122 protein-coding genes and 1 tRNA gene (2 of these 123 running past the window's edge) are annotated in these 111,843 nt (G+C 54.5%); 39 read left to right on the forward strand and 84 right to left on the reverse strand.

Features of this window, described 5'->3' with window-relative positions; translation table 11 throughout:
• The 5 genes from ugpB to ugpQ form a co-directional block, all read left to right on the forward strand.
• Positions 1-1,072: the 3' portion of a sn-glycerol-3-phosphate ABC transporter substrate-binding protein UgpB gene (gene ugpB, locus B9Z46_RS09260; RefSeq protein ID WP_055359856.1), read on the forward strand. Its footprint begins 233 nt before the window's first position; 1,072 of the gene's 1,305 nt are visible here — the last part of the coding sequence; its start codon lies beyond the left edge, outside the window; its stop codon occupies positions 1,070-1,072.
• Between the two features lie 121 nt (positions 1,073-1,193).
• Positions 1,194-2,075, forward strand: coding sequence for a sn-glycerol-3-phosphate ABC transporter permease UgpA (ugpA, locus tag B9Z46_RS09265; protein WP_108255948.1), 882 nt, complete (start codon positions 1,194-1,196; stop codon positions 2,073-2,075).
• Position 2,076: 1 nt separating this feature from the next.
• Positions 2,077-2,931, forward strand: coding sequence for a sn-glycerol-3-phosphate ABC transporter permease UgpE (gene ugpE, locus B9Z46_RS09270; RefSeq protein ID WP_108255950.1), 855 nt, complete (start codon positions 2,077-2,079; stop codon positions 2,929-2,931).
• Entirely contained in the window at positions 2,931-3,935 is a 1,005-nt protein-coding gene (ugpC, locus tag B9Z46_RS09275) for a sn-glycerol-3-phosphate ABC transporter ATP-binding protein UgpC (RefSeq protein ID WP_108255952.1), read from the forward strand. Before ugpE ends, ugpC begins: the two co-directional genes overlap by 1 nt.
• Complete coding sequence (gene ugpQ, locus B9Z46_RS09280; RefSeq protein WP_055359852.1) at positions 3,932-4,684, forward strand: glycerophosphodiester phosphodiesterase; 753 nt, start codon at positions 3,932-3,934, stop codon at positions 4,682-4,684. The genes ugpC and ugpQ overlap by 4 nt, the downstream gene beginning before the upstream one ends.
• Here the strand turns inward: ugpQ and B9Z46_RS09285 are convergent.
• Positions 4,668-4,949 (reverse strand): hypothetical protein, encoded by a 282-nt coding sequence (locus tag B9Z46_RS09285; protein ID WP_055359851.1) that lies wholly within the window; start codon positions 4,947-4,949, stop codon positions 4,668-4,670. The genes ugpQ and B9Z46_RS09285 overlap by 17 nt on opposite strands.
• 39 nt (positions 4,950-4,988) lie before the next feature.
• Here B9Z46_RS09285 and hemA point away from each other — a divergent pair, with 39 nt between their 5' ends.
• The 4 genes from hemA to grxD all read left to right on the forward strand — a co-directional run bounded on the left by hemA (position 4,989) and on the right by grxD (position 8,649).
• The gene (gene hemA, locus B9Z46_RS09290) at positions 4,989-6,260 is read left to right on the forward strand and encodes a glutamyl-tRNA reductase (RefSeq protein WP_055359850.1); all 1,272 of its coding nucleotides are present in this window, start codon (positions 4,989-4,991) and stop codon (positions 6,258-6,260) included.
• A 69-nt stretch (positions 6,261-6,329) separates the two neighbouring features.
• Complete coding sequence (prfA, locus tag B9Z46_RS09295) at positions 6,330-7,430, forward strand: peptide chain release factor 1 (protein WP_108255954.1); 1,101 nt, start codon at positions 6,330-6,332, stop codon at positions 7,428-7,430.
• Positions 7,427-8,242, forward strand: coding sequence for a peptide chain release factor N(5)-glutamine methyltransferase (gene prmC / locus B9Z46_RS09300; RefSeq protein WP_108255956.1), 816 nt, complete (start codon positions 7,427-7,429; stop codon positions 8,240-8,242). Before prfA ends, prmC begins: the two co-directional genes overlap by 4 nt.
• Before the next feature lie 77 nt (positions 8,243-8,319).
• Positions 8,320-8,649, forward strand: a complete 330-nt coding sequence (grxD, locus tag B9Z46_RS09305) for a Grx4 family monothiol glutaredoxin (protein ID WP_055359847.1) — start codon at positions 8,320-8,322, stop codon at positions 8,647-8,649.
• A 49-nt stretch (positions 8,650-8,698) separates the two neighbouring features.
• Here the strand turns inward: grxD and B9Z46_RS09310 are convergent, their stop codons facing one another.
• On the reverse strand, positions 8,699-9,352 hold the full coding sequence (locus B9Z46_RS09310; RefSeq protein ID WP_108255958.1) for a lytic transglycosylase domain-containing protein: 654 nt from the start codon (positions 9,350-9,352) through the stop codon (positions 8,699-8,701).
• 25 nt (positions 9,353-9,377) lie between these two features.
• Positions 9,378-11,123, reverse strand: coding sequence for a proline--tRNA ligase (locus B9Z46_RS09315; protein WP_108255960.1), 1,746 nt, complete (start codon positions 11,121-11,123; stop codon positions 9,378-9,380).
• 92 nt (positions 11,124-11,215) lie between these two features.
• On the opposite strand from B9Z46_RS09315, the gene B9Z46_RS09320 reads away from it, so the two are divergent.
• On the forward strand, positions 11,216-11,899 hold the full coding sequence (locus B9Z46_RS09320) for an RNA pyrophosphohydrolase (protein WP_108255962.1): 684 nt from the start codon (positions 11,216-11,218) through the stop codon (positions 11,897-11,899).
• Between the two features lie 43 nt (positions 11,900-11,942).
• On the opposite strand, the gene proB is transcribed toward B9Z46_RS09320, so the two are convergent.
• The 4 genes from proB to rplU all read right to left on the reverse strand — a co-directional run bounded on the left by proB (position 11,943) and on the right by rplU (position 14,877).
• Positions 11,943-13,079, reverse strand: a complete 1,137-nt coding sequence (proB, locus tag B9Z46_RS09325) for a glutamate 5-kinase (RefSeq protein WP_108255964.1) — start codon at positions 13,077-13,079, stop codon at positions 11,943-11,945.
• Between the two features lie 42 nt (positions 13,080-13,121).
• Positions 13,122-14,195, reverse strand: coding sequence for an Obg family GTPase CgtA (gene cgtA, locus B9Z46_RS09330; RefSeq protein WP_055359842.1), 1,074 nt, complete (start codon positions 14,193-14,195; stop codon positions 13,122-13,124).
• 100 nt (positions 14,196-14,295) lie between these two features.
• Positions 14,296-14,553 (reverse strand): 50S ribosomal protein L27, encoded by a 258-nt coding sequence (gene rpmA, locus B9Z46_RS09335; RefSeq protein WP_055359841.1) that lies wholly within the window; start codon positions 14,551-14,553, stop codon positions 14,296-14,298.
• 12 nt (positions 14,554-14,565) lie between these two features.
• The gene (gene rplU, locus B9Z46_RS09340; protein WP_055359840.1) at positions 14,566-14,877 is read right to left on the reverse strand and encodes a 50S ribosomal protein L21; all 312 of its coding nucleotides are present in this window, start codon (positions 14,875-14,877) and stop codon (positions 14,566-14,568) included.
• A gap of 307 nt (positions 14,878-15,184) precedes the next feature.
• Between rplU and B9Z46_RS09345 the strand changes: the two genes are divergently transcribed.
• Entirely contained in the window at positions 15,185-16,114 is a 930-nt protein-coding gene (locus tag B9Z46_RS09345; protein WP_055361830.1) for a polyprenyl synthetase family protein, read from the forward strand.
• A gap of 16 nt (positions 16,115-16,130) precedes the next feature.
• Here B9Z46_RS09345 and B9Z46_RS09350 read toward each other — a convergent pair whose 3' ends face one another.
• From B9Z46_RS09350 to B9Z46_RS09375, 6 genes are all read right to left on the reverse strand, one after another.
• Positions 16,131-17,111, reverse strand: a complete 981-nt coding sequence (locus B9Z46_RS09350; protein ID WP_108256443.1) for a formylglycine-generating enzyme family protein — start codon at positions 17,109-17,111, stop codon at positions 16,131-16,133.
• A 53-nt stretch (positions 17,112-17,164) separates the two neighbouring features.
• Complete coding sequence (locus B9Z46_RS09355) at positions 17,165-18,136, reverse strand: threo-3-hydroxy-L-aspartate ammonia-lyase (protein WP_108255966.1); 972 nt, start codon at positions 18,134-18,136, stop codon at positions 17,165-17,167.
• 85 nt (positions 18,137-18,221) lie between these two features.
• Positions 18,222-18,563, reverse strand: coding sequence for a hypothetical protein (locus B9Z46_RS09360; RefSeq protein WP_055359837.1), 342 nt, complete (start codon positions 18,561-18,563; stop codon positions 18,222-18,224).
• 43 nt (positions 18,564-18,606) lie between these two features.
• Complete coding sequence (locus B9Z46_RS09365) at positions 18,607-19,140, reverse strand: hypothetical protein (protein WP_146179242.1); 534 nt, start codon at positions 19,138-19,140, stop codon at positions 18,607-18,609.
• A gap of 17 nt (positions 19,141-19,157) precedes the next feature.
• On the reverse strand, positions 19,158-19,640 hold the full coding sequence (locus B9Z46_RS09370) for a hypothetical protein (RefSeq protein WP_146179243.1): 483 nt from the start codon (positions 19,638-19,640) through the stop codon (positions 19,158-19,160).
• Between the two features lie 126 nt (positions 19,641-19,766).
• Positions 19,767-20,036 (reverse strand): hypothetical protein, encoded by a 270-nt coding sequence (locus B9Z46_RS09375; protein WP_146179244.1) that lies wholly within the window; start codon positions 20,034-20,036, stop codon positions 19,767-19,769.
• Positions 20,037-20,145: 109 nt separating this feature from the next.
• Here B9Z46_RS09375 and B9Z46_RS09380 point away from each other — a divergent pair, with 109 nt between their 5' ends.
• Both B9Z46_RS09380 and B9Z46_RS09385 read left to right on the forward strand, forming a co-directional pair.
• Complete coding sequence (locus tag B9Z46_RS09380; protein WP_108255974.1) at positions 20,146-20,331, forward strand: hypothetical protein; 186 nt, start codon at positions 20,146-20,148, stop codon at positions 20,329-20,331.
• 92 nt (positions 20,332-20,423) lie between these two features.
• Entirely contained in the window at positions 20,424-21,137 is a 714-nt protein-coding gene (locus B9Z46_RS09385) for a YebC/PmpR family DNA-binding transcriptional regulator (protein WP_055359832.1), read from the forward strand.
• A 38-nt stretch (positions 21,138-21,175) separates the two neighbouring features.
• Here the strand turns inward: B9Z46_RS09385 and B9Z46_RS09390 are convergent, their stop codons facing one another.
• Positions 21,176-21,448 (reverse strand): hypothetical protein, encoded by a 273-nt coding sequence (locus B9Z46_RS09390; protein WP_146179245.1) that lies wholly within the window; start codon positions 21,446-21,448, stop codon positions 21,176-21,178.
• 183 nt (positions 21,449-21,631) lie between these two features.
• Between B9Z46_RS09390 and B9Z46_RS09395 the strand changes: the two genes are divergently transcribed.
• Genes B9Z46_RS09395 through B9Z46_RS09430 form a run of 8 tightly spaced genes read left to right on the forward strand, consistent with a single transcriptional unit; the run spans position 21,632 to position 27,651 of the window.
• On the forward strand, positions 21,632-22,102 hold the full coding sequence (locus tag B9Z46_RS09395) for a hypothetical protein (RefSeq protein ID WP_108255978.1): 471 nt from the start codon (positions 21,632-21,634) through the stop codon (positions 22,100-22,102).
• Between the two features lie 9 nt (positions 22,103-22,111).
• The gene (locus B9Z46_RS09400) at positions 22,112-22,711 is read left to right on the forward strand and encodes a bifunctional 2-polyprenyl-6-hydroxyphenol methylase/3-demethylubiquinol 3-O-methyltransferase UbiG (RefSeq protein ID WP_108255980.1); all 600 of its coding nucleotides are present in this window, start codon (positions 22,112-22,114) and stop codon (positions 22,709-22,711) included.
• A 60-nt stretch (positions 22,712-22,771) separates the two neighbouring features.
• Positions 22,772-23,986 (forward strand): GspE/PulE family protein, encoded by a 1,215-nt coding sequence (locus B9Z46_RS09405; protein WP_055359828.1) that lies wholly within the window; start codon positions 22,772-22,774, stop codon positions 23,984-23,986.
• Entirely contained in the window at positions 23,983-25,101 is a 1,119-nt protein-coding gene (locus B9Z46_RS09410; protein ID WP_108255982.1) for a type II secretion system F family protein, read from the forward strand. Before B9Z46_RS09405 ends, B9Z46_RS09410 begins: the two co-directional genes overlap by 4 nt.
• On the forward strand, positions 25,101-26,009 hold the full coding sequence (locus B9Z46_RS09415) for an A24 family peptidase (protein WP_233245972.1): 909 nt from the start codon (positions 25,101-25,103) through the stop codon (positions 26,007-26,009). The genes B9Z46_RS09410 and B9Z46_RS09415 overlap by 1 nt, the downstream gene beginning before the upstream one ends.
• A gap of 7 nt (positions 26,010-26,016) precedes the next feature.
• The gene (coaE, locus tag B9Z46_RS09420; RefSeq protein ID WP_108255984.1) at positions 26,017-26,628 is read left to right on the forward strand and encodes a dephospho-CoA kinase; all 612 of its coding nucleotides are present in this window, start codon (positions 26,017-26,019) and stop codon (positions 26,626-26,628) included.
• Between the two features lie 22 nt (positions 26,629-26,650).
• Positions 26,651-27,406, forward strand: a complete 756-nt coding sequence (gene zapD, locus B9Z46_RS09425) for a cell division protein ZapD (protein ID WP_108255986.1) — start codon at positions 26,651-26,653, stop codon at positions 27,404-27,406.
• 38 nt (positions 27,407-27,444) lie between these two features.
• Positions 27,445-27,651, forward strand: coding sequence for a DNA gyrase inhibitor YacG (locus B9Z46_RS09430; RefSeq protein ID WP_108255988.1), 207 nt, complete (start codon positions 27,445-27,447; stop codon positions 27,649-27,651).
• Position 27,652: 1 nt separating this feature from the next.
• On the opposite strand, the gene B9Z46_RS09435 is transcribed toward B9Z46_RS09430, so the two are convergent.
• Genes B9Z46_RS09435 through secA form a run of 4 tightly spaced genes read right to left on the reverse strand, consistent with a single transcriptional unit; the run spans position 27,653 to position 33,035 of the window.
• Entirely contained in the window at positions 27,653-28,147 is a 495-nt protein-coding gene (locus B9Z46_RS09435) for an NUDIX domain-containing protein (RefSeq protein WP_369907427.1), read from the reverse strand.
• A complete protein-coding gene (locus B9Z46_RS09440; RefSeq protein WP_055359823.1) occupies positions 28,144-29,046 on the reverse strand; it encodes an ATP-binding protein in 903 nt (300 codons plus the stop codon). Before B9Z46_RS09440 ends, B9Z46_RS09435 begins: the two co-directional genes overlap by 4 nt.
• Positions 29,043-30,287: a bifunctional glutamate N-acetyltransferase/amino-acid acetyltransferase ArgJ gene (gene argJ / locus B9Z46_RS09445; RefSeq protein ID WP_108255990.1), complete on the reverse strand. Its 1,245-nt coding sequence runs from the start codon at positions 30,285-30,287 to the stop codon at positions 29,043-29,045. The genes B9Z46_RS09440 and argJ overlap by 4 nt, the downstream gene beginning before the upstream one ends.
• Before the next feature lie 9 nt (positions 30,288-30,296).
• Positions 30,297-33,035 (reverse strand): preprotein translocase subunit SecA, encoded by a 2,739-nt coding sequence (gene secA, locus B9Z46_RS09450; RefSeq protein WP_108256447.1) that lies wholly within the window; start codon positions 33,033-33,035, stop codon positions 30,297-30,299.
• Positions 33,036-33,211: 176 nt separating this feature from the next.
• Here secA and B9Z46_RS09455 point away from each other — a divergent pair, with 176 nt between their 5' ends.
• A complete protein-coding gene (locus tag B9Z46_RS09455) occupies positions 33,212-33,520 on the forward strand; it encodes a DciA family protein (RefSeq protein ID WP_055359821.1) in 309 nt (102 codons plus the stop codon).
• Positions 33,521-33,645: 125 nt separating this feature from the next.
• Here B9Z46_RS09455 and B9Z46_RS09460 read toward each other — a convergent pair.
• The 8 genes from B9Z46_RS09460 to B9Z46_RS09495 all read right to left on the reverse strand — a co-directional run bounded on the left by B9Z46_RS09460 (position 33,646) and on the right by B9Z46_RS09495 (position 39,714).
• Positions 33,646-33,721, reverse strand: a tRNA-Thr gene (locus B9Z46_RS09460).
• Between the two features lie 62 nt (positions 33,722-33,783).
• Complete coding sequence (locus B9Z46_RS09465) at positions 33,784-34,260, reverse strand: ClpXP protease specificity-enhancing factor (protein ID WP_199220587.1); 477 nt, start codon at positions 34,258-34,260, stop codon at positions 33,784-33,786.
• Positions 34,261-34,305: 45 nt separating this feature from the next.
• Positions 34,306-34,917, reverse strand: a complete 612-nt coding sequence (locus B9Z46_RS09470; RefSeq protein ID WP_055359820.1) for a glutathione S-transferase N-terminal domain-containing protein — start codon at positions 34,915-34,917, stop codon at positions 34,306-34,308.
• 95 nt (positions 34,918-35,012) lie between these two features.
• Complete coding sequence (locus B9Z46_RS09475) at positions 35,013-35,780, reverse strand: cytochrome c1 (RefSeq protein WP_108255995.1); 768 nt, start codon at positions 35,778-35,780, stop codon at positions 35,013-35,015.
• A gap of 18 nt (positions 35,781-35,798) precedes the next feature.
• A complete protein-coding gene (locus tag B9Z46_RS09480) occupies positions 35,799-37,211 on the reverse strand; it encodes a cytochrome bc complex cytochrome b subunit (protein WP_197274930.1) in 1,413 nt (470 codons plus the stop codon).
• 8 nt (positions 37,212-37,219) lie between these two features.
• Positions 37,220-37,816, reverse strand: coding sequence for a ubiquinol-cytochrome c reductase iron-sulfur subunit (gene petA / locus B9Z46_RS09485; protein WP_055359818.1), 597 nt, complete (start codon positions 37,814-37,816; stop codon positions 37,220-37,222).
• Between the two features lie 75 nt (positions 37,817-37,891).
• Positions 37,892-38,950 (reverse strand): 4-hydroxythreonine-4-phosphate dehydrogenase PdxA, encoded by a 1,059-nt coding sequence (gene pdxA, locus B9Z46_RS09490; RefSeq protein WP_108255997.1) that lies wholly within the window; start codon positions 38,948-38,950, stop codon positions 37,892-37,894.
• Positions 38,951-38,955: 5 nt separating this feature from the next.
• Positions 38,956-39,714, reverse strand: a complete 759-nt coding sequence (locus tag B9Z46_RS09495) for a Nif3-like dinuclear metal center hexameric protein (protein WP_108255999.1) — start codon at positions 39,712-39,714, stop codon at positions 38,956-38,958.
• An 84-nt stretch (positions 39,715-39,798) separates the two neighbouring features.
• Between B9Z46_RS09495 and B9Z46_RS09500 the strand changes: the two genes are divergently transcribed.
• A complete protein-coding gene (locus tag B9Z46_RS09500) occupies positions 39,799-40,950 on the forward strand; it encodes a trypsin-like peptidase domain-containing protein (RefSeq protein WP_108256449.1) in 1,152 nt (383 codons plus the stop codon).
• Between the two features lie 7 nt (positions 40,951-40,957).
• Here B9Z46_RS09500 and tatC read toward each other — a convergent pair whose 3' ends face one another.
• The 37 genes from tatC to B9Z46_RS09685 all read right to left on the reverse strand — a co-directional run bounded on the left by tatC (position 40,958) and on the right by B9Z46_RS09685 (position 73,839).
• On the reverse strand, positions 40,958-41,752 hold the full coding sequence (gene tatC / locus B9Z46_RS09505) for a twin-arginine translocase subunit TatC (RefSeq protein WP_108256001.1): 795 nt from the start codon (positions 41,750-41,752) through the stop codon (positions 40,958-40,960).
• A 6-nt stretch (positions 41,753-41,758) separates the two neighbouring features.
• Positions 41,759-42,226, reverse strand: a complete 468-nt coding sequence (gene tatB, locus B9Z46_RS09510; protein WP_108256003.1) for a Sec-independent protein translocase protein TatB — start codon at positions 42,224-42,226, stop codon at positions 41,759-41,761.
• 1 nt (position 42,227) lies between these two features.
• Positions 42,228-42,467, reverse strand: coding sequence for a Sec-independent protein translocase subunit TatA (tatA, locus tag B9Z46_RS09515; protein ID WP_108256005.1), 240 nt, complete (start codon positions 42,465-42,467; stop codon positions 42,228-42,230).
• Positions 42,468-42,503: 36 nt separating this feature from the next.
• Positions 42,504-42,863 carry a histidine triad nucleotide-binding protein gene (locus B9Z46_RS09520; protein WP_108256007.1) on the reverse strand — a complete coding sequence of 120 codons (360 nt, stop codon included), beginning with the start codon at positions 42,861-42,863 and terminating at the stop codon, positions 42,504-42,506.
• On the reverse strand, positions 42,860-43,228 hold the full coding sequence (locus B9Z46_RS09525) for a phosphoribosyl-ATP diphosphatase (RefSeq protein ID WP_108256009.1): 369 nt from the start codon (positions 43,226-43,228) through the stop codon (positions 42,860-42,862). Before B9Z46_RS09525 ends, B9Z46_RS09520 begins: the two co-directional genes overlap by 4 nt.
• An 18-nt stretch (positions 43,229-43,246) precedes the next feature.
• Positions 43,247-43,645, reverse strand: a complete 399-nt coding sequence (gene hisI / locus B9Z46_RS09530; RefSeq protein WP_197274929.1) for a phosphoribosyl-AMP cyclohydrolase — start codon at positions 43,643-43,645, stop codon at positions 43,247-43,249.
• Between the two features lie 22 nt (positions 43,646-43,667).
• Positions 43,668-44,447: an imidazole glycerol phosphate synthase subunit HisF gene (hisF, locus tag B9Z46_RS09535; RefSeq protein WP_108256011.1), complete on the reverse strand. Its 780-nt coding sequence runs from the start codon at positions 44,445-44,447 to the stop codon at positions 43,668-43,670.
• Between the two features lie 6 nt (positions 44,448-44,453).
• Positions 44,454-45,323 carry a D-hexose-6-phosphate mutarotase gene (locus B9Z46_RS09540; RefSeq protein ID WP_108256013.1) on the reverse strand — a complete coding sequence of 290 codons (870 nt, stop codon included), beginning with the start codon at positions 45,321-45,323 and terminating at the stop codon, positions 44,454-44,456.
• Positions 45,307-46,047 (reverse strand): 1-(5-phosphoribosyl)-5-[(5-phosphoribosylamino)methylideneamino]imidazole-4-carboxamide isomerase, encoded by a 741-nt coding sequence (gene hisA, locus B9Z46_RS09545; RefSeq protein WP_108256015.1) that lies wholly within the window; start codon positions 46,045-46,047, stop codon positions 45,307-45,309. The genes B9Z46_RS09540 and hisA overlap by 17 nt, the downstream gene beginning before the upstream one ends.
• A gap of 45 nt (positions 46,048-46,092) precedes the next feature.
• Positions 46,093-46,755: an imidazole glycerol phosphate synthase subunit HisH gene (gene hisH / locus B9Z46_RS09550; protein WP_055359806.1), complete on the reverse strand. Its 663-nt coding sequence runs from the start codon at positions 46,753-46,755 to the stop codon at positions 46,093-46,095.
• Positions 46,756-46,757: 2 nt separating this feature from the next.
• The gene (gene hisB / locus B9Z46_RS09555; RefSeq protein WP_108256017.1) at positions 46,758-47,354 is read right to left on the reverse strand and encodes an imidazoleglycerol-phosphate dehydratase HisB; all 597 of its coding nucleotides are present in this window, start codon (positions 47,352-47,354) and stop codon (positions 46,758-46,760) included.
• Complete coding sequence (gene hisC / locus B9Z46_RS09560; protein WP_108256019.1) at positions 47,351-48,442, reverse strand: histidinol-phosphate transaminase; 1,092 nt, start codon at positions 48,440-48,442, stop codon at positions 47,351-47,353. The genes hisB and hisC overlap by 4 nt, the downstream gene beginning before the upstream one ends.
• Positions 48,439-49,785: a histidinol dehydrogenase gene (gene hisD, locus B9Z46_RS09565; protein WP_108256021.1), complete on the reverse strand. Its 1,347-nt coding sequence runs from the start codon at positions 49,783-49,785 to the stop codon at positions 48,439-48,441. The genes hisC and hisD overlap by 4 nt, the downstream gene beginning before the upstream one ends.
• A gap of 26 nt (positions 49,786-49,811) precedes the next feature.
• Positions 49,812-50,471 (reverse strand): ATP phosphoribosyltransferase, encoded by a 660-nt coding sequence (gene hisG / locus B9Z46_RS09570; RefSeq protein WP_055359802.1) that lies wholly within the window; start codon positions 50,469-50,471, stop codon positions 49,812-49,814.
• Between the two features lie 24 nt (positions 50,472-50,495).
• Positions 50,496-51,761 carry a UDP-N-acetylglucosamine 1-carboxyvinyltransferase gene (gene murA, locus B9Z46_RS09575; protein WP_108256023.1) on the reverse strand — a complete coding sequence of 422 codons (1,266 nt, stop codon included), beginning with the start codon at positions 51,759-51,761 and terminating at the stop codon, positions 50,496-50,498.
• Positions 51,762-51,795: 34 nt separating this feature from the next.
• Positions 51,796-52,038: a BolA family protein gene (locus B9Z46_RS09580; protein WP_108256025.1), complete on the reverse strand. Its 243-nt coding sequence runs from the start codon at positions 52,036-52,038 to the stop codon at positions 51,796-51,798.
• Positions 52,039-52,063: 25 nt separating this feature from the next.
• The gene (locus B9Z46_RS09585; RefSeq protein ID WP_108256027.1) at positions 52,064-52,819 is read right to left on the reverse strand and encodes an ABC transporter permease; all 756 of its coding nucleotides are present in this window, start codon (positions 52,817-52,819) and stop codon (positions 52,064-52,066) included.
• Positions 52,816-53,733 carry an ABC transporter ATP-binding protein gene (locus B9Z46_RS09590; protein WP_108256029.1) on the reverse strand — a complete coding sequence of 306 codons (918 nt, stop codon included), beginning with the start codon at positions 53,731-53,733 and terminating at the stop codon, positions 52,816-52,818. The genes B9Z46_RS09585 and B9Z46_RS09590 overlap by 4 nt, the downstream gene beginning before the upstream one ends.
• 18 nt (positions 53,734-53,751) lie before the next feature.
• A complete protein-coding gene (locus tag B9Z46_RS09595) occupies positions 53,752-54,036 on the reverse strand; it encodes a lipid asymmetry maintenance protein MlaB (RefSeq protein WP_108256031.1) in 285 nt (94 codons plus the stop codon).
• 18 nt (positions 54,037-54,054) lie between these two features.
• Positions 54,055-54,654 carry a phospholipid-binding protein MlaC gene (locus B9Z46_RS09600; RefSeq protein ID WP_231717676.1) on the reverse strand — a complete coding sequence of 200 codons (600 nt, stop codon included), beginning with the start codon at positions 54,652-54,654 and terminating at the stop codon, positions 54,055-54,057.
• Between the two features lie 126 nt (positions 54,655-54,780).
• Complete coding sequence (locus B9Z46_RS09605) at positions 54,781-55,578, reverse strand: VacJ family lipoprotein (protein ID WP_233245973.1); 798 nt, start codon at positions 55,576-55,578, stop codon at positions 54,781-54,783.
• On the reverse strand, positions 55,578-56,060 hold the full coding sequence (gene mlaD / locus B9Z46_RS09610) for an outer membrane lipid asymmetry maintenance protein MlaD (RefSeq protein WP_055359794.1): 483 nt from the start codon (positions 56,058-56,060) through the stop codon (positions 55,578-55,580). The genes B9Z46_RS09605 and mlaD overlap by 1 nt, the downstream gene beginning before the upstream one ends.
• 10 nt (positions 56,061-56,070) lie before the next feature.
• Positions 56,071-56,853, reverse strand: a complete 783-nt coding sequence (gene mlaE / locus B9Z46_RS09615; protein ID WP_108256035.1) for a lipid asymmetry maintenance ABC transporter permease subunit MlaE — start codon at positions 56,851-56,853, stop codon at positions 56,071-56,073.
• Positions 56,850-57,665, reverse strand: coding sequence for an ABC transporter ATP-binding protein (locus B9Z46_RS09620; protein WP_108256037.1), 816 nt, complete (start codon positions 57,663-57,665; stop codon positions 56,850-56,852). The genes mlaE and B9Z46_RS09620 overlap by 4 nt, the downstream gene beginning before the upstream one ends.
• Positions 57,666-57,771: 106 nt before the next feature.
• Positions 57,772-59,238 (reverse strand): glutamate synthase subunit beta, encoded by a 1,467-nt coding sequence (locus tag B9Z46_RS09625; RefSeq protein ID WP_108256039.1) that lies wholly within the window; start codon positions 59,236-59,238, stop codon positions 57,772-57,774.
• A 30-nt stretch (positions 59,239-59,268) separates the two neighbouring features.
• Positions 59,269-63,969 (reverse strand): glutamate synthase-related protein, encoded by a 4,701-nt coding sequence (locus tag B9Z46_RS09630; RefSeq protein ID WP_108256041.1) that lies wholly within the window; start codon positions 63,967-63,969, stop codon positions 59,269-59,271.
• Between the two features lie 186 nt (positions 63,970-64,155).
• Positions 64,156-64,848 (reverse strand): transposase, encoded by a 693-nt coding sequence (locus B9Z46_RS09635; protein WP_055359789.1) that lies wholly within the window; start codon positions 64,846-64,848, stop codon positions 64,156-64,158.
• 45 nt (positions 64,849-64,893) lie between these two features.
• A complete protein-coding gene (locus B9Z46_RS09640) occupies positions 64,894-65,805 on the reverse strand; it encodes an SAM-dependent methyltransferase (RefSeq protein ID WP_108256043.1) in 912 nt (303 codons plus the stop codon).
• On the reverse strand, positions 65,792-66,376 hold the full coding sequence (locus B9Z46_RS09645; RefSeq protein ID WP_108256045.1) for a DUF1415 domain-containing protein: 585 nt from the start codon (positions 66,374-66,376) through the stop codon (positions 65,792-65,794). Before B9Z46_RS09645 ends, B9Z46_RS09640 begins: the two co-directional genes overlap by 14 nt.
• The gene (locus tag B9Z46_RS09650; RefSeq protein WP_108256047.1) at positions 66,373-67,626 is read right to left on the reverse strand and encodes a CynX/NimT family MFS transporter; all 1,254 of its coding nucleotides are present in this window, start codon (positions 67,624-67,626) and stop codon (positions 66,373-66,375) included. Before B9Z46_RS09650 ends, B9Z46_RS09645 begins: the two co-directional genes overlap by 4 nt.
• On the reverse strand, positions 67,623-68,783 hold the full coding sequence (locus B9Z46_RS09655) for a deoxyguanosinetriphosphate triphosphohydrolase (RefSeq protein ID WP_233245974.1): 1,161 nt from the start codon (positions 68,781-68,783) through the stop codon (positions 67,623-67,625). The genes B9Z46_RS09650 and B9Z46_RS09655 overlap by 4 nt, the downstream gene beginning before the upstream one ends.
• The gene (aroB, locus tag B9Z46_RS09660; protein ID WP_108256051.1) at positions 68,755-69,867 is read right to left on the reverse strand and encodes a 3-dehydroquinate synthase; all 1,113 of its coding nucleotides are present in this window, start codon (positions 69,865-69,867) and stop codon (positions 68,755-68,757) included. The genes B9Z46_RS09655 and aroB overlap by 29 nt, the downstream gene beginning before the upstream one ends.
• 8 nt (positions 69,868-69,875) lie before the next feature.
• The gene (locus tag B9Z46_RS09665; protein WP_055359784.1) at positions 69,876-70,412 is read right to left on the reverse strand and encodes a shikimate kinase; all 537 of its coding nucleotides are present in this window, start codon (positions 70,410-70,412) and stop codon (positions 69,876-69,878) included.
• 10 nt (positions 70,413-70,422) lie between these two features.
• The gene (locus tag B9Z46_RS09670) at positions 70,423-71,859 is read right to left on the reverse strand and encodes a type IV pilus secretin PilQ (RefSeq protein ID WP_108256053.1); all 1,437 of its coding nucleotides are present in this window, start codon (positions 71,857-71,859) and stop codon (positions 70,423-70,425) included.
• Positions 71,775-72,773, reverse strand: a complete 999-nt coding sequence (locus B9Z46_RS09675; protein WP_108256055.1) for a hypothetical protein — start codon at positions 72,771-72,773, stop codon at positions 71,775-71,777. Before B9Z46_RS09675 ends, B9Z46_RS09670 begins: the two co-directional genes overlap by 85 nt.
• A complete protein-coding gene (locus B9Z46_RS09680) occupies positions 72,770-73,372 on the reverse strand; it encodes a hypothetical protein (RefSeq protein WP_108256057.1) in 603 nt (200 codons plus the stop codon). Before B9Z46_RS09680 ends, B9Z46_RS09675 begins: the two co-directional genes overlap by 4 nt.
• Positions 73,366-73,839 (reverse strand): hypothetical protein, encoded by a 474-nt coding sequence (locus tag B9Z46_RS09685; RefSeq protein ID WP_108256059.1) that lies wholly within the window; start codon positions 73,837-73,839, stop codon positions 73,366-73,368. Before B9Z46_RS09685 ends, B9Z46_RS09680 begins: the two co-directional genes overlap by 7 nt.
• Before the next feature lie 45 nt (positions 73,840-73,884).
• Here B9Z46_RS09685 and B9Z46_RS09690 point away from each other — a divergent pair, with 45 nt between their 5' ends.
• Positions 73,885-74,133 carry a hypothetical protein gene (locus B9Z46_RS09690; protein WP_108256061.1) on the forward strand — a complete coding sequence of 83 codons (249 nt, stop codon included), beginning with the start codon at positions 73,885-73,887 and terminating at the stop codon, positions 74,131-74,133.
• Between the two features lie 29 nt (positions 74,134-74,162).
• Positions 74,163-76,529, forward strand: a complete 2,367-nt coding sequence (locus B9Z46_RS09695) for a penicillin-binding protein 1A (protein ID WP_108256451.1) — start codon at positions 74,163-74,165, stop codon at positions 76,527-76,529.
• Between the two features lie 22 nt (positions 76,530-76,551).
• Here B9Z46_RS09695 and cyaY read toward each other — a convergent pair whose 3' ends face one another.
• The gene (gene cyaY, locus B9Z46_RS09700; RefSeq protein WP_055359778.1) at positions 76,552-76,875 is read right to left on the reverse strand and encodes an iron donor protein CyaY; all 324 of its coding nucleotides are present in this window, start codon (positions 76,873-76,875) and stop codon (positions 76,552-76,554) included.
• Between the two features lie 13 nt (positions 76,876-76,888).
• On the opposite strand from cyaY, the gene B9Z46_RS09705 reads away from it, so the two are divergent.
• Entirely contained in the window at positions 76,889-77,065 is a 177-nt protein-coding gene (locus B9Z46_RS09705; RefSeq protein WP_108256063.1) for a lipoprotein, read from the forward strand.
• Positions 77,062-78,339, forward strand: coding sequence for a diaminopimelate decarboxylase (gene lysA / locus B9Z46_RS09710; RefSeq protein WP_108256065.1), 1,278 nt, complete (start codon positions 77,062-77,064; stop codon positions 78,337-78,339). Before B9Z46_RS09705 ends, lysA begins: the two co-directional genes overlap by 4 nt.
• Here lysA and B9Z46_RS09715 read toward each other — a convergent pair.
• The 3 genes from B9Z46_RS09715 to B9Z46_RS09725 form a co-directional block, all read right to left on the reverse strand.
• A complete protein-coding gene (locus B9Z46_RS09715; RefSeq protein ID WP_108256067.1) occupies positions 78,303-78,920 on the reverse strand; it encodes a sulfite oxidase heme-binding subunit YedZ in 618 nt (205 codons plus the stop codon). The two genes, lysA and B9Z46_RS09715, sit on opposite strands and share 37 nt — an antisense overlap.
• Positions 78,920-79,918 carry a protein-methionine-sulfoxide reductase catalytic subunit MsrP gene (msrP, locus tag B9Z46_RS09720; RefSeq protein WP_108256069.1) on the reverse strand — a complete coding sequence of 333 codons (999 nt, stop codon included), beginning with the start codon at positions 79,916-79,918 and terminating at the stop codon, positions 78,920-78,922. Before msrP ends, B9Z46_RS09715 begins: the two co-directional genes overlap by 1 nt.
• A gap of 161 nt (positions 79,919-80,079) precedes the next feature.
• Complete coding sequence (locus B9Z46_RS09725; RefSeq protein WP_369907437.1) at positions 80,080-80,664, reverse strand: cytochrome c; 585 nt, start codon at positions 80,662-80,664, stop codon at positions 80,080-80,082.
• Between the two features lie 253 nt (positions 80,665-80,917).
• On the opposite strand from B9Z46_RS09725, the gene yihA reads away from it, so the two are divergent.
• Both yihA and B9Z46_RS09735 read left to right on the forward strand, forming a co-directional pair.
• On the forward strand, positions 80,918-81,526 hold the full coding sequence (gene yihA / locus B9Z46_RS09730) for a ribosome biogenesis GTP-binding protein YihA/YsxC (protein WP_055361821.1): 609 nt from the start codon (positions 80,918-80,920) through the stop codon (positions 81,524-81,526).
• Positions 81,519-82,409 (forward strand): alpha/beta fold hydrolase, encoded by an 891-nt coding sequence (locus B9Z46_RS09735; protein WP_108256071.1) that lies wholly within the window; start codon positions 81,519-81,521, stop codon positions 82,407-82,409. Before yihA ends, B9Z46_RS09735 begins: the two co-directional genes overlap by 8 nt.
• On the opposite strand, the gene B9Z46_RS09740 is transcribed toward B9Z46_RS09735, so the two are convergent.
• Positions 82,382-83,275: a lysophospholipid acyltransferase family protein gene (locus tag B9Z46_RS09740; RefSeq protein WP_108256073.1), complete on the reverse strand. Its 894-nt coding sequence runs from the start codon at positions 83,273-83,275 to the stop codon at positions 82,382-82,384. The genes B9Z46_RS09735 and B9Z46_RS09740 overlap by 28 nt on opposite strands.
• Positions 83,272-84,114, reverse strand: a complete 843-nt coding sequence (locus B9Z46_RS09745; protein WP_108256075.1) for a lysophospholipid acyltransferase family protein — start codon at positions 84,112-84,114, stop codon at positions 83,272-83,274. Before B9Z46_RS09745 ends, B9Z46_RS09740 begins: the two co-directional genes overlap by 4 nt.
• Before the next feature lie 195 nt (positions 84,115-84,309).
• Here B9Z46_RS09745 and metK point away from each other — a divergent pair, with 195 nt between their 5' ends.
• On the forward strand, positions 84,310-85,494 hold the full coding sequence (gene metK / locus B9Z46_RS09750) for a methionine adenosyltransferase (protein ID WP_108256077.1): 1,185 nt from the start codon (positions 84,310-84,312) through the stop codon (positions 85,492-85,494).
• Positions 85,495-85,586: 92 nt separating this feature from the next.
• On the opposite strand, the gene B9Z46_RS09755 is transcribed toward metK, so the two are convergent.
• Positions 85,587-86,459, reverse strand: coding sequence for a fumarylacetoacetate hydrolase family protein (locus B9Z46_RS09755; RefSeq protein WP_055361820.1), 873 nt, complete (start codon positions 86,457-86,459; stop codon positions 85,587-85,589).
• A gap of 270 nt (positions 86,460-86,729) precedes the next feature.
• On the opposite strand from B9Z46_RS09755, the gene B9Z46_RS09760 reads away from it, so the two are divergent.
• From B9Z46_RS09760 to B9Z46_RS09770, 3 genes are read left to right on the forward strand one after another with little or no spacing between them, the layout of a single operon-like run.
• Complete coding sequence (locus tag B9Z46_RS09760; RefSeq protein ID WP_108256455.1) at positions 86,730-87,686, forward strand: tripartite tricarboxylate transporter substrate binding protein; 957 nt, start codon at positions 86,730-86,732, stop codon at positions 87,684-87,686.
• Between the two features lie 45 nt (positions 87,687-87,731).
• The gene (locus B9Z46_RS09765) at positions 87,732-88,781 is read left to right on the forward strand and encodes a tripartite tricarboxylate transporter substrate binding protein (RefSeq protein ID WP_335337956.1); all 1,050 of its coding nucleotides are present in this window, start codon (positions 87,732-87,734) and stop codon (positions 88,779-88,781) included.
• 5 nt (positions 88,782-88,786) lie between these two features.
• Entirely contained in the window at positions 88,787-89,494 is a 708-nt protein-coding gene (locus B9Z46_RS09770) for a substrate-binding domain-containing protein (RefSeq protein ID WP_233245975.1), read from the forward strand.
• Between the two features lie 6 nt (positions 89,495-89,500).
• On the opposite strand, the gene B9Z46_RS09775 is transcribed toward B9Z46_RS09770, so the two are convergent.
• A complete protein-coding gene (locus B9Z46_RS09775) occupies positions 89,501-91,675 on the reverse strand; it encodes a molybdopterin cofactor-binding domain-containing protein (RefSeq protein ID WP_108256081.1) in 2,175 nt (724 codons plus the stop codon).
• Complete coding sequence (locus tag B9Z46_RS09780) at positions 91,672-92,190, reverse strand: (2Fe-2S)-binding protein (RefSeq protein WP_108256083.1); 519 nt, start codon at positions 92,188-92,190, stop codon at positions 91,672-91,674. The genes B9Z46_RS09775 and B9Z46_RS09780 overlap by 4 nt, the downstream gene beginning before the upstream one ends.
• A 196-nt stretch (positions 92,191-92,386) precedes the next feature.
• Between B9Z46_RS09780 and groES the strand changes: the two genes are divergently transcribed.
• The 3 genes from groES to B9Z46_RS09795 all read left to right on the forward strand — a co-directional run bounded on the left by groES (position 92,387) and on the right by B9Z46_RS09795 (position 95,532).
• Positions 92,387-92,674, forward strand: coding sequence for a co-chaperone GroES (groES, locus tag B9Z46_RS09785; protein WP_108256085.1), 288 nt, complete (start codon positions 92,387-92,389; stop codon positions 92,672-92,674).
• An 83-nt stretch (positions 92,675-92,757) separates the two neighbouring features.
• Complete coding sequence (gene groL / locus B9Z46_RS09790) at positions 92,758-94,404, forward strand: chaperonin GroEL (RefSeq protein ID WP_055359767.1); 1,647 nt, start codon at positions 92,758-92,760, stop codon at positions 94,402-94,404.
• Between the two features lie 156 nt (positions 94,405-94,560).
• Positions 94,561-95,532, forward strand: coding sequence for a plastocyanin/azurin family copper-binding protein (locus B9Z46_RS09795; RefSeq protein ID WP_055359766.1), 972 nt, complete (start codon positions 94,561-94,563; stop codon positions 95,530-95,532).
• Between the two features lie 37 nt (positions 95,533-95,569).
• Here B9Z46_RS09795 and pgi read toward each other — a convergent pair whose 3' ends face one another.
• Positions 95,570-97,123, reverse strand: coding sequence for a glucose-6-phosphate isomerase (pgi, locus tag B9Z46_RS09800; protein WP_108256087.1), 1,554 nt, complete (start codon positions 97,121-97,123; stop codon positions 95,570-95,572).
• Positions 97,124-97,132: 9 nt separating this feature from the next.
• A complete protein-coding gene (tal, locus tag B9Z46_RS09805; RefSeq protein WP_108256089.1) occupies positions 97,133-98,089 on the reverse strand; it encodes a transaldolase in 957 nt (318 codons plus the stop codon).
• Between the two features lie 80 nt (positions 98,090-98,169).
• On the opposite strand from tal, the gene zwf reads away from it, so the two are divergent.
• Positions 98,170-99,639 (forward strand): glucose-6-phosphate dehydrogenase, encoded by a 1,470-nt coding sequence (gene zwf / locus B9Z46_RS09810; RefSeq protein WP_108256091.1) that lies wholly within the window; start codon positions 98,170-98,172, stop codon positions 99,637-99,639.
• A 3-nt stretch (positions 99,640-99,642) separates the two neighbouring features.
• Positions 99,643-100,488, forward strand: coding sequence for a MurR/RpiR family transcriptional regulator (locus B9Z46_RS09815; RefSeq protein WP_055359762.1), 846 nt, complete (start codon positions 99,643-99,645; stop codon positions 100,486-100,488).
• Between the two features lie 4 nt (positions 100,489-100,492).
• Here B9Z46_RS09815 and B9Z46_RS09820 read toward each other — a convergent pair whose 3' ends face one another.
• Positions 100,493-101,731 (reverse strand): amidohydrolase family protein, encoded by a 1,239-nt coding sequence (locus tag B9Z46_RS09820; protein WP_108256093.1) that lies wholly within the window; start codon positions 101,729-101,731, stop codon positions 100,493-100,495.
• 146 nt (positions 101,732-101,877) lie between these two features.
• Here B9Z46_RS09820 and B9Z46_RS09825 point away from each other — a divergent pair, with 146 nt between their 5' ends.
• Positions 101,878-103,470, forward strand: a complete 1,593-nt coding sequence (locus B9Z46_RS09825) for an ABC transporter substrate-binding protein (RefSeq protein WP_108256095.1) — start codon at positions 101,878-101,880, stop codon at positions 103,468-103,470.
• Between the two features lie 86 nt (positions 103,471-103,556).
• On the opposite strand, the gene B9Z46_RS09830 is transcribed toward B9Z46_RS09825, so the two are convergent.
• From B9Z46_RS09830 to B9Z46_RS09870, 9 genes are all read right to left on the reverse strand, one after another.
• Entirely contained in the window at positions 103,557-104,576 is a 1,020-nt protein-coding gene (locus B9Z46_RS09830; RefSeq protein ID WP_108256097.1) for an ABC transporter ATP-binding protein, read from the reverse strand.
• Positions 104,573-105,571, reverse strand: coding sequence for an ABC transporter ATP-binding protein (locus tag B9Z46_RS09835; RefSeq protein WP_055359758.1), 999 nt, complete (start codon positions 105,569-105,571; stop codon positions 104,573-104,575). The genes B9Z46_RS09830 and B9Z46_RS09835 overlap by 4 nt, the downstream gene beginning before the upstream one ends.
• A gap of 25 nt (positions 105,572-105,596) precedes the next feature.
• A complete protein-coding gene (locus B9Z46_RS09840; RefSeq protein ID WP_055359757.1) occupies positions 105,597-106,508 on the reverse strand; it encodes an ABC transporter permease in 912 nt (303 codons plus the stop codon).
• A 42-nt stretch (positions 106,509-106,550) separates the two neighbouring features.
• Positions 106,551-107,837: a M20 aminoacylase family protein gene (locus B9Z46_RS09845; RefSeq protein ID WP_108256099.1), complete on the reverse strand. Its 1,287-nt coding sequence runs from the start codon at positions 107,835-107,837 to the stop codon at positions 106,551-106,553.
• A 2-nt stretch (positions 107,838-107,839) separates the two neighbouring features.
• Complete coding sequence (locus tag B9Z46_RS09850; RefSeq protein ID WP_055359755.1) at positions 107,840-108,820, reverse strand: ABC transporter permease; 981 nt, start codon at positions 108,818-108,820, stop codon at positions 107,840-107,842.
• 151 nt (positions 108,821-108,971) lie between these two features.
• Positions 108,972-110,075, reverse strand: coding sequence for a porin (locus B9Z46_RS09855; protein ID WP_108256101.1), 1,104 nt, complete (start codon positions 110,073-110,075; stop codon positions 108,972-108,974).
• A gap of 105 nt (positions 110,076-110,180) precedes the next feature.
• Positions 110,181-110,948 (reverse strand): DUF3047 domain-containing protein, encoded by a 768-nt coding sequence (locus tag B9Z46_RS09860; protein WP_108256103.1) that lies wholly within the window; start codon positions 110,946-110,948, stop codon positions 110,181-110,183.
• A gap of 12 nt (positions 110,949-110,960) precedes the next feature.
• Positions 110,961-111,773, reverse strand: a complete 813-nt coding sequence (locus B9Z46_RS09865; protein ID WP_108256105.1) for a DUF4886 domain-containing protein — start codon at positions 111,771-111,773, stop codon at positions 110,961-110,963.
• Between the two features lie 5 nt (positions 111,774-111,778).
• Positions 111,779-111,843, reverse strand: the 3' portion of a protein-coding gene (locus tag B9Z46_RS09870) for a lyase family protein (protein WP_108256107.1). The gene runs 1,441 nt beyond the window's last position; 65 of the gene's 1,506 nt are visible here — the last part of the coding sequence; its start codon lies beyond the right edge, outside the window; it ends in the stop codon at positions 111,779-111,781.

The raw sequence follows: 111,843 nt of genomic DNA on the forward strand, positions 1-111,843 counted from the left end.
TGCGCCCCACATCCTTCAAGTGTTTGAAGTGGGCACCGCCACCATGATGGCCAGCAAGGGCGCCATCGTGCCAGTCGGCAAAGTGATGCAGGACGCGGGCCTCAAATTTGACCAAGACGCCTACGTGCCTGCCGTCTCTGGCTACTACACAGCCCCCAACGGCCAAATGCTGAGCTTCCCCTTCAACAGCTCCACGCCCGTCTTCCACTACAACAAAGATGCGTTCAAAGCTGCGGGCATGGACCCTGAGAAGCCCCCCACAACTTGGCCTGAAGTGGCTTTGGCTGCCGCCAAATTGAAAGCCAGCGGCCACAAGTGCCCCTTCACCACCAGCTGGATCAGCTGGACGCAGTTAGAGAGCTTCTCTGCTTGGCACAACACGGAATTCGCGACCAAAGGCAATGGCATGCGCGGCATCGATGCTCGCCTGAGCTTCAACACACCCTTGCATGTGCGTCACATTGAAAACTTGGCCAACATGGCCAAGAGCGGTTTGTTTGTTTACAAAGGTCGCGGCAATGCAGCAGATGCCACTTTCGTTTCAGGGGAATGTGCCATGGCCACAGGCTCTTCCGCCCTTTACGGCAACGTGGTTCGCAATGGTAAGTTTGCCTACGGCATTGGCACGCTTCCCTACTACCCCGATGTGGCCGGCGCACCTCAAAACACCGTCATCGGTGGTGCCAGCTTGTGGGTGATGAGCGGCAAGAAAGCCAACGAATACAAAGGCGTGGGTCAGTTCTTTGCCTTCTTGTCCAAACCTGATGTAGCGGCTGCCAGCCACCAACGCACAGGCTACTTGCCAGTCACGAAGGCCTCTTTTGAGTTGACTGAAAAATCAGGCTTCTACAAAAAGAATCCTGGCACAGACGTGTCTGTGACGCAGATGATTCGCAAAACAACCGACAAATCTCGTGGCGTGCGTTTGGGCAACTTCGTTCAGATTCGAACCATCATCGATGAGGAACTCGAAGGCGTTTGGAGTGGCAAGAAGCAACCGAAAGAAGCTTTGGACCTCGCCATCAAACGCGGCAATGAACAACTTGAGCGTTTCGAAAAAGCCAACAAGTAAACTCCAAGCAGTTCCCACTGGCGACATGCTTCTGAAAAGAAACATGTTCGCCCCATCAAAAGCAGAGGAGCCATCCTCTGCTTTTGTCCTTTACATTGACTGAAGTTTCACAAAGAGTTTCATGGAAAAGCGCGTACGCTTCAAATCAGCTTGGTTGCCTTGGCTGCTCATTGCACCGCAAATGGCGGTGGTTTTGGTCTTTTTCTTTTGGCCAGCAGGACAAGCGCTTTTCCAAAGTGTGCTGACGGAAGACGCATTTGGCGGGTCGGTTCAGTTTGTCGGAATGGAAAACTTTGACCGGCTTTTCAGCGACAGCAGTTATTTGACTTCGTTCAAAACGACCGCTTTCTTTTCCATCTTGGTTGCAAGCACGGGGTTGACTGTGTCATTGTTGCTGGCCGTGATGGCCAATCGAGTGGTTCGTGGTGCAGGGCTCTACAAAACCCTGCTGATTTGGCCCTACGCCGTTGCGCCTGTGGTGGCAGGCGTGTTGTGGATTTTCATGTTTGCGTCGCCCATGGGCGTGGTCGCTTATTTTCTGCGAAGTATCGGCTTTGAATGGAACCATTTGCTCAACGGCAACCATGCCATGGCACTGATCGTCATGGCCTCGGTGTGGAAACAAATTTCATATAACTTTTTGTTTTTCTTGGCAGGGCTTCAATCCATTCCTAAGTCATTGATTGAGGCGGCTGCCATCGACGGTGCATCGCCTTGGCATCGGTTCTGGACCATCGTGTTTCCGCTGTTGTCACCCACCACATTCTTCTTGTTGGTGATCAATGTGGTGTACGCGTTCTTTGACACCTTCGCCATCATTGATGCCACCACGCACGGCGGCCCCGGCAAGGAAACCGCCATTTTGGTTTACAAGGTTTACTACGACGGCTTCAAAGCGCTCGACATGGGCGGCTCGGCTGCACAGTCGGTCATCTTGATGGTGATTGTGGTGGCCCTCACGGTGGTGCAATTCCGCTTTGTCGAAAAGAAAGTGCAGTACTGACATGATCGAACGACGTCCTGCCCTCGACATCCTGTCGCACGTCATCTTGTTACTTGGCGTGTCGATGGTGGCTTTTCCGCTGTACCTCACCTTTGTGGCCTCCACCCAAACAGCCGAGCAGATTTCCAGAAGCATTCCCATGTCGATGATGCCTGGCACCAACTTTTGGGAGTCATATCGACTTGCTTTGTTGGGTGGAGAAACCTCCTTGGGCGGCAAGGTGCCAGCGGTCTGGCCCATGATGCAAACCAGTTTGATCAGCGCCTTGGTGATTTCGATTGGCAAAATTGCCATTTCTTTGCTGTCTGCATTTGCGCTGGTTTACTTTCGCTTTCCCATGCGCAATTTTTTCTTCTGGATGATCTTCATCACTTTGATGCTGCCTGTTGAGGTGCGCATCAGTCCCACCTACGAAGTGGTGTCTAACCTTGGAATGCTGAACACTTATGCAGGTCTGACCGTGCCTCTGATTGCGTCAGCCACCGCCACATTTTTGCTGCGTCAGTTTTTCTTAACAGTTCCCGATGAATTGGTAGAAGCCGCACGCATGGATGGCGCAGGCCCCATGCGCTTCTTCAAAGACATCTTGCTACCTCTGTCAGCCACCAACATCGCTGCTTTGTTCGTCATTCAATTCATTTACGGTTGGAACCAATACCTGTGGCCCCTATTGGTCACCACCAACGAAGACATGTACCCCATCGTGATGGGGATCAAACGCATGCTGGCCGGTGAGGCCTATACCGAATGGAACATCGTCATGGCCACCGCTATTTTGGCCATGCTCCCGCCCGCCCTCGTGGTGATCTTGATGCAAAAATGGTTCGTCAAGGGCCTGGTTGATACTGAAAAATAATGGCTTCCATCACTCTTCAAAACATCGTCAAAGAATACGGCTCTGGCGCCAAAGCGGTGCCCGTCATTCACAACCTCAACGCCCAAATTCACGACGGCGAGTTCGTGGTCATTGTGGGTCCTTCTGGCTGCGGTAAATCCACCTTGCTGCGCATGGTGGCCGGCCTTGAAGAAATTACGGGTGGCACGATCGCCATTGGTGATCGCGTGGTCAACGACCTCGAACCTGCTGAACGCGACATTGCCATGGTCTTTCAAAACTACGCGCTGTATCCACACATGAGCGTGTTCGACAACATGGCCTATGGTTTGAAGATTGCCAAGGTGCCTTTGGAAGACATCAAACAACGTGTCGATAAAGCGGCGGGTATTTTGGAGTTGGGCCACTTGCTGCAACGCAAACCCCGTGAACTGTCTGGCGGCCAACGCCAGCGTGTGGCCATGGGCCGCGCCATCGTGCGCCAGCCGCAAGTGTTTTTATTTGACGAGCCTTTGTCCAACCTTGACGCCAAACTGCGTGCTCAAACGCGGCTGGAAATTCAAAAGCTGCACCGCGAGTTGGGCATCACGTCTTTGTTTGTGACGCATGATCAAGTGGAAGCCATGACCCTGGCACAGCGCATGATTGTGATGAACGGCGGCGTGATGGAACAGTTTGGTACACCCGAAGAGGTTTACAACCGACCTGCCAGTACCTTTGTGGCCAGCTTCATCGGCTCACCGCCAATGAACTTGCTCAAGCAAGCTCCCGGACTTGCGGCTGGACAAATTTTAGGCATTCGACCTGAGCATCTAGAGCTCAGTAGCGCGGGCTGGGAATTGAAAGTGGACACGGTGGAATTGCTGGGCGCCGAACGCTTGGTGCATGCGCACCTAGGCACCGAAACACTCACGCTGCGCTTAGACGCCAGCTTAGCTGCACCCGCTGCAGGCCAAATCTTTTATGCAAGGCCCAAAGAAGGCTGTTTGCACCACTTCAACGCCGAAACAGGAAAACGTTTGTGACCCCACACAGCGCTCGCCCTTGGCCTTATCCGCGCTGGGTTGCCCACCGCGGGGCAGGCACACTCGCCCCTGAGAACACCTTGGCAGCCTTTCGCAAAGGCGCTGAACATGGCTACCGCATGTTCGAATGCGATGCCAAACTGAGCGCAGACGATGTGGTGTTTTTAATGCACGACGCCACGCTGCATCGCACCACCAATGGCCATGGCATTGGCGGCGAACTGAACTGGCAACAACTCTCGCAGTTGGACGCAGGCAGTTGGCACTCCAGAAATTTCAGTGGCGAGCCACTGCCTACATTGGCCAATGTCGCGCAGTTTTGCATTCGCAATCGCTACTTCTTGAACATCGAAATCAAACCCACGCCGGGCATTGAATACAAAACAGGTGAAGTGGTGGCTCGTGAGGCAGCCCAGATTTGGCAGCACGAAGCCGTACCGCCCTTGCTCACGTCTTTTCAAGTGGAATCGCTGAAGGGCGCTTTTAAAACTGCACCTCATTTACCGCGTGGCTTGTTGCTCAATAGCCTTTCTGAGGGCTGGCTAGACACAGCCAAAGCTTTAGAGTGTTGCGCCGTGGTGTGCTTGTACGCCTTGTGGACACCTGAAACAGTCAAAGCCGTTCATGACGCAGGCATGAAGTGCCTGAGTTACACCGTGAACGACGAATGGGTGGCCGAACATCTGCTGCAACTGGGGACTGACGGCATCATCACAGACCGGGTTGATGTCTTCAGCCCTGCCGCTTAAAGCGCATTTGCATCAGCCACTCCAGCGTGGCGCAAACCAACACCAGGGCCCCATAAGTGGCCATTTTGCCGTCGTTGCCCGTGATCACCAGGCCCGCCACCAACACGCACGTGCCGGCCAGTACATTGAGCAAGCAACGCCAAATCCAGCGAATTTGGGCTTGGCGCCTGAATTGAAATGAGCCCCAGGCTGTGATGCCCAGCGACAACACCCACGCGGGAAGCGCAAAATTCATCACATGCCAGAAGACATCGTCCCAATTCATTGAAATCTTTCTTACAACTCAAAGTTTTATAATCCAAGTATGGCAGTTTGGGCATTGGGGTTAAACCACACAACAGCCCCGCTCGATTTGCGCGGGCGGTTTGCGTTTGCCATGGACCAATTGCCCCCCACTTTGCACCAATTGCGCGGCAACTTGGCTGCCCAAACCCAACAGCAACCCGAAGCCGCCATTCTCTCAACTTGCAATCGCACAGAAATTTATTGTGCCGCAGATCAACTGGCCATTGAGGACACTTTAAAGTGGCTGGCCCAAACAGGCGGCGTGTCGGTTCATGAACTTCGTCATCACACCTACTTGCTCGAAGAAGGTCATGTCGCTCGGCATGCTTTTCGGGTGGCCAGTGGTCTTGACTCGATGGTCTTGGGTGAAGCCCAAATTTTGGGTCAATTGAAAGATGCAGTTCGCGCAGCCGATGAGGCTGGCGCTTTGGGCAGCACCTTGAATCAACTGTTTCAGCGCAGTTTTGCGGTGGCCAAAGAAGTTCGCACCACCACCGAGATTGGCGCGCACTCCATCAGCATGTCTGCTGCCGCAGTGCGATTGGCAGGTCAATTGTTTGAGGACCTGTCCAAAATCAAGGTGTTGTTTGTCGGTGCGGGTGAAATGATCGAACTGGTGGTCACTCACTTTGCGGCCAAAAATCCACGCAGCATGGCGATCGCCAACCGCAGCATGGACCGCGGTGAAAAATTGGCCGCGCAATTTGGCGCCGAAGTGATGCGCCTCTCTGAGTTGCCAGACCGCTTGCATGAGTTTGATGCCGTCATCAGTTGCACGGCCAGCACCCTGCCCTTGATTGGCTTAGGCGCCGTTGAACGTGCCCTTAAAAAACGCCGCAACCGCCCTATGTTCATGGTCGACTTGGCCGTACCACGCGACATCGAGCCTGAAGTGAAATCATTGGAAGACGTCTACCTCTACACCGTCGACGACTTGGCCAGTGTTATCCAAACTGGCCAAGCGCACCGTCAAGCTGCGGTTGCCGAAGCCGAAGTCATCATTGATGCGGGCGTGCAAAGTTTCATGCACTGGATGGTGCAACGCGGCAGCGTGCCGCTCATCCAACAGCTGAACGCTCAAGCCGATCAATGGCGCGAAGCAGAAATGGCTCGCGCTCGCAAGCTCTTGGCCAAAGGCGAAGATCCCGAGAAAGTGCTGGAAGCCTTCTCACGCGGTCTGACCCAAAAAATGTTGCACGGCGCCATGGCGGAATTGCGCGAAGCCGATCCAGAACACATGCCCCACGCTGTGCATGCTGTGCAGCGCATGTTCTTGCGCAAAGAGCGCTAGCGAAGCTCAAGCTTGCCTTCGCCGCATTGAGACTTTCTCAATGCCTTGTCTCTCTTTCTTCCAAGTGTCATGAAACCCTTTTTACGTCATCAACTTGAGCGATATGCCCAGCGCCTTGAGGAGCTGGATTTTTTGCTGTCGCGCGAAGACATCATGGCGGACATGAACCAGTTTTTGAAGTTGTCCCGTGAACATGCCGATGTGAGCGCTGTCGCAAAACGCTATGCACGCTACCAAGAGAGAAGTCAGGATTTAGAAGCGGGTCACGCCTTGGCGGCCAGCAGCGCGGACGACGCAGACATGAAAGCCATGGCCGACGAAGAAATTCAAAGTGCCGCGCAAGAAATGGCGGAATTGGAAATTGAATTGCAGCGCATGCTGCTGCCCAAAGACCCTGACGACGCTCGTCCTGCCTACTTAGAAATTCGCGCCGGCACTGGTGGGGATGAATCCGCTTTGTTTGCAGGCGATCTACTGCGCATGTACACCAAATTTTGTGAGCGCAAAGGCTGGCGGACCGAGATCATGTCCGACTCGCCCAGTGAATTGGGCGGCTACAAAGAAGTCGTCATTCGCATTGAAGGCGACAACGTGTTTGGCAGCTTGCGTTTTGAATCGGGCGGCCATCGTGTGCAACGCGTGCCCGCCACCGAAACTCAAGGTCGCATTCACACCAGTGCTTGCACCGTGGCTGTCTTGGCTGAACCCGACGAAGCCCAGGCTGTGACCATCAACCCGGCCGACTTGCGCATTGACACTTACCGCGCCAGCGGTGCAGGCGGTCAGCACATCAACAAGACCGACTCCGCCGTGCGCATCACCCACATTCCCACGGGCATCGTGGCCGAGTGCCAAGACGATCGGAGCCAACACCGCAACAAGGCCAAGGCCATGCAGGTACTGTCGGCACGCATTCAAGAAAAAGAACGCAGCGAACGCGCCGCAAAAGATGCAGCGCTGCGCAAGGGCTTGATTGGCAGTGGCGACCGGTCCGATCGCATTCGCACCTACAACTTCCCCCAAGGTCGTCTGACAGATCACCGCATCAACCTTACCTTGTACAAGCTGAGTTTCATCATGGAAGGTGATTTGGAAGAAGTCACCCAAGCTTTGCAAAATGCACGGCAAGCAGAGCAATTGGCAGAGCTGGAATCGAGTTTGCCCTCATGAACGTTTTGCAATGTTTGCAACATGCGCAAGTCTTGGGCTTGCCCCGATTGGAAGCGCAGCTTTTATTGCTTCATGCTTTGGGTCGTCCACTGCATGACCGTGCTTGGCTGTTAGCCCATGACACGGACGAAGTGCAAGCGGATCAAGTGGATGCTTTGAAGTCCTATGCGCAACGCCGACTGCAGCATGAACCCGTGGCCTACATCGTGGGGCAAAAAGAATTCTTTGGCTTGACACTTCACATCGACAAGCGTGTTCTGGACCCCAGGGACGATACCGAAGTGTTGGTGGAATGGGCTTTGGCTTGCGGACAATCTTTCAACGCAACGCGCTACTTAGATTTAGGCACAGGCAGTGGCGCCATTGCACTGGCCCTTCAATCGCAGCACAGTGATGCGCAAGTGACTGCGGTGGACGCCAGCACCGATGCATTGAATGTGGCGAAGCACAACGCACAAAATTTAGCCTTGGACGTGAGTTTCCTGCAAAGTGATTGGTTCAGCCAAGTCACTGGTGTGTTTGACGTGATCGCGTCCAATCCCCCCTACATTGAAGCGCAAGACCCGCACCTGGCCCACCTGCATCACGAGCCTTTAGAGGCCCTGGTGAGCGGCGACGATGGCCTGGCAGACATTCGGAACATTGTGCAAAATGCCCAGTCGCACCTGGTATCAGGGGGTTGGTTGCTGTTAGAACACGGGTGGCAGCAAGCACCTCAAGTTCGCGCCTTGCTAGAGGCTGCAGGTTACAAGCAAGTTCAGTCCAAAAAGGACTTGGCTGGGATCGAGCGGTGTTCTGGCGGGCAAAAATAGACCCTAAACAGCGCAAGCCCTTTCAACATGAAATAATCACCCCCATTGAAGACACCGGAAAGACAACGAGGATTCCTATGAGCGATACACAAGCCCGCATTGATGATTTGGTCAAACACAACGACGTTGTGCTGTTCATGAAAGGCAGCGCCAGTTTCCCCATGTGCGGATTCTCCGGCCGCGCTATTCAAATTTTGAAAGCCTGCGGTGTGGACACCAAGACTGTCAAAACAGTCAACGTGCTAGACGATGCGGAAATTCGCCAAGGCATCAAGGAATACAGCAACTGGCCCACCATTCCTCAGCTTTACGTCAAAGGCGAGTTCATTGGCGGCTCCGACATCATGATGGAGATGTACGAATCTGGTGAGATGGTTCAAGTTTTGGGCACTACACCCAAAGAATAAACGCACCTTTATTTTTCAAGCTTCTTGTTGAAGCTTGATCAGCTTGGCTTCAATCTACCGGTTGAAGCCATTTTTTTTGTGCAGCCAAAACCGCTTGAGGATAAGCAGCTTGTCCCCGGCTGCCGTTGTAACGACCTAAAGCGAAAAACAAATTACCGTTTTCTCGTTCCAACATGTGGCGCAAGATCACACAGCCAAAGCGAAGTTGGGTTTGCGTGTGAAACAAGGCACTTTCGTTGCCATCGCCGATGCTGCGCACCCAAAAGGACATCACCTGCATGAACCCCCTGGCACCTGCGCTGGAAATGGCGTATTTTCTGAACGCGCTTTCCACCTCAATCAGTCCCAACACCAAAGACAAAGACAAGCCAGCCCGGCGCGCTTCATACCAAAGGGTGTTGAGAAATTCTTGCCGATCGTCTGGATGGTCCATCCATTTGCTCAGAATTCGCGACGTAGCACTGCGCCATGCATTGAACTGCTGCATCGCCTGTGCAGTCGGCAGAACGGGATCGGGCGGTCCACTTTGCTGAACAGCTTGACTGAGGGCAGTCCGAACAGAATCTGAAAGCACCTCTTCCGCTTGATTACCCGCTTTGGCCAAAGGCATCAGCAGGGTCATCCAACCCACCCATTGAAGGGTTTGTGCGGCAATACTTGCCTGTAAAACTTGGCGCAAGGATTTGCGTCTGTGCAAATTCATGCGCCAGCTCCTCAGGGTGTCAATGTCACTTGCCGAGTTTGGCCAAGACAAACGCGGCAATGTCGGCAGGCGCCACAGCGGTGGCGGCTTCATCGCGGCGATGTTGGTATTCCACTTTGCCTTCTTTCAAGCCACGGTCGCCCAGGGTGACGCGGTGCGGTACACCGATCAGTTCCCAGTCGGCAAACATGGCGCCAGGACGCTCGCCGCGATCGTCCAACAGCACATCCACACCCGCAGCCATCAGGTCGGCATAGAGCTTCTCTGAAGCTGCTTTGACATCGGGGCTGCGGTCGGCGCCAATGGGGCAAATGACCACGGTGAAAGGTGCAATGGCGTCGGGCCAAATGATGCCTTTGGCATCGTGGTTTTGTTCAATGGCTGCCGCAGGCAAACGCGTCACACCAATGCCGTAGCAACCCATTTCCAAGAATTGAGGTTTGCCGTTTTCGTCCAAGAACGTAGCGTTCATGGCTTGGCTGTACTTGGTGCCTAAATAAAACACATGACCCACTTCAATGCCTCGCTCGATGGCCAAAGGACCTTTGCCATCTGGCGATGCGTCGCCGGCCACCACGTTGCGCAAGTCGGCCACCATCATGGGTTCTGGCAAGTCACGACCCCAGTTCACACCGGTGATGTGGTGATCGACTTGGTTGGCGCCACAAATCCAATCGGCCATGACGGCCACTTCACGGTCTGCCACCACATTCAAGGGCTTCTTCAAATTCAAGGGGCCAAGGTAGCCGGGCTTGCAGCCAAAGTGATCTTCAATTTCGGCCAAGGTGGCAAAGCGGAAGCCAGCATTCAGGCCAGGTAGCTTGCCCACTTTGACTTCGTTCATGTCGTGGTCACCGCGCAGCAACAACAACCAAACTTTGGAGGCCTTGATGTTGCCCTGATCATCTGTTTCGTCAGTGGCCAAAACCAGCGACTTGACGGTGGTGGACAAAGGCACATTCAACAATGCCGCCACATCTTCGCAAGTGCTCTTGCCCGGTGTGGGTGTGAGGGTTTGAGGTTTGGAAGCCGCAGGCCGTGCGTGCGCAGGCGCCAAGGCCTCAGCCTTTTCCATGTTGGCTGCGTAGTCGCTGTTGGGGCAATACACGATGGCGTCTTCGCCCGTGGCCGCAATCACTTGGAACTCTTCGCTCAAATCGCCACCAATGGCGCCGCTGTCAGCGGCCACAGCGCGGTAGCTCAAACCAAAGCGGTCAAAGATTTTGCGATAGGCGTCCTCCATGATCTTGTAGCTTTGCTTGGCAGACACTGGGTCGCGGTCAAAGCTGTAGGCGTCTTTCATGATGAACTCACGGCCACGCATCAAACCAAAACGGGGGCGACGCTCGTCACGAAACTTGGTTTGAATTTGGTAGAAGTTCTTGGGCAATTGTTTGTAACTGCGCAACTCTTGGCGCGCCACATCGGTGATCACCTCCTCGCTGGTGGGCTGCACCACAAAGTCCCGTCCATGACGGTCCTTGATGCGAAGCAGCTCAGGGCCCATCTTTTCAAAGCGACCGGTCTCTTGCCACAGCTCGGCAGGTTGCACCACAGGCATGGTCATTTCAATGGCGCCAGCGCGGTTCATTTCCTCGCGCACGATGGCTTCCACTTTGCGAATCACGCGCAGACCCATGGGCATGTAGTTGTAGATACCAGCGCCCAAGCGTTTGATCATGCCGGCGCGCATCATCAGTTGATGACTGACCACCTCGGCATCAGCAGGCGCCTCTTTCAGGGTGGAAATTAAAAATTGACTGGCTTTCATGGGCTAATTCCAAGCGTTCTCAGGGTGAGTCCCAATGCTGCACGGATCTGTCCGTGCATAATGGACACAGTTTAAAAATTTGGGGTTTGATTATGCTTGACCGCGAAGGCTTTCGGCCTAACGTCGGCATCATTCTGCTCAACCAGAAAAATCAGGTGTTCTGGGGCAAGCGCATCCGGACTCACAGCTGGCAGTTTCCGCAAGGCGGCATTGACCGAGGCGAAAGCCCCGAGCAGGCCATGTTCCGAGAACTGCATGAAGAAGTGGGGCTCCTGCCGGAGCATGTGCGCATCGTGGCCCGAACCCGAGATTGGTTGCGCTATGAAGTGCCGGATCGTTTCATCCGGCGCGATGCCAGGGGCCATTACAAGGGCCAAAAGCAAATTTGGTATTTACTCCAGCTGGTTGAACCCGACTGGAACATCAACTTGCGCGCCACCAGCCACCCCGAGTTTGACGCTTGGCGTTGGAATGACTTCTGGGTACCGCTCGATGTGGTGGTGGAGTTCAAACGGGGCGTCTATGAAATGGCCCTCACAGAGCTTTCCAGGTTCTTGCCACGCTACGACAACCGTGGGCGGTCTTACCGCGGCCCAGCCAGGCCCCGACAAGACAACTCAGAGAGCTCAACATCCAATTCGCCCAAGCACGAAGCGTCCTTGACGGTTCAATTTGGCTTCATGCAAACCCAAATTCGCATGGAGCTGCCACCGGGCGGCAGTTTTGACCCTGATCCCCAAAACAGCTTAAACAAACCGCCCTCAGACGGGCAATGAAAAAGGGGCTTCAAAGCCCCTTTTTTGTGAATGCTTGAATCGCTTAGCGCGTCAAGATCAAGTTGTCACGGTGAACAAACTCAGGTTCTGCAATGTAGCCCAGCAAGCCTTCAAATTCGGTAGAGGGTTTGCGGCAAATTAAGCGGGCTTCTGCACTGGCGTAGTTGGCCAAACCACGGGCAATTTCCAAACCGCTCACATCGCGAATGGCAATGACGTCGCCGCGAGAAAAATCACCTTCCACCTGGGTCATGCCAATGGCCAATAAGCTTTTGCCTTCTGCCTGCAATTTAGAGGCAGCGCCTGGATCGACAGTGACCGCACCGCGCAATTGCAAGTGGTCGGCCATCCATTGTTTACGCGCTTGCTGCTTTTGCGTTTGCGCCACCAGCAAAGTGCCAATGGCTTCGCCTTTGCACAAGCGAATCAGCGCATCGGGTTCACGACCCCATGCAATGACGGTCGATGCACCAGAACCCGCAGCACGCTTGGCCGCCAAAATTTTGGTGATCATGCCGCCACTGCCAATGCTGGAGCCCACACCACCGGCCATGGCCTCTAGCATTGGGTCACCCGCACGCGCTTCATGCACAAACTCAGCAGCAGGATTTTTGCGCGGGTCGGCGGTGTACAAACCTTTTTGATCGGTCAGGATGACCAAGGCATCGGCTTCGACCAAGTTGGCCACCAGCGCACCCAAAGTGTCGTTGTCGCCAAACTTGATTTCATCGTTGACCACAGTGTCGTTCTCGTTGATCACGGGCAGCACTTTGTGCTGCAGCAACGTGAGCAAGGTAGAACGGGCGTTCAAATAACGTTCGCGATCGGCCAGGTCGGCATGCGTGAGTAAAACCTGCGCACTGCCTAAACCGTTTTGACGCAATTTGGTTTCGTACATTTGGGCCAAGCCCATTTGGCCCACAGCGGCGGCGGCTTGCAAGGCATGAATTTCTTGGGGGCGTGTGGCCCAGCCCAATCGCTTCATGCCCTCGGCAATGGCGCCACTTGAAACCATGATGACCTCTCGGCCCTCTTGCGCCAGCAAAGCCATTTGTCTGCACCACTCGCCAATGGCGGCCTCGTCGAGACCGCGGCCTTCATTGGTGACCAAGCTGGAGCCAACCTTCACCACGATGCGACGCGCATCGCGCAGAACGGTGGACGTGAAGGGTTGACTCATGATTTTTAAATGTGCAATAAGTTCCGTGGCAGCACGGAAATCTCAATCCTTGGGAGGCTCTTCCACAAAGCGCGGGTCCACATAAACCGGCTCTTGCTCTTGCACCTGTTGGGCTTTGATGTGCTGGAAAATGGTCTTGATCAAAGGCTCACAACCTTCACGGGTGAGCGCAGAAATTTCAAACACAGGTCCCTTGTATTTAAAGCGCTTGATGAAGTCTTTAACGCGTGCTTCGCGCTCATCTTCAGGCACCATGTCCAGTTTGTTGAGGACCAACCAACGGGGCTTGTCGTACAAGGCTTTGTCGTATTTTTTGAGTTCGCCCACAATCGCTTTGGCTTGTGCAACAGGGTCGACGGCTTCGTCAAACGGCGCGAAGTCAATGATGTGCAAGAGCAAACGTGTGCGCTGCAAATGACGCAAGAACAAATGACCCAAACCTGCGCCATCGGAGGCACCTTCAATGAGACCTGGGACATCGGCCACCACAAAGCTTTGCTCGGGGCCCACACGGACCACACCTAAATTAGGATGCAAAGTGGTGAAGGGGTAGTCGGCAATTTTGGGGCGCGCATTGGAGATAGCGGCAATCAGCGTGGACTTGCCCGCATTGGGCATCCCCAACAAACCGACATCGGCCAGCACCTTCAATTCGAGCTTGAGTTCTTTTTTCTCACCGGGCCAGCCAGGTGTTTTTTGACGAGGCGCGCGGTTGATGGCGCTCTTGAAGCGCATATTGCCAAAGCCACCATCGCCGCCCTTGGCGATCATGATGACTTCGCCCGGCTTGAGCAACTCATACAACACCTCGCCGGTTTCGGCGTCAGTGATGATGGTGCCCACAGGCATTTTGAGGGTGACATCGTCGCCCATGGCACCGAACATGTCGGAGCCCATGCCGTGTTGGCCACGCTTGGCCTCATGACGGCGGGAGTAACGGTAGTCCACCAGGGTGTTGAGATTGGGGTCTGCCACAGCGAAGACGTGACCACCGCGGCCACCGTCGCCGCCATTGGGGCCGCCAAACTCTTTGTACTTCTCGTGCCGGAACGAGACGCAGCCGTTCCCGCCATCGCCCGCGGCGATGTCAATGTAGGCTTCGTCAACAAATTTCATGATCGATCCGGTGTGTATTCCAGTTTATCTTTTTAACGAGGAGCTCTGGAACAAAAAAGCCCCGACTCGGCGGGGCTCTTTGCGCAATGGCTGACGCTGTTTAGGCAGCAGTCACATTCACCATTTGCTTGTTCAGAGCACCCTTTGTGCCGAACGACACGTGGCCGTCAACCAAAGCGAACAATGTGTGGTCTTTACCCACGCCAACATTGGTGCCAGCATGGAACTTGGTGCCACGTTGACGAACAATGATAGAGCCTGCGCTGATGAGTTCACCACCGAAAGCTTTCACGCCGAGCATTTTGGGCTTTGAATCGCGCCCGTTTCGCGTAGAGCCGCCGCCTTTTTTCTGTGCCATGACCTAAGCTCCTTAGCCTGCAATCGCACCGATTTGCAGTTCTGTGTACTGCTGACGGTGACCTTGACGTTTTTGATAGTGCTTGCGACGGCGCATCTTGAAGATGTGCACTTTGTCGTGCTTGCCGTGTGCCAACACAGTGGCTTTAACAGTGGCGCCGGACACCAGGGGCGTGCCAACCTTCAGATCTGCGCCGTTGCCGACTGCCAGAACCTGGTCGATCACGATTTCCTGGCCCACGTCCGCAGCAATCTGTTCTACTTTAATTTTTTCGCCAGCAGCAACACGATACTGTTTGCCGCCGGTTTTTATGACCGCGTACATAATGACCTCTTAATTGGAAGTTTCCTAGGACGAACCCTAAGGAACCGCGGATTTTAGCACGGACTTTTGGGACTTGCCAAGCCCCCTAGATCAGAAGCCGGCCTGTTCAGTCAAGTCAGGCTTTTTCGCTCTCTATAATCAGCTTGGAACCGGAAATTGGGGCTCAAACTCGGGAAAACCCGTGATTTACTTCATTCTGGCCCCAACACCCCGTCCTGACACCCTGTTGAGTGAAGCCATTTTGTCTACCACTGCGTCCTCTGAATCAGCCTCCCCAGCCTCCGCTTTGGCCCTGGTGGCCCAAGACATGGCCAAGGTCGATGAGGTCATTGCCGACCGCCTGAGCTCCGGTGTGCCATTGGTAGGTCAAGTGGCTCAGTACATTATTTCGGCTGGCGGCAAGCGATTGCGCCCAGTCATTTTGCTGCTCACGAGCGGCGCCTTGAATTACCAAGAACACCATAAGTACAGCCTGGCAGCCGTGGTGGAGTTCATCCATACCGCCACCTTGCTCCATGACGATGTGGTGGACGAGTCCACCCTGCGCCGCGGCAGGCCCACGGCCAATGAGCGCTTTGGCAACCCCGCCAGCGTGCTGGTGGGCGACTTTTTGTATTCGCGCGCCTTTCAAATGATGGTCGATGTCGGCAGCATGCGCATCATGCAAGTCTTGGCCGATGCCACCAATGTGATTGCGGAGGGCGAAGTGCTGCAATTGATGAACATGCACGACGCCTCCTTGGACGAAGAAGCCTATTTGCGCGTGATTCGCTCTAAAACCGCCAAATTGTTTGAAGCCAGCTCGCGCTTGGCCGCCATCTTGGCCCAAACATCGCCTCAACTCGAAGAGGCCTGTGCTGAATATGGCCAAGCCCTTGGCACCGCATTCCAAGTCATCGACGATGTGCTGGACTACGAGGGCAACGCGGCTGAAATGGGCAAGAACTTGGGCGATGACCTGCGGGAAGGCAAAGCCACTCTGCCCTTGATTTTGGCCATGCAACGCGGCACACCTGCTCAAAAAGAGTTGGTTCAAAAAGCCATTGAAACCGGCTCTGTGGACCAGTTGAGCCAAGTGATTGCCATTGTTCGCGAGACAGGCGCCTTGGATGGCAGCCGCCAAGCCGCCATGTCAGAAGCGCAGCGCGCCATCAACGCCGCACAACAATTGCCTGACGGCCCGTACAAAGAAGCCTTGATCGGGCTAGCGTCCCAACTGCTGGTGCGCCGAACCTGAGCTTTCGAGGTTTGCTTTAAGGCGCCACTTCACGCAAGAGTCGCATGCCCAGCAATGTGTAGCGGCTGTCTGGCGCATTGATGTTGCGATAACTGCAACGCGCATAAATGGGCCATGTGTGCCAAGACCCACCTCTTCGAACTTTGAGATGACCCGCGTCGGGGCCTTGCGGGTCGATGGCAGGTGAGGTCTTGTAGTAATTTTCTGCGTAATGGTCGCTCACCCATTCCCAGGCATTGCCGACCATGTCGTACAAACCAAAGGCATTGGGAGGGTAACTGGCCACGGGTGAGGTGAAGGCATGGCCGTCGTTGCCTGGCAAAGCTTTGTCTTGCCAGCGCTGCCAATGCGGGGTAGCCGCTGCGTCAAACAGATTGGCCCACTTCGTCAAGGTTTGCGGATCATTGCCATGTGGAAAACGCGTCTGCGTTCCAGCTTTACAGGCGTACTCCCATTCGGCCTCGGTAGGCAGTCGATACGTCACGCCTTCTTTTTGCGAAAGCCACTTGGCCATGGCCATGGCATCGTGCCAAGTGATGTTGACCACGGGGTGGTCGTTGGCTTGTTCAAAGCCTGGCGTTTTCCAACTGTAGGCCGGGTCTCTGCCTGCAAACGCATCGGCTTTTTCGGGTCGGTTGCGATCGTGCTGGACGCTGTAACCATAGCCACCGGTTTTGTCGCGAACAGATTCGGGCACGTACCCAGACAGGTTCAAAAACTGTTCAAACTGAGCCCGTGTGACTTCTGTTTGGCCGAGGTCAAATGCACGAGAAATTTTGACGCGGTGCAAAGGCATCTCATCCGACAGCTCGTCGAGTCGTTTGACTTCCAACTGAGGAAAGTCAGCTTGCAAGGACGCCACGGTCTCGTTGCTGCCCATCATGAATTCGCCAGCAGGAATGCGCACGAATTTCATGCCCACTGAATTGACACTGACAAGGGGTGACGCAGTTGGGGTGGACTGCGCCTGCGCCAGCAGTGACATGCCCCATGTCATTCCCAAAGTCACACTGAAGGCGAACAGTGAAGATTGCAAATAGGGTTGGCGTGTCATGGGGGTGTTGCCAGTAACTGTGCAAATCGGGCCAGGTCCACATTGCCGCCACTGATGATGACGCCCACGCGCTGACCTTTCAAGGAGGGTGCCGCCTGAATGGCGGCAGCCAAAGACAAACAGCCAGTGGGCTCGATTACCATCTTCATGCGCTCTGCATAAAAGCGCATGGCCGCAATCAACTGCGCATCGGTCACTGTGTGAATGTCATCGACCAAGGCTTTGATGATTTCAAAGGTGATGGCGCCCACCATCGGGGTTTGAGCGCCATCCGCAATGGTGATCGGCGTTGGAATTTTGACGCGCTCACCTTTGCGAAAAGATTGTTGGGTGTCATTGCCTGCCTCGGGTTCGACACCGTAAATTTTGCACAAGGGTGAGCGCGCTCTGGTCGCCAAGGCGCTGCCACTGAGCAAGCCACCGCCCCCTAGGCACACAAACAAAGCATCGAGCTGGCCCACTTCGTCAAACAACTCCAACGCAGCCGTGCCCTGCCCTGCCAACACATCGGCGTGGTCAAAGGGTGGAATGAAGGTGAGGCCTTTTTCTTGTGCCAATTGCATTGCTTTGGCGCTGGCATCTTCTGAATAGCGATCGTAGCCAATGACCGTAGCGCCATAGCCTTGGGTGGCCGCCAGCTTGGCAGGCGACGCATCATGCGGCATGAAGATGGTGGCTGGGATGTTCAGGATACGGGCAGACAAGGCCACCGCTTGGGCATGATTGCCTGAGGAATAAGCCACCACGCCGGCTTTGCGCTGCACCTCGTTGAGTTTGGCCAAAGCATTGAAGCCCCCTCGAAACTTGAAGGCCCCCATGCGCTGAAAGTTTTCACATTTGATGAAAACCTTGGCTTGTAGCTGTTCATTCAGGGTACTGGACTGCAAAACAGGTGTCTTGTGCGCAATGCCTTCTAGCCGCGCAGCGGCAGCGATTACATCGTCAAAGGTAGGCAAAGCTTGCGGCATGAGATTTACTCGATTGAACCCAAAATTGATAACACCGCCCTTCACGTACGAACATGTGTTGCAGGCCTTGTAATGTGCAGGGCTCTTAAGTGCGCATGGCGGAGGTCATGAGCTTACCAAGCTTGTCAAAATAGTCGATGCTCATTTGGGTGGGCACCAAAAATTTGATTTTTTGATTCTGCTCGGTTTGCTGCACTTGGATGAGTCCTGCCTTCAGCAAAATGCCAATACGGCGATGGATGGTGGCGGGGCTGGCAATGTCACTCAACTCCATGGTTTGGGTGACCACCAAGGGTTGACCTTGTGCGCTTCGGATGGCAATGGCTTCCAACAATTTTTTGCCCACATCGTCGATGCCAGAAAGATCAATGTTGGATTTACGCAATGCTTCCGCCAACACCAAGTAGCGCAGGTAAATTTGATTCATGATGGGTTGATCTGGTTGTAGGGGAAGATGACGAAAAAACTGCTTAGGAATCCGAACCTGATGGTGGCTTTGCCGTGCTTTGTAACAGCAGCTTGAAAATCATCAAGACAAGCCAAGTGCCAGCCAAGTTGCTCATGGCCATCACCCCAAAACTCAGCGGAAAATGTTCAGTCAATCCTTGGGAGAAAAACCAAATTTGATGCAAAAGCGCGCTAAGGGTAGCGAAAAGCATGGATATTTTCAACAGGGTTAGCGGGGAAACAACTTTAAATTCCGGATCCAGATCCAAAAATTTGATGCTCAGCATGCGGGCAATGACAGGTGACAGGCCAGCAATCACACCAGTGATCAATGCGAATTCAATCCCCAAGTCGGGATGATCTTGAAAGTTCCAAAGCATGCCGCCCATGGCAATGCCAACCGCGCCCGATTCAAGCGCCAACAAAACCAAAATGAAACGGATGCCACTTGGAAAAAAGACCCAATGCACATCGAAAGAAAACTCCGTCTGCCCCCAGATCAGCTCATTGAACCAAAGCGACGCGTAATACAAAACTGCCGAGACGGCAATGACCAAGATTTTTTTGGGCAAGCTCATGTGGGTGAATGGGCGATGCGCTCGTACAACAAGTTGCCATACTGCTCGACCAGTGCAACGGGCTCAACAGGCGGGTTGGTGTCCATATTGGCAGGAGGATAAAACCATTCCAGCATGGCATTGTTGTCGAGTCTTGCCCTAGAAATCAATTGCGTGGTGACCAAAAAGCGTCTGGCCACCACCACCCAAGGCACTGGTACGCCCAGTTTCACTTCTAGATTTTGAGTGGCTGCATCCATGATGACGTTGCCTGCACGGCAAACGACATGGCCATTCCATTCGCTGCTTGGCTCTTGCTGATTCAAAAAACCCACGACATAGTTTTGCGTTTGGTTGGTGTACCAAAGTTGGCAAGGCATCAACTCGTTGCCAATGCCAAATTTATCCAAGACATGTTTGGATATGCGCGACGTTAATGAGCAAAAAGTTCTGAGATCTGCAGGCACGACGTCATAGTAAGCCAAACGAAGTTTGTCCACGATGCGATTTTCGGCTTCAGTCAAAATGTGCACGAGCAATATGCTTATTGAATGTATAAGCATATTATTATAATCGTGCCAACAATCCTCTGGTAAATCTTTACAGAAACTTTAGCTATCAGGGCCCTATTTCACTTGCGCCAAGCATTGTTGCTTCATGTCATGCGACTTGATGCTGTGACAATAACTTTGCTGGGCCATGACATTGGCCAGGCACATGTTCTTGGTGTCGTGGTCCTTGACCGAATAGCAGTAAGAATTTTGTTTTTTGGACATGGCCAAACACACATTTTTTCTGTCTGGGTCGTGAATGGAAAAACATGCCGCATCATTGGCCCATGCCGTTTGAATCACAAATTGACCCAGTCCCAAGAACAAATAAATCAAGATTTTCATGGTGAACTCCAATTGATTGGCATCAGCAAGATGATTCCACAAGCCAATTGGGTTGACAATGAGGTCTTGCTAGCGGCCACCCCTTTCAAGTTGAGTTACAGGAGCATTCATGTCTGAGATTCGTCCCACGCAAAGTCGTCCTGAGCCACAACGCATTCAACAAGAACGACCTGCCAAAGCTGAGAATCACCCGCATCATGAACAGATGCAGCGGGTTGAAGCCAAACGCGAGGTGGTCAAACATGAAGCGACCAACCCCAAACTCAAAGGTGGGAATGTGGACATTACGGTCTGATTGATTCACCAGGCCCAACAGATTGCGGTCATCGCCGCCATGCGCATGATTTAAACTCGCTGCTTCAACATCCAGCAAGAAAGTAGACCCCTATGGGCGCGCAGTGGAAAGCAAAAGGCAAGGCACAAGCCGCAGATGCCAGAGGCAAATTGTTTGGTCGCTTGGCCAAAGACATCATGATGGCCGCCAAAAGTGGCGCCGATCCAGCCGCCAATTCCCGCTTGCGCTTGGTTGTTGAGCAAGCACGTAAGGTCTCCATGCCCAAAGACACCTTAGAACGGGCCATCAAAAAAGGCGCTGGTTTGTTGGGTGACCCCGTCAATTTTGAGCGTGTCATTTACGAAGGTTTTGCACCGCATCAAGTGCCTGTCATGGTGGAGGCCCTCACAGACAACTTGAACCGCACAGCCTCCGAAGTTCGTGTGCTGTTTCGCAAAGGTCAATTGGGCACCTCCGGTTCCGTGTCATGGGATTTTGACCATGTGGGCATGATTGAAGCTGAGCCTGCCAAGTCAGATGCCGACGCAGAACTCGCCGCCATCGAGGCAGGCGCCCAAGATTTTGAAGCAGCTGATGAGGATGGCGTGACCGTGTTCATCACGGATCCCAGCGATTTGGACTTGGTCAGCAAAGCACTGCCGGACCATGGCTTTACCGTGCTGTCGAATAAATTGGGCTACAAGCCCAAGAACCCGGTCAATCCAGCCAACCTGTCGGCTGAGCAACTTGAAGAAGTTGAAAACTTCTTAGCGGCCATTGACGGCAACGACGATGTGCAAAACGTTTTTGTGGGCTTGTCTAACTGAGCTTCACAAGCACCGCTGACACTTGAATCTTACAGGGCTCAGTGCGCTGCAGGTTTGGGTTTGTCAGCGCCAACGGCTTTTTGCAAGCACACAATTTTGGCTGGCTTTTCTTTGTACTCAAATTTGGGGCAAGCATCCGGGTTGCTGTTTTTCCCGACGGGTTGAGGTAAAGAATCGGGCGTTGTTTTGGGGCGAGTGATCTTCTCGGGCACCACAGAACGCTCCGGTTTTTTCTTGTCATCCGCTTTAGGTGCATCACTGGCAAAAGCGTTGAATGCCAACAGCATGGCAAAAATCACTGCAAATTTCATGAAGTCCTCGTAGATCGACGGCGCTCTGTGCATGCCGCAATGAACCGCATTGTGAATCTATTTTGCCTCAGCGTCACCTGCGCCAAGTAGCTTTTTGAAGAGGCTGGTCAATGACGTGGGCAATCTCGCAACACTTACCGTACCATGCACACTCAGAAATGACTTGTCTTTGAGGAACTTCAAATGCAAAACACCCCCGACAACCTGTTGCCAGACAGTTGGCACAAGTACTTTGCCATCCAAGCCAACAACACCGCTTGGACATTGTCAGAGTCTTTGGCTGACATCAGCCTGAACACTGAAATTTTAGACACTGCCCATGCATCGGCATGGCATTGGCGAGTGGTTGGCAAAGAAATCAACCACATGCGCAGCGTGATGCTACTGGCACTGGTGCATGCACGCATGAACATGGGACCCAGTGCTTGGGCTTATGCAGAACGCATGCGCATGTATTTCACTGAAAAAGCCGACACGCCAGATTGGGAATTGGCATTCACGCACACGGTGCATGCTTTGGCAGCACTTGCTTTCGGCAAGACACCTGAATTCAAAGCTTCCAGGCAAGCAGCATTTCAGAGTCTCCAAAAAATTCAAGACAAAGCAGATCGTGAAGTCGTGATGAAAACATTTCAACTGATTCCCCAAGATTAAAGAAACACCATGTCCAACAAAGAAATGAAAGGCGCAGCGTATTGGGACGATCGCTTCCAAGCGCCCGCATATGCTTATGGCGAAGCGCCCAACGATTTCCTGCGCTGGGCTGCGCCTCAAGTCAAACTCGGCAAAGCTGTTTCTTTGTGCGAGGGCGAAGGCCGAAATGCAGTGTTCTTGGCCAAGATGGGTTTTGAAGTCACTGCCGTCGATTTCTCGCGCGTGGGTTTGAACAAGGCCAAAGCATTGGCCGACCTGCACAAAGTCACCCTGAACTACGAAGTCGCAGACATGAAAGACTTTGAGCTAGAAAATAATGCATGGGACTTGGTGGTGAGCGTCTTTGCACAACCTGATGCCGACATCCGCCAGCGGCTTTATGCACGCTTGGGCCAATCATTGAAACCGGGCGGCGCTTTCATCCTAGAGTCCAAGGTGAACGGCGAAAGAACTGCAGTTAACCGCTATCCAGGTGTAGACACACTCATCCAGGACATACAGCCTTTGAAAGTGGCATTTTCTAAACAATGTGAGCGTGAGTTAAATGAAGGCAGTTATCACGTCGGCCTTCACACCACCGCACAAATTCTTGCATTTAAAAACGCTTAGGTTTTTCAAGTCCATTTGCGCGCATCATGACCTGCCCGGACATGATGAAATGATTTGCAGATGGACAACACTCTTTCCCATCCCCAACCGGCTGCAGTTGAAGCCCCTGTGGTTCATTATTTGCAGCAGACATGGGAAACAGCAGCCCAACTGCGCGCCTCCGATCTTCACTTCGAACCTTTCGAGAATTTTTACCGAGTCCGTTTGCGCATCGATGGCGTGTTGCAAGAAATTCCGCCACCCCCCTACGAATTCAAAGACCAAATTGCCTCCCGCATCAAGGTGCTGGCCAAGTTAGACATTGCAGAAAAAAGGTTGCCACAAGATGGGCGCATGACAATCGGTTTGCGCAATTTGCAACGCTTGAATTTAAGGGTCAGTACACTGCCCACTTTGTTTGGCGAGAAGTTGGTGGTCCGGGTCTTGGCCACCGACATGGCCCAATTGCATCTTGACCATTTGGGCTATGGCCCTCAGGAAAAGCAGCGCATGCTAGAGGCCATCCACAAAACACAAGGCCTCATTTTGGTCACGGGCCCCACAGGCTCGGGCAAGTCGCAATCACTTTATGCCTGCCTGCACCTTTTGAATCGGCCCGAAATCAACATCGCCACTGTCGAAGACCCCTCCGAAATTCAGCTGAATGGCGTCAACCAAGTCAATGTCAAAGAACAAATTGGGCTGAACTTTGCCAGTTCACTCAAAGCCTTCCTCCGACAAGATCCCGACGTCATCATGCTTGGCGAAATCAGAGACCCTGAAACAGCCGACATCGCCATCAAGGCTTCACAAACAGGTCATTTGGTCATGTCCACGTTGCACACCAATGATGCCGCAGGCGCACTGGTTCGTCTTCGCAACATGGGCGTGGCGTCCTACAACTTGGCCGCCAGCATCAGCCTCATTTCTGCGCAAAGGCTGATTCGGCGTTTGTGTTTGCATTGCCGAAAACCCATGCATGTCTCGCTTCAAGCCCTGCGCGAATTGGGCCTACAAACGTCCTTTCAAGACTTGCCGTTTGAACCTGTCTTTTTCAGTGCGCAGGGTTGTTCGCAATGTCACAAAGGCTATTGGGGACGCATTGGCTTGTTTGAAGTCATGCCCATGAGCCCCAGTTTGCGGCAATGCGTTGAAAATGACAGCAGCCATGTTCAATTGGCAACGCAAGCGTACAAAGAAGGCGTCCACTCGCTTCGACATGCAGGTTTAATTCAAGCCGCCATGGGCATCACATCGATGGCCGAAGTGCTCACGCAAACTGAGTGCATGGCATGAGCACCCCAGCAGCCATGGCACGCGCCTTAGAAAGGCGAAGGCCTAGCGCACACGTTTCTTTGCACCGCATTCCCGCCAAAACTTTGACTGTCTTCACCCGGCAATGGTCGGCCTTGATGAGTGCTGGCATTCCTTTGGTACAGGCCTTTCAATTGCTAGGACAAAGTGCTGTGGGGTCGCGCAAAACAAGGCAATCCTTGGGGCAAATATTGCAACAGTTACAGCAAGATGTCAGCGCAGGCTCTGCTTTGCATGTCGCTTTTCAAAAACATCCGCACACCTTCAACAGTTTGTATTGCAGCCTGCTCCAAGCCGGTGAGTCGGCAGGTATTTTGGACACGCTCTTGGTCCGCTTGGCGAATACCTTGGAGGCCCATGCGCAATTGAAGGCCAAAGTTCAACACGCGCTGATTTACCCTGCCTGCATTTTGCTGGTGGCCTGCGGCGTTTTAACCGTCATCTTGATTTGGGTGGTCCCTCTGTTTGAAGCGGTGTTCCAAAGCATGGGCGCTGCCTTGCCACAGGCTACACAGCAGTTGATCCAAGTTAGCCGCTGGGTCTCGCAATGGGGACTGCCTTGCTTGGCTTTGTTAACCTGCGCAGCAATCGGCTTGCACCGCGGGTATCGCCGTTCGCTAACCGTGAGGTTGGGTTGGGAATCGGCCACAAGCGCTTTGCCACTCATGGGTCCACTCATGCAAAGTCATCGCTCAGCCAAATGGGCATTGACACTTTCGGCCTTGCTGGAAGCAGGCATTCCCATCTCTGAAGCTTTGCAGCCGGCTGCAGCCGCATCAGGGTCCACAATGCTTCAAGCGCATACTGCAAAGTTGATGCAGCACATTCAAGAGGGTAGCGGTTTGAACGTCGCCATGTCAAAATCAAAACTGTTTCCACCTGTGCTGATCCAAATGTGCGCCATCGGAGAAGAAACGGGTTCTTTGGCGGCCATGCTCGAAAAAGCCGCACAGCTCTTGATGGCCGATTTGAACCAACACATCGCTCAACTCACCACCCTGTTAGAACCCCTGCTCATGGTTTTTCTGGGCGGGCTCATTGGCGGCATGATGGTGGCTTTGTATTTGCCCATTTTCAATTTAGGACAAGTCTTTTGATGCCCGCTTCGCAATGGCCCAATTTACTGGCACCGCCCGGCGCCATGGGCTGGGTGTTGCCGCAATTTGAGCAGGTCAGTCATTTGCAAGTGCTGGTATTTGCCGCGCTGGGACTCATCATTGGCAGCTTTGTGAACGTGCTGATACACCGCTTGCCGCTCATGATCTTGGGCAACGATCTGTCCACCCACATGCCAACTGAGCTTTCCTCAGACGCGTCCAAAGCTTCGGCTGCAGAAACCAACTTCAACCTCAGCACACCGCCATCACATTGCCCGCTCTGCCAGCAGCGTTTGCGTTGGCACGAACTTATCCCGGTGCTGTCATTTGTGATTTCCTTAGGTCGCTGCCGGCATTGCAATGGCCGTATTGCTTGGCGCTATCCGCTCATTGAGATCACCACCAGTCTGTTGTTCACCTTGTGCTTGTTTCAATTTGGTTGGACGGTCCAAGCACTGATGGCTTGCTTTTTCACGGCAGCCCTGCTGGCACTGGCCTGGATCGATGCAGAAACCTTTTTGCTGCCCGACGTCATCACGCAGGCCCTCTTGTGGGTTGGCCTCGTTGGCAGTGCCATGTCACTCACCCCCACGCCCCTCATCCAGGCGCTTTCGGGTGCCGTGCTGGGTTACGGCATGTTGTGGGCTGTGGGCTGGGCTTTTGCAGCTTGGCGTGGCAAAGAAGGCATGGGTCAAGGCGACCTCAAGCTGTTGGCCGCACTCGGTGCATGGGTCGGTATTTGGAGCTTGTTGCCCGTGCTCTTGCTGGCTTCGGTTTCTGGACTGATTTTTGGGGTCATCCAAAAAATGCGGGGGCAACTGGGTGACAATGGGCACTTCGCTTTTGGACCCTTTTTAGCCCTGTCTGGATTCGCATGTTTCTTTCTAGGAATTTCCATGGGAGTGTGAGCCTTTGATGCGTCAGCCTGTTCGACTGGGGCTCACGGGGGGCATTGGCAGCGGTAAAAGCACCGTGGCCGCTTTCTTGGCGCAAGCAGGTGCCGCCGTGATGGACGCCGATGCCATCTCTCGCGCCCTGACACAAGCCGGTGGCCAGGCCATTCCCGCCATCTTGGCTGAATTTGGTGAAACCCTCATCACGCCAGAAGGCGCCATGAACCGAGACGCCATGCGGGCCTTGGTTTTCTCCAACCCCCAGACCAAACGCCAGCTCGAAGCCATCATCCATCCTTTGGTTGCGCAAGCTTTGCAAGCCCAAACGCAAGCTGCCATAGAAGCTGGCAAAAAATGCCTGGTATTCGATGTGCCTTTGCTGGTCGAGTCGGGTGAGCGCTGGCGGCGCCAAGTGGACTGGGTCTGTGTGGTCGATTGCCAAACCGATACCCAAATTCAGCGCGTGATGGCCCGCAACCAACTGTCACAGCCGGAGATTGAAGCCATCATGGCGCAGCAAGTCAGCCGCGCGCAGCGTCTGTCCAGTGCCGATGGCGTCATCTACAACGATGGGCTTGATTTAGACCAACTCCAGACGGCCGTGCATGAAATGATGGCCCGCTTCGGGCTATGATCTTGCTACTGAAAGACGCAGCGTGATACTTTACGAATACCCCCTCAACGAACGCATCCGAACTTATTTGCGCCTGCAACATTTGTTCGCGCGCTTCAACAAGCTTTGCCAACGTACCGAGGCTTTGGACCATCACTATGCACTCACCACGATTTTTGAAATCATGGAAGTGGCTTCACGCTCCGAACTTAAATCTGAAATTCTCAAAGACATTGAGCGTCACAAGCAACAGCTCAATGCCTACCGCGGCAACCCCTCCATTTCCGAGCAAGCACTCGATCTCATCATCGAACAACTCGATCAACGCTTTGAAACCCTCAACAGCATGGTTGGCAAGATGGGTAGCGCACTCAACGAAAGTGAATTCCTCAACAGCATTCGCAGCCGCACAGCCATTCCGGGTGGCACCTGTGAGTTTGATTTGCCGGCCTACCATGCATGGCAACACCACACCGCCGCAGCTCGCCAAGCCAACTTGTACGAGTGGTCTCAACACTTTGCGCCTTTGGCTACGTCCATTCAGCTCATGCTGAAAATGTTGCGTGAGTCGGGCAGCACCCAAAAGGTCATGGCCACAGGCGGCCAGCTGCAACAAAATCTACCGCAAGGTCGTAACTTTCAATTGTTGCGACTGCGCATTGACGACAGCCTGAACCTCACACCCGAGATCAGCTGCAACCGTTTGCTGGTGGTGATTCGCCTCATGCAACAACAAGAAGACGGTAAGTTGCTGGCCAGCAAAGAAGACACCCCCTTCGAAATGACACTCTGCGCCTAATTCGCGCAAGCAGTTCCTCCCCCTTTTGCGAGACACCGATGAGCGAGCCCTTGTCCAAGCCACGCCACGTGCCCTGCCCCACTTGCGGCGGGCCCAGTTTGTTCAGTTCAGAAAATGCATATCGGCCGTTTTGCAGCGAGCGTTGCAAAGGCATTGATTTGGGCGCATGGGCCAATGAAAGCTTCCGCGTGCCCGAAGAAACACCACCCGATCAAGAAAATTTTGGCGATCCCAAGCTGCAGTAAATCAGCTTGAATGTGTGGCCCCCGCAAAGCCACGCTCTTCGGCCAGCCAAGCCAACACCGGTATCGTGCCAGGCAAGACGGGCACCACTTGCACAGGCAAAGACTGCCAAGCAAAGTTCTGTCCTTCACGCATTTCAAGCTCGCCCTGCCACTCAAGCACTTTGCAAAAGTTCAGCCGCACCAAAGCGTGGGGATAGTCCACCAATTGCTGATGCCACAACTGCACATCGCCAATGTTCAGTCCCAACTCCTCGTGCAGCTCGCGCGTCAAGGCTTGCGCGACGGTTTCACCCGCCTCCAACTTGCCCCCTGGAAATTCCCAGTAGCCCTCGTAGACTTTGCCTGGCGGGCGCGAGGTGAGCAAAAACTGATCTTGCGCATTGATGAGAATGCCCACCGCCACATCGACCGTGGCACGGTCGGCACCGCCTTCGCGTTGCACATGGCCATCAGCCACCAGCAAAGACTTGGCGCTGCCGGTCAAGGTGTTGCTCACAAACTGCGATGGATGCTGGCAGTGGGCGATGGACCCATGCGGCCCATGTAGTCGCGCGCAAACTGATACGCCACACGACCACTGCGTGAACCACGCTCCAATGCCCAGACCAAGGCCTCAGGGCCAGAGGTTTGAATGACCGCCTCTGAGGCGCCCAGCGACTTGAGCCACTGCGCCACGATGGTGAGGTACTCGTCTTGCGAGAAGGGATAGAAGCTGATCCACAAACCAAATCGCTCAGACAAAGAAATCTTTTCTTCAATCACTTCACCTGGATGAACTTCACCGTCTTCGGTATGGGTGTAGGTGAGGTTGTCCTTCATGTGCTCGGGCAACAAATGACGGCGATTGCTGGTGGCGTAAATCAACACATTGGGAGTGGCTGCGGCCACCGAGCCATCGAGGATGGATTTCAAAGCCTTGTAACCGCCCTCGCCATCTTCAAAGCTCAAATCGTCGCAGAAGATGATGAACTTTTCGGGACGTCCGGCCACCACATCCACGATGTCGGGCAAATCAGTCAGGTCGTCTTTGTCAACTTCGATGAGGCGCAAGCCTTGCGCCGCATAGGCGTTCAAACAGGCTTTGATCAACGATGATTTACCGGTGCCACGCGAACCTGTCAGCAGCACATTGTTGGCAGGCAAGCCCTGCACAAATTGCAAAGTGTTTTGTTGCAGTTTTTCTTTTTGACCGTCAATTTCTTGCAGGTCATTGAGACTCATGTCGGACACATGGCGAACGCCTTCCAACACACCATGGCCCGACGCACGCTTGCGATAACGCCAAGCAATGGCTTCGTTCCAGTCGGGCTGGCTGAGGGGTTGCGGCAAGACGCGCTCCAAGCGCTCCAACATCAGCACTGCACGCTCTAAAAGCTTTTCAATGTTGTTGCTCATGAACGGTAGTCCGCGTTGATGGACACGTAGTCGTGGCTCAGGTCGCATGTCCAGACCGTGTCAACAGCGTTGCCGCGGCCTAAATGAACTCGGATGGTGATTTCACTTTGTTTCATGACGCGTTGGCCATCGGCCTCTTGGTAGTCTGGATTGCGACCACCGTTTTTCACAACGCACACGTCGTCTAAATGCAAGCCAATCAAATCTTGATCGAGGTCTTGAATGCCCGCATAGCCCACGGCTGCCAAAATGCGGCCCAGGTTGGGGTCACTGGCGAAGAAGGCGGTTTTGACCAAGGGTGAATGGGCAATGGCGTATGCCGCCAAACGACACTCTTCAGAAGTTTTGCCGCCCTCCACCCGAATGGTGATGAACTTGGTTGCACCTTCGCCGTCTCGCACGATGGCATGTGCCAAATGTTGTGCAACGGACAACAAGGCAGCGCGCAAAGTTTGGCCGTCGGCCGTTTGCCAATCGCTGATCACAGCATGATTGGCTTTGCGTGTGGCCATCACCATGAAAGAGTCATTGGTGGAGGTATCGCCATCGATGGTGATGCGATTGAAAGATGCGTTGGCCAAATCGGTGGCCAAGGCTGGCAACAATGCAGGATCGATGTTGGCATCGGTGGCCAAGAAGCCCAACATGGTGGCCATGTTGGGTCGAATCATGCCCGCACCTTTGCTGATGCCGGTGATGGTGACAGTTTGGCCCGACAAGACCACTTGCTGGCTGAAAGCCTTGGGCACCGTGTCGGTGGTCATGATGCCTTCGGCTGCTTTGGCCCAATGCGCGGCTTGTGCGTCGGCCAATGCGGCAGGCATGCCCGCCACGATGCGATCGACAGGCAAGTTTTCCATGATCACGCCTGTGGAAAAAGGCAAGACCTGTTGTGCCTTGATGTTGAGCAAACCCGCCAATGCATCTGCTGTAGCGCGCGCGTCGGCCAAGCCTTTGGCGCCTGTGCCCGCATTAGCGTTGCCGGTGTTGATGACCAGTGCGCGAATTTGGGAATCAACGGCCGAAGTCACTTGCTTCAAATGCTCCCGACAAACTTGGACAGGTGCAGCGCAATATCTGTTTTGTGTGAACACGCCGGCCACAGCACTGCCTTCATCCAACAAGATCACAGTCAGGTCTTTGCGCCCCACTTTGCGGACACCCGCCTCGGCAATGCCCAGACGCACACCAGGAACTGCCAAGATGTTGGCGGGATTGGGAGCTTGCAGGTTCACAGTCATCGTTACCTCTTATGCCAATTTGCCGTGGCAGAACTTGTATTTTTTACCACTGCCGCAGGGGCAAGGGTCATTGCGACCAACAGGGGCCAACAGGGTGCTCTGAAAATCAGATTGCGTCTGCGGTGTACCTTGCTCATCGGGCGCCGTGTAGGTGACGTTACTGATGTTTTCAGCACGTTCTTCCATCACTTGGGCCGCTTCTTCGATTTGCTCGCTGGACTCAATGCGCACATTCATCAGCACGCGGGTCACTTCGTTTTTCACAGAGTCAAGCAACTGGCCGAACAATTCAAAGGCTTCGCGCTTGTATTCTTGCTTGGGTTGCTTTTGTGCATAACCACGCAAGTGAATGCCCTGGCGCAAATAATCCAAGGCACTGAGGTGTTCGCGCCAATGGGTGTCAATGCTTTGCAGCAAGACCACGCGTTCGAAAGGCACAAAGTTCTCAACGCCCACAGCATCCAACTTGACTTTGAAGGCGTTGTTGGCTGCGACCAAAACCATGTCCAAGATTTCATCATCGGTGATGGCCGTGGCAGCCGCCACCGTTTCACGCAATGGCAACTCAATTTGCCAATCATCTTTGAGCACACGCTCAAGTCCTGCCAGATCCCACTGCTCTTCCACCGTTTCTTCGGGTACGTACTGGCGCACCAAGTCGGTAAAACTGCCTTCGCGCAATGCTGTGATTTGGGCGTCCATTTCGGTGGCGTCCAAGATGTCATTGCGCTGTTGGTAAATCACCTTGCGCTGATCGTTGGAGACGTCGTCGTACTCCAGCAATTGTTTGCGCATGTCAAAGTTGCGCGCTTCCACTTTGCGCTGCGCACTTTCAATGCTGCGCGTGACCATGCCGGCTTCGATGGCTTCGCCTTCTGGCATTTTCAAACGGTCCATGATGGCGCGCACACGGTCACCCGCAAAAATGCGCATCAGCGGATCGTCCAAGCTTAGATAGAAGCGTGAGGAGCCAGGATCACCCTGACGACCAGAGCGACCACGCAATTGATTGTCAATGCGGCGTGACTCATGACGCTCGGTGGCAATGATGCGCAAACCGCCAAGCGATTTAACTTGCTCGTGAACAGTCAACCATTCGGTGCGCAAGGCTGCGATTTTTTCTTGGCGCGCTTGGGCGTCCAAACTCTCATCGGCTTCAACTTCTTGAACGGCTTTCTCGATGTTGCCGCCCAGCACAATGTCGGTACCGCGGCCCGCCATGTTGGTGGCAATGGTGATCATGCCGGGGCGTCCCGCTTGGGCCACGATGTCGGCCTCGCGTGCGTGCTGCTTGGCATTGAGCACTTGGTGTGGCAACTTGGCTTTGGTGAGCATCTCAGAAATGAGTTCTGAGTTTTCAATGGACGTGGTGCCAACCAAAACCGGCTGACCTCGCTCGAAACATTCACGGATGTCTGCAATGGCAGCGTTGTATTTTTCGGGCGATGATTTGTAAACGCGATCGAGTTGGTCTTCGCGGCGGCTGATGCGATTGGGCGGCACCACCACAGTTTCCAAACCGTAAATTTCTTGGAACTCGTAGGCTTCCGTATCGGCAGTTCCGGTCATGCCGCCCAACTTGCCGTACAAACGGAAATAATTTTGGAAGGTGATGGACGCCATCGTTTGGTTTTCAGCCTGAATGGCCACACCTTCTTTGGCTTCCACCGCTTGGTGCAAGCCATCGCTCCAACGGCGACCGGTCATCAGACGGCCAGTGAACTCGTCCACAATCACAATCTCACCTTCTTGCACCACATAGTGCTGATCGCGGTGATAGATGTGGTTGGCGCGCAATGCTGCCGTGAGGTGGTGCATGAGCGCAATGTTGGCGGGGTCGTAAAGACTGGCGCCTTCAGGAATGAGGCCTGCACTGGCCAAAATGCGCTCAGCGTTTTCGTGACCTTGCTCGGTCAAGAACACTTGGTGCGATTTTTCGTCAACCGTGAAGTCGCCTGGCTTGGTGATGCCTTCACCTGTGCGCGGGTCGGCTTCGCCTTCTTGACGGGTCAGCATGGGCACCACTTGGTTCATGGCCACATACTGCGCAGTGTGGTCATCGGCTTGTCCGCTGATGATGAGCGGCGTGCGCGCTTCATCGATCAAGATGGAGTCCACCTCGTCAACGATGGCGTAGTTGAGACCGCGCTGCACACGGTCTTTGGCTTCGTAGACCATGTTGTCGCGCAGGTAGTCAAAACCAAACTCGTTGTTGGTACCGTAGGTGATGTCGGCGTTGTAGGCCGCTTGTTTTTCTTCGCGTGACAGTTGCGGCAAATTGATGCCCACACTCATGCCCAAGAAGTTGTAGAGCTTGCCCATCCACTGGGCATCGCGGCTGGCCAAGTAATCGTTGACTGTGACCACGTGCACACCTTTGTTGGCCAAGGCATTGAGATACACCGCCAAGGTGGCCGTCAGGGTCTTGCCCTCGCCCGTGCGCATTTCTGAAATCTTGCCGTTGTGCAAGGCAATACCGCCAATCATTTGCACATCGAAGTGGCGCATCTTCATGACACGCTTGGAGCCTTCACGAACCACCGCAAAAGCTTCAGGCAAGATGGCGTCGAGTGTTTCACCTTGCGCTACGCGCGTGCGGAACTCATCGGTCTTGGCGCGCAGCTGATCGTCGCTCAGAGCTTCGAATTGGGCTTCAAGGCCATTGATCAATGCCACTGTTTTGCGGTATTGCTTGATCAAGCGGTCGTTACGACTGCCGAAAATTTTGGTCAGAAAATTGGTCGCCATGGTGCCACGGGTTCGTCTTTGCCATGCAAGCAAAGATTCGCCCGAAAATCCTGTCTTAAAGTGGATTCAAAAGGACAAGCGCACGAGGCGCAAGTGAACGCGCCATTTTAACTGCTGGGCAAGCCCAGAATCTGAAGATTTCCCGCAGATCAGCGGGGTTCTCGCATAATGGCAACATGGTCAAATTCAATCAAGCGATCTCACTCATGGAAGCTGCTCAAGAGTCGCCTAGCTTGGCGCACCTGACAGAACTCACGCGTGTGTCTAGCCAAAGGCTCAAACTCCTGCACACCCTCATTCCAGGGCCGCTTCGAACCGCCATCCAAGCAGGTCCTATCGAGGGCACGGAATGGTGCTTATTGGTGAACTCCAATGCTGCAGCAGCCAAATTACGCCAAATGTTGCCTGCGCTGTTGGCGCATCTGAACACTCATGGCCATGCGGTCGAAAAAATTCGCCTCAAGATCCTTCAAAACCCTCGCTAATACGCTCTTAACATTCTCGCTGACACCCTCGCCTGCACCAAGGCTTGGCTGCGATTTGCCTGACGAAGAAAGTACAGACGAAAAAAAACCAACTCAACTGTTTTGCAGTGGGCTGGTTTTCAAAATGGTGCCGCTTGTCGGATTCGAACTGACGACCTACCGCTTACAAGGCGGTTGCTCTACCAACTGAGCTAAAGCGGCACGGGCTGAATTGTAATTCAATAATGACCGTTTTTCAGAGCCACTTGAATTTTTGAGGGTGCTTATTTAATTCGGGTTAGCGTGGGCCGTGTGGGTGACGGCGGTACAGGCTTGTCGCCCGAGTCTGAAGATTCTGACTTTGAAGCTTCAGAAGCCTCCGGTGCATTGGGCACTTGGTGCAATTTGTCCATGCCGAGCACCGTGCTGTTCAAGGGTGAATCGGTGACAGGAAAGGACATGCCTTGGCCGTTCTCTCGCGCATAGATGGCCATGACACGGTGAATGGGCACCATGATGTCACGGGGCTTGCCACCAAAGCGTGCTTTGAATTCGATGAACTCATTGCCCAATTGCAATGAACTGGTGGCATCGAAACTGATGTTGAGCACAATTTCGCCACCTTGCACAAACTCACGCGGCACTTGCACAGAACCATCAACTTTGACCGCCACATAGGGGGTAAAAGAGTGATCGGTGCACCACTCGTACATCGCCCGAATGAGGTACGGGCGAGTCGAAGGTGATTCAAGTGCGTTCATGACCATGCGAACAAACCTTGTGTTGCGAAGGGCTTTGATTGCGCCTTATTTGCGCATGACCTTTTCGGAAGGCGTCAGCGCTTCGATGTAAGCAGGGCGCGAGAAGATGCGCTCGGCGTACTTCAACAAAGGGGCCGCATTTTTACTCAGGTCAATGCCGTAGAAGTCCAAACGCCAGAGCAAGGGCGCAATGGCCACGTCGAGCATGGAGAAGTTGTCACCCAACATGAACTTGTTTTTCAAGAACACGGGGGCCAACTGGGTCAAGCGATCGCGGATGTGTGAGCGTGCTTTCTCCAAAGCTTTGTCGTTGCCTTTGAGGGTGCGGTTTTCCAATGTGGCCACATGTGCAAACAACTCTTTTTCAAAGTTGAGCAAGAACAAGCGGACGCGGGCACGATCGACAGGGTCACCTGGCATGAGTTGCGGGTGTGGGAATCGCTCATCGATGTATTCATTGATGATGTTAGATTCATACAAAATCAAATCACGTTCGACCAAGATCGGCACTTGGCCGTAGGGGTTCATGACATTGATGTCTTCAGGCTTGTTGTACAGATCGACATCACGAATTTCAAAATCCATTCCTTTCTCAAACAGCACAAAGCGGCAGCGGTGAGAAAAGGGGCAGGTTGTTCCTGAATAAAGCACCATCATGGTGAAGGCTCCTAAAAATCAAAAAGAGTGGGAAGCCACCGGGTTGGCGGGCCTGCCCACTCCATCAATTCGGGCATGGCCCGAATCACGAGTTCTTACTTGATGTCTTTCCAGTAAGCAGCGTTCAAGCGCCATGCAACGACCGTAAAGCCGGCCAAGAACAGCAACACCCAGACGCCCAGACGAACGCGGTTATTTTGCGCAGGTTCAGCCATCCATTGCAAGTAGTTGACCAAGTCGCCGACAGCTTTGTCGTATTGCTTGGGTGACAAGGTGCCAGGCGTGACCTGTTTCCACCCCACAAAAACGTGAGTGGTTTGTCCGTGCTCTTTGCGCTCTTCATAGACGGGCTCGCGCTCGCCTTGCAATTGCCAGAAAGGATTGGGCATGCCCACGTTGGGGAAAGCCAAATTGTTCCAACCCGTAGGTTTGGTTTCATCGCGGTAGTAAGTGCGCAAGTAGGTGTACAGGTAATCGGCACCTGTACCGCCATGACCCGAGCGTGAACGCGCCACCAATGTCAAATCGGGAGGCACCGCACCAAACCACTCTTTGGCTTGCTTGGGATCAATGTTGGCCTTCATGGTGTCGCCCACTTTGTCAGTGGTGAACAAGAGGTTGTCTTTGATCTGTTGGTTGGTCAAGCCGATGTCTTGCAAGCGGTTGTAGCGCATGAATGCCGCAGAGTGGCAGTTCAAGCAGTAATTGACAAACAGCTTGGCGCCATTCTGCAAAGAACCCAAGTCGCTGGTGTTAACAGGGGCTTTGTCCCAAGCAATGGCGTTGCCGCCGGCAGCTTGTGCACCTGTTAGGGATGCAACAGCAATACACAAACCCAGTGCAAATTTTTGAATTGATTTCATTTTCAAATACTCCTGGGCTTAGTGCGCAACGAAAGTAACGCGGTCAGGTACAGGCTTAGGTGTACCCAACTTGCTCCACCAAGGCATCAACAAGAAGAAGCCGAAATAGAACAAGGTGCCCACTTGTGAAACACGCTCACCAATGGGTGAAGGTGGCTGCACGCCCAAGTAACCCAAGATCAAGAAGTTGATCACGAACACGGCGTACACATACTTGTGCCAGTCGGGACGGTAACGAATGGACTTGACAGGGCTGTTGTCGAGCCATGGCAAGAAGAACATGATAACGACAGCGCCGCCCATGACCACCACACCCCAGAACTTGGCGTCAATGGCCAGCATCATGGCAGAGATGACCACAGCACCGCCCACAATGCCCGCCTTCAAAATGCTAGGCAATGCATTCTTGCGAACGGCCAAGACAGCACCCAAGACCACGCAGATGATCAAGACATACATCATCTCGCTGGTGATGGCACGCAGCATGGAGTAGTAAGGGGTGAAGTACCAGACAGGCGCAATGTGCAAAGGTGTCTTCAGAGGATCAGCTGGAATGAAGTTGTTGTATTCCAGGAAGTAACCACCGAACTCGGGCGCAAAAAAGATGATGGCCGAGAACACAAACAAGAACATGCTGACCGCAAAGATGTCATGCACAGAGTAGTAAGGGTGGAAAGGGATACCGTCCAAAGGATGACCGGCTGCATCTTTCGGTGCATTGGGGCCTTTGATTTCGATGCCATCAGGGTTGTTGGAACCCACTTCGTGCAACGCAATGATGTGCGCCACCACCAAGCCGAGCAGAACCAAAGGCACTGCAATGACGTGGAAGCTGAAGAAGCGGTTCAAAGTGGCATCACCCACCACGAAGTCGCCACGAATCAGCAGAGCCAAATCGGGGCCGATGAAAGGAATGGCGGAGAACAAGTTCACGATCACTTGGGCGCCCCAGTAGGACATCTGACCCCAAGGCAACAAGTAACCCATGAAGGCTTCGGCCATCAGGCACAAGAAGATGGCACAGCCAAAAATCCAAACCAATTCACGTGGCTTGCGATAGCTGCCGTACATCAAGCCGCGGAACATGTGCAAGTACACCACGATGAAGAACGCAGAAGCGCCAGTGGAGTGCATGTAACGGATGAGCCAACCCCATGGCACATCGCGCATGATGTACTCAACAGAGGCAAACGCGATGTTGGCATCGGGTTTGTAATGCATCACCAAGAAAATACCGGTGACGATTTGGATGACCAAAACCAACAGTGACAAGGATCCGAAGATGTACCACATGTTGAAGTTTTTGGGCGCGTAATACTCACTCATGTGCTCTTTGTAGAGCTTTGAAGCTGGGAAGCGGTTGTCGACCCAGTTCATGAGTTTTTCGCCAGCGGAGGCGTTGGGGGAGATTTCCTTGAATTCAGCCATGATGGTTTGCCTCAAGCCTTCTTGTCTTCACCGATCAGCAACTTGCTGTCGGACAGGTACATGTGCGGTGGCACTTCCAAGTTGTCGGGTGCGGGTTTGTTTTTAAACACGCGGCCGGCCAAATCGAAGGTAGAACCGTGGCAAGCGCACAAGAAACCACCTTGCCAATCGTCAGGCAAAGAGGGCTGTGGGCCTGATTGGAATTTGTCGCCAGGCGAGCAGCCCAAGTGAGTGCAAATGCCAACAGCCACCATGAACTCAGGCTTGATAGAGCGGTGGCCGTTTTTAGCGTATTCGGGTGTGGGGTAGGCTTTGCGATCAGAAGCGGGATCGGCCAATTGACCATCCAACTTTTTCAATGCTTCAACCTGCTCAGGCGTGCGGCGCATGATCCACACGGGCTTGCCGCGCCATTCCACGGTGAGTTTTTCACCAGGCTTGACGTCAGAAATATCAACTTCTACAGCAGCACCAGCGGCCTTGGCACGCTCGGAAGGCTGAAAAGAGCTAACAAATGGGGTGGCGACGAAGCCTGCGCCTACGGCGCCAGCACAAGTTGAGGCAATTAGCCACGTCCTTTTGCTGTTGTCGACTGGGGTATCACTCATGAGAATCCTCTAGCGAATCGGTATCAGGGTTAACCGCCGATTGTAGCCGACTGGTGAGGGTTTTTTCTAGGGGCGCTAGGCAATCAGTTGCTGCGCCATGCGAACAGCCGCAACCAAACTGTCGGCATCGGCCACCCCTTTGCCCGCAATGTCAAAGGCGGTGCCGTGGTCTGGACTGGTTCGAACCAGGGGCAAACCCAAAGTGACATTGACCCCCTGCTCTAAGCCCATGTACTTCACAGGGATAAGGCCCTGGTCGTGGTACATGGCCAGCACCACGTCAAACTCGCCAGGGCTTTGGGCCTTGCGCCTAGCCCGCATGAAGATGGTGTCGGGGGCATAGGGGCCATGCACGTCCAAGCCTTCAGCCGCAGCTTGGGCCATGGCGGGCTGGATAATCTGAATTTCTTCTTGCCCAAACAATCCCCCTTCTCCGGCATGGGGATTGAGGCCCGCAACACCTATTTTGGGGGCGCGGCCCAACAAACGACTGAGGGCTTGATGGGTAATGCGCAGCGTTTCAAGCACGTTGTTGTAGGTAACGGCGTCGAGCGCCTGGCGCATGGACACATGAATACTGACCAGCACGGTGCGCAGTTCGTCATTGGCCAACATCATGCGCACGGGCATTTGGGCCACGGGCACACCCTGGTGATGTGCTGCTTCGGCTTGCAGCAATTCAGTGTGCCCCGGAAATGCATTGAAAGGCGCCCCAGCGGCAGACAAGGCTTCTTTGTGCAAAGGTGCCGTGACCAGTGCGGCAATTTGGTGTTGCAAGGCGGCACGTGCTGCCCACTGCACACACTCGCCGGCAAACCGTCCTGCTTCGGCGTGGATTTGCCCCCACGGCAATGCGGCTGACACTTGGGCCACTTGCAAAACAGGCAGCACACCGCTTGAGGCATGGCACGCTTCTTCCGGGCGATGAATGAGGCTGACACGCAATTGGCCAGAGGGGTCAACCAAGCTGGCAGCCTTTTGCATCAAGTGCAGGTCGCCCGCCACAAAACAATGCCGCGTGACCGCAGAAGCGCTTGGCGCTTTGGCATCCTGCAAAAAGGCCTTGGCAATGATTTCAGGACCAATGCCACAGGGGTCTCCAGGCGTGATGGCAATGGCTTGCGGCTGGGTCATGGTGCTTAGGCAGGATTGTGAATGTCAATGAATTGATGCGAGAGCCCCAACTCGGCAGCCACATGCGCCGCCACCGCGGGTGCGCCATAGCGCTCGGTGGCATGGTGACCGCAAGCCAAAAAGGCCACGCCAGTTTCTTTGGCAATGTGTGCCTGAGGCTCGGAAATTTCGCCCGTGATGAAGGCGTCCACACCTTCCGCAATGGCCGCCTCGAAATAAGACTGAGCCCCACCACTGCACCAAGCGATGCGTTGAATGGGCTTGGCCGTAGGTGCCACACAGGTGATGTGCCGCCCAAGGACAGACTGCACGTGCGAAGCAAGTGCCTCTGCATTTTGAAACCCCTGCGGGTTGAGCGAATGTCCCACACTCACCAAATTTTGATCGCCACACCAAGCGTGCGCTTGCAGGCCAAGGACTTTGCCCAACTGCGCGTTGTTACCCAACTCGGGGTGCGCATCGAGGGGCAAGTGGTAGGCATACAAGTTGATGTTGTGCGCCAGCAATCTTTGCAAGCGCTCTTTCATCCAGCCCACCACCCGGCCATCTTGGCTGCGCCAAAACAAGCCATGGTGCACAAAGATGGCATCGGCTTTGGCCTCGATGGCCGCGTCAATCAACTCGCGACTGGCTGTGACACCCGAGACCAATTTACCCACCGACGGCTTGCCTTCGACTTGCAAACCGTTGGGTCCGTAGTCTTTGAAGCGTTCTGGTTGTAGCAGTTGGTCAAACGCTTGAAGCAGCGTCTTGAAATCTGTCATGGGCGTCTCATTTAAAGGGAGAGGCTATTGTGGCCCATCTGATGGCCTTGGCAAAGATTCAATGCTTACGACACAATGCAAATCATGAAAAGATATTGGCTTTTATTTTCCCAAACCGTGACTGTTCTGGTGGCCGCTTGGTTTGTGGTGGCAACCCTTCAACCGACTTGGCTGAAGCGCGCCAACACGCCCAGCACGGTGTCTTTCATGCAAGCCAAGGACGATGGCCAACCGGGTGTTGCGCCTGGCGGCAGTTTTCGACAAGCCGCCCAAAAAGCAGCACCGACAGTGGTCAGCATCAATGTGCAACAAAAGTCTCGGGGCAAATCTCGAAGAGCCGACCCCTGGTTTCGATTTTTTGAGGAGCCCGAAGACGAGGCGCCCAGCGGTGGCATGGGAAGCGGTGTCATCGTCAGCCCCGAGGGCTACATCCTCACCAACCACCATGTGATTGAAGGCGCTGAGGCCATTGAGGTGAATCTCAACGACGGACGACGGGCCATGGCCAAAGTGATTGGCACCGACCCCGAAACAGACTTGGCCCTGCTCAAAATTGAATTGGGCCAATTGCCCGTGATTGTGTTGGGGCAAGTCGACAGCTTGCAAGTGGGCGATGCGGTGTTGGCCATTGGCAATCCTTTTGGAGTGGGACAAACCGTCACCTCCGGCATCGTGAGTGCACTGGGCCGCAAACAACTTGGCATCAACACCTTTGAAAACTTCATCCAAACCGACGCCGCCATCAACCCTGGTAACTCGGGCGGTGCGTTGGTGGATGCGAATGGTGCGCTGATGGGCATCAACACAGCCATTTATTCACGCTCGGGCGGCAACATGGGCATTGGTTTTGCCGTGCCGGTTTCAACCGCCACCCAAATCATGGATTCGTTGATCAAAGACGGCAAAGTCACGCGTGGTTGGATTGGCGTAGAACCGCGCCCTTTGAATGCCGAACTGGCCGAGAGTTTTGGCATTGCCAAAGACAAAAGCACGGGTGAGTTGCCCAAAGGCGTGTTGATCAATGGCGTGCTGCAAAACAGTCCGGCAGCCAAAGCGGGCTTGCAACCGGGTGATTTGATTCTGAAAGTGGCCGGTCAGGGCGTGGGCGATGTGCCCGACATGCTCTCGCGCGTGGCGGCATTGAAGCCCGGAGAAACAGCTGTGATTTTGTTGCAACGCCATGGTCAATCCATGGAGGTGCGCGTGACACCGGGCACACGACCAGTGCGCCGCTAAAGCGCGTTCAAGACGAGGCAGCCGCTTCGTCTTCTTTGGGCGCTTGCGTGTGTTTGATGAACAACTTCGCCGCCCAAATGCCCAATTCATAAAGCAAGCACATGGGAATGGCCAAGGCTAATTGAGACACCACATCGGGTGGCGTGACGATGGCCGCAATGACGAAGGCCAAGACCACAAAGTAACCGCGGAAATCTTTCAATTTCTCGATGGTGACAATGCCCAATCTGGCCAGCACCACCACAGCGATCGGCACTTCAAAGGCCAAGCCAAACGCCAAGAACATGTTGAGCACAAAGCCCAGGTAGGCTTCAATGTCAGGTGCAGCCGTGATGCTTTTGGGAGCGAAGCTTTGAATGAATTTAAAGACTTGCCCAAAGACGAAGAAATAACAAAAAGCCACGCCAATGAAAAACAAGAGCGTGCTGGAAACGACCAAGGGCATGACCAAGCGTTTTTCGTGGGCATACAGTCCAGGCGCGATGAAGGCCCACATTTGGTAAAGCACCACAGGCAGCGCCAGCAAAAATGCGGCCATCAACAAAATTTTGAGGGGCACCATGAAAGGCGAGATGACCGACGTGGCAATGAGCGTTGTGCCCGCTGGCAAGTTGGCTACCAAAGGCGCCGCCAACAAATCGTAAAGCTCTGCAGGTCCGGGAAAGAGGGCCAAAATGGCCGCTGCCACACCCACCGCCGCCAAGGCGCGCACCAAACGGTCGCGCAACTCCATCAAATGGGACACAAAGGGCTGCTCGGTGCCAGCCAATTCGTCTTCGGGCTTTTGGGAAGGATCGGACACGGGGAATTAACTCAGTTGGGTAGGTCGGTATCGCGCGACGCGTGCAGCGCCCGACAGTGTTTTGGTGCGGACACCCGCGCGTGATTTGTACCACTGAGGCACAGCCGCTTGTTTCAGGCGAAACTTTTTGCCAGGGTGTTTGTAAACCGGTGGCGGTGGTTCCCAAGGGGTGTGATTGGACTCGGTTGAAAGGCCAGCCGTGGTTTCATTCCACTGCTTTTCAAAATCAATGGCCGTGGATTGAACAGAGCCTTCGACGTCGCGTGCGGCCCCCTCCACGGTGTCTTTCATTTTCTTGAGCTCTTCCAAATCCATGGTGCGATTGACCTCAGCCTTGACATCGGAGATGTAACGCTGGGCCTTGCCCATCAGATTGCCCAAGGTGCGCGCCACGCGCGGCAACTTCTCAGGGCCAATGACGACCAGCGCCACGACCCCGATAAGGGCTATTTTGGAAATGCCAAGATCGATCAAATCAGGACTTTGTCTTAGCTTCTACGTCGATGGTGGTTTTTTCCACCGCAGCCGCGGCAGCCACTTGACCCGCAGGCTTTTCTTCAGTGGTGGGATTGCCGTTGGCATCTTTCATGCCATCTTTGAAGCCTTTGACCGCACCGCCCAAGTCTGAACCGATGTTTTTCAGCTTTTTAGTGCCAAAAACCATGACCACGATGAGCAAAACGATCAGCCAATGCCAAATTGAGAATGAACCCATGGATATCTCCTAACAATTGAATGTAATTCTAAGCGTTTAACCGCGAAGCCAAGGACGAGGGCCGCCCATGACATGGAAATGCAAATGGTGAACTTCCTGCCCACCCTCAGATCCGGTGTTGGTCACAATTCTGTAGCCACCATCGGGGTAAGGGCGACAGCCTTGTTCCAACGCCAGTTTAGGTGCCAAAGCCATCATGTGCCCCATTAAGGCTGAATGTTCAGGGGTAATTTGGGCCATTGAAGGGATGTGCAGCTTGGGCACCATCAGAAAGTGGACCGGCGCCCAGGGCGCGATGTCATGGAAGGCGAAGACGTGTTCATCTTCGTAGACCTTCTTGGAGGGAATTTTTCCCTCAATGATTTTGCAGAAGAGGCAATTGGGGTCGTGCATCATTCACCTGTTTTTTCGCGTTGTTCCGCTTTTCGGAGGGCTTTTTCTTCCAAGCCACTCAGGCCTTCGCGGCGGCTGAGTTCGGCCACCACATCGGCAGGCGACAAACCATAGTGTGCCAAGGCAATCATGCTGTGGAACCACAAATCGGCCACCTCGCCTACCAATTTGTGCGCTTCGCCGCCGTGGTCCATGTCTTTGGCGGCCATGACCGTTTCGGTGGCCTCTTCACCAATTTTCTTCAAAAAGGCATCGGGGCCCTTGTGCAGCAAACGGGCTACATAACTTTTTTCGGGGTCGCCACCGTTAGCAAGTTTGCGACTTTCAATGACGGCCGCTAAGCGGGCCAAAGCATCTGTTGAACTCATGATTTTGGCAACGAGTGCTCACTTGTAAATGGATTCGGGGTCTTTCAAGACCGGTTCGGTGGCGCGCCATGCGCCTTCTTGGTACTGCTGGTAAAAACAGCTGTGACGTCCGGTGTGGCAGGCAATGCCGGGCTCATGGCCCAGTTGCGTGACTTTGAGCAAGACCACATCGTTGTCGCAATCGAGGCGCATGTCGTGCACGGTTTGCACATGACCCGACTCTTCACCTTTGAACCAGAGTTTGTTGCGCGAACGGCTGAAATACACCGCGCGCTTGAGCTCGGCCGTTTTGGCCAGCGCCTCGCGGTTCATCCAGGCAAACATCAGCACATCACCGGTGCTGGCCTCTTGCGCGATGACGGGCACCAGGCCCTGTGCGTCCCATTTGATTTGATCAAGCCATGTCATGGGTTGAATCTACCACTTGAAGATGAAGGGATTACAAACGAACGGGAATTCCCCGCTCGCGCATGCGCTGTTTGGCTTCTTGGACGGTGTATTCGCCATAGTGAAAAATGCTGGCCGCCAAAACGGCATCGGCACCACCCTGCTGCACGCCGTCGGCCAAATGGTCCAGATTGCCCACCCCGCCTGAGGCGATGACAGGCACTTGGATGGCGTCACTGACAGCTTTGGTGAGCGCCAAATCGAAACCCGACTTGGTGCCATCGCGGTCCATGCTGGTGAGCAAAATCTCGCCAGCGCCATACTCGGCCATTTGGGTGGCCCATTTGACAGCATCTAAGCCCGTGTTTTGACGGCCGCCGTGGCTGTAGACGTCCCAGCCTTCGCCGCGCAATGCCAGGTCGTCGCCCTGACGGCGCTTGGCATCAATGGCCACCACAATGCACTGCGCGCCGTACTTTTGGGAGGCATCGCGAATGACTTGGGGATTGGCAATGGCCGCCGAGTTGAAGCTGGTTTTGTCGGCGCCTGCATTCAGCAATCGGCGCACATCGTCCACGGTGCGCACACCGCCGCCCACCGTCAGGGGAATGAAGACCTGAGAGGCCACAGCCTCAATGATGTGAAGGATCAGGTCGCGGCCATCGCTGGTGGCCGTGATGTCCAAAAAGGTGAGTTCGTCGGCGCCTTGGTCGTTGTAGCGCGCTGCAATTTCGACAGGATCGCCGGCATCGCGCAGTTCTACGAAATTGACGCCCTTGACCACGCGGCCACCGGTGACGTCAAGGCAAGGAATGATGCGTTTGGCTAGCATGGTGTCTTAGAGGTTGAATTGTTGCCAAGCTTCCCACGATTGGAAAGCAGGCACGTCGATGGGTGTGTTGACGCGGGCCGCTTCAACGCACAACATGTGCTGGTAGCCTGAATCGGGCATGTCTTGGAGTTGACGCGCTTTTTCGGCACCCGGATTCCAAACCACGCTTTGGCCCCACGTGGCACTTTGCGAAATCTTCAAAGACTGAGCGCCGTCTTGCAGCACCCATGTCGGCGCGCTGTGCGCAGTCGCTTCTGCAGCCTTGGTTTCGACATCATAGACCCGGTCAAATTCAGCTTCAAAGCGCAAGTTGCCGCTACAGGCTTGGTGTGTGTCTTTTACGGCATCCCATTCGGGTTGCTGCGCTTGTCCGTGCAAACTGACTTGGGCTATGTCGCTGACTGCAAGGTAGGTGTGCAAAGCGCCAGTGAAAGTCAGCGCTGAGTCCCCTAGATTGTCGACGCGCAATGAAATTTTCAATTGGTGCGCCTGCAAATCGACTGTGAGCAAGGCGCGGAAATTGACGGGCCAAATGCTGCGAGTTGCCTCATTGGCCTGCAATTCAAACGCATGGGTTGATGTTGGCGTTACATCTTGCAAACTGGCTTCAGACAAACGCCAAGGCATGTTGCGCACAAAGCCGTGCTTGGGCAAATTGCCACGCTGGTTGAATTGGGGAAAGCACACCGGCACACCGCCTCGAATGGCGGTGATGCCATCGCATGCGGACGTGGGGCTAAGGTACAAGCGCTCTGCGCCTGCGGCATGCCAAGACAAAACTTGTGCGCCTTGCTGCGCCACAAACACCCTGTCGCCGTTGGGCAAGGACCAGCGCCAACCGGCGTGGCCTTGGTAAGTATCAGCCGTTAAGTTCATCGGCCCTGGCCTGGGCTGCTTGGAAATCAAGGTCGCCAGAATAAACAGCGCGGCCACAGATGACGCCTTCAACGCCTTCGTCCTCGACCGCGCAAAGCTGTTCAATGTCGGCCATGTTGGACAAACCGCCGGATGCGATGACAGGAATGGTGAGGGCTTGGGCCAGTTTGACGGTGGCGTCGATGTTGATGCCGCTCAGCATGCCATCGCGGCCAATGTCGGTGTAGATGATGGACTCAACGCCCCAGTCTTCAAACTTCTTGGCCAGATCGACCACTTCGTGACCGGTGAGCTTGCTCCAACCATCGGTGGCCACTTTGCCATCTTTGGCATCAAGACCCACGATGATGTGGCCACCAAAGGCGCTGCACGCATCGCGCAAGAAGCCTGGGTTTTTGACCGCCGCTGTGCCAATGATGACGTAACGCAAACCACCATCAATGTATTTCTCAATGGTGTCCAAATCGCGAATGCCACCGCCCAATTGAACGGGGATGTCATCGCCCACTTCTTTCAAGATGGACTTGATGGCGGAAAAGTTTTGGGGCTTGCCCGCAAAAGCGCCATTCAAATCGACCAGGTGCAAACGGCGTGCACCTTTTTCTAGCCAAGATTTGGCCATGGCCGCAGGGTCTTCGCCAAACGTGGTGGCTTGGTCCATGTCGCCTTGTTTGAGGCGAACGCAGTGGCCGTCTTTGAGGTCAATCGCAGGTATCAGAATCATGGCGAATTGCTAGCGCTAGAGTGGAACGAAAGAAAGTTAAAAAATTCAGGGTTGCCAGTGCAAGAAGTTTCGGTAGAGCGCCAAACCTTGGTCGGCACTTTTCTCGGGGTGAAACTGCGTGGCAAACAAATTATCGCGCGCAATGGCGCAAGCGAAGGCGCCACCGTAGTCAGTTTCCCCAGCCACTTGGGTGATATTGAGCGGCTTGGCGTAAAAACTGTGCACAAAGTAGAAATAACTGCCGCTGGGAATGTTGCCCCAGACCGGGTGTTGCGCCCCTTGATGCTGACTGAAATTGACTTGATTCCAGCCCATTTGGGGGACCTTGAAGCGGCTGCCATCGGCTTGGACTTTGCCAGCCAAGTCAAACTTGATCACATTGCCGTGAATCAGGCCCAAACCCGGCGTGTTGCCTTCATCGCTGTGGTCGAGCAGCATTTGCATGCCCACGCACACGCCAAACAAGGGCTTTTTGTCAGCGGCTTCCAGCACAGCCTCCATCAGGCCCGACTCGCGCAGTTCGCGCATGCAATCGGGCATGGCACCTTGGCCAGGCAAGACCACCCGCGAGGCATCACGGACGTCTTGCGGGTTGGAGGTGATTTTGACCTCAACGCCGGTGTCTTGAGCGGCGTGAATGACCGCCTGCGCCACGGAGCGCAAGTTGCCCATGCCGTAATCGACCACCGCCACTGAGTTGACAGACATGCTTAGAGCGAGCCTTTGGTGGAAGGAATGACGCCCACCGAACGGGGATCGATTTCTAGCGCTGCACGCAAGGCACGTGCAAAAGCCTTGAACACGGTTTCGGCTTGGTGGTGCGCGTTGTCGCCGCGCAAATTGTCGATGTGCAAGGTGACCAAGGCGTGGTTCACAAAACCTTGGAAAAATTCGTGCATGAGTTGCGTGTCAAAGCCGCCCACCATGCCGCTGGTGAACGGCACATGGTTGACCAAGCCAGGACGGCCTGAAAAATCGATAACGACGCGCGACAAAGCTTCGTCGAGGGGCACATAGGCATGGCCGTATCGGCGCAAACCTTTTTTGTCGCCCACCGCTTTGGCAACGGCTTGGCCCAAAGTGATGCCCACATCTTCCACGGTGTGGTGGCCGTCGATGTGCAAATCGCCCTTGGCATCGATTTCTAAATCGATGAGACCATGGCGGGCAATTTGATCGAGCATGTGGTCAAAGAAACCAATGCCTGTGGACAGACTGGCTTGACCAGTGCCGTCCAAATTCACTTTGACGCGAATTTGGGTTTCTGCAGTTTTGCGCGTGACTTCTGCGACGCGGGGTGAGCTCATAAAGATTCCTTGAGTGCTGCCAACATGCGCACGTTTTCTTCGGGGGTTCCGACAGTGAGACGCAAGCAGTTGCCAAGCAATGGGTGCATTTTAGAAACGTTCTTCACCAAAATGCCTTGCGTTTTCATACCTTCGAAGCACTTTGTGGCGTCTGGCATACGAACCAGCAGCATATTGGCCTGGCTTGGGAAGACTTGAACGCCTGGCAATTGCGCTAAAGACTGGCTGAGTTTTTCACGTTCTTGGCGAATTTGCACCGCTTGTTCGGCAAACACATCGGCATGTTCCAACGCAAACAGCGCACATTCGCAGTTCAAAACGCTGATGTTGTAAGGCGGACGCACTTTGTCGATTTCGGCAATCAAAGCCTTGGGGCCCACCATGTAACCCAGGCGCACGCCGGCCAATCCAAATTTAGACAAAGTGCGCATCAGCAGCACGTGGCCATGCTTCGCAACGCGGTCCATGTAGGTTTGGCTGGCAAAGGGCTGGTAGGCCTCGTCCATCACCACCAAACCGCCTTGCGCGCCTTGAGCTACCACGATGCGTTCAATGACATCAGCATCCCACAAGGTGCCCGTGGGATTGTTGGGATAAGCCAAATAGACCACCGCCGGCTTGTGCGTGGCAATGGCGCTCAGCATGGCGGCCTCGTCCAACTCAAAGTTGGCTGTGAGGGGCACACCGTGAAAGGTCACCCCTTGCAATTGCGCGCTCATGGCGTACATCACAAAGCCCGGCAATGGCGCTAAAAAGCTGGCACCCGGCACATCACAGGCCACTGACAGGAGTGTGATGAGCTCATCGGAGCCATTGCCCAACATGATGTCAAAGCCTTCTGGCATTTGCGCATACTTGGCCAACTCGGCGCGCAAGACATTGATGCGGTCACCCGGATAACGATTAAGGGCCAAGGCACCCAGCCGCTCGCCCAATTGCTTTTGCAATTCTGGAGGCAAGCTGAAAGGATTTTCCATGGCATCGAGCTTGACCATGCCAGTCGAATCCTGAATGGCATAGGCATGCATGGACTGCACGTCTTGACGAATGTGCTTCAACCAAGCAGCGGGATTTTGAATGGCACTCATGGTGTTTCTCTTTGCGTTGGCACGGGGTTCAAGCGCAACTCGGCAGCACGGGCATGGGCTTGCAAGCCTTCGCCGTAAGCCAGCTCGGCAGCGATCAGGCCCAAACTTTGCGCGCCTTTTTCGCTCACCTCAATGAGGCTAGAGCGCTTTTGAAAATCGTACACACCCAAGGGCGATGAAAATCTTGCGGTGCCGCTGGTGGGCAACACGTGGTTAGGACCCGCGCAATAATCGCCCAGCGACTCGCTGGTGAATGCACCTAAGAAAATAGCGCCCGCATGTTTGAGCAAAGGCTCCCACGCGTGCGGATTGCGACTGGACACTTCCAAGTGTTCGGGGGCAATGCGGTTGCTGATGTGGCAGGCCTCTTCCATGCTGCGCGTTTGAATGAGCGCACCGCGGTCGTTCATCGATTTGGCAATGATCTCGGCGCGCGGCAAGGTGGGCAGCAACTGATCGATGGCGGCTTGCACCTTGTCGATGTAGGCTGCATCAGGGCACAGCAAAATGCTTTGCGCCAACTCGTCGTGCTCAGCTTGCGAAAACAAGTCCATGGCCACCCACTCGGGCGGTGTGCTGCCATCGGCCAACACCAAAATTTCGCTGGGGCCTGCAATCATGTCGATGCCTACGGTACCAAAGACGCGCTTCTTGGCGCTGGCCACATAGGCGTTGCCAGGGCCTGTGATTTTGTCGACCTTGGGCACCGTGGCCGTGCCAAATGCAAGCGCTGCAACGGCTTGCGCGCCACCGATGGTGAAGGCACGCGAGACGCCCGCCACATAAGCGGCAGCCAAGACCAAGGGGTTCTTCACACCTTGGGGCGTTGGCACCACCATGATGATTTCTTCAACGCCAGCCACATGTGCAGGAATGGCGTTCATCAAGACCGACGAAGGGTAAGCCGCTTTGCCGCCAGGCACATAAATGCCCACGCGATCGAGGGGCGTGACTTTTTGACCCAGCAAAGTGCCGTCTTCGTCTGTGTAAGACCAGCTTTCGCCGGAGGCTTTCTTTTGTGCTTCGTGGTAGGTGCGAACACGCCGGGCCGCAGCTTGTAAAGCGTCTTTTTGGGCTGCGGGCAGGCCGTCAAATGCAGCTTTGAGTTCCGCCTGCGTCAGCATCAAGGCCTGCATGTCTTTGGCATTGAGGCCATCGAAACGCTGGGTGTACTCAAGCACGGCCGTGTCACCGCGTTGTTGCACGTCGGCCAAAATTTCGGCCACACGCGATTCGATGGCTGCATCAGCGTCGGCGGACCAATGCAAGCGCTTTTGAAACGTCGCTTCAAAATCGGCATCGGTGGTGCTTAAACGCAGAGCTTTGGCAACAAGCGCAGTCATCGGTTTTCTCTTCAATTTTGAAATGTTCAGGCTGCTTTGGCAGCTTGTCCCGCCGCCACTGCGCCTGCAAAGGCTTCAATGATGGCGCGAATGGGTTCTTGTTTGAGCTTGAGTGACGCTTGGTTCACCACCAGACGTGAGCTGATGTCCATGATGCGTTCCACTTCAATCAGGTGGTTGGCTTTGAGGGTGCTGCCGGTCGACACCAAATCGACGATGGCATCGGCCAAACCTGTCAGGGGTGCCAACTCCATGCTGCCATAGAGTTTGATCAAGTCAACGTGCACACCTTTTTGCGCAAAAAATTCGCGTGCAATGTTGGTGTACTTGGTGGCCACTTTCAAACGTGAACCTGAACGCACGGCTGTAGCGTAGTCGAAGTCGGCACGAACGGCCACGCTCATGCGGCATTTGGCAATTTGCAAATCGAGGGGCTGGTACAAACCTTGGCCGCCATGTTCAATCAGCGTGTCTTTGCCAGTGACGCCCAAATCTGCACCGCCATATTCCACATAAGTCGGCACGTCGGTGGCACGCACCAAGACCACGCGCACACCCGCTTGGTTGGTGGGCAAAATCAGTTTGCGCGAGGTTTCGGGATCTTCCAAAACTTCAATGCCGGCCGCTTTGAGCAGTGGCAGTGTTTCATCAAAAATGCGTCCTTTGGACAAGGCCAAGGTGATCATGTCAATTCCTTTTCTGTTGCGCGTTCATTTCGAACGCTCAATCTGCGCACCGACATTGCGCAATTTGGCTTCCATGCGGTCGTAGCCGCGGTCAAGGTGATAGATGCGGTCGACAATGGTTTCACCTTCGGCGACCAAGCCGGCAATGACCAAGCTGGCCGAGGCACGCAGATCGGTGGCCATGACGGTGGCGCCCGACAATTTCGGCACGCCTTGAACCACAGACACCTTGCCATCAATTTGAATGTTGGCACCCAAACGCACCAACTCATTGACGTGCATGAAGCGGTTTTCAAAAATGGTTTCAGTGACCTTGCTGGTGCCTTCGGCGATGCAATTGAGCGCCATGAATTGGGCCTGCATGTCGGTAGGGAAACCTGGGTATTCGGTGGTTCTAAAGCTCTGCGCCTTCATGCGACCTGAAGCTTGTACACGCACAAAATCAGCGCCCACTTCAATGCTGGCACCTGCGTCGCGCAACTTATCGATCACGGCGTCCATGTGGTCACCGCGCGCATGCTTCAGCACCACATCACCGCCTGTGGCTGCCACCGCGCACATAAAGGTACCTGCTTCAATGCGATCGGCCACCACAGCGTGGTCACAACCGTTCAGAGATTCAACACCTTGAATGTGAATGCGACTGGTGCCATGACCTTCAATTTTGGCGCCCATGCGAATGAGCATTTCAGCCAAGTCAGGAATTTCGGGCTCTTGGGCGGCGTTTTCCAAGACGGTTTCGCCTTCGGCCAACGCAGCCGCCATCAAAAAGTTTTCGGTGCCCGTGACGGTGACCATGTCGGTGGCAATGCGCGCGCCCTTGAGACGTGTTCGGCCATTGGCCAAACTGGCCACCATGTAGCCGTGCTCAACAGCGATCTGCGCGCCCATGGCTTGCAGGCCTTTGATGTGCTGATCCACAGGGCGAGAACCAATGGCACAACCGCCAGGCAATGACACACGGGCTTCACCAAAGCGTGCCAGCAAAGGGCCCAAAGCCAACACGGAGGCACGCATGGTTTTCACCATCTCGTAAGGCGCTTCGGGATTGTTCAGCGCGCCGGCGTTTAAATGGACCGTGCCATCTTCTTCGTGCGAGCAAGAAACGCCCATGTTGCGGATGAGCTTGAGCATGGTACTGACATCTTGCAACTTAGGCACATTGCGCAGCACCATAGGTTGCGCAGTCAGCAGTGCCGCACAGAGTTCTGGCAGGGCTGCATTTTTGGCGCCTGAGATGTCAATGACGCCATTCAATGAATGGCCGCCCCGAATGATGAGTTTGTCCATGTTGTCTATTGAGTTTGTCTGATCAAGCGGAGGCTCAGGCCTGCGCTTTGACCCATTCAGCGGGCGTGAAAGTTTTCATCGACAAGGCATGCACCTCATCGTTGTGCATTTTGTTGCCCAAGGTGGCATAGACCTTTTGGTGGCGCGCAATGAGGCGAAGTCCTTCGAATTGCTCGGACACCACCACAGCTTGCCAATGACGACCGTCTCCGTCGACTTGGAGGTGCTGGCATGGGAGGCCTGCGGCAATCATGGTTTGTATTTGGTCTGCGGTCATGGTGAGTTGCGCTCGGAGAATCGAATCAGCCTCGAATTTTGTAGCCGGTTTTCAGCAATTGAATTGCCAAAGTACCCACACCCAACAGGGCGATGGAGACCACCGTCAAGCTGGTCCAAGGCGACACATCGCTTTGACCAAAAAAGCCATATCGAAACCCGTCGATCATGTAAAAGAAAGGGTTTAAATGACTCAAACCTTGCCAAAAAGCAGGCAAGGAATGAATGGAATAGAACACGCCTGACAAGAAGGTCATGGGCATGATCACAAAACTTTGGAAGGCTGCCATTTGGTCGAATTTTTCGGACCATAAGCCTGCAACCAGACCCAAGGCGCCCAACAACGCGGCACCCATGAAGGCGAAAACCGCAATCCAAACAGGCGCTTGGTACTGCAAAGGCGCAAACCACGCCGTCACAGCAAACACACCCAAGCCAACGGCCAAGCCGCGCAACATGGCCGAGCCCACATAGGCCACAAACCAATGCCAATGCGACAAAGGCGTGAGCAATAAAAACACCAGGTTGCCCATGATTTTGCTTTGGACCAAACTGGACGAGCTGTTGGCAAAGGCGTTTTGAAGCACGCTCATCATGATGAGGCCTGGCAACAAGAACGCGGTGTAGGGCACGCTGTCGTAGACCTTCACGTGGTCTTCCAGCACGTGACCAAAAATCATCATGTACAGCACCGAGGTGAGAACAGGCGCCGCAATGGTTTGAAAAGCAACTTTCCAGAAGCGCAACACTTCTTTGTAAAACAACATGCGCCAGCCGTTCATGCTTGCCCCTCAGCCATCACATCCAAGAACACATCTTCCAAATCGGCTTTGCGAATTTCAACGTCTTCAGCCACCAAACCAGCTTGCCTGACGGCCGCCAAATAGGTTTCAATTTCAACGGCATCGTTTGCGGGGAACTGAACAATCCGTCCCGTGATGCGTGCCTTGCTTGCCAATTCAGTGGGCAACTGGCCATCGATCTTGAAGCGCAGCACATTGCTGGAAGCCGACTTGAGCAACTCGGAGGTACTGGCCAAGGCCAACACTCGGCCTTGTTTGAGCATGGCCAAACGTCCGCACAAGGCTTCGGCTTCTTCCAAATAATGGGTGGTGAGCAGCACTGTGCTGCCCTGGCGGTTGAGCTTGGCCACAAACTGCCACAAGGTTTGACGCAACTCGACATCGACACCCGCAGTGGGCTCGTCCAACACAATGACCCGTGGCTTGTGCACCAAAGCTTGTGCCACCAGCACACGACGCTTCATGCCGCCCGACAACTGACGCATGTTGGCATTGGCCTTGTCGGCCAAGCCCAAACTGTCTAGCAACTCATCGATCCATGCGTCGTTTTTCTTGACACCAAAATAGCCCGACTGAAATCGCAAGGCTTCGCGCACGGAGAAAAAGGGATCGAACACCAACTCTTGTGGCACCACGCCCAACAAGCGGCGGCTTTGTGCATAGTCGGTTTGGACATCGTGACCGTGCACCAAGACGCGACCCTCGCTGGCTTTGGCAAGTCCTGCCAAGATGCTGATGAGCGTGGTTTTGCCGGCACCGTTGGGGCCAAGCAGGCCAAAAAATTCACCTTCTTCAATGTCAAAGCTGACATGGTTCAGGGCCTTGAAAGGCTCACCGCCAGCAGATTTGGCGGGAAATGTTTTGGATACGGATTGAAAAGAGATGGCGGGCATGAGCCCCCTATTTTACGGTCATGCGCTTTCGACCAAGAGCTCCGAGACACCATAAAGCAGGGCCAATTCACGTAATTTGGCTGGGAACTGCTTGAATTTCAAGGTTTTGGTCAAACTTTCGGCTTCTCGGCGGCACCCCAGCAGCACAGCCAAGGCCGAAGAATCAAAATCGGTCAGCTGCCCCGCTTCAATTTCAACCTCGGAATCTGGGCTGTTTCGGATTTGCGCCTGCAAAGCGGCCATGCACGCAGCGGCGTTGCCATGGCGTAAATCGGCAGGAAGAATGAGGCGCGCAGTGGACATGCTGGGAGGACCTGAAACTCAAGCTTTTTTGGCGTTGGATTTGTTGCGATCAGAGAGGCTCTTGATCAGGCCGTCCACACCACCCGCATTGATTTCTTTGGAAAACTGCGAACGGTAGTTTTCGACCAACCAAATGCCCAAGACATTCAGGTCAAAAATTTTCCATCCAGCGCCTTCGCCAGGTGTTTTTTCCAAACGGTAGTCGAGCTGAATGGGATCACCCTTGCCTTTGACTTCTGTTTGCACCACCAAATTTTTCTCGTCTGAAGCGCCGCGCAGGGGCTTGACTTCAATGACTTGGTCATTGATTTGGCTCAGTGCGCCCGAGTAAGTGCGAATGAGCAACAGCTTGAATTCTTCTTGCAAACGCTCTTGCTGCTCGGGTGTGGCTTTGCGCCAACCGGGGCCAGTGGCCAAGGCGGTCATGCGGCGGAAATTGACGTGCTGCATCAATTTGCTGTCGACCAATTGCATGGTTTTGTTGATGTCGCCGGCCTTGATGCTCTTGTCTGCGCGCACCGCATCCAAGGTTTCGTTGGAGATGCGTTTGACAAAGGCATCGGGTGCTTCGTCAGCAGCCATCACAGCGCTGGCGCCCAAAAGCAAGCCAATTGCCATGAAAAATGAGGTGAAAAGGGTCAGAAATTTGCGATTCATAGGGGGTCATCATAAAGAGCGTCTAGCCCTTTAACGCGCCAGTGTCTAAAAAGTTGATTAAACCACTGGCGACATTTCAATTTGGAACTAAGGTTTTGCCTCAGGCACCGCTGACTTGGCAGGCACCGCAGGGCTTGCCGAAGGTCGATTAGGCGCCAACATGGGGGCTGGCTGCTCTGGATCGTCAAAGTCGTCCAACATGGGCGGATTGCCGTCGTAGATGTCGTTCAAGCGCTTTTGAAGGTAGGCGTCGCGCGTGAAGGTGTAGGGGTCCAGGGAGGCTTGCTTCACCGCGTCCGACAAAGACAAATAGCGTTCGCGCTTGTCGGTCAAGCGAAGCACCGTGAGGGTGTTGCGCGCACCAATGTCACTGACTTGCTGGTTCACGTCTGTTTTGGTGTCCACCCACAAGCCCACACTGTCTCGAACGGTTGAAGGCCCAAAAAACGGCAAGACCACATAAGGCCCCGACGAGACCCCCCAAAAAGCCATGGTTTGACCGAAATCTTCTTTGTGCTTGTCAATGCGTAACTCGGTTGCCCAATCGATGACGCCCCCCAAACCGACAGTGGTGTTGATGGCCACACGCATGGCATTGCGAGAGGCCGCCTCCAACTTCAACTGCGCCAAGCTGTTGAAAAAGGACATCACATCGCTTTGGTTGCTGAAAAAATTGCTGATGCCCTTTCGCACAATCGTGGGCAGCACTTCGCCGTAGATGACGGCCACTGGTCGCAACACCAAATCGTCTGCCAGGTCGTTGAAAGCTGTGACCTTGCGGTTCACTGGCTCAAGCGGATCGGAAGGGTCGGGCCCGCGCAAGGAGGCACACCCTTGCAACAGCAAGAGTGCCACCACCGTACAGAGCAGGCGCCAGTGAAGCATCATTTGTTTCCGGCGGCGGGCGTGGCAGCGTCCGAGGCTTTGCTGTACAAAAACTGGCTGATCAAATTCTCAAGCACCACAGCGGATTGCGTGGAGCCGATGTTATCGCCCGCTGCTAAATTCTTTTCATCTGCACCCGCCACAATGCCCACATACTGCTCACCCAGCAAACCACTGGTGAGGATTTTCAGGGAGCTGTCTTTGGGAAATGCGTATCGCGTCTCCAAAGCCAGACTCACCTTGGCTTGGTAACTGTCGTCGTCAAATTGGATGTTGTCCACACGGCCGACCACCACACCCGCACTTTTCACGGCGGCACCTTTTTTGAGGCCGCCGATGTTGTCAAATTTGGCGGTGACCATGTAGTCTTTGCTCCAACTGAATTGCAGCAAATTGGCTGACTTGAGCGCCAAAAACAGCACTGCAGCCAATCCAATCAGGACAAACAAACCCACCCACACATCATTTTTTGAACGTTGCATCACGTCCTCCTTAAATGCTGAACATCATCACGGTGAGGATGAAGTCCAGTCCCAAAACTGACAATGAAGAAATCACCACACTGCGGGTGGTGGCAGAGGCCACACCCTCTGGCGTCGGTTGCGCCACATAACCTTGCAGCAGCGCAATGAAAGTCACTGCAACGCCAAACACCACACTTTTGATCATGCCATTGCCAACGTCTTTGAAGACATCGACGCCGCTTTGCATCTGACTCCAGAAAGCACCTGCGTCAACACCAATCAGCAAGACACCGACCGCATAGCCACCCAAGATGCCCACTGTACTGAACACCGCCGTGAGGAGGGGCAACGCAATGATGCCGCCCCACAAACGCGGTGCCAATATTCTGAGTTTGGGATCGACAGCCATCATCTCCAAAGCCGTGAGTTGCTCGCCGGCACGCATCAAACCAATTTCAGCGGTAATGGATGCGCCTGCTCGCCCAGCAAACAACAAGGCCGCAACCACAGGGCCCAATTCACGAACCAAGCTGAGTGCCACCAACAATCCCAAGGCGTCAGACGCGCCATAGCGTTGCAAGGTGTAGTAACCCTGCAAGCCCAGCACAAAGCCCACAAACAAACCGGACACGGTGATGATGGCCAAGGAATAGTTGCCCAAAAAATGCACTTGATCACGAACCAAGCCAAAGCGCTTCAAACAGGCGCCCGACAACATCAGCAATTGCGCAAACAAACGCGCACCGTAACCCCAATCGGCCAATTTTTGACGGAGGGCAAAACCCAATTCGGCGGGGTGCAGAAAGATCATGCCGAGGCACCTCCAAAGTCTTCCGTCACAGATTTGGCGGGGTAATGGAAGTGGACCGGCCCGTCACTCAACCCATTCACGAATTGGTGAATGAGCGGGTCACTGGTTTGTCGCAATTCGTTCGGTGTGCCTTGGGCTGCCACTTTGCCATTGGCCAGCACCACCACGTGATCGGCGATTTGAAAGGTCTCGTCCACATCGTGCGACACCACCACACTGGTGATGCCCAAGCTGTCGTTCAAACGTCGAATCAAACGCGCAGCCGTGCCCAAAGAAATAGGGTCGAGACCGGCAAAGGGTTCGTCGTACATCATGAGATCGGGGTCGAGCGCAATGGCACGTGCCAAGGCCACACGCCGTCCCATGCCGCCTGAGATTTCTGAAGGCTTGAGATGTCTGGCACCGCGCAAACCCACCGCATCCAACTTCATCAACACAATGTCGCGCACCATGGCTTCAGACATTTGGGTGTGCTCTCGCAATGGGAAGGCCACGTTGTCAAACACGTTCATGTCAGTGAACAAAGCACCAAACTGAAACAGCATGCCCATGCGCCTGCGCGCCGCATAAAGCTGTTCGATGTTCATCTGACCCACATCGTGGCCATCAAAGGTGAGTTCACCTTGTTGCGCCGTGTATTGGCCGCCGATCAAACGCAGCACCGTGGTCTTGCCACCGCCAGACACGCCCATCAGTGCCGTGACTTTGCCGCGCGGAATGCCAAACGAGATGTCGTTCAAGATGACGCGGTCCCCGTAGCCGAAGCTGAGGTTTTTGAGTTCAACCAGCAGTGGAGATGTGGGCAAGGTCATGTGTCAAAAAACAAAAGCCGGGGTCGCCGGCTTTTGAAGGATAAGGCGTTCAGATGAAGCTTGTGTAAACCGTTCAGATTTACACACTTCCCTGTCTGCGTTCATTTTAACGGGGTAAGTCGCTGGTTCCCATTAAGAACTCGTCAATTGAACGTGCGGCTTGACGGCCTTCACGAATGGCCCAAACCACCAAAGACTGGCCACGGCGCATGTCGCCCGCTGCAAACACCTTGGGCACATTGGTGGCATAACCACCGGTGAAGTCTGTGGTGGCCTTGGCGTTACCGCGGTTGTCTTTCTCAACACCGAAAGCGTCCAAGATGGTGGCCACGGGGTTCACAAAGCCCATGGCCAAGAAGACCATGTCGGCGGGGTAAGTCTTTTCAGTGCCAGGCACATTGACCAACTTGCCGTCTTTGAATTCAACTTCCACGGTTTTGAGGCCGGTGACTTTGCCTTTTTCGCCAATGAATTCTTGGGTGGAAATGGCAAATTCGCGGGTACAACCTTCTTCATGGCTGGAGCTGGTGCGCAATTTGAGGGGCCAGTAGGGCCATGTCAAAGGACGGTTTTCTTCTTCGGGTGGCTGAGGCATCACTTCAAACTGTGTGACGCTCTTGGCGCCATGGCGGTTCGAAGTACCGACGCAATCGCTACCTGTGTCGCCGCCACCAATCACGATCACGTGCTTGCCGTCAGCGCGCAATTGGTCTTTGAGCTTGTCGCCCGCGTTCACTTTGTTTTGCTGTGGCAAGAACTCCATCGCAAAGTGAATACCTGCCAAATCACGGCCAGGCACATTCAAATCGCGTGATTGCTCAGAACCACCCGTCAGCAACACGGCATCAAAGTCTTTTTGAAGTTGCTTGGGGCTGATGGTTTCTTGCGACCAGTTGGTCACTTTGGAGCCTGCAGGCAACTCGCCCACCAACACACCCGTTTTGATCTTCACGCCTTCGGCCACCAGCTGCTCAGCGCGGCGGTCGATGTGAGATTTTTCCATTTTGAAATCGGGGATGCCATAACGCAACAAGCCACCGATGCGATCGTTCTTCTCGAACAGTGTCACATCGTGACCCACGCGGGCCAACTGCTGGGCAGCAGCCATGCCGGCTGGGCCAGAGCCCACCACGGCGACTTTTTTACCTGTCTTGTGCGCAGCGGGACGGGGCTTGACCCATCCTTCTTGCCACGCACGGTCAATGATGGCGTGCTCAATGGACTTGATGCCCACGGCATCGTCGGCCACGTTCAAGGTGCAAGCAGCTTCGCAAGGTGCGGGGCAAATGCGGCCCGTGAACTCTGGGAAGTTGTTGGTGCTGTGCAGTACGTCAATGGCGTTTTTCCAATCGCCTTGAAACACCAAATCGTTGAAGTCGGGGATGATGTTGTTGACTGGGCAGCCGTTGTTGCAAAACGGTGTGCCGCAGTCCATGCAACGTGCACCTTGAACTTTGGCTTGCGCCTCGTCCAAACCGATGACGAACTCTTTGTAGTTTTTGACGCGCTCGCCGACAGGCTTGTAGCCCTCTTCGATGCGCTCAAATTCCATGAAACCAGTGATTTTTCCCATGATCAATCCTTGTTATTTCTTTGTGCTCAATTAGCTGGCAGCCACAGAATCTGTGGACTTGGCGGCCGCTTTGCGTGCATTGATTTCACCCAAGGCGCGCTTGTACTCGTTCGGGAACACTTTGACGAACTTCAGACGCGCTTGCGCCCAGTTGTCCAGCAACTCACGTGCGCGTTGGCTGCCGGTCCACTTGTGGTGGTCTTCCAGCAATTTCTTCAACTGAGTTTCGTCGGCTTGGTCGCGGTGCCACACTTTGCGGTCCACTGACGCTTCTTGCTCGGCCACAGTGAGTACTTTTTCCATGCTGACCATGGCGGTGTTGCAGCGCGAAGCAAACTGACCGTCTTCGTCGTACACATACGCAATACCGCCGCTCATACCGGCCGCAAAGTTGCGACCTGTTTTGCCCAGCACCGCCACCGTACCACCGGTCATGTATTCACAACCGTGGTCGCCCGTGCCTTCCACCACTGCTGTGGCGCCCGACAAACGAACAGCAAAACGCTCGCCAGCCACGCCGGCAAAGAAAGCTTCGCCCGTGGTGGCGCCGTACATCACGGTGTTGCCCACAATGATGTTTTGGCTGGCCACGCCACGGAACTCGAGGCTTGGGCGAACCACAATGCGACCGCCCGACAAACCTTTGCCGGTGTAATCGTTGGCTTCACCAATGAGGTACAGCGTGATGCCCTTGGCCACGAAGGCGCCAAAGGATTGACCGCCGGTGCCTTCGAGTTGAATGCGAATGGTGTCGTCTGGCAAACCGTCTGGATGCACTTTGGTCACCGCACCCGAGAGCATGGCGCCCACAGAACGGTTGACGTTGCGCGCCACTTCCATGAACTGCACCTTCTCACCTTTGTCGATGGCGGCGCGGCTCTTGGCAATAAGCACGTTGTCCAAGGCTTTGTCCAAACCATGGTCTTGCACATCAATGTGGCGACGGGGTACGTCGGCAGGCACATCGGGCACAGCCAACAAACGGCTGAAATCGAGGCCGCTGGACTTCCAGTGCTCAATGCCTTTGCGGGTGTCGAGCAAATCGGCACGACCGACCATGTCGTCAAACTTCTTGATGCCCAGCTGCGCCATGATTTGACGCACTTCTTCAGCGATGAAGAAGAAATAGTTGACCACGTGCTCTGGCTTGCCAGAGAACTTCTTACGCAAAATAGGATCTTGCGTGGCCACGCCCACAGGGCAAGTGTTCAGATGGCATTTGCGCATCATGATGCAGCCTTCGACCACCAGCGGTGCGGTGGCGAAACCAAACTCGTCTGCACCCAGCAACGCGCCAATGGCCACGTCGCGGCCAGTCTTCATTTGACCGTCGGCTTGCACCCGAATGCGACCGCGCAAGCGGTTCAGCACCAAGGTTTGCTGTGTTTCAGCCAGACCAATTTCCCAAGGGCTGCCAGCGTGTTTGATGGAGGACCAAGGTGATGCGCCGGTGCCGCCGTCGTGGCCGGCAATCACCAGGTGATCGCTCTTGCACTTGGCCACGCCTGCGGCAATGGTGCCCACGCCAATTTCAGACACCAACTTGACGCTGATGTCGCTGTGCGGCGCCACGTTTTTCAGGTCGTGAATGAGTTGGGCCAAATCTTCAATGGAGTAGATGTCGTGGTGTGGGGGAGGAGAAATCAAACCCACGCCTGGCACAGAGTGACGCAACTTGCCGATGTAGTCGGACACTTTGCCACCTGGCAATTGACCGCCTTCACCGGGCTTGGCACCTTGCGCCATCTTGATCTGAATTTGATCCGCGCTGTGCAAGTATTCGGCAGTCACACCGAAGCGGCCTGACGCCACTTGCTTGATCTTGGAGCGGAGGGAATCGCCAGCCTCAAGGGGCATGTCGACTTCCACTTCTTTGGCGCCAATGACGCTCTTCAAAGTCTCGCCCTTTTTGATTGGGATGCCTTTGAGTTCGTTGCGATAACGCGCAGAATCTTCACCGCCTTCGCCGGTGTTGCTCTTGCCGCCGATGCGGTTCATGGCAACGGCCAAGGTGGCGTGTGCTTCTGTAGAGATCGATCCCAAAGACATGGCGCCGGTGGCGAAACGTTTAACGATTTCGCTGGCGGGTTCTACTTCATCAATCGAAATGGCTTTGGCAGGATCGATCTTGAATTCGAACAAGCCGCGCAATGTCATTTGACGCTTGGTTTGGTCGTTGATGATCTGGGCGTATTCTTTGTACGTGTTCCAGTTGTTGGCACGGGTGCTGTGCTGCAACTTGGCAATGGCGTCGGGTGTCCACATGTGTTCTTCACCACGTGCACGCCATGCGTATTCACCGCCGGCATCCAGCATGGTGGCCAACACAGGATCGTTGCCGAACGCTGCTTTGTGCATGCGCAAAGCTTCTTCGGCAATTTCAAAAATACCAATACCTTGCACGCGGCTCGGTGTGCCTGTGAAGTATTTGTTCACGGTTTCTGTGTTGACGCCAATGGCTTCAAACAACTGCGCGCCGCAATACGACATGTAGGTGCTAACACCCATCTTCGACATGATCTTGGACAGGCCCTTGCCCACCGCTTTGATGTAGTTGTAGATGGCTTTGTCGGCTGACAAGTCACCAGGCAACTCTTTGTGCAAAGCCTGCAAAGTTTCCATCGCCAGGTAGGGGTGAACGGCTTCTGCGCCGTAACCTGCCAACACGGCAAAGTGATGTACTTCGCGGGCTGTGCCTGTTTCCACCACCAAGCCAGCCGTGGTGCGCAAACCTTCGCGCACCAAGTGTTGGTGAATGGCAGACAGCGCCAGCAATGCGGGAATGGCCACTTGGGTGGGCGACACACCGCGGTCGCTGATGATCAAAATATTGTTGCCGCCTTTGATGGCGTCAACGGCTTCAGCGCAGAGTGATGCCAGCTTGGCTTCAACACCTTCACGACCCCATGCAGCGGGGTAAGTGATGTCCAAGGTTGCGCTCTTGAACTTGCCCTGTGTGGACTGTTCAATGTTGCGCAACTTGGCCATGTCGGCAAAGTCCAGCACGGGCTGGCTGACTTCCAAGCGCATGGGTGGGTTGACTTGGTTGATGTCGAGCAAGTTGGGCTTGGGACCAATGAAGGACACCAAAGACATCACGATGGCTTCGCGAATGGGGTCAATCGGGGGGTTGGTCACCTGCGCAAACAACTGCTTGAAGTAGTTGTACAGCGGCTTGTTTCTGTCGGACAACACAGCCAAGGGGCTGTCGTTGCCCATGGAGCCCAAGGCTTCTTCGCCGGCTTGTGCCATGGGGGCCAACAAGAATTTGATGTCTTCTTGGGTGGTGCCAAAGGCTTGCTGTAAATCAAGCAAAGATTCTTTGGACACAGGCGCTTCTGCGGTGGTTGATTTGACGTCATCCAACTTGATGCGCAAGTTTTCAATCCACTGCTTGTAGGGCTTGCTGCTGGCCAAGTTCGACTTGAGTTCTTCGTCGTCGATCATGCGGCCTTGTTCCAAATCAATCAAGAACATCTTGCCGGGCTGTAGGCGCCACTTGCGAACAATTTTGCTTTCTGGAATGGGCAACACGCCTGTTTCAGAACCCATGATGACCATGTCGTCATCGGTGATGCAGTAGCGTGAAGGACGCAAACCGTTGCGGTCCAAAGTGGCGCCAATTTGGCGTCCATCAGTAAACACAATAGAGGCAGGACCATCCCATGGCTCAAGCATGGCGGCGTGGTATTCATAGAAGGCCTTGCGGCGCTCGTCCATGGTGTTGTGGTTTTCCCATGGCTCGGGAATCATCATCATCACGGCTTGGCTGATGGGGTAGCCGGCCATGGTGAGCAACTCTAAGCAGTTGTCAAACGTGGCTGTGTCAGATTGGCCTGCGAAGCTGATGGGGTAGAGCTTTTGCAAGTCGGGGCCGAGCACAGGCGAAGACATCACGCCTTCGCGCGCCTTCATCCAGTTGTAGTTGCCCTTGACCGTGTTGATCTCACCGTTGTGCGCCACATAGCGATAAGGGTGAGCCAAAGGCCACTCTGGGAAAGTGTTGGTGGAGAAACGTTGGTGCACCAAACCGAGTGCAGACACGCAGCGCTCGTCTTCCAAGTCACGGAAGTAGGTACCAACTTGATCAGCCAACAGCAAGCCTTTGTACACCACGGTACGGCTGGACATGCTGGGGATGTAGTACTCGTTGCTGTGCTTGAGTTGCAGGTTTTGAATGGCCGCACTGGCTGTTTTGCGAATGACGTACAGCTTGCGCTCTAAGGCGTCTTGCACAATCACATCGGCACCGCGGCCAATGAAGATCTGCTTCAACACAGGTTCTTTTTCGCGAACAGTAGGCGACATAGGCATGTCACGGTTGACCGGCACATCGCGCCAGCCCAGCAACACTTGACCTTCAGCTTTGACAGCGCGCTCGAGCTCTTGCTCGCAAGCCATGCGTGAAGCGTGCTCTTTCGGCAAGAACACCATGCCCACACCATACTCGCCCTGCGCTGGCAATGTGACGCCTTGCTTGGCCATCTCTTCTCTATAAAGAGCGTCTGGCAACTGAATCAAGATACCAGCGCCATCGCCCATCAACTTATCGGCACCCACCGCACCCCGGTGGTCCAAGTTTTCAAGGATCTTCAGGGCTTGCGTCACGATGGCGTGCGTTTTGGCGCCTTTGATATGGGCCACAAAGCCCACACCACAAGCATCGTGTTCTTGTGTGGGGTCATACAGACCCGTTTGTTGCAAAGATGATTTTTCGGCAGCCGAAGTCATGGCGCACTCCTAAAGATATTTCGCGGGAACGTGAGCATATTGCATTGCAACAAAAATGCCAAGAAAAATAATTGGGGTCAGATGAACATTAATTTTTTCTTTTTTCAGAATTAAATTAATTGGGGACAGATCTAAATTGAGTAAAAAAGAACTCATTAAAGCCACTTTATCGGCAAATTATTGACTTTAGGGAGGTGTTTTAAAGGGTCTGCCAGCCTTCTGGGGCAGGATGGGGCGCTGCGTTGTCTTCTGTAAAGACTTCAAAAACTCAGGTCGGCCTACGACTCGGCTCTTCAAAACCGACTCGGTCAGGTCTTTTTGCATGGAAGCAGACAGCCCTGCGGCCACAAACTCTGCATATGCGGCCTCCCTAGAAAACGGCGTGTTGCCTAGGCCCCAATACAGTGCATGCGGCGTCACCAATTTGTCGATTTTTTGACCAATCAGGTGCTTGTAACTGGACCAATTGAAATCTTCTGCAGCTTCAGCCACCCCTGCCCTGACGGGGTTCAAATCAATGTAGGCCATGCATGTGAGGAGATAGGCCTCCGAATCAATCACCGAAGATTTGTAACGGCCTTCCCACAAAGTGCCGCTTCTTTTGTGGCGTTGGTTGAAGTAACGCACATAAGTTCTGCCAACTGCCTGCATCATCAAGGACATGGCTTCATCGCTAGGCGGCGTGAGCAGCATGTGAAAGTGATTGTCTAGCAACACGTAGGCATTCACAGCAACTTTGTGTCGCTGCGACTCTTCCAGCCAGAGGCTGTAAAGCATCTTTCGATCTGCCTCGTCCATCACGATGGGCTGGCGATTGTTTCCCCGCTGAATCACGTGATGCGGGTAACCAGGAAGGGCTAAACGAGGATGACGGGCCATGCGCGAATGCTAACCCGAAAGGAATTAATGTTGATCTGACCCCAATTAAGGGTAGCGCGATGCAAGGGATTCGGTGAGGCCGAATTCGGTCAGGAGGGCTTGGAGGCGGTCGGCGGCGCCTGCTTTGGGACGGCCGGTGTAGCGGGCCAGGATAAGTTCGTTTTTCATGCTGTGCTCCCAACCGACCAGCTCGGTGACGGTGACGGTGTAGCCCTTGGACTCTAGGTAGAGACAGCGCAGGACGTTGGTGAGTTGGCTGCCAATTTCGCGGGTGTGCAAGGGGTGACGCCAGAGTTCGGCCAAGGGCGTGCGGGATAAATTGAGGGCTTTGTTTTGGCGCAGCTTGGCAGCCACTTCGGCCTGACAGCAAGGCACCAAGACCATGGCGCGGGCTTTTTTCAGCAAGCCAAAGGCAATGGCATCGTCGGTGGCCGTGTCGCACGCATGCAAGGCCGTGACCACATCTATTTGCGCAGGCATTTGGTCAGATTGCGAGGACTCAGCCACGGAGGTGTTCAAAAACACCATGCGCTTGAAGTCCAAGCGCTGCGCCAATGCGCGTGAGGCCTCGACCAATTCGGCGCGCGTTTCAATGCCGTAAATATGACCTTGCGACAAAGCCTTGAAAAACAAGTCGTAAACAATAAAGCCCAAGTAAGACTTGCCAGCGCCATGGTCGGCCAAGGTCAATCCCATATGACTGGCGTGCACATCCGCTGGTTTGCCTGCCGCCACATTCGAAGACTTGCCCGCATCTTCCTCCGACAGCTCTTTCAGAATTTTTTCGATGAACTGAAACAAGTGCAAAACCTGTTTGAGCTTGCGACGTGAATCCTGATTGAGTTTGCCTTCGCGCGTGAGAATGTGCAGCTCTTTGAGCAACTCGATCGACTGGCCTGGACGCAGGTCGAGGTCCAAGGGTTTGGGCGCGTCTGAGTTGGCGTTATTTTTTTTCATTGCTGTCATTCTGGGGCAGCGATGGCCCCACGTTCAAGTCTTGCCAACCCTTCAAACCCAATTGGTTCAGGGTGGCCATGTTGACTTCAAAAATATCTTCGGCATCTGGAAACGCAGCCACAGCACGGTCAATGCTGGCTTCACGAATCAAGTGCAAAGTGGGATACGGCGAGCGGTTGGTGTAATTGGTGATGTCGTCTTCATCGGTTCCCGAAAATTGGTACTTTGGATGAAAACTGGCAATTTGAATGACGCCTTCTAAATCGAGCGCCAGCAAACAATCGTCGGCCACATTCAAAAAGTCGTTGTAATCGTAAAAGTCTTGCAACAGATGCTGAACGACCAACAAGGTGGTGTCTCGCACCGCGGGTTCGTGCGCCACCAAGTCGCGCAACTCGCGCAGTAGATCATCGCGCAAAGTTTCCAAATCATCCGCCGCACTGACCGTGCAATGCACTTGGCCTTTGACATACACCGACTTGGCAAACGGACACAAATTCAAGCCGATGACCGCGCGCTCCAACCAGCGCAAGGTGTCTTGCACCATCACTTCAGCACTGACCTGATTCATGCAAGCTCCTTTGGCGCATTCAAGGCTTTGGCAATGAAGAAAGACATCACCCAACCCACGACGCAGCATAAACCTGTCGCGGTCCATGTCCACTGCCAGCCGCCCACTTGCGAGGCCAACCATGCCACCGCCGGAGGTCCCGCAAACTGACCGGCGGCAGAGCCTTGCTGCATCCAACCCACCGTGGTGGACACGTTGCGCTCATGCGGCGCCAAACGCACGGCCAACGAAAACAAAGTACCCGGCACCAAGCCACCACAAGATGAGAACAACAACACCCCTACGTAGCGCAACCAGGGCAACGCAGACGTCCGTTCGGAAAACGCCAGCCATGAGCCACAAGCCATGGCCAAAAATCCGAGGCCCAGCAACACACTGGGATGAAGACCACGTTGCAACATGCGGCCCGACGCCATGTTGCCACCCATGTTGACGGCAGCGGCAAATGCCGTCAGCACGCCCAAGGTGGCGCCCGACAAACCTGCTTGCGTGTAGATGGAAGGCAAGAAGCCAACCACGGCCAACCACTGCCCCGAGTACATGGCAAAACAAAGTGCAACCAACCAAGGGCCTGGTGCAGTCAAGGTTTCACGCAAACGCTGCGGCCATGCCACTTGAACAACGGCTGGCGTACTTTGCAGTGTGGGTTGTTGTGAAGCCATCACCGCATCGGCGGGCACCACACGCCACAACACCAGCGCCATGGCCCAAGACAGCACGGCAAACAAACACCACCAAGTTTGCCAACCCCAAGCAGGTAGCCACAAAGGCCCCACCAACAAAGTGAGGGCTGTCCCCGCCGGCATGTAAGCACCCCAATAGCCCAGTAACTTGCGAACTTGTTGCGCGCTGACCAATTTGCGAATCAGCCCAGGCGCAGGCAAAGTGACACACAAAAACCCGAGGCCTTCAAGCGCTCGCCAGAACATCAACTCAGGCACACTCAGCGCAAACGATCCCATGGCACTGGCCACTCCCAGAACCAACAAGCCCATCAGCATGCTGCGCTTGAGTCCCAAGCCATCTGCTGATAAACCTACCGCCAAGGCCAAGCTCATGCCCGCCAATTGCACCAGCGACAACAAGAAGCCCGATTGCATCAAGCTCATGCCCAAGCTTTCGGCCAATGCGGGCAAGGCCGGCGGCAACTTGCCAATCTGTAATGCAGCCACCACACCTGCGAAGATGACAATCAAGGCCGCAGCCTGCGACCGCTTGGCATCGGCACCTGTATCTGCTTGCGTGCTCATGCCAACAGACGACGCCCGGTGAGGCGCTCGTGCTCTTTAGCGGCATAACGATCGGTCATGCCTGCGATGTAATCGGCCACTGCGCGAGGCGTTTCTTCACGCGCTGAAAAGTCAGACGACATTTCTTGAGGACTGCTGATGTACGCATCAAACAGTTCGCGCACCACCACTTGGGCATTGGCCGTGGTCTCCATCACTTGAGGATGACGGTAGAGGTGTTTGAACAGAAAAGATTTCATCACCTTCACTTGCTGCGCCATCGGCTCACTGAAAGCCACCAAAGGGCCAGAGAGGCGCGCTTCGTCGGCACTTTGCGGCTGGTGTTGCGTCAAATGTTGGCGCGTGGTGTCGATCACATCGTAGACCTGATCGCTCAACATTCGTCGGATGGTTTCATAAAGCAAGCGTCTGGCTTTGCTGGCGTCCGCCAAGCCTGGATGTTGTTGCAAGGTGACGGTTTTGTAATGCGCAAACAAAGGCACCTCGTCCATTTGCGACAGCGTGAGCAAACCCGAGCGCACGCCATCGTCGATGTCGTGCGCGTTGTAGGCAATGGCATCGGCCAGGTTGCACAGTTGTGCTTCCAAACTGGGCTGCGTGCCATTCAAGAAGCGATGGGCCACGCCACCCGGCTCTTGCGCTTCGATCAACAAGGCATTGCGTTTGGCGCAGTGTTTCAAAATGCCTTCGCGCGTTTCAAAGCTGAGGTTCAAGCCATCGAATTCGGGATAGCGCTCTTCCAAATGGTCCACCACCCGCAAACTTTGCAAGTTGTGTTCAAAGCCGCCATAGGCTTGCATGCATTCGTTCAGTGTGTCTTGTCCTGCATGGCCAAACGGGGTGTGCCCCAAATCATGCGCCAGCGCAACAGCCTCCACCAAATCCTCGTTCAAACCCAAGGCCCGCGCAATGGAGCGTCCCAATTGCGCCACTTCCAAGGAATGCGTTAAGCGCGTGCGAAACAGATCGCCTTCGTGGTTTAAAAAGACTTGGGTTTTGTAGACCAAACGCCGAAACGCGGTGGAGTGCACGATGCGATCGCGGTCGCGCTGAAAATCATTGCGCGTGGGCGCAGGCACTTCGGCGTGGCGTCGCCCGCGGGTTTGTTCAGGATGGCAAGCGTAGGCTTCAAGCACAGCAGCGATCGATGACAGCACGCACCATGGCTTCGGGCGCAGCGCTGACGCGCGCTTTGCCTGGGCCTTCAATCAATACAAATTGAATGTCGCCAGCCACCGATTTTTTGTCATGCAGCATCAAGGCCAAATACTTGCCCGCATTGTCCTGGGCATCGAGCACAGGGCCACGGATGGGCAAGCCAGCTTGCGAAATGAGCTGCGTTAAGCGCGTCACAAACGCCGCATCGATCAGGCCCAAGGCCTCCGACAAATGGGCGGCCATCACCATGCCGCAACCCACTGCTTCGCCATGCAACCACTCGCCATAACCCAAGCCCGCTTCAATGGCGTGGCCAAAGGTGTGGCCAAAATTCAAAATGGCGCGCAAGCCGGCTTCGCGCTCGTCTTGCCCCACCACGTGGGCTTTGATTTCACAGCTGCGCTTCACTGCATGCGCCATGGCTTGCGGCTCGCAGGCTTTGAGCGCCTGGATGTTGGCTTCAATCCAATCAAAGAACGCCATGTCGGCAATGGGGCCGTACTTGATGATTTCGGCCAAGCCCGCACTCAATTCGCGTGCAGGTAAAGTTTGCAACACTGCCAAATCACAGACCACACGTTGCGGTTGGTAAAACGCGCCAATCATGTTTTTGCCCATGGGGTGGTTGATGGCTGTTTTGCCACCCACAGAAGAATCAACTTGTGCCAACAAGGTGGTTGGCACTTGCACGAAGGGCACGCCGCGCATGAAACTGGCTGCGGCAAAACCCGTCATGTCGCCCACCACACCGCCGCCCAATGCAAACAACACGGTCTTGCGATCGCAGGCCTGCCCCAGCAAGCTGTCAAAAATCAAATTCAAGGTCATCCAATCTTTGTGCGCTTCGCCATCGGGCAAATGCACGCTGTGAATGACTTTGTAATGGGCAGAAAGGGCTTGCTTGAGCGCAGCCTCGTACAAGGGCGCCACCGTGGTGTTGCTCACAATCAATGCCGCAGCCGCTTTGGGCAAGTGGGCATAGGTGGCAGCTTGGGCCAACAAGTTTTGACCAATGACGATGTCATAGCTTCGGTCGGCCAAATCAATTCGAACCACTTCTGGCTGTTGCGTCGTGCTGTTCATAAGCGGCTTCAAGTTTGGTGTGGGGTGTGCGTGTCAAAACCTTGAAGGTCCAACTCCGCAATGATGGCGTTCAACAATCGGTTGATACTGGGCCGCCCGGTGTCAAACACATGGTGCGCCGTCTCTTTGTAGAGTGGATCGCGCACTTGAAACAGGGCGCGCAATTTCTCGAGGGGGTCGTTCACTTGCAGCAAAGGTCTTTGCATGTCGTGCTTCAAACGGCGAAACACTTCTTCAGGGCTTGAACGCAGATAAACCACTTTGCCACGCGCCCGCAAATGTTGACGATTGGCTTCGCGCAAGACCGACCCGCCGCCGGTAGACAAAACACCGTGGTGGTATTTGCTGAGATCGTCGATGACGTTTTGCTCGATGTCGCGGAATCGCTCTTCGCCTTCGCGGTCAAAAAACTCACGAATCGAACAACCCAAGCGCTGCTCAATGACGCTGTCGGAATCCAAAAAAGGCAAGCCGAGACGACGCCCCATCTGTCTGCCGATGGTCGTTTTGCCAGATCCCGGGAGGCCAACAAAAATAATGAGCAAAAGAAGAAATTCAAGGTTGGAATGAGTCCCTAAGTGTATTCGAGGCCGCCCTGGGTGGCGATTCAGCCAGCACTCTGGGGGTGACAAAGATCAGAAGCTCGGTTTTTCGCTGGGTGACCTGCTCACTTTGGAACAGCCTGCCAATAACCGGCAGGCTGGCCAAGCCAGGGACCCGCGCCTCATCTTGCTTGTCTGCCGTTTCCAAAATGCCGCCAATGACCACCGTGCCCCCGTTGTCCACCAAAACCTGTGTTTTGACGTGTTTGGTGTTGATGGAATAACCCGCCGTGGTGACCTGACCGACGCTGTCCTTAGCGATGTCGAGCTCTAACACCACCGCCCCTTCCGGGGTGATTTGCGGTGTCACCTCGAGTTTGAGGTTGGCTTTGCGAAACGCAATGGAGGCCGCCCCATTGCCATTGTTGACTTGGTACGGCAGCTCGGTGCCCTGCTCGATCAAGGCCTTGGTTTGGTCCGCAGTGACCACCCGCGGACTGGCAATCACTTTGCCTTTGCCGTCGGCTTCAAGCGCAGAGATTTCGAGGTTGAGAAATTGATTGGCCGCTGCATTGAACAAGGACACCGCAAAATTAGCAGGCGGAAACAGGGTTTGCCCCGCCGAGCCTGCCGGCAAATTGAGCCAATAACTGGGCTGAATGCCCCCCGAGGCGGCCATGCCTTGTCCACCGATGGCCAAGTTAACTGGCTTGGCAGTTGCTGCAAAGGGGGCCGCGAAGCTGCTGGCAAATGCACCGCCCAAACGAACACCCAAGGATTTGCCAAATTGCGCTTCAGCTTCCACGATTTGCGCTTCGATCATGACCTGTCGCACTGGAATGTCCAGCCATTGAATGACGTTTTGCAGCTGTTTCAAAGCCGCGGGCGTGTCCAAGAAAAACAACTGATTGGTTCGGGGTTCGGCCATCACCGTGCCTCGCGCACTTAACCAACGCTGCCCTGACGCGCCCGCACTCACGCCGGCAGACTGCAAGCGCTGCGCCACATCGAGGGCTTTGGCGTATTTCAAAGTGATGGCCCAGGCTTGCAATCGCTCGGATGCATCGTTGCGTGAACTGATCCACAAAACGCCATCTTTGCTGATCGCCTCCAGCCCTTTGGATTGCACCACCACGTCGAGCGCTTCTCGCCACGTCATGTCTTTCAAATGCAGACTGACAGGGCCCGAAACGCCGTCGGCCACAATCAAATTGTGTTGCCCCATTTCGGCCAAGGCATGCAACAAAGCTTTGACCTCCATGTTTTGAAATGTCCACTTCAGCTTGTCATCGGCAGCTTGCAACAAAGGACTCCACATCAAGGTGCAAAGACCGACCACCCCTGCCTGAAACCACGGCCCTCGCTTCATGGCTTCGCCCCCTCCCAATCGAGCCGAACATCGGGCTGCCCCATCCCTGAACTCAGCCAAAGCCCCTGCGCATCGGTCCATTTGGCTTGGCTTTGCTCGGTGCCAAGCTGTTGACCGGGGCGCACCAAATGCGTTTGTGCGCCAGAGCGAACCCAGGTCCAAGCTTCGCCACGGCCACTTGAATGACTGGATTGCGCAACACCCACCACCCGCATCTGTGATTGACTTTCCTTGGGCAAAACGTGCACAGATGGCAAGGCCGATGTGGTCTGTGAATTTGCCAGTGCAGCCACTTCAAACTGCAACGCAACGCCTGTATCGGTATCGGCGTCTTGTGCATCCCAATACAAAGACAGCTGCCCTTCTAAAACAAACCGTCCATCGGCTTGCCTGCGACTGACCCACGATGTCCACAGCCCGTTTTGAAACCATTGGTCCAGGTCTTGCCAATAGGCATGCACAGCGTCTTCGGCGCCTTGAACACTGAACTTCAAGGTACTGGCCTCCAAGCCGTGCACGTCGGGTTCTGGCATCAGCTTGAGCTGCTGCACCAGCAAACCACGCTGCTGTGCCATGCGGTGCAATCGATGGAGCAAGGTCAAGCGAATGGCCGAATTGGGCCATGCCACCAACAGGTCATCGACTTGAGCTTGGTGCTGGTGCATCAACAAGTCCTGCTGGGCTATACCGGCCTGCACATTCATTGCTTGCGTTTGTTGCAAAGCTGATTGTCGCAAGGCTTCTTGGACCTGCTGCTGGCGTTCCATCCACTGCGCACTGGGAACAGACAAAGCAAGCGCTGCGACCAAGCCGCGCCAAATCACTGGCACCAAGCCGCACAAAGACAGACACATCAGCAACACCATCCAAGCTTGTTGCATGGGCGAGGCCAAGAAGCTTTGGTTTTGCCAATTCAACACCCACTTGGGCCATCTCAAGAATACCCAATGGGCCAAGGGGTCCGTGATACTTTGGAAGACCTTGGCACGACTCATGAACCCGCTCCCTGTTTGTCATAGAGCTTGGCCTGAATCAAAAACACCAATCCTTTAGGCGCCACCGAACCGGGCACATTCAAGTCGGACTGCACTTGCACCAACACAGGCGCTTGCAACCAACCTGGAAAACGGTTCAAGCCTTGCAACAAGGCCGAGACATCATGAGATTGTTCGGCCAAACCTTCCCATGTGAAAAGGCCGTTTTGAAATTGATGTGTTCGCAAAGCAAAGGCCGTGGGTGCTTCTCCATTGCGACCCTCTCGCTTCATTCTCCAGGCCGCCTGAACTTCAGAGATGTCTTCACGCTGCGCCTGTCGGCGTGCCAAACTTGCTTGACGTGCTTTCAAGTCAGCCACCGTTTTCTTCGCATCGGTCAATGCTTTTGCGTCGGCAGATGGAGTTGCAGGCATCGCCCCAGGCAAGGGCAAGATTGCGCTGCCTTGCACGTGCGCTGTGGTGGCCAATTCATCCAAAGCGAACAGCTCTTGCTGCCCAATGATTCCTAAACCCAACAGCAGCCCCGTGCCCATGGACAATTGGATGTTCCGGCGTGTGCGCTTGCTGCGGTGTGCAGCGTTTTGTAGCCAGTTCAACATGGGACTTCACCTTGCCGCAAAAAAGAAACAAGCTGTTCAGTGATGCGCTGCTGCAAAGCCTGCTGCGACTTGAACGAATGTCGAAAGAAGCTGGCCAAACCCAGCGCTTGGCTTTGTGCCGTGAACACCTGCAAATCGAACCCCAGTTCTTTCATGTGCGCCATGCGTTCATGGAGCTTGAATGCCTCATAAGCCCAAACAGTGGCCTGCAAACTTCCGGTGACTGGCTGATGAACCTGGTAATCAAGGGCCACTTGATGGGTCGCCAATTGCATGCGCACACTGGCCTCTAAACGACATTCGGCTTCGATGTCATGAGGTCCCCAACTGGGCAAGCAGGCCCACTCGAACGTTTTGCACTGCGTATCTGGAATGACCCAAGCTGTTGGCCTCACATGGGTCTTGAAGAAGGGCACACGAGGTAAAGCCGGCCAAGCCCGCTCACGGGCCATCAAGAGCGCCGACATCAAGCTTGGCAGGTCCACCCCTGTCTGGGTTAACACCTGCTGGCCATGGACGACCACTGCAGTGAAAAATCGCGCATCATCTGGGGACTGCGCAGAGGCAGCATGCTCGAATACACCCCATCTCGGCGCATGGCGCCGCTGAAACAAAGGCAAGGCAAACAAATTGGACTTTCTGAGGCGGTTGGCGATCCCTCATTGAACCCTCGACCCAGCCCCGAAAAGACTACAATTCCTGCCAATCCAGTTGCTTTGCGCAACATTCAAATTCCGCCATCTGCCCAGCAGTTTTTATAATGCGGTCAGCGGTTTTTTCCGCCCTCAACATGTCCAAAAAAAACAACGACGCATCCCCTCAACAACTCGATTTGATCGAGTCACCTCGCCTGCATTGGGCCTTGCGAGTTTGCCTTTGGGCCGCAGGCTTGGTGGCAGCGGGCTTGTTGTCCTTGTTGATGGTGATTGGCGTGGCCATGGTGATGGCCTATCCCCAACTGCCCGACACGTCTGATTTGGCCGAATACCGCCCTAAATTGCCATTGCGAATTTACACCGCCGATGGCGCCTTGATGGGTGAGTTTGGCGAAGAACGCCGCAACTTGACGCCGATCAAAGAAATTCCGCAGGTCATGAAAGACGCGGTGTTGTCGATTGAAGATGCGCGCTTTTACCAACACGGCGGCTTGGACTATTTGGGTTTGATTCGCGCTGGCATTGCCAACTTGGGCAAACGCAAAAGCCAAGGCGCGTCCACCATCACCATGCAGGTGGCGCGCAATGTGTATCTGTCGACTGAAAAAACCTACACCCGCAAAATTTATGAAATTTTGCTCACCTTCAAGTTGGAGCACTTGCTGACCAAAGATCAGATTCTTGAGATTTACATGAATCAAATCTTCTTGGGCAACCGGGCCTATGGCTTTGCATCAGCCGCCGAAACTTACTTTGGCAAACCCTTGAAGGACATCAGCATTGCAGAAGCAGCCATGTTGGCCGGCTTGCCCAAAGCGCCTTCGGCCTACAACCCCATCAGCAATCCCAAGCGCGCACGTTCACGCCAGCTCTACATCATTGAGCGCATGGAAGAAAACGGCTTCATCACAGCCAAGCAAGCGCAAGAGGCCAAAGCCGAGCCCTTGAAAATTCGCGCCAGCAACGACAAGAACCGCATCCATGCGGAGTACGTGGCCGAGACCGTGCGCCAGCTGATGTTTGCGCAGTATGGTCAAGAAACCTACACACGCGGTTTGAACGTTTACACCACGCTCCAATCCACCGAACAAAACGCGGCCTACCATGCCCTGCGCCAAGGCATCATGGACTTTGAGCGCCGTCAGGTGTACCGTGGCCCAGAGAAGTTCATCGACTTGCCCAGCACGCCCAAAGAAATGGAAGAGGCCATCGACGATGTGTTGGAAGACCATCCCGACAATGGCGACGTCATGTCGGCCGTGGTGCTGGAAGCCACACCCAAAAAGATTGTGGCGGTCCGTCAAAACGCTGAACAAATTGAAATCACTGGCGAAGGATTGAAACCAGCGCAATCTGGCTTATCAGACAAAGCCGGCCCCAACATCAAGATCAAGCGCGGCGCTGTGATCCGTGTGGTGCAAACGCCCAAAGGCACATGGGAAATCACGCAATTGCCAGAAGTGGAAGGTGCCTTCGTGGCCATCAGTCCACAAGACGGCTCTGTGCGGGCCTTGGTCGGCGGTTTTGACTTTGCCAAAAACAAGTTCAACCACGTGATTCAAGCTTGGCGTCAGCCGGGCTCTAGCTTCAAGCCTTTCATTTACTCAGCGGCTCTGGAAAAAGGCTTCACGCCCGCAACAGTGGTGAACGATGCGCCCTTGTTCTTCGACGCAGGCGTCACAGGTGGCCAACCTTGGGAACCTAAAAACTACGACGGCACTTTTGAAGGTCCGATGACCATTCGCAAAGGTCTGGCGAAGTCCAAGAACATGATCTCCATTCGCATCTTGCAAGCCGTGGGCACACGCAACGCACAAGAGTGGGTCACCAAGTTTGGCTTTGATGAAGAGAAACACCCCGCCTACCTCACCATGGCTTTGGGTGCGGGCTCTGTCACCCCCATGCAAATGGCCACGGGTTACTCGGTATTTGCCAACGGCGGCATGCGCGTGCAACCTCACATGATCACTCGCGTCACCGACCACAAAGGCAAAATTTTGGTCAACAGTCCGCCGGTGCCCGTGGACGAAAGCCATCGCGCCATCTCACCGCGCAATGCCTTTGTCATGACCAGCTTGCTGCAAGAGGTGACGCGCTCGGGTACTGCGGCCAAAGCCCGTGTGGCTTTGAAACGAGATGACATCTACGGCAAAACCGGTACCACCAACGATTCCATGGACGCTTGGTTTGCAGGCTACCACCGCAACTTGGCAGCTGTGGTCTGGATTGGTTACGACACGCCCCGCAAGTTGGGTGATCGCGAAACCGGGGGCGGCCTGAGCTTGCCTGTGTGGATCAGCTTCATGGAAACGGCCCTCAAAACACTGCCTGTGTCTGACGCCGTCGCGCCTGAAGGCGTTTTACACATCAATGGCGAATGGTATTTTGAAGAATATGCCAAGGGCGGTGGCGTCACCAGCTTGGGCCTTGGCAATGACAAAGGCGGTGCGCTGCCTGAAGCAGACGAGCGCAAGAAAATCTTAGATTTGTTCCGCAACTGATCAGCGGCGAAGCCGCCGCTGGTCAGAAACTCAGGCGCACACCCGACTGCTCTGTCGCGAAACGCGAGAGGTTTTCAAAGAACTCGCCTTGGCCCTTGGTGTCTTGCCACTGGCCCTCTTTGAACTTGTAGTGGTAGCCACCCGACTTGGCGGCCAGCCACACTTCATGCAAGGGCTTTTGCAAATTCACAATGATTTGGCTGCGGTTGCTGAAGGTGATGGTGATCATGCCGCCCACCCGCTGGTTGTCGATGTCAGCATCGGTTTCGTCATTGATGCGATCGCAACTGCCCTCAATGCGTGACAAAAGGCGTTCAGCAGTATCCAGAAATTCGAGGTCGGTCATTACAATCCGTCACATGTTCAAAGTTTTGAGAATTTTAGTCATTGCCCAAATCCTTGGGGTTTGTGCGGTGGCTTTGAGCGCCTGTGGCCAAAAAGGCCCGCTGGTTCACCCCCAAGACCCCTTGGCGGCAGACCGCGCCACCTTGCTTCAAACTTTGATCCCTCAGACACCTTCCAAAACTGAACCATGACAGCCAACGCACTTCCCGGTCAACCTCACATTGCTTACCAAGGCGAGTCCTTGCACATGGAAGGCGTGGCCATGGCAGACGTGGCCGCCCAATTTGGCACCCCTGTGTTTGCCTATTCCAAAGCGTCTATGTTGTCTGCCTTGGCAGCATACCAGCGCGGTTTTGCGGGTCGCAAAGCGCAAATTTGCTATGCCATGAAAGCCAACTCCAATTTGGCCATCTTGCAAGTGTTTGCCCAAGCGGGTTGTGGCTTTGACATTGTCTCGGGCGGCGAATTGGCGCGCGTTTTGGCTGCTGGCGGTGAACCCGCCAAAATCATTTTCTCGGGCGTGGGCAAAACTCGCGACGAAATGAAGCAAGCTTTGCAAATTGGCATTGGCTGCTTCAATGTGGAAAGTGATGCAGAGCTTGAAGTTTTGAACGAGGTGGCCTTGTCGCTCAACACTCGGGCACCAGTTAGCCTTCGCGTCAATCCCAATGTCGACCCCAAAACCCACCCCTACATTTCCACCGGTTTAAAGGGCAATAAGTTTGGTGTGGCGCACGAGCATGCGCTCCAAACCTATCAACGCGCTGCGGCCCTGCCTGGTTTGAAAGTGGTGGGCATTGACTGCCACATTGGCTCCCAAATTACCGAAGCCACGCCGTACCTCGATGCCATGGACCGCATCTTGGATTTGGTGGCCGAAGTTGAGGCTGCAGGCATTCCCATTCACCACATCGACTTTGGCGGTGGCTTGGGCATCAACTACAACGGCGATACACCGCCTGCTGCCGATCAACTGTGGCACCAGTTGTTGGCCAAGCTGGATGCACGCGGCTATGGCGATCGTCAACTGATGATCGAGCCGGGTCGCTCCTTGGTCGGCAACGCTGGCGTCTGCTTAACCGACGTGGTGTTCATGAAACCCGGCGAGCAAAAAAACTTTTGCATCATTGACGCGGCCATGAACGATTTGCCGCGTCCTGCCATGTACCAAGCCTTCCACCACATCGTGCCCGTGTCACCTCGCGCCGGCGCCACCACCTTGGTGGACGTGGTGGGCCCCGTGTGCGAAAGCGGCGACTGGATTGGCCGTGACCGTGAGTTGAATGTTCAAGCGGGCGACACCTTGGCGGTGTTGTCAGCGGGTGCCTACTGCATGAGCATGGCCAGCAACTACAACACCCGTGGCCGTGCGGCCGAAGTGTTGATCGACGGCAAGGTTGTGCATTTGATTCGCGAGCGCGAAACGCCTCAAGACACCTTCCAAAGCGAACGCTTGGTGAAGTGAACCACGCGAAAGCCCAGAAGCACACCTAAGATACCGGCGTAGAGCCAGACCTCGTCGAAATTTCTTTTGGTGGCGCGCATCCAAAAGAAATGCAGAATGGCAAGCACCGCGATGCCATACACCGCACGGTGCAATTGCCGCCAACGCTTGGCACCCATGACCTTCACCGCAGCATTGAACGAGGTTGCGGCCAGGGCGGTTAACAACAGCATGCCTGCCACACCCACTGCAATGAAGGGACGTTTGACAATGTCTTGGGCAATCTCATTCCACGCCCATGACATGTCCAGCAGGCTGTAACACAGCGCATGAATGCAGGCATAGAAAAAAGTCAGAAGCCCCAAGCTGCGTCTGAACAGCAGCCATTCTGGCCATTGCGTGATGATGCGCAAAGGCGTGATCAGCAGCGTGATGCACAAAAACCGCAGCGTCAAATCACCACTGGCGCGAATCAAATACTCTGCCGGATTGGGGCCTAAGCTATCGAAGTAGACACCGGCGCACAAGTAGGCAAACGGCACCAAGGACAACACGACCAGCACCCACTTGGCCAGGGGCTGGCGCAAGCGGTTTCTCAACATCAGAAGTTCTTGGCCAAATCCATACCGGCATAGAGCGAAGCTACCTGCGCTTCGTAGCCATTGAACATGAGGGTCTTGCGCTTCTTGTCGAGCAAGCCCCCTTCGCCGATGCGGCGCTCGGAGGCTTGGCTCCAACGTGGATGGTCAACCTTGGGGTTGACGTTGGAATAGAAACCGTATTCTTGCGGCGCCGCTTTTTCCCAAGAGACCAGGGGTTGCTTTTCAACGAAGCGAATTTTGACAATGCTCTTGCCGCTTTTGAAACCGTATTTCCATGGCACCACCAAACGCACAGGCGCGCCATTTTGTTTGGGCAAGACCTCACCGTACATGCCAAAGGTGAGCAGCGTTAAGGGGTGCATGGCTTCGTCCATGCGCAGGCCTTCCACATAGGGCCAGTCCAAATAACCACCGCGCAGGCCCGGCATGGTTTGCGGGTCGGCCTGCGTGATGAACTCGACATACTTGGCACTGGGCAAAGGCTCAACACGGCGAATCAAATCAGACAAGGAGTACCCAATCCAAGGAATGACCATGGACCACCCCTCAACGCAGCGCATGCGGTAAATGCGCTCTTGCATGGCGCCCCACTTCATGATGTCTTCCAAGTTGAAACGGGTGGGCTTTTTCACCAAACCTTCCACTTCAATCGACCAAGGTGATGTTTTGAGGGTGTGCGCTTTGCGTGCAGGATCGGATTTGTCCGTGCCAAACTCATAAAAGTTGTTGTAGGTGGTGGCATCTTGTTGAGACGTCAATTTCTCAACGGTCATGGCGCCTTGAATTTGCGACTGGGTGGCGGGCAAGGCCGCCAGCTTGGCTGCAACACCGCCGCCCTGCGCAAAAGCTTCGCGCTGCGCCCAGACAGACAAGCCCGCAGCAGCTGCACCGGCCGTCCATTGGCGCAGCAGTTGGCGACGGGTGGCATAGACCTCAGGCGAGGTGATTTCGCTGCTGAGCGGGTGAATGAATCCATCTTGATGGGTGCGAATGAGCATGGCGGACTTTCAATGTGTGAATGTCATTGGAAAACTTCAGGCATAACCCCGTATAAGCAAGGGTTAAAGCGCCTCCTAGGGCCTCTGTCACGGCCAAAAAAAATGGGCCCGAAAGGCCCATTTTGCAGGTTGACGGCTAACTCGCCGTCAAGCCTATGTGATTAACGCAAACCAGCGATGTAGTCTGCCACCGCTTTGATTTCACGGTCGTTCAACTTGGCTGCAACTTGCGTCATTTGCAGGTTGTTTTTGCGAATACCGTCGCGGAATTGTGTCAACTGGCTGACCGTGTAGTCGGCGTGTTGGCCAGACAAACGGGGGTACTGAGCAGGCATGCCAGAACCGTTGGGGCCGTGGCAACCTGCGCAGGCAGCGATTTGGCGATCGGCAATGCCACCGCGGTAAATCTTTTCACCCAAAGCAACTGTTTCTTTTTCTTTGGCAAAACCGGGCGATGCAGTCTTGCTGGCCACGAAGTACGCCACGTTGCGCATGTCTTCAGGGCTCATTTGTGCGGCAAAGCCCATCATGACGGGGTTGGCACGCTTGCCTGATTTGAACTCTTGCAATTGCTTCAAGATGTACTCAGGGTGCTGCTGGGCCAACTTGGGGTTGGCAGGAATCATGGAATTGCCATCGGCTGCGTGGCATGCGGCACAGACACCGGCCACAATAGCCTCGCCTTTGGCCAGGTCTGGCTTGGCAGCTTTGGGGGCTGAGTCGGCGGCAAAAACAGAGCCAACCATCAAAACTGATGTGAAGGCGGCGAACAAAAATTTAGTCATTGACTTCATGGACGACATCCGAAATAGTGGGCGCTAAACCATGGGATTCTACAATGCCTGCTTGCGTCATTTCTGACGCCCTGAAAGTTTGACCTGAATGGCCACCAAAACCAGCCCCGTTTCCAGCTCCAAAGCTGCCCCTGCCAAGCCGCGGAAAACCCCTGCCAAAGTGGCCTCTGCCCCCGAAACGCCCGAAATCAAGGCCATCACCCCCATGGGTTGGATGCACACAGCCCGGTTTCTGACCACGGCCGCCGAACTGTTCCATTTGCCCGAACTCGATGTCCCTGAAATTGCCTTTGTGGGCCGCTCCAATGCAGGCAAATCAACCTGCATCAACACCTTAACCCAGCAAAAACAGCTGGCTTTTGCCTCCAAAAAGCCCGGTCGCACCCAACACATCAACCTGTTTGCCCTGGGCAAACAAGGTGTGACCGACGCTGTTTTGGCCGATTTACCGGGCTATGGCTATGCGGCCGTCCCCAAGCAAGACAAGCTACGCTGGCAAAAAGTGATGGCCAACTACCTGGTCACCCGCGAAAACCTCAAGGGCATCGTGCTCTTGTGTGACCCCCGCTTGGGCATGACCGAGTTGGACGAGGTGTTGCTGGAAGTCATTCGTCCCCGCGTCGAAGAAGGCCTGAATTTTTTGGTGTTGCTCACCAAATCGGACAAGCTAACCCGCTCTGAAGGCGCCAAAGCTTTGTCCATTGCCAAACTGCAAGCCGGTGGCGGTCAAGCCAAACTGTTTTCTGCACTCAAGAAACAAGGCGTGGAGGATTTGGCGCAACTGATGTGGGATTGGACACACACCGATGATTGAAACCTGGCAACAAGACCTGCCGCATGGCATTCAATTGAGTTGCCGCGCGGCAGGCGCCAAAGGTCAACCCGTGCTGATGTTTTTGCACGGATTTCCCGAAGCGGCGTTTGTGTGGGACGAGATGCTGCTGCATTTTTCCAAACCCGAAAACGGCGGCTATCGATGTGTTGCGCCCAATTTGCGCGGCTATGAAAAATCCAGCCAACCTACGGATGTGGCGTCTTACCGTGCCAAATTTTTGGTGCAAGACATTACAGCCCTCATTCAAATTGAAGCGGGTGGAGCGCCCTTGAAAGCCTTGGTGGCGCACGATTGGGGCGGCGGTGTGGCTTGGAACTTGGCCAACCAATTGCCGCAGTTGATGCACAAGTTGGTGATCATCAACTCACCGCATCCGGGCACCTTCTTGCGCGACTTGAAAAGCAATCCTGCGCAAATTGCGGCCAGCGAGTACATGAACTATTTCTGTGAGCCGCAAGCAGCTGCAGAACTCAGTGCCAATGAATTTGAAGTGTTGTTTGGATTTTTAGCCAAAGGCGTCAAGCCCACTTGGCTCACGCCCGAAGTCAAAGCACACTACCGCGCCGCGTGGTCTTGCGGCCTGCAAGGTGGGCTCAACTATTACTGCGCCTCGCCCTTAAAGCCCAACAAGCCTGGTGAGAACACGCTGCAAAATTTGGAATTGCCCAACAGCATGTTGCGCATCAACGTGCCCACTTTGTTGCTGTGGGGTTTGAAAGATGTGGCTTTGTTGCCTAGCCTGAATGAAGGCCTGGCCGAGCACATTCCCCAACTCACCTACGTGCCCATTGAAGAGGGCTCGCATTGGGTGGTGCATGAGCACCCCCAAATCGTTCAGCGAGAAATCTCGGCCTTCTTGTAAACAGCCGGCGCGCCCTCGGGGCGCGTTTTAAATCGTTTGTGTACCCAGTAGTACTGGTCGGGTGTGCGTTCAATGGCCTTGGCCAATTCATCGTTCATGCGCTGTGTGTCCGCTTGAACATCGGCGGTCGGAAAGTCTGACCACATCTCGGACACTTCCATCTCATAACCTTGCGGCGTCATGCGCGTCACCAAACTCATGACAGGCGCACGGCCCAACCTGGCAAAGCGTGACAGTGAAGGCACGGTGGCCGCAGGCACGCCCATGAAAGACACAAAGACAGACTCTTCAGGCCCAAAGTCCATGTCGGGCGAGAGATGCAGCATCTCGCCGTGTCGCAAACCACTCATGATGTGCTTGACACCTTCGTGGCGGAAATAAGGTTTCACATTGCCCGTTCTTTGACGGCCTTGGTTGACCCACGCATCCATCACCTTGTTGTGTTGCGGCACAAAAATAAAGGCCACAGGCTTGCTGGCTTTCAAGGTCAAGGCCAAGCCACCTGCGTCCAGGCCGACAAAGTGCGGCGCAAACACAATCTTGGGGCCCTCTTGCGCCAACTGCGCCATGGCCAAGTCTGAACCGACCCACCTCAAACGCTGTTCAACCAAGCGCAAAGGTGCGTGCCACAACCACGCACGATCGAGCAGGGATTGGGCAAACTGCACAAAATGCGCACGCGCCAAATGGTGAATCTCAGCGTCTGACTTGTGCGGAAAGCACAAACGTAAATTGATTTGCACAATGCGGCGCCGACTGGGGACCACCGCCCACAGCAACACGCCCAACACATGACCCAAAACCCGCAATGCAGGCAGTGGCCAGTGCGACAAAAACCGCATCAACGCAATGAACAGGACGCTCATGCGTGCGGCTCCTGCCGTGGTTGTTTGTAACGGGCGTATCCCCACAAATACTGTTCGGGACGCGTCAAAATCAAACGCTCCATGGCTTGGTTGATTTGAAGCACCACAGCGTCGACGTCGCTGGCCAATTCATCTTGCAACACGCTGGCATGGATGCGATAGCCGCGCCCCCATGACAAGCGCTCGCCCCAGACCAAAACCAACTTGGCACCTGTTTGCAAGGCCAAGCGCGCAGCCAAGGTCATGGTGTAAGCAGGCTTGCCAAAGAAGGGCACCCATTGGCCCATGCCTTCGGGGGGTACTTGGTCGGGCAGCAAACCCACCGATCGACCTGCGCGCAAAGCCTTGATCATTTGCCGGACACCCGCCAAGGTGGTGGGCGCTGTTTCAAGCCCGGGTCGGGCGCGCGAAGCTTCCATGACTTGGGCCAAACCCTTTTGGCGAGACGGGCGAAACAGCACCGTCAAGGGACCTTGCGCAGCACTGAATGCATTGGCCACCGCCTGCGCAGAAATTTCAAAACAACCCAAGTGGGGGGTTAAAAACAACACGCCCTGCCCTTCGCCATAAGCGGCTTCAATGGTCTGGAAGGCGCCCTCGGTCCATTCGACTTTGGGCTGACGCCCCATCCACAAACGCGGCAACTCGGTCGACATGCAACCGGCTTGGCCGACGGCCCCCAGCACTTGCCAGCCACTCAGGCCCGCCGTTTTGACATTGGCCAAAAACCGGCGCCTGTAAGTGGGCGACAACAGCCATGCCAGCCAGCCAATCACTTGACCGATCGCATGCAGAGCCCACAAAGGCCAATGGGCCAAAAATCGAAACCAAAAGATCATGTTGTATTTGTTAAACTACGCCGGTCGCTGAGTTAAACAGAGCAACTTGCAGGGCGACACACACCGTCTGATCAGCATGCACCGCATGCCTCGGATTGTGCCTTGTCTTCGGACACATCTGCTAAAGCGTTCGCCGAGGCCCCAAAGCTCAGGTAGCGCAGATCAACATGCATGCCAAACTTTAGGAGAACCCTCATGGCGAATGACTATCTTTTCACATCAGAATCCGTGTCCGAAGGCCACCCCGACAAGGTCGCCGATCAAATCTCAGACGCCATTCTCGACGCTATTTTTGAACAAGACCCTCGCAGCCGCGTGGCTGCCGAAACCCTGACCAACACCGGTTTGGTGGTTCTGGCCGGTGAAATCACCACCAACGCGCACGTCGATTACATCCAAGTGGCGCGCGACACCATCAAGCGCATTGGCTACGACAACACCGAGTACGGCATTGACTACAAAGGCTGTGCCGTCATGGTTTGCTACGACAAGCAATCCAATGACATTGCCCAAGGTGTGGACCACGCGTCTGACGACCACCTCAACACCGGCGCTGGCGACCAAGGCCTGATGTTTGGTTACGCCTGCAGCGAAACCCCCGACTTGATGCCTGCGCCCATTTATTACGCGCACCGTTTGGTGGAGCGTCAAGCGCAACTGCGCAAAGACGGCCGCTTGCCTTTCCTCCGTCCCGATGCCAAGAGCCAAGTGACCATGCGCTATGTGGACGGCAAGCCCCACAGCATTGACACCGTGGTGTTGTCGACACAGCACAGCCCCGACCAAAGCGAGTCGGCCACCAAAATGAAGGCCAGCTTCAACGAAGCCATCATTGAAGAAATCATCAAGCCTGTGCTGCCCAAAGAGTGGCTGCAAGACACCAAGTACCTGATCAACCCCACAGGCCGCTTTGTGATTGGCGGCCCCCAAGGCGATTGCGGCCTGACCGGTCGCAAAATCATTGTGGACACCTACGGCGGCGCTTGCCCACACGGCGGTGGCGCTTTCTCTGGCAAAGACCCTTCTAAAGTGGACCGCTCTGCTGCTTACGCCGCGCGCTATGTGGCCAAGAACATTGTGGCTGCTGGTCTTGCCACCAAGTGCCAAATTCAAGTGGCCTACGCCATTGGTGTGGCGCGCCCCATGAACATCACTGTCAATACCGAAGGCACTGGCGTGATTGCGGACGACAAGATTGCCGCCTTGGTAAACGAGCACTTTGATTTGCGGCCCAAAGGCATTATTCAAATGCTCGACCTCTTGCGCCCCATTTACAGCAAGACGGCAGCCTACGGCCACTTCGGCCGTGACGAACCCAACTTCACTTGGGAGCGTACCAACTTGGCTGCCACATTGCGCGCCGCTGCTGGTTTGAAGTAATTTTCAAACGCCAAGTGCATCCCTTGCGATGCACATTAAAAAAGGGCAAACACCGCGAGGTGCTTGCCCTTTTTCTTTGTTCGATGTGATCTTTATTTAACGGGGTTCTCGATGGCGCCAATGCCATCAATTTCAACACGCACCACATCACCGGCCTTGAGGTATTTGGGTGGTGTAAAGCCAATGCCAACGCCCACTGGCGTGCCCGTGGCAATGACATCACCTGGGTACAAGGTGATGCCGGCGCTCAATGTTTCAACCAGCGTGGGAATGTCAAAAATCAAATCGGGCGTGGCGGCGTTTTGGCGCTCTTCGCCATTCACGTAGCAACGCACATGCGTGTTGGTGCCGTCGAGTTCGTCGGCGCTCACCAGCCAAGGTCCCATGGGGCAGAAGGTGTCAAAGGATTTGCCCATATGCCATTGCATGTGCTTGTTTTGCCAATCGCGCGCCGTCACGTCGTTGACGATGGTGTAACCCCAAACATGCTTCATGGCATCGGCTTTGGTGATGCCCTTGCCGCCTTTGCCAATGATCACGGCCAATTCGGCTTCGTAGTCAATGGCAGTTGACACTGCAGGCATCTCGATCGCCTCGCCCGTGGCGATGACGCACTCGGGCACTTTGGAAAAAATGATGGGCTCGGCGGGAATTTCGCCACCGGCTTTGGCGCTGCTGTCAAAACCGCTGCGGGCAAATTCTTTGGCGTGTGCATGGTAGTTTTTACCCACGCAAAAAATATTGCGGCGGGGGTGTGGCAATGGCGCGCGCAACTGCACGTCTTTCAAAGCAATGGCAGCACCTTGAGGGGGCAATGCTTCACCGCGGGACAAGGTGTCCACCAATGTGAGTGCACCCAGTTCACGATCGGCCAATGGCAGATCAAAAGGCGTGACGGAATTCAGATCTTGAGACACCAAACCCACGTGAGGTTGGTCTTTGTAGAAGAAGGCTGCAATGCGCATGGTATTGGTTTGGGAAGTGAAATTGAGAACAGCCTCTATTGTGCCGTCATCCGCAATTTGTAGGGGTGAGACCAAGTCACCGGCCCACATGTCCCCTTGTGACATAGGTTCATGCAAAAAAGAAAGCGGGGTGTTAGAGTGCGTTTCAAAGGCATTGCACCCGAGCAATGCACCCTAAAAAATAGCGCAGGAGACTTCATGAATTTCTTCCATGGGACCCGTCCCACCCAAGCAACTCGACGTCATGTATTGGGCACTGCCCTCAGCTTGATGGGTGGCCTCTTTTTGCAGATGGGTTTGACTGGCAGCGCCGTTGCCCAAACTGCGCCCTACCCCAACAAATCCATCACCATGATCGTGCCCTTCCCGCCTGGCGGTTTGGCCGACATTGTGGCGCGCCCTGTGGCCGAGGCCATGAGCCGTGAGTTGGGACAACCCGTGGTGATTGAAAACAAAGCAGGTGCAGGCGGCGGCATAGGCATGGGCGTGGCGGCTCGCGCCAAGCCCGATGGCTACACCGTGCTGATGGCGCTGTCGTCTTTGACAGTGATTCCAGAGGCGGATGCCTTGTTGGGTCGCAGCCCTATGTTTTTGCTGAATGAATTGCGCCCCATTGCTCGCTACACCGCAGATCCCACTGTTTTGGCTGTGCGCGCTGACGCGCCTTGGAAAACCGTTAAAGAATTCATTGAAGACGCACGTAAACGACCTGGTGCCATCAACTATGGTTCGTCTGGTAACTACGGCACCATGCACGTCCCCATGGAAATCTTGGCGCAAACCGCTGGCGTCAAAATGACCCACATTCCGTTCACTGGCGCAGGTCCTGCCGTGGTGGCCATGTTGGGTGGACAAATCGATGCGGTTTCAACAGGGCCCGCCACCGTGCTGCAACACGTCAAAGCTGGCAAGATTCGCGTGCTAGGTCATTGGGGCAATGGTGCCTTGGCGTCCTTGCCCGATGTGAGCAGCTTGAAAGATGTGGGCTTCAACGCCGAGTATGCGCAGTGGTCTGGCCTGTTCATTCCCAGCGGCACCCCCGAGCCCATTGCACAGCGCATTCGCGCCGCCGCCAAAGTTGCGGCACAAGACGCCAAAGTGCGCGACGTGATTCAAAACACAGGCAGTCCCGTGGTGTATTTGGACAGCCCTGACTTTGAAAAATACGTGCAAGCCGATGCCAAACGCATGACCGATGTTGTCAAGAAAATTGGCAAAGTCGAATAAGCGCAAACAGAACTGCAACTCATCTTCAAAATTTCGGAGACACACATGAACTCTTACGGTCAATCGACTTATGGCAATGGCACACAGGCCAAAGCGCTGTCCAAGCATGCAAGCAAGCGTCGCAACATGGTGATTGCATTGGCCAGCCTTTTGGTCATGGGCACTGGCATCTTCTTGTCGCAACAAGCGCATGCGCAAAATTACCCGAACCATCCTGTCAAAATCATCGTGCCATTTGCCACAGGCGGTCCTGCCGACAACTACGCGCGGTTCATCGCGCAGCGTCTACAAGAGAACTTAGGCCAATCATTTGTGGTCGACAACAAGCCAGGTGCAGGCTCTGTCATTGGCACCGACTTGGCAGCCAAAGCCCAACCAGATGGCTACACACTGCTGTTGATGTCCAACACGCAAACCGTGAATGAAACCCTCATTCCCAACAAGCCCTACGCGCTGATGAAGGACTTTGTGGGCATTGCCCCCATCAACTATTCAGACCTGGTGTTGGTGGTCAACCCCACCAAAGGCATGAACTCATTGGCCGACGTCATTCGTGTGGCCAAAGCACAACCTGGCAAGCTGAATTACGCATCGTCGGGTCCTGGCACGCCTTATCACATGGCCGGCGAATTGTTCAAGAGCATGGCCAAGATTGACATGGTGCACGTGCCCTACAAAGGCAGCTCTGGCGCGCGCACTGACGTACTGGGTGGCCAGGTCGACATGATGTTTGATGCCGTCACCACCATGACAGAACAAGTCAAAGCGGGCAAAGTGAAAGCAGTGGGCACCAGCGGCAAATCTCGTTCAGATGTATTGCCCGACGTCCCCACCTTGAACGAAGCTGGCGTGACTGGCTACGAAGCCACCATTTGGTTAGGCCTGATGGCGCCCAAAGGCACACCCAAAGCCATCATCGACAAACTCAACGAAACCGTTTCAAAAATTGCATCACAAGCTGATGTGAAACAACAATGGGCCAAGCAAGGCGCTGTGCCCATGGTCATGAACCCTGCTGCGTTTGACAAATACTTGAACGACGACATTGCCAAATGGTCCAACGTGATCAAGTCGGCCAATATCAAACTGGACTAATTCTTTTGTCACGCTTTATTCATTTGCTCAGCGGCGGTGCCGCTCAAGGTTTGGTCAACGCTTTAAAGCCGTCCATTGAAACCGCCACCAACACCCTGCTGTCCAACACCTTTGGTGCGGTGGGCTTGATGAAGCAAAAGCTCATCGATGGCGCGCCTTGTGATGTGGTCATTTTGACAGCAGCACTCATTGAACAGCTCACCGCTTCAGGCCATGTGGTGGCAGGCAGTGCGCGCAATTTAGGCCCCGTGAAAACGGGCGTTGCCGTGAAGCACGGCACACCGCATCCCCACGTAGAAACAGCCGAGCAACTCAAAGCCGCTATGCTGGCCGCCACAGGCATTTATTTTCCCGACCCCCAATTGGCCACAGCTGGCATTCACTTCATGAAGGTGCTCAATGGCTTGGGCATTGCCGAGACCGTGACCAGCAAACTGCGCCCCTACCCCAACGGCAACACGGCCATGAATGCCATGGCAGCATGCGATGACCCCCATGTGATTGGGTGCACCCAAGTCACTGAGATTTTGATCACCGAAGGCGTTGACTTGGTGGCCAACTTGCCCCTCGAATTTGAATTGGCCACCATGTACACCGCAGGCGTTCGATCGACCAGCACATGCAAGGTCGAAGCGCAGGCCATGATTGACATTTTGACCAGTCCAGAGCAAGCAGCACTGCGCGCCAAGGGCGGCTTCTTGCCCCTGACCTGATTCAGTTCAGGCCAGAGCAGCTTTGGCCAAGTTGTCTGGCGTCATCGGCAACTGCCGCACACGCACGCCCACCGCATGAAACACCGCATTGGCAATGGCGGCGGTGGTGGGACCTTGCGTGGCTTCGCCGGCACCCAATGGCGGGTTGAGTGATGTTGCGTTGTGTGAATCACCCGGCATCAAATGCACGTGCACTTCGGGCACTTCACTGAAACGCAAAATGGGATACGCGTCCCAATGCGTGCTGGTGATGTGGTGGGCATCCCAATGCGCTTGCTCTTTCAATGCCCAACTGGTGGACTGAATGGCGCCACCTTCCAACTGAGAGATGGCGCCATCGGCATGAATGATTTCACCAATGTCCGCCACCACCCACAAGCGGCGCACGTTCACTTGGTGCGTCACCTCTACTTCGGCCACCACAGCGCAATAAGCGCCTTTGCTTTTGTAGCGTGCATACGCAATGCCCAAACCCCAGCCTTCTTTGTGCGCCAAGCTTTGACGACGTTCTAACCAATTCACTTGATCTGCCAAAGTTTGCACCACCGCCTTGGCGCGAGGATCTTCAAGCTTGTCCAATCGAAATGCCACAGGATCGTAATCTTGATCGTTGGCAATTTCATCCATGAAACTTTCGCAGGCAAACACATTGGCATGCGCGCCCAAACTTCTCAACGCAGAGGTTCTGAATGGCAAGCCCAACAAGCGGTGCGCATTCACCTTCACGTGTTGACTGCTGTAAGGCGGTATGGCATTGCGCTCTGCACCAGCACCTGCTGCTGCGGCCACATTGATGGGCTCGAGCACAGGAAACTTTTGCGCTGTTTGCCAACTGTCTTTGAAGGCCGGCGTCGCTGCGCGGCCAGGCCTTGAGCTGTGGCCTTGGCTCCAGACATCGTGTTGCCAACTGAGCAACTCAATAGGGCCGCCATCTTTGGCCGCGCGAATGCTTGTTGTTCCAGTGCTGGCTTGCACCGTGGCCTGCAACTTCACGCGCATCGCAGGCGCCAAAGGCGATTGCTGCATCTCCTCTTCTCGCGTCCATTGCACACGCACGCACTGCCCTGGCACATGACTGGCCAACCATGCCGCGTCATAGGCCACATCGTCCGCACCGTTGTGTCCGTAACAGCCAGCGCCGCGCACATGCTGAACTTCAATTTGGTTCGCATCGATGCAAAACGCAAGCGCCAAATCTTTGCGCAAAGGGAAAATTCCCTGCGTGTGACTCCACACTTTCAAACCACTGTTGGCCTCAGCAGATTCCCAAACCGCCAGCGCCACACTGGGCCCCATCGACCCATGGTGCAATGCGGGGCGGAAATAAACGGCTTCGTACACCTTCGCGCCAGTGCTCGCTTCTTGAGTCTGCCCCGCTTCATGAAACACCTGCGAATCCATCGCAGGCGCCACCTCCGATAAATCAACACCGCCCTCACGGCAATCAGGCAAGGCCTCAATATTCCACTGCAACAAACGCTGCAACCTGCCAACAGCCTTCTCGGCCAATTCTTCAGTAGGCGCAACAACGCCAATCAAACTGCCATCCCGAAACACTTGGATCTCTTTAGACATGGCAGCCAAAGCGTCAGTCCATCCTTCGTCTCGCAACGTGCAACGTAAACCAGGCCCTCGCACCATCCGCCCATGTAGAAAATTAATGTTGATCTGACCCCCATTGTTTTTAATTGGAGTCAGATCAACATTAATTCCCAGGTCGTGAAGGAAGATGGGCTTGCCATGAACAAGCGCGACCAAGTCTTCGCGGCCCTCGGTCAAATTCAAGGCGGAGGACTTGGTGGGCACAGTGACATCCACAGGCAACTGCGCATCAAGCTTTGAGCGCAATTCTGCGTAAGACGAGCATGCGTGCATTTTGAAAAGCTGCGCTGCGTGCGCACACGCTTGGCGAATGGCCAAACCTGAATCTTGGACGGACAAGCTGCCAGACGTCATGCCCTCGTCGGGGCTATGTTGCGTATTGGCTGCCTCGATGTGAATGCTGGCCACAGACACGCTGAGCTCATGGGAAGCCATTAGCTTCAGCGCATGCAAGATGCCTTGACCCAATTCGGCTTTGCCTGTGAACACCGTCACCGTGCCATCGACTTCAAAGCTTAGCCACTGGGCCAGCAGGGGGTTGGTTTTCAAACTTATGGAGGGGGTTGGCTGCTGATTCATGCTGACACCTCTGAATCAAGCACTTTCAAGCCGCACTGAAGTGCAGCTTTCTTCACCGCCCTTAAAACTCGGTTGTGTGCACCACATCTACAAAGATGCGGCTCCAAGACTTCACGGATTTGCAGATCAGAAACAGTTCCATGCGCATTCATCAGCAAGGCAGTCGCGCTGATCAATAGCCCACTGGTGCAGTACCCGCATTGCGCGGCTTGCTCTACGATGAAGGCCAACTGCAGTGCTTTTAAGTAAGGTGTGCTGGGCAAGTCGTCGTTCACATGGGATTCCAATGTGACCACCTTGGCAGCCTGCAAGGCCTCGAGGGGCATTTGGCAACTGGGCTTGGATTGGCCATTGATTAGCACATGGCAAGCACCGCATTGTTCTTGATCACAACCCAAACGAGTTGCCGTCAAACCCAAGTGATGGCGCAAAGCTGACAACACATTGCCAGACGAGCCTGCAGCCAATTGGGCGGGCTGCCCATTGAGGTTCATTTCGATGTAAGGAGCTGACATTCACTTTCCAAGCCAGAGAAACCCTCTGAAATCAGCCCCAATATAAAGGGAAGCTCTTGAAATTCATTCGAATGCCCTTATGATTAGCACTCACAGGAGATGAGTGCTAACAACTCAGCACCCTCCAATGAACCCTAAAGTATTCAATTATTGAGTACTTTTTGTTTTTAACCTTGTTTCATATTTAGGAGATGCAATGAAACTACGTCCTCTCGGCGATCGCGTGATCGTTAAACGTGTCGAAAGCGAAACCAAAACTGCCTCTGGCATCGTGATCCCTGATGCAGCTGCTGAAAAGCCTGATCAAGGTGAAGTCTTGGCTGTGGGCCCAGGCAAGCGCACCGACAAAGGCGAAGTGTTGGCCATGAATGTGAAAGTCGGCGACCGCGTGTTGTTCGGCAAATACAGCGGCCAAACCGTCAAGGTAGCTGGCGATGAGCTGTTGGTCATGAAAGAAGAAGACCTGTTCGCGGTCGTGGAATGAATATTTTGCGGGACTGATCGGCCAACGCGCGAAGCGCATGACCGCTCTGTCCTCAACTGATTAATTGAATTTAGGAGCTAAAAATGGCAGCAAAAGACGTAATTTTCGGCGGCGAAGCCCGCGCACGCATGGTTGAAGGCGTGAACATTTTGGCCAATGCGGTCAAAGTGACTTTGGGCCCTAAGGGTCGCAATGTGGTGCTCGAGCGCTCTTTCGGCGCCCCCACAGTGACCAAGGACGGTGTGTCCGTGGCCAAGGAAATCGAACTCAAAGACAAGTTGCAAAACATGGGTGCCCAGATGGTCAAGGAAGTTGCTTCCAAGACTTCTGACAACGCTGGTGACGGTACAACAACTGCTACCGTGTTGGCACAAGCCATCGTTCGCGAAGGCATGAAGTACGTTGCCGCCGGCATGAACCCCATGGACTTGAAGCGCGGTATCGACAAAGCTGTCACAGCCTTGATCGAAGAGTTGAAGAAAGCCACTAAGGCCACTACAACCACCAAAGAAATCGCTCAAGTTGGTTCTATTTCTGCCAACAGCGACCACAGCATTGGCGAGATCATTGCTAAAGCCATGGACAAAGTGGGCAAAGAAGGCGTGATCACTGTTGAAGACGGCAAGTCACTCGACAACGAACTCGACATCGTTGAAGGCATGCAATTCGACCGTGGCTACCTGTCACCCTACTTCATCAACAACCCCGAGAAGCAAGCTGCTTTGCTCGACAACCCCTTCGTGTTGTTGTTCGACAAGAAAATCAGCAACATCCGTGACTTGTTGCCTACATTGGAAGCCGTTGCAAAAGCTGGCCGTCCTTTGTTGATCATTGCTGAAGAAGTTGAAGGCGAAGCCTTGGCAACTTTGGTGGTCAACACCATTCGCGGTATCTTGAAGGTTGTGGCTGTGAAAGCTCCTGGCTTCGGTGATCGTCGCAAAGCCATGTTGGAAGACATCGCGATCTTGACCGGCGGTAAAGTGATCGCTGAAGAAGTGGGCCTGACACTCGAAAAAGTGACATTGGCAGACTTGGGTCAAGCCAAACGCATCGAAGTGGGCAAAGAAAACACCATCATCATCGACGGTGCAGGCGCAGCTGGCGACATCGAAGCACGTGTGAAACAAATCCGCGTTCAAATCGAAGAAGCCACTTCTGACTACGACCGTGAAAAACTGCAAGAGCGCGTGGCCAAGTTGGCTGGCGGTGTTGCCGTGATCAAGGTTGGCGCAGCCACCGAAGTCGAAATGAAAGAAAAGAAAGCCCGTGTTGAAGACGCATTGCACGCTACTCGCGCTGCTGTGGAAGAAGGCATTGTGGCTGGCGGTGGCGTTGCCTTGTTGCGCGCTCGTCAAAACGCTGGCGCCATCAAAGGCGACAACGCTGACCAAGACGCTGGTATCAAGCTGGTGTTGAAAGCCATCGAAGCGCCTTTGCGCGAGATCGTGTACAACGCAGGTGGCGAGCCATCTGTGGTGGTGAACGCTGTGATGGCCGGCAAAGGCAACTACGGCTTCAACGCTGCCAACGACACCTACGGTGACATGATTGAAATGGGCATTTTGGACCCCACCAAAGTAACACGCACAGCTTTGCAAAACGCAGCATCCGTGGCTTCTTTGATGTTGACCACAGAGTGCATGGTTTCAGAAGCACCGAAAGACGACGCACCTGCCGGTGGCATGCCTGACATGGGCGGCATGGGTGGTATGGGCGGCATGGGCATGTAATTGCCCGCTGCCTCAAGGGTCTGCACAGACCTTTGACCTCGCACAAGAAACCCCGCAAGAAATTGCGGGGTTTTTTTTCGACCGCGCATTCTCAAAACAAGTCATCTAAGATGAGCTCGTGAATTACTTAACTTCTTATCAGGTAATCAAACACCCATGACCGCAAGCTTTCAAATTCAACACAGCGCCATGCTGCTCAAATATTCGGGCATCAGCTTTATTTCCGGCGCAGTGAACCATGGTTTCTTCAGTGGCGAACGTTCCCTCTGGACTGCAGCAATAGGCATCGTCCTTTTTGTGGCCGGCGCATGGATGGAGCACCGCAGTCAAAACAACACGCAAAGTTTGATTGAATCACTTTGGGTGGGCACGTTGCTGTCCATTGGTTTAGGCTTCTTCACAGGCGGACTACAACATTTTCCTGACTCGCCTGCGCGCAGTGCGTGGGTGGTGCCATTAGGATTCGCCATTTCTATTTTGGCGCTGATGTTCACACTCAAAATGCGCATGCAACGCGCATTGATCGTGTATTCATTGAGCTTGGGGCTTGCGGTTTGCGCCAGCAGTTGGGCCGCTTATCAAGCCTTCGAGCGCAACCCAGAATGGGCGGCTGGTGGTCATGCACATGGCGCAGAAGACGCGCATGACACACACAGTGCGCCCGACAGCACACCCATGCACAGCGCAATGGTGATCGATCGCACACTCCAAGTCGACATGAACGACACGATGCGCTTCACACCCGATCTGTTGCAAGTTGCAGCGGGTGAAACGCTCAAATTGGTGGTGCACAACAGCGGTAAATTGCCGCATGAAATGGTCTTGGGCTCTGAAGCCGCGCTCCAAGCCCACGCGGTTGAGATGAAACAATCGCCAGGGCACTCAGGCGGGCACGATCACGCTTCTGGCAATGACTTGCTGGCACTGAGCGTCAAACCAGGCGAAACCAAAGAATGGGTGATCAAGTTCGACCAAGCTCAAACTTTGCAGATGGCCTGCCTCATCCCAGGTCATTTTGAAGCCGGTATGAAGGGGCAAGTGATTGTGCAGGACAAGGGGGCAACAACGCCATCAGCGCAAACGAAAAAACCCGTCAACGAACACGATCACAGTAGCCACAAGCACTGAAGAAAGCTGGGCCAGAAATGTCTGGCCCTGTTCAAATTCAAGCTGCGCGAACCCTTTGCAGCAATTGGGCTGTAGAGGCATCTAGCCCGGCAACATCACCCGATTCAAAGCGAGCATGAATGTCTTTGGCCAACACTTTGCCCAACTCGACACCCCATTGGTCAAAACTGTTGATACCCCACACTGCACCGCTCACAAAGACGCGGTGTTCTTGCAAGGCAATCAAGGCGCCCAAATTGAAAGGCGTTAAGCCTTCCAGCAAGATGAAGGTACTGGGCCTATTGCCTGCAAAGTTTTTGTGACCCCCTGCATCCGACTTGCCCACCATCAAAGCTTGCGCTTGCGCCAGCACGTTGGACAACAACAACGCTTGGTGATCGGGCAACGCATGCGTGGCATTTTTCACCGCCACAAACTCCAGCGGCACCACATCGGTTCCTTGGTGCAGCATTTGGAAAAAAGCATGCTGCCCGTTGGTACCAGGCTCGCCCCACAACACGGGTGACGTGCCATAAGGCAAAGCTTGTCCCGCATGGTCCACTTGCTTGCCGTTGCTTTCCATCTCGAGCTGCTGCAAGTAAGGCGCAAAACGTTTCAGGGCGCTGTGATACGGCGCAATGCACCGGCTGGTGTAGTGCAAAAAGTTGCGATACCAAACATCCAACAAGCCCAAACGAATTGGCAAGTTCTGCGCAGCATCGGCATGTAGAAAATGCTGGTCCATGGCATGCGCGCCCGCCAAAAACTCACGGAACTTATCACCGCCAATCGCAATGGCCAAAGGCAAACCGATGGCCGACCACAAAGAGTATCGTCCGCCCACCCAATCCCAAAAACCAAAACAAGTTTGAATGCCAAATTTGCCTGCGGCTTCTACATTCGTGGTTAGCGCCGCAAAGTGACGCGCCACATCGGTGCCGCCTTGCGCTTCAAACCATCGCTTGGCCGACAAAGCATTGGTCATGGTTTCCAACGTGGTGAAGGTTTTAGAGGCCACCAAGAACAAAGTGTTCTCTGACTTCAAGCCCTTCAAAACCGCATCAAGCTCATGACCATCCACATTGGACACAAAGTGAAAACGCTTGCCCTGCAGCGCATAAGACTGCAAAGCCATCACCGCCATTTGCGGCCCCAAATCTGAGCCGCCAATGCCGATGTTCACAACATCGGTGATCTGCGTGTCCAAGCGAATTTTCTCGGCATACGACAGCATCGCATTCAAAGTTTGGTGCACATCGTTCAACGCTGCCTTGACCGGTGCAGGCAGCGCTTGCGCATCGGCACCTTCAGCAGGATGGCGCAACAACCAATGCATCACAGCGCGTTGCTCAGTGTTGTTGATGGCCTCACCTTGGAACATGCGATCGCGATGCGTCAACACACCGGCTTGCGCCGCCAAAGCCAACAATTGCGATTCAACCTTGGCATCCCAATGGTTCTTCGACAGATCAGCAAACACGCCTGGCGCTTCTTGACTGAAATGCGACGCACGCTTTGCATCGGCTGCAAACGCATCGCGCAAATCAAATCCAGAAAACGCCTTGGCCAGTTCGCTCAGGCCCTGCCAAGCGGCTGTTTGATCTCCTCGCATTGCGGTCCTTTATGCCTTTTGCGCAGCCAACATCAAGCCTTCTAACTTGATGGCATCGACACAGAAAGCACGAATGCCTTCCGCCAATTTCTCTGTGGCCATCGCGTCTTCGTTCAACGCAAAACGGAAACTCGCTTCGTTGTATTGCACCAAAGGCAAGTCCATGCCTTTGGCCGCTTGCGCGTCCAGTGCAGGTGTCAAGGCCTTGTCATTGGCGGCCAACAAGGCCAACAAGTCGGGACTGATGGTGAGCAAGTCGCAACCTGCCAAAGCCACAATCTGGCCGACGTTGCGGAAGCTGGCGCCCATCACCTCAGTGGCAATGCCATTCTTCTTATAGTAGTTGTAGATGGTACGCACAGACTTCACGCCAGGATCGTTGGCGCCAGCACTTGCCGCTTCGTCCCAAGCTGCGCCCGCTGTCTTTTTGTACCAGTCATAAATGCGGCCCACAAAGGGCGAGATCAGTTGTACTTTGGCTTGACCACAGGCCACCGCTTGCGCAAAGGAGAACAACAGCGTGAGGTTGGTGTGAATGCCTTCACGCTCCAACTCGGCGGCCGCTTGAATGCCCTCCCAAGTGGCGGCAATTTTGATCAACACGCGATCACGTGTAATGCCCTGCGCCTCATACAGGCTCATCAATCGGCGCGCACGCGCCAAGGTACCGGCTGTGTCAAAGCTCAATCGTGCATCAACTTCGGTCGACACGCGGCCAGGAATGGTCTTCAAAATTTCGCAACCAAAGCGCACCAACAAATGGTCCATCACCACATCGAGCGGCTGCTCCTTGTGTGCGGCCACAGACTCGGACAGCAATGGCGCATATTCTGGTTTTTGCACCGCCTTCAAGATCAAGGAAGGGTTGGTGGTCGCATCTTGCGGCTGGAACTGGGCCAGCTGTTTGAAATCACCGGTGTCAGCCACTACGGTGGTATGAGATTTGAGGGCGTCGAGTTGGTTCATATCAAAAAATTTAAAACAAGGCTTGAATTATCGATGAAACAAAGTTACATTACAAACTCATTTTTATGTAACAAATAAACATGTCTTTCGATTTAGTCTTTTTTGGCGGCACTGGCGACCTGGTTTGGCGCAAATTAATGCCCGCCCTTTTTCAAGCATTTCGCCACGGCACCCTGCCCGAAGGCGGCCGCATCATTGGCGTCGCACGCGATGCCATGAGCGATGAACAGTATCGCACCCTCATTCAGTCACGTTTTGAGCAAGTCGAGGGCGCCAAGCGCCCCAACGACGAAGAATTTGCCCGCTTCAAAGCCATGCTCCATTACGAGCGTGTGGACTTGTCCAATCCAGCCGATTACGCCAAATTGGCCGGCCGTCTGGCCGAGCGTCAAACCGACCATGTGGTGATGTACCTCGCCACAGCCCCCAGCTTGTTCAATACCGTTTGCGAGCAACTGGCCGCAGCCCAACTCAACACGCCCAAAACGCGCATTGTTTTAGAAAAACCCTTGGGCCACGACCTCAAATCCAACCGCGCCATCAACAAAAGCGTGCGCCAGGTCTTTGAAGAGCACCAAATCTTCCGCATCGATCATTACCTGGGCAAACCATCAGTTCAAAACCTGTTTGCCATGCGTTTTGGCAATGCCTTGTTTGAGCCCTTGTGGCGCCGCGAGCACATTGCCAACATTCAAATCACCATTGCCGAAGAACTGGGCGTTGAAAAACGCGGCGCGTTCTATGAAAACACCGGTGCACTGCGCGACATGGTGCAAAACCATGCGCTGCAATTGTTGTGCGCCATTGCCATGGAGCCCCCCATCAATGCGCACGCCGATGCCATTCGCGATGAAAAGCTCAAAGTCTTGCGCGCCCTCAAACCCTGGACGGCTGAAACACTGGGTCAACACGTGGTGCGCGGCCAATACAGCGCAGGCAATGTGCACGGTCAAGCAGTTCCGGGCTACACCGAAGAATCGGGCGTGAACCCCAACAGCAGCACCGAAACTTTTGTGGCACTGCGAACCGAAATTGCCAACTGGCGTTGGGCTGGCGTGCCTTTTTACATTCGCACTGGCAAACGCTTGGCTTCTCGCGAAGCCTACATTGAGATCAATTTCAGACCGACGCCGCATGCCATTTTTCAAGCCCCATCGGGTGGCGTGAACAAGCTCATCATTCACCTGCAACCCAAAGACGGTTTGGAATTGCACTTGTTCGCTGAAGGCCAACACAAACGCATCAAGTCCGGTCACACAACGTCAGGGGCACTCAGCCCTGTGCATTTGGACTTGGACTTTGACAAACGTTTTGGCAGCGAACGCGTGGGTGCCTACGAGCGTTTGTTGCTGGATGTGCTCGATGGGCGATTGAATTTGTTTGTGCGCAGCGACGAGCAAGAAGAAGCTTGGCGCTGGGTTGAACCTATTTTGCAACACTGGGCTGCGGACACCCAAGGCCCCCGTCCTTATGCAGCAGGCACTTGGGGCCCCAGCGCTTCAAGTGCCATGATTGCGCGGGACGGCTTTTGCTGGTCGGAAGAAACTTAAACCATGTTAGACCGAATCAAAGCCTCACTGCCCTCCCTCGCCCCTGCCGAGCAACGCGTTGGCAAATTGGTTTTGCAAGATCCCCGTGCGTTCGCCAATTTACCCGTCACGGAATTGGCCGATCGTGCGCACGTCAGCAAACCCACCGTGGTTCGATTTTGCAGAAGTGTGGGCTACGACGGTCTGTCGGATTTCAAATTGAAGCTGGCGGGTAGCGTCAGCGAAGGCGTACCGTTCATCCACCGCAGCGTGGACGCAGACGACAAAACCAGTGACGTGGCGGTGAAGGTCATCGACAACACGGTGGCGGCATTTTTGAAGTACCGCAACGATGCGTCGTCTTTTGCCCTCGACCAAGCCGCACAAGCCTTGGCCGAAACACATGCCACCGGTAAGCGCATTGAGTTTTATGGAGTCGGTAATTCTGGCATCGTGGCACAAGATGCACAGCACAAATTCTTTCGCTTGGGCATGAACACCATCGCCTACAGCGACGGTCATATGCAAGTGATGAGCGCCTCGATGTTGGGCAAAGGCGATTGCGTGGTGGTGATCTCCAACTCAGGCCGTACGCGCGATTTGATGGACGCCTGCGACATTGCACGCAAGCGCGGCGCCACCACCATTGTGATCACGGCCAGTGGCTCACCCTTGGCCACTGCAGGTCACATTCACCTCACCGCCGATCACCCAGAAAGTTACGACCGCTACAGCCCCATGGTCTCAAGGTTGTTGCACTTGTTGATCATTGACATTTTGGCCACCACCGTGGCGCTGCGCATTGGCGAGTCATTGCAGCCCGCCCTGCGCGAGATGAAACACAATTTGCGCAGTAAGCGCTACACCTGACGCTTTAGGTGTGCTTGTAAAACTTGCCATCTTTCATGATGGCTTGAATGTGATCGCCTTGGCCCAACAAGCAAGACATGTCGTTCAAAGGATTGCCATCGACCAGCAACAAGTCGGCAATGGCCCCAGCTTTCACCACACCCAATTGGCCTGTCATGTTGATCAGGTCTGCGGCATTGAGCGTGGCCTGTTGCAACGCGGCGCCGTTGCCCAAAATATCAGCGCGAATTCGCAATTCTTCCGATTGATGGCGATGTGACTCGCCCAACAAATCGGTGCCCAAAGCCATCTTGACGCCGGCTTTGGCCAAGATCTCCAAAGCCTTTTGACCTTGACTTCGCACGGTTTCAATTTTGGCCACCGACACCGCAGGCAAGCCTAGGCTGGCACCTTCATTGGCCAAAGCCTCGTAAGTAATCAGGGTCGGCACCATGTAGGCTTGCTGGTCGGCCATGAACTGCGCGGTTGACACGTCGATCAAGTTGCCGTGCTCAATGCTGCGCACACCATAGTCCACAGCGCGGTGAATGGCTTTGGGCGTGTAGGCATGGGCCATGACATACGTACCGGCATGCTCGGCCTCGTCCACAATGGCGCGAATTTCAGCTTCGGAATAGCCCAGGTAATGAATGGGGTCGTTGGGTGAAGCCACACCACCAGAGGCCATGATCTTGATCTGGTTGGCACCCTTCATGATTTCTTCGCGCACAGCCAATCGCACGTTGTCCACACCATCCACCACGCGCGCCAATGCGCCCACACGACTGGAGCAACCACAAGGCTCGATCACATCACTGCGCGGACGGCCATCGCCATGGCCACCGGTTTGCGACAATGCGCGCCCCGCGGCAAAGATACGCGGACCTTCCACCATGTCAGTGCGTGTGGCCTCCGCCAAATTCCAATCACCACCGCCCGCATCACGCACGGTGGTAAAGCCGCGCATCAGCATGCCCTTCATGATGGGCAAGGCGCGCAAAGTGGCAAACACATTGGGCTGGTTGGCGGTGATATTGAGGTTCAGGTGCGCCGCAATCACGTGCACGTGGCAATCAATCAAACCAGGCATCAAGGTTTTGCCTTGCGCCTTCACCACTTTGGTGCTGTCGGCAATGAACACATCGGGCTGATGCAGCACCACGGATTTGATCAGCCCGTTTTCGACCCAAACGTCTTGATTGGACTTCAAGGTCAAAGACTCGACATCCAAGACGTTGGCGGATTGAAACAAGATGGCGCTCATAGGACATTCACCCAGACATTTAAAAACCACATTAAAACTCAGAATGCCTGAGTTTGTCGCCCTCGGCATTAACCCTGATGGTCCTTGCGAAATGTCCCTAGCGTCCCCTAGAATGAACTGGTCATTTAACTTAGACAGGATTTAGCATGTACCAACGCTTCCTCAAAACCTCACGCCTGCTGACGCTGGCGATAGGCATGTCGGCAGCCCTGCTTGGCGCTACCAGCGCACAGGCCGTCGAATTCAAATGGGCCGCTCAAAACGACATCTTGACGCTCGACCCCCATTCACAAAATCACGCAACCACTAACAACATCGTGGGTCATACCTACGAAGGTTTGGTGCGCTACGACAAGAACTACAAAGTAGAGCCCTCATTGGCCACCAGCTGGTCCAACATCAACCCCACCACCGTGCGTTTCAATTTGCGCAAGAACGTCAAGTTCAACGACGGTTCTGCCTTCACGGCAGACGATGTGGTGTTCTCCTTTGATCGCATTCGCCAACCTCAAGGCACCATGCAGATTTATGTGGCGGGTGTGAAAGAAATGAAAAAGGTTGACGACCACACAGTGGACGTGATCTTGGACAAACCCAACCCCACACTGTTCAACAACTTCACCACTTTCTACATCATGAGCAAATCATGGTCGGTGAAAAACAAGTCTGAGAAAATTCAAGACTACAAAGCCAAAGAAATTACGTTCGCCTCCACCAACACCAACGGCACTGGCCCCTACATCATCAAAGAGTGGGCGCCCGACCAACGTGTGGTTTTGACGGCCAACAAGTCTTGGTGGGACAAGTTGCAAGGCAACGTGACCGACATCATCTACACCCCCATCAAGTCAGACCCCACACGCATTGCTGCATTGTTGGCGGGTAACGTCGATGCCGTCACCGACCTGCCCACACAAGACGTTGCACGCTTGCGCAACACACCTACCTTGTCTGTGCTCGATGGTCCTGAAGTTCGTACCATCTTCTTCGGCTTTGATTTGGGCAGCGACGAGTTGAAATACGCGCCCAAAGGCAAAAACTTCTTCAAAGATGTTCGCGTTCGCAAAGCCTTGAGCATGGCCATTGACCGGACCGCCATTCAGCGCAGCATCATGCGCGGTATGTCTGTTCCAGCCAGCCTCATCATTGCCCCTGGCGTGAACGGTTACAACGCCGACATGGACAAAACAGGTCCTGCCGACGTAGAAGGTGCTAAGAAATTGTTGGCCGATGCGGGTTACCCCAACGGTCTGGAGTTCACACTTGACTGCCCTAACAACCGCTACGTTAACGACGAAGAAGTTTGCCAAGCTGTGGTCAACATGTGGGCCAAGATTGGTGTGAAAGCCAAGCTGAACGCCATCAACTTTGGTCCTTTCATTTCCAAGATCCAAAACTTCGACACCAGCGCTTACTTGCTGGGTTGGGGCGTGGCCACCTATGACGCACAGTACTCTTTGCAATCATTGGTCATGACCCGTACTTCAGGTCCTGATGGCAGTTTCAACTTCTCCAAAGTGAGCAACACACGCGTTGACGCCTTGATTGAAGCCATGAAAACAGAACTCGACAAGTCCAAGCGCGATGCCATGATCAAGGAAGCCTTGACCATCACGCGCGACGAAGTGTTGTACATCCCCTTGCACCACCAGATGCGCCCATGGGCCATGAAGAAAAACGTCACCATGACGCACAATTCAAATGATGCGCCCAAAATGTATTACGTGACTGTCAACTGACCTTCAGTTTCTTCCATGAAAAAGACGTTCCTCGGAACGTCTTTTTTTATGCCTGCTGAAGTCGCGAAGAAGCGACCGAATGGGCTTCAGTGTCGCCCTTCTTCCACCGCATGGCACGCAATCTTGATACCCTTGATGTTTTTCAAAACAGGGCTCTCCGTTCTGCAGCGCTCATTGGCCAAGGGGCAACGGGGGTTGAAGCTGCAGCCGGGTGGTGGGTTGAGCGGATTGGGCACCTCGCCTTGCACGGGGGTCCGCGCACGGCCAGTGTCTTTCATCTTGGGAATGGCATCGAGCAACATGCGCGTGTAGGGATGTTGCGGGTTGCTGAACAAGCTGTGCTTATCGGCCAATTCCACCAACTGCCCCAAATACATCACGCCCACGTTGTCGCTCACATGGCGCACCACCGCCAAGTTATGCGAGATGAACAAATAGGTCAGGCCCCGTTCGCGCTGCAAATCTTTCATGATGTTGAGCACTTGCGCCTGCACACTCACATCCAACGCAGAGGTGGGTTCATCGCACACCAAAAACTCTGGCGCTGTGGCCAATGCGCGCGCAATCGAAATGCGCTGACGTTGACCGCCAGAGAATTGATGGGGGTACTTCACCATGTCAAGGGCAGACAAACCCACGGATTGCAACAACTCAGCCACACGGGCTTTCAGTTCTTGCTCATCGTGAATCAGACCGTGTTCTTTGAGAGGCTCACCAATGATGTCTTCCACTTTCCAGCGCGGGTTCAAACTGGCATAAGGGTCTTGGAAAATCATCTGAATGCGTTTGCGCATGGCTTTGGCGTTGTCGGATTTGAACGCTGCATGTGCGTCCTCTCCGTCAAAGGTGAGGCCACCGCGGGTTGGCTCATACAAACCCACCAACAAGCGCGCCACCGTGCTTTTGCCACAACCGGACTCACCCACCAAGGCCAGTGTTTTGCCGCGTTCAATTTCAAAGCTCACGCCATCAACCGCCTTCAGCAGTTGACGCGGTTTGCGTTCAATCACCCGACTGAGCCAAGGCGCAGAGACGTCAAAGGTTTTGGCCAAGTCGTGCGCGACCACCAAGGGCTGCTGGTTTGAAGAAGCATTGTGCTGGCTCATCGCACCGCCTCCGCGCTCACTTCGCTTTGCAACCAGCACGCAACATGCGTCTGACCACTGTGGTCGAACTTGTTCACTTGAGTCAACTCAGGCCTTTCTTGTCTGCACCGATCAAAAGCTTGGGGGCAACGAGGGTTGAAGGCACACCCTTGGGGGATGGCATTCAATCGCGGCATGGCGCCATCGATTTGGTTCAAGCGCTCGCGGTCGACTTCCATGTCGGGAATCGATGCCATCAGGCCTGCGGTGTACGGATGCTCTGGGTGATTGATCACCTGATGCACAGGCCCAACTTCCACAATGCGGCCGGCATACATCACCGCCACACGGTCGCAGGTTTCAGCAATGACGCCCATGTCGTGCGTGATCAGCATCACGGCGGCGCCGCGCTGTTTGCAAATGTTTTTAAGCAAGCTGATGATCTGCGCTTGGATGGAAACGTCCAATGCCGTGGTGGGCTCGTCCGCCACAATCAGTTGGGGTTCGGCCGCCAAGGCCAAGGCAATCACCACGCGCTGACGCATGCCGCCCGAAAACTGATGGGGATAGTGGTCAATGCGCTCTGCCGCGGCAGGAATGCCGGTGTCTTGCAACAAAGCGATGGCGCGTTGACGCGCTTCCTGATCAGACACAGGCAAATGCGCCTGAATGGTTTCAGTCAGTTGCTTGCCCACCGAATACAAAGGGTTCAGTGAGGTGAGCGGGTCTTGAAAAATGGCCCCAATTTTGCGACCCCGAATGCTGCGCATTTGGTCGTTGTTCAAATTGTCGATGCGCTGACCTTGGAGCAAGATTTCACCGCCGGCCACACGACCTGGTGGTTCAAGCAAACCAATGATGGACGCACCGGTGAGGGACTTGCCCGCACCCGACTCGCCCACCACACCCAAGATTTCACCAGGGGCAATTTCAAATGAAATTTCGTCCAGCGCACGCAAGGTGCCATGCCGACTTGGAAACTCCACGACCAAATTTTTAACTTGTAGAAGACTCATGACAACCAGTCAAAGAAATGAGGGCTCAACGCAAACGAGGGTTCAAGGCATCGCGCAGCCAATCGCCCAACAAGTTCACAGACAAGGCAATGAGGACCAAGGTCACGCCTGGGAAAATGGTGATCCACCATTCACCGGAAAACAAAAAGTCATTGCCAATGCGAATCAGTGTGCCCAGCGATGGCGAGGTAGGCGGCACACCGACGCCCAAGAATGACAGAGTCGCTTCGGTGATGATGGCAGTGGCCACTTGAATGGTGGCCAGAACCATCACTGGGCCCAGCACGTTAGGCAGTACATGACGGATCATGATGCGAAGGGGTGCAACCCCAGTAACGCGGGCCGCTTGAACATATTCTTTGTTGCGTTCGACCAAGGTGGTGCCTCGAACGGTGCGCGCATATTGCACCCACCCGGTGAGTGAAATTGAAATGATGAGCACGCCAAAGGCCAATGAGTCATCGGCATCTGGAAACAGTGCACGTCCAACACCCGCAATCAGCAAGGCCACCAAGATGGCCGGGAAGGAGAGCATCACATCGCACAAGCGCATGAGGAAGGCATCCAACCAGCCGCCTCGAAAGCCCGCCAACAGGCCCAAGGTGACACCCACCAACAAGGACACAAAGACGGAAGCAAAGCCCACCACCAACGAGATTCGCGTGCCGTACATCAAAGCCGACAAAATGTCGCGGCCTTGGTCATCCGTGCCTAGCAAATACTTGACACTTCCTTCCGCCGACCATGCGGGGGGCAAACGGGCATCCATGAGGTCTAGACTGGCGGCATCGAAGGGGTTGTAAGGCGCAACCCACTTGGCAAACAACGCGCAAAAAATAAAGATGAAGGCAATCAAAGCCGCCGACATGGCTGTTTTGGAATGCTTGAAACTGTAGCCAACATCGCTGTTGAGCCAACGGGAAATGGGATTGGACATGCCGTCTGAATCTTTCTGAATGAGGGTCTTCGTGGCCAAGTGTTAAACGCCAGACAGTGGCAGCGCATGCTCCACCAAGCTGGCATGCAACGCTGCCCCTAAAGGTAAGATGGCATCGTTGAAATCGTAGCGACTGTTGTGCAAAGGGTGAGGGCCAGGGCCATCGATGGCGCCTTGACCCACGCGCAAATACGCACCCGGCTTGGCCTGCAACATGAACGAAAAATCTTCCGCCCCCATGCTGGGTGGCATGTTGCGCCAAACGCGGTCGGCGCCCACCAAGGTGGTGGCCACATCGGCCGCAAAGTTGGCCTCGGGCACCGTGTTGACGGTGGCCGGATAACCGCGCTTGTAGGTGAGTTGCGCCGTGGCACCAAAGCCATGCGCCACCGATTCGCACAAATGGCGCAAGCGGTCCTCAATGGTTTGCTGAACCGCTTCGTTGTAAGTGCGCACGGTGCCCACCAAAGTGGCCTCGCCAGGGATGACGCTGGAGGCCCCCGGGTTGCCTGCTTGCATCGAGCAAATGCTGATGACTGCTTGATCAAACGCAGACAGGTTGCGGGCCACAATGCTTTGCGCCGCGGTGATGATGTGCGCCGCTACCAGCACAGGATCCACCGCTTGATGCGGTCTGGCACCATGACCGCCCTTGCCGGTGATGTGAATGCGAATGGTATCGGCTGCGGCTTGCATGGGGCCTGGTGTGACGCCAATGACGCCTAAGGGTGTGTCGGGCGAGTTATGCTGTGCATACACCTGTTCGCAAGGAAAGCGGTCGAACAAACCATCTTCCATCATGGCGCGTGCACCCGCGTAGCCTTCTTCGCCTGGCTGAAAAATCAGCACGGCGGTGCCGTCAAACTGACGTGTCTCGGCCAAGTAGCGGGCCGCACCCAACAACATCGCCGTGTGGCCATCGTGACCACAGGCATGCATCAGGCCTGAATTTTTGGATTTCCACAAACTGTCGTTGTGCTCGGGTAAGGGCAGCGCATCCATGTCGGCGCGCAAACCAATCATGCGCCCTGGGTTTTGTGCATTGCGACCTTGGCCATGCACCAAGGCCACCACGCCTGTTTTGCCGATGCCTGTGTGAATGGCGTCGACACCAGAAACTTTCAGCGCTTCAACCACACGGCTCGAGGTGTAAATTTCTTCAAAGCCCAACTCGGGGTTGGCATGGAGGTCACGCCGGAACGCTGTGAGCTCGGGGTGGAATTTGGCAATGTGTGCAAAGGCGCGACCTTGGGCCAAGGCATTTTTCAAAGAAGCGCCTTGAAGGGCCGCGTCGGCTGCACTCAGGTCATGTGAGCTGTTGCGCAACATGCTCAGTGCCCTCCCGCCTTACCAACGCGCAACCGGGGGTCCACCAAAAAGTACAGCAAGTCCACAATCAAATTGATGACCACAAAAATCAACGCAATCAAACACAGGTACGCCGCCATGACCGGAATGTCGGCAAAGGTCACCGCTTGAATGAACAACAAGCCCATGCCGGGCCACTGAAACACCGTCTCCGTGATGATGGCAAAGGCAATGAGGCCACCCAATTGCAAACCGGTGATGGTCATCACAGGCACCAGGGTGTTTTTAAGTGCATGACCAAAGTGAATAGCCCGGTTGGACAAGCCACGTGCACGCGCAAACTTGATGTAATCGGTGCGCAACACTTCCAACATTTCAGCGCGCACCAAACGCATGATGAGGGTCAACTGAAACACCGTGAGCGTGAGGGCTGGCAAGATGATGTGGTGCCAACCTTTGGCCGTGAGCAAGCCTGTGCTCCACCAACCAATTTTGACGACATCGCCACGGCCAAAACTTGGGAACCAGCCCAACAAGACCGCGAAAAACAAAATCAACAAAATACCAATGAGGAAAGTGGGCAACGACACGCCCAGCAAAGACAGGGTCATGAGCAGCTGGCTGCCAAAGGTACCGCGGCGCAGGGCGGCATAAACGCCCATGGGAATGCCAATCAACAAGGCCATGCCGGCGGCCAAAACAGCCAACTCTAAGGTGGCTGGAAAGCGATCTGCAATGAGTTGGGACACTTTGGCGCCTTGGCGCAGGCTGATGCCAAATTCGCCCTGTGCGGCATTGAGCAAAAAGTGCCAAAACTGCACCACAAAGGGCTGGTCTAAGCCCAAATCTTTGCGCAGCGCTGTAATTTGGTCAGCGGTGGCGTCTTGGCCCAAAATGAACAACACGGGGTCGCCCACATACTGGAACAGCAAAAATGCGATGAACGCCACCGAAACCATGACCATGACTGCCTGGATCAGGCGTTGAATGACAAATGCAAACATTCAATTCCCTTAATTCGAACCCTGAACTATGCAACAAACAGGCCTGATTTGACCAGAGGGGATTCCCCACTTTGGGGCAGTCATGCAGGGTAGCAGATAAAAAAAGGCCACTGATAATTCAGTGGCCTTTTGGGATGGAAAAGCGCTTGGATTAGAAGTTGTGGCGAACGCCAAACTCGTAACCTGTGCTGGAGCCACCGGCTGTGGTGACGTTGTTGCCGCTGCCCACTGTGAATTGCTTGCCGCCATTCAAGTTGCGAACTGTGGCGTAGTTGGTGAACAAAGCAGTGCGCTTGGACAAGTCGTGAACATAACCCAAGGCCCACTGTGTTGCGTCATTGCCCACGCCTGTGGCTTTGAGCTGGGTGTAGGCAAATCGAACTTGGCCAGAGCTGACGTTGTACTGTGTGCCGTACATGTCAGTTTGGGTCTTGGTTGCGCCAATTTTGTTCACATTGGTCAAGTACATCAACTTGGCTGCGCCCATTTGGTAGTTGATGGCAAAGTTCGTTTGCTCGAAGTCATTGGCCACTTTGGCTGCGGTGGTGTACTTGGTGGTGCCTGAAGCGTAGGCCATGTTCCAAGGACCGTTGCGGTAACCCAAACGAAAGCCCATGTGCTTGCCGTCGTCTGCGTTGTACAGGTCGGAAGCGTTTTCACCCATGGCGTACATCACGTGGCCGGTGAAACCATTGAGGTTGGAAGGCAAAATGTAGCCAATGGAGTTGGAGGCGCGCACGCTGGTACGAGCAGTGGTGCCATTGGCCGCCAATGGGTAAAACAGCTGACCGGCATTGCCCACACCGTTGGTGCCAAACGGGTGCATGGACACTGTCAAGTTGTTGAAGCTGGGCACGTAGTCACGGCCCAAACGAACTTCACCCCATGTGTTGCCAGTCAGACTGACCGTTGAACGACGGCCAAACGTCAAACCTTGCGTGCCTGCAGGAGAAGACACCTGTCCCGATGACTGGTTGTTGGCATTGGCGCCACTGCCCAGACCGTTGTCTGGCGAGTGTGCAGCCTCAAGCCAGAAGCTGGCGCGCATGCCGCCACCCAAGTCTTCATTGCCACGGAAACCAATGCGACTTGAGGTATTGCTGTCTGTCGACAAAGACACCACTTTGGGGCTGCCGGTGGCTGTGGTGCTGAGGTAAGCGACGTCGAGTACGCCAAACAGTTCAACGCTTTGAGCTTGGGCAATGCCAACGGAGGCACACAGTGCGGTCAATACAAAGGGGACTTTTGAGTTCATTGGGATGTTTAAAAAATGAGGTTGATGCAGCGTCAAAAATCAACGCAATTTGCAAGCGCTAGCGTAACCTCAGGAACCCAACCACACGCAATGTGTGTGTATGGCCTACAACGCGGGTTTTCCCTTGGCCCGAATCAACTGCACCGGCCCATACCAAGATTGCGCGTGGCTGCGCGTGTTGTCGCTGTCGGTCATCAAGCCAATGCCAATCAGCGCCCCGGGCGGTTCACCGAATGCTTTTTCATAGTCTTCACGAATATTGCGTTCATAGGTCAACCACTGGTTCAAGCGCTGCGACCCCGACTCGACGACAATTTTTTGAATTCGATCGGTTCGAGGGTTTTGAATGACCGACTCAACCGGCCGATGGTTGCACCACACATACATCAGGGTGGCATACGGCATGGGACGTCCCGACATCACATGAGACAGCTCACTCAGCATGGCGTTTTTGGCAGAAAACTGACTTCGATCACCATCAAAGGCCAACACAAGGCGAACAGGCGAGTCGTCATGATCTCGTTGTGCCATGTCAGCACCGTCTATCAATTTTTTGATTTGCCAAGAAAAACTCAAGACACCCAATTGTTCGGGTTCAATGTGCAAATCTTTCCGCAGCATGCTGGCCGAAGATTGCGCATTGGCCTGCAAGGCACTGCGATTGCTCAAGCGCACCACAGAATATTGCGTCGATACTTTGCCTGGGAGTTTGACGGCGTCCCACTTCAATTGGTCTTCGGGCTGCCAAGCGGTTTGATTGCTGACAGCGACTGATTTTCCTGGAAGAGGCAAGCTGCCACAGCCCTGCAAGGCCCACACCGTGACGCCAAGGCACAGGGCCCAAGCCAAACGAGTACCAAAGGGCAAAGTCATGTTCACAGCGTTTCAGTTGCGTTGAAAGAATTGTGTCACAACATCCTGTGCAACTTGTTGAAGCTGGGTTGCCAGCCCTTCATCAATAAGGCCATCTGCACGGTACACATTGCCCACGGGCGAGCGGCCATACAAAGCGGCAAATGTGGTGCAAGCCGCCAGGTAAGTGCCCAGCAATGATGGGTGTGTCCCATCGCGATTGTGAAACTTCAAATCTGGAAAGCGGCGATACGCCTCCTCAAAAGCCAAGCCCACGGGAATGACCAAGGCACCAATTTCGTTGCCCACATCGACGTACATCGATTCTGTGGCCACGATGTTTTGGGGGTTGAATTGACGGTGTGGCTTGACATAGGCATGCGTCATGTAAAGCGCCACTTGCCCACCTTTGGCACGAATCAAATCCGCATTGAGGGCTGCCGTCTGGCGAAAAATCTCACGTCGACGCGGCGAGAGTGGCTCACCACTGCCGCCTTGCATCACCACCCATTCAAACGGCTGCGACACACCAATGCGACCCGGCTCGATGAGGTGTGCCATGTTGTGGTGATTGAGCGCAGCACCACCAATGGTGGACGACTTGAATTGCAAACGCGCGCCCAATGCAGGTTCAGCGGCTTCGACAAGGTAAGAGACGTGGTTGTGAAGGCTGTTGTTGTAATAGTAGTAACTGTTGCCAACAAACAAGACACGCTCTGGACTGGCGTTGTTGATCGGCTTGATGTTGAGCGTCTTAGCAAAAGATACCGATGCGCCAAGCGAACATCCCAACACCAGCCAAAGCACAAAACATTTCAATGAATTTTTCATTGCTTGAAAAGCCATTCAATTCATGGCTGCAACAATCGTTGAAAGTCTTTTTCAAGAAGCGCCAGTGATTGATTGATTTTTTGTC

The organism is Limnohabitans sp. Hippo4, assembly GCF_003063605.1.
GTDB lineage: Bacteria > Pseudomonadota > Gammaproteobacteria > Burkholderiales > Burkholderiaceae_C > Limnohabitans_A.

Bases quoted from the DNA above. Each gene is read 5' to 3' on its own strand.
- ugpA (WP_108255948.1), top strand. From the start codon at position 1,194: ATGGAAAAGCGCGTACGCTTCAAATCAGCTTGGTTGCCTTGGCTGCTC.
- ugpE (WP_108255950.1), top strand. From the start codon at position 2,077: ATGATCGAACGACGTCCTGCCCTCGACATCCTGTCGCACGTCATCTTG.
- ugpC (WP_108255952.1), top strand. From the start codon at position 2,931: ATGGCTTCCATCACTCTTCAAAACATCGTCAAAGAATACGGCTCTGGC.
- B9Z46_RS09285 (WP_055359851.1), bottom strand. From the start codon at position 4,949: ATGAATTGGGACGATGTCTTCTGGCATGTGATGAATTTTGCGCTTCCC.
- hemA (WP_055359850.1), top strand. From the start codon at position 4,989: ATGGCAGTTTGGGCATTGGGGTTAAACCACACAACAGCCCCGCTCGAT.
- prfA (WP_108255954.1), top strand. From the start codon at position 6,330: ATGAAACCCTTTTTACGTCATCAACTTGAGCGATATGCCCAGCGCCTT.
- prmC (WP_108255956.1), top strand. From the start codon at position 7,427: ATGAACGTTTTGCAATGTTTGCAACATGCGCAAGTCTTGGGCTTGCCC.
- grxD (WP_055359847.1), top strand. From the start codon at position 8,320: ATGAGCGATACACAAGCCCGCATTGATGATTTGGTCAAACACAACGAC.
- B9Z46_RS09310 (WP_108255958.1), bottom strand. From the start codon at position 9,352: ATGAATTTGCACAGACGCAAATCCTTGCGCCAAGTTTTACAGGCAAGT.
- B9Z46_RS09315 (WP_108255960.1), bottom strand. From the start codon at position 11,123: ATGAAAGCCAGTCAATTTTTAATTTCCACCCTGAAAGAGGCGCCTGCT.
- B9Z46_RS09320 (WP_108255962.1), top strand. From the start codon at position 11,216: ATGCTTGACCGCGAAGGCTTTCGGCCTAACGTCGGCATCATTCTGCTC.
- proB (WP_108255964.1), bottom strand. From the start codon at position 13,079: ATGAGTCAACCCTTCACGTCCACCGTTCTGCGCGATGCGCGTCGCATC.
- cgtA (WP_055359842.1), bottom strand. From the start codon at position 14,195: ATGAAATTTGTTGACGAAGCCTACATTGACATCGCCGCGGGCGATGGC.
- rpmA (WP_055359841.1), bottom strand. From the start codon at position 14,553: ATGGCACAGAAAAAAGGCGGCGGCTCTACGCGAAACGGGCGCGATTCA.
- rplU (WP_055359840.1), bottom strand. From the start codon at position 14,877: ATGTACGCGGTCATAAAAACCGGCGGCAAACAGTATCGTGTTGCTGCT.
- B9Z46_RS09345 (WP_055361830.1), top strand. From the start codon at position 15,185: ATGGCCAAGGTCGATGAGGTCATTGCCGACCGCCTGAGCTCCGGTGTG.
- B9Z46_RS09350 (WP_108256443.1), bottom strand. From the start codon at position 17,111: ATGACATGGGGCATGTCACTGCTGGCGCAGGCGCAGTCCACCCCAACT.
- B9Z46_RS09355 (WP_108255966.1), bottom strand. From the start codon at position 18,136: ATGCCGCAAGCTTTGCCTACCTTTGACGATGTAATCGCTGCCGCTGCG.
- B9Z46_RS09360 (WP_055359837.1), bottom strand. From the start codon at position 18,563: ATGAATCAAATTTACCTGCGCTACTTGGTGTTGGCGGAAGCATTGCGT.
- B9Z46_RS09375 (WP_146179244.1), bottom strand. From the start codon at position 20,036: ATGAAAATCTTGATTTATTTGTTCTTGGGACTGGGTCAATTTGTGATT.
- B9Z46_RS09380 (WP_108255974.1), top strand. From the start codon at position 20,146: ATGTCTGAGATTCGTCCCACGCAAAGTCGTCCTGAGCCACAACGCATT.
- B9Z46_RS09385 (WP_055359832.1), top strand. From the start codon at position 20,424: ATGGGCGCGCAGTGGAAAGCAAAAGGCAAGGCACAAGCCGCAGATGCC.
- B9Z46_RS09390 (WP_146179245.1), bottom strand. From the start codon at position 21,448: ATGAAATTTGCAGTGATTTTTGCCATGCTGTTGGCATTCAACGCTTTT.
- B9Z46_RS09395 (WP_108255978.1), top strand. From the start codon at position 21,632: ATGCAAAACACCCCCGACAACCTGTTGCCAGACAGTTGGCACAAGTAC.
- B9Z46_RS09400 (WP_108255980.1), top strand. From the start codon at position 22,112: ATGTCCAACAAAGAAATGAAAGGCGCAGCGTATTGGGACGATCGCTTC.
- B9Z46_RS09405 (WP_055359828.1), top strand. From the start codon at position 22,772: ATGGACAACACTCTTTCCCATCCCCAACCGGCTGCAGTTGAAGCCCCT.
- B9Z46_RS09410 (WP_108255982.1), top strand. From the start codon at position 23,983: ATGAGCACCCCAGCAGCCATGGCACGCGCCTTAGAAAGGCGAAGGCCT.
- B9Z46_RS09415 (WP_233245972.1), top strand. From the start codon at position 25,101: ATGCCCGCTTCGCAATGGCCCAATTTACTGGCACCGCCCGGCGCCATG.
- coaE (WP_108255984.1), top strand. From the start codon at position 26,017: ATGCGTCAGCCTGTTCGACTGGGGCTCACGGGGGGCATTGGCAGCGGT.
- B9Z46_RS09430 (WP_108255988.1), top strand. From the start codon at position 27,445: ATGAGCGAGCCCTTGTCCAAGCCACGCCACGTGCCCTGCCCCACTTGC.
- B9Z46_RS09440 (WP_055359823.1), bottom strand. From the start codon at position 29,046: ATGAGCAACAACATTGAAAAGCTTTTAGAGCGTGCAGTGCTGATGTTG.
- argJ (WP_108255990.1), bottom strand. From the start codon at position 30,287: ATGACTGTGAACCTGCAAGCTCCCAATCCCGCCAACATCTTGGCAGTT.
- secA (WP_108256447.1), bottom strand. From the start codon at position 33,035: ATGGCGACCAATTTTCTGACCAAAATTTTCGGCAGTCGTAACGACCGC.
- B9Z46_RS09455 (WP_055359821.1), top strand. From the start codon at position 33,212: ATGGTCAAATTCAATCAAGCGATCTCACTCATGGAAGCTGCTCAAGAG.
- B9Z46_RS09465 (WP_199220587.1), bottom strand. From the start codon at position 34,260: ATGAACGCACTTGAATCACCTTCGACTCGCCCGTACCTCATTCGGGCG.
- B9Z46_RS09470 (WP_055359820.1), bottom strand. From the start codon at position 34,917: ATGATGGTGCTTTATTCAGGAACAACCTGCCCCTTTTCTCACCGCTGC.
- B9Z46_RS09475 (WP_108255995.1), bottom strand. From the start codon at position 35,780: ATGAAATCAATTCAAAAATTTGCACTGGGTTTGTGTATTGCTGTTGCA.
- petA (WP_055359818.1), bottom strand. From the start codon at position 37,816: ATGAGTGATACCCCAGTCGACAACAGCAAAAGGACGTGGCTAATTGCC.
- pdxA (WP_108255997.1), bottom strand. From the start codon at position 38,950: ATGACCCAGCCGCAAGCCATTGCCATCACGCCTGGAGACCCCTGTGGC.
- B9Z46_RS09495 (WP_108255999.1), bottom strand. From the start codon at position 39,714: ATGACAGATTTCAAGACGCTGCTTCAAGCGTTTGACCAACTGCTACAA.
- B9Z46_RS09500 (WP_108256449.1), top strand. From the start codon at position 39,799: ATGAAAAGATATTGGCTTTTATTTTCCCAAACCGTGACTGTTCTGGTG.
- tatA (WP_108256005.1), bottom strand. From the start codon at position 42,467: ATGGGTTCATTCTCAATTTGGCATTGGCTGATCGTTTTGCTCATCGTG.
- B9Z46_RS09520 (WP_108256007.1), bottom strand. From the start codon at position 42,863: ATGATGCACGACCCCAATTGCCTCTTCTGCAAAATCATTGAGGGAAAA.
- B9Z46_RS09525 (WP_108256009.1), bottom strand. From the start codon at position 43,228: ATGAGTTCAACAGATGCTTTGGCCCGCTTAGCGGCCGTCATTGAAAGT.
- hisF (WP_108256011.1), bottom strand. From the start codon at position 44,447: ATGCTAGCCAAACGCATCATTCCTTGCCTTGACGTCACCGGTGGCCGC.
- B9Z46_RS09540 (WP_108256013.1), bottom strand. From the start codon at position 45,323: ATGAACTTAACGGCTGATACTTACCAAGGCCACGCCGGTTGGCGCTGG.
- hisA (WP_108256015.1), bottom strand. From the start codon at position 46,047: ATGATTCTGATACCTGCGATTGACCTCAAAGACGGCCACTGCGTTCGC.
- hisH (WP_055359806.1), bottom strand. From the start codon at position 46,755: ATGTCTGTCAACTCAGTGGCGGTGGTCGATTACGGCATGGGCAACTTG.
- hisB (WP_108256017.1), bottom strand. From the start codon at position 47,354: ATGAGCTCACCCCGCGTCGCAGAAGTCACGCGCAAAACTGCAGAAACC.
- hisC (WP_108256019.1), bottom strand. From the start codon at position 48,442: ATGAGTGCCATTCAAAATCCCGCTGCTTGGTTGAAGCACATTCGTCAA.
- hisD (WP_108256021.1), bottom strand. From the start codon at position 49,785: ATGACTGCGCTTGTTGCCAAAGCTCTGCGTTTAAGCACCACCGATGCC.
- hisG (WP_055359802.1), bottom strand. From the start codon at position 50,471: ATGATCACCTTGGCCTTGTCCAAAGGACGCATTTTTGATGAAACACTG.
- murA (WP_108256023.1), bottom strand. From the start codon at position 51,761: ATGGACAAACTCATCATTCGGGGCGGCCATTCATTGAATGGCGTCATT.
- B9Z46_RS09580 (WP_108256025.1), bottom strand. From the start codon at position 52,038: ATGACCGCAGACCAAATACAAACCATGATTGCCGCAGGCCTCCCATGC.
- B9Z46_RS09585 (WP_108256027.1), bottom strand. From the start codon at position 52,819: ATGAACGGCTGGCGCATGTTGTTTTACAAAGAAGTGTTGCGCTTCTGG.
- B9Z46_RS09590 (WP_108256029.1), bottom strand. From the start codon at position 53,733: ATGCCCGCCATCTCTTTTCAATCCGTATCCAAAACATTTCCCGCCAAA.
- B9Z46_RS09595 (WP_108256031.1), bottom strand. From the start codon at position 54,036: ATGTCCACTGCGCGCCTCATTCTTCCTGCCGATTTACGCCATGGCAAC.
- B9Z46_RS09600 (WP_231717676.1), bottom strand. From the start codon at position 54,654: ATGGCAATTGGCTTGCTTTTGGGCGCCAGCGCTGTGATGGCTGCTGAC.
- B9Z46_RS09605 (WP_233245973.1), bottom strand. From the start codon at position 55,578: ATGCTTCACTGGCGCCTGCTCTGTACGGTGGTGGCACTCTTGCTGTTG.
- mlaD (WP_055359794.1), bottom strand. From the start codon at position 56,060: ATGCAACGTTCAAAAAATGATGTGTGGGTGGGTTTGTTTGTCCTGATT.
- mlaE (WP_108256035.1), bottom strand. From the start codon at position 56,853: ATGATCTTTCTGCACCCCGCCGAATTGGGTTTTGCCCTCCGTCAAAAA.
- B9Z46_RS09620 (WP_108256037.1), bottom strand. From the start codon at position 57,665: ATGACCTTGCCCACATCTCCACTGCTGGTTGAACTCAAAAACCTCAGC.
- B9Z46_RS09625 (WP_108256039.1), bottom strand. From the start codon at position 59,238: ATGGGAAAAATCACTGGTTTCATGGAATTTGAGCGCATCGAAGAGGGC.
- B9Z46_RS09630 (WP_108256041.1), bottom strand. From the start codon at position 63,969: ATGACTTCGGCTGCCGAAAAATCATCTTTGCAACAAACGGGTCTGTAT.
- B9Z46_RS09635 (WP_055359789.1), bottom strand. From the start codon at position 64,848: ATGGCCCGTCATCCTCGTTTAGCCCTTCCTGGTTACCCGCATCACGTG.
- B9Z46_RS09640 (WP_108256043.1), bottom strand. From the start codon at position 65,805: ATGAAAAAAAATAACGCCAACTCAGACGCGCCCAAACCCTTGGACCTC.
- B9Z46_RS09645 (WP_108256045.1), bottom strand. From the start codon at position 66,376: ATGAATCAGGTCAGTGCTGAAGTGATGGTGCAAGACACCTTGCGCTGG.
- B9Z46_RS09650 (WP_108256047.1), bottom strand. From the start codon at position 67,626: ATGAGCACGCAAGCAGATACAGGTGCCGATGCCAAGCGGTCGCAGGCT.
- aroB (WP_108256051.1), bottom strand. From the start codon at position 69,867: ATGAACAGCACGACGCAACAGCCAGAAGTGGTTCGAATTGATTTGGCC.
- B9Z46_RS09670 (WP_108256053.1), bottom strand. From the start codon at position 71,859: ATGGACCGATGCGCAGGGGCTTTGGCTGAGTTCAGGGATGGGGCAGCC.
- B9Z46_RS09675 (WP_108256055.1), bottom strand. From the start codon at position 72,773: ATGAGTCGTGCCAAGGTCTTCCAAAGTATCACGGACCCCTTGGCCCAT.
- B9Z46_RS09680 (WP_108256057.1), bottom strand. From the start codon at position 73,372: ATGTTGAACTGGCTACAAAACGCTGCACACCGCAGCAAGCGCACACGC.
- B9Z46_RS09685 (WP_108256059.1), bottom strand. From the start codon at position 73,839: ATGTCGGCGCTCTTGATGGCCCGTGAGCGGGCTTGGCCGGCTTTACCT.
- B9Z46_RS09690 (WP_108256061.1), top strand. From the start codon at position 73,885: ATGGACGACCACTGCAGTGAAAAATCGCGCATCATCTGGGGACTGCGC.
- B9Z46_RS09695 (WP_108256451.1), top strand. From the start codon at position 74,163: ATGTCCAAAAAAAACAACGACGCATCCCCTCAACAACTCGATTTGATC.
- cyaY (WP_055359778.1), bottom strand. From the start codon at position 76,875: ATGACCGACCTCGAATTTCTGGATACTGCTGAACGCCTTTTGTCACGC.
- B9Z46_RS09705 (WP_108256063.1), top strand. From the start codon at position 76,889: ATGTTCAAAGTTTTGAGAATTTTAGTCATTGCCCAAATCCTTGGGGTT.
- lysA (WP_108256065.1), top strand. From the start codon at position 77,062: ATGACAGCCAACGCACTTCCCGGTCAACCTCACATTGCTTACCAAGGC.
- B9Z46_RS09715 (WP_108256067.1), bottom strand. From the start codon at position 78,920: ATGTTGAGAAACCGCTTGCGCCAGCCCCTGGCCAAGTGGGTGCTGGTC.
- msrP (WP_108256069.1), bottom strand. From the start codon at position 79,918: ATGCTCATTCGCACCCATCAAGATGGATTCATTCACCCGCTCAGCAGC.
- B9Z46_RS09725 (WP_369907437.1), bottom strand. From the start codon at position 80,664: ATGGTTGGCTCTGTTTTTGCCGCCGACTCAGCCCCCAAAGCTGCCAAG.
- yihA (WP_055361821.1), top strand. From the start codon at position 80,918: ATGGGTTGGATGCACACAGCCCGGTTTCTGACCACGGCCGCCGAACTG.
- B9Z46_RS09735 (WP_108256071.1), top strand. From the start codon at position 81,519: ATGATTGAAACCTGGCAACAAGACCTGCCGCATGGCATTCAATTGAGT.
- B9Z46_RS09740 (WP_108256073.1), bottom strand. From the start codon at position 83,275: ATGAGCGTCCTGTTCATTGCGTTGATGCGGTTTTTGTCGCACTGGCCA.
- B9Z46_RS09745 (WP_108256075.1), bottom strand. From the start codon at position 84,114: ATGATCTTTTGGTTTCGATTTTTGGCCCATTGGCCTTTGTGGGCTCTG.
- metK (WP_108256077.1), top strand. From the start codon at position 84,310: ATGGCGAATGACTATCTTTTCACATCAGAATCCGTGTCCGAAGGCCAC.
- B9Z46_RS09755 (WP_055361820.1), bottom strand. From the start codon at position 86,459: ATGCGCATTGCAGCCTTCTTCTACAAAGACCAACCTCACGTGGGTTTG.
- B9Z46_RS09760 (WP_108256455.1), top strand. From the start codon at position 86,730: ATGGGTGGCCTCTTTTTGCAGATGGGTTTGACTGGCAGCGCCGTTGCC.
- B9Z46_RS09765 (WP_335337956.1), top strand. From the start codon at position 87,732: ATGAACTCTTACGGTCAATCGACTTATGGCAATGGCACACAGGCCAAA.
- B9Z46_RS09775 (WP_108256081.1), bottom strand. From the start codon at position 91,675: ATGAATCAGCAGCCAACCCCCTCCATAAGTTTGAAAACCAACCCCCTG.
- B9Z46_RS09780 (WP_108256083.1), bottom strand. From the start codon at position 92,190: ATGTCAGCTCCTTACATCGAAATGAACCTCAATGGGCAGCCCGCCCAA.
- groES (WP_108256085.1), top strand. From the start codon at position 92,387: ATGAAACTACGTCCTCTCGGCGATCGCGTGATCGTTAAACGTGTCGAA.
- groL (WP_055359767.1), top strand. From the start codon at position 92,758: ATGGCAGCAAAAGACGTAATTTTCGGCGGCGAAGCCCGCGCACGCATG.
- B9Z46_RS09795 (WP_055359766.1), top strand. From the start codon at position 94,561: ATGACCGCAAGCTTTCAAATTCAACACAGCGCCATGCTGCTCAAATAT.
- pgi (WP_108256087.1), bottom strand. From the start codon at position 97,123: ATGCGAGGAGATCAAACAGCCGCTTGGCAGGGCCTGAGCGAACTGGCC.
- tal (WP_108256089.1), bottom strand. From the start codon at position 98,089: ATGAACCAACTCGACGCCCTCAAATCTCATACCACCGTAGTGGCTGAC.
- zwf (WP_108256091.1), top strand. From the start codon at position 98,170: ATGTCTTTCGATTTAGTCTTTTTTGGCGGCACTGGCGACCTGGTTTGG.
- B9Z46_RS09815 (WP_055359762.1), top strand. From the start codon at position 99,643: ATGTTAGACCGAATCAAAGCCTCACTGCCCTCCCTCGCCCCTGCCGAG.
- B9Z46_RS09820 (WP_108256093.1), bottom strand. From the start codon at position 101,731: ATGAGCGCCATCTTGTTTCAATCCGCCAACGTCTTGGATGTCGAGTCT.
- B9Z46_RS09825 (WP_108256095.1), top strand. From the start codon at position 101,878: ATGTACCAACGCTTCCTCAAAACCTCACGCCTGCTGACGCTGGCGATA.
- B9Z46_RS09830 (WP_108256097.1), bottom strand. From the start codon at position 104,576: ATGAGCCAGCACAATGCTTCTTCAAACCAGCAGCCCTTGGTGGTCGCG.
- B9Z46_RS09835 (WP_055359758.1), bottom strand. From the start codon at position 105,571: ATGAGTCTTCTACAAGTTAAAAATTTGGTCGTGGAGTTTCCAAGTCGG.
- B9Z46_RS09840 (WP_055359757.1), bottom strand. From the start codon at position 106,508: ATGTCCAATCCCATTTCCCGTTGGCTCAACAGCGATGTTGGCTACAGT.
- B9Z46_RS09845 (WP_108256099.1), bottom strand. From the start codon at position 107,837: ATGTTGCGCAACAGCTCACATGACCTGAGTGCAGCCGACGCGGCCCTT.
- B9Z46_RS09850 (WP_055359755.1), bottom strand. From the start codon at position 108,820: ATGTTTGCATTTGTCATTCAACGCCTGATCCAGGCAGTCATGGTCATG.
- B9Z46_RS09855 (WP_108256101.1), bottom strand. From the start codon at position 110,075: ATGAACTCAAAAGTCCCCTTTGTATTGACCGCACTGTGTGCCTCCGTT.
- B9Z46_RS09860 (WP_108256103.1), bottom strand. From the start codon at position 110,948: ATGACTTTGCCCTTTGGTACTCGTTTGGCTTGGGCCCTGTGCCTTGGC.
- B9Z46_RS09865 (WP_108256105.1), bottom strand. From the start codon at position 111,773: ATGGCTTTTCAAGCAATGAAAAATTCATTGAAATGTTTTGTGCTTTGG.